Raw genomic sequence first — 115343 nt, forward strand, 5'->3', positions numbered from 1 at the left:
CCCGGCCGGTGACGGTATCCACTGCGAGGGTTCGTGCACGATCCGCAACGTGTGGTGGAACGACGTCGGTGAGGATGCGGCCACGTTCAAGTCCTCCAGTTCCTCGGCGACGTACCTGGTGGACGGTGGCGGTGCCAAGTCGGGTGCGGACAAGGTGTTCCAGCACAACGGCGCCGGCACGGTGACGATCAAGAACTTCCAGGTGCACAGTTCCGGCAAGTTGTACCGGGCCTGCGGTAACTGCTCCACGTCCTATCAGCGGCACGTGGTGATGGATGGTGTCACCGCGCGGACTACCAAGGTGCTGGCCGGGATCAACACGAACTGGGGCGACACCGCGCGCTTCAGCCGGATCACGGTGTACGGCAGCGCCGTGATCTGTGAGAAGTATCGAGGTGTGCCGAAGGGCAGCGAGCCGGTGAAGATCGGCGAGGGCGCCGACGGTGTGAACTGCCTCTACTCCTCGTCCGACATCACCTACCGCTAGCACGTGCCGGGCCTCGACGGAGGCCGCCTTCCTTCGAGGCCCGCGCATGTTAGCGCTACCAGCGGGAGAACTCCCATGAGACGCCTGGCAATCCTGCCCCTCCTCCTGATCATCTCTTTCTTCTTCCCCGTGCAGAGCGCCCTGGCCGACACGAACGTGGCCAGATCGGCGACGCCGACGGCCTCGTACACCTCGCCGTGGGAGAGCGTCGCGGCGATCAACGACGGCATCGACCCGCCGCGCTCGAACGACACCGTCAACCGGCGCTGGGGCACCTGGCCCAACACCGGAACCCAATGGGCCGAGCTGACCTGGTCCTCGGCCCAGACCATCAGATCCGCCGACGTGTACTTCTTCGACGACGGCGGCGGCGTGCGAGTGCCCGCCTCCTGGAAGCTGCAGCGCTGGACCGGCAGCGCCTACGCCGACATCCCCGGCACCTACCCCACCGCGCTCAACGCCTACAACACGGTCACGTTCACGCAGGTCAGCACCACGCGGCTACGCGTGGTGCTGCAGAGCGGCCAGGCGTCGGTCGGGCTGCTGGAGGTCAGGGCGTGGGCGCCCGACACGGGCGGCGGCCAGACCGGCTGGAACCCGCCCTCTCACCTGGTCACCCCGCTCAACGAGGTGTGGCAGCACCAGGAGAGCACGTACCCCAACCTGTACGGGTTCCGCAACTACGGCTGGGACCAGATCATGGCCAACGGCGGCTCGATCAACTACTGCGTGCGCTGGGACACCAGCGCCACGGTGACGGCCGCCCAGCGTGACCAGATCCACGCCACCCTGGCCCGCCAGTTCAAGAAGTGGATGGACGTCATGGTCGGCCACAACGGCTGGCCATACGCGAACGTGCCGGTCAAGGTGGTCGGCTGGGCCGTGCGCGACCGCGCGCAGCTGCAGTGGAGCGACACCTCCGTCGACATCTACGTCAACAACATCCGCGAGAACGCGCCGCAGTGCGCCGAGCCGTGCGGCCGCTTCTTCAACCAGGGCGGCAACTATCCCAACTGCCCGGGCGGCGCGTCGCACCACTACGACATGTCGCTCTGGCTCACCGCGGGCTTCGGCGGCGGCGCCGGTGGCGACTGGGGGCAGCGGATCGGCAGCGAGTACTACATGAGCAACCTCAACACCGACAACATTCACATCCTGCTGCATGAGATGGGCCACTCGTTCGGCCTGGACGACTTCTACGACTGGACCCCGACCGGCCAGTGCTGCTTCCTCATGAAGGCGGGCAGCGCGTCGTCGATCACGGAGTTCGACGCCTGGATGTTCCGCGACTGGTGGCGGCACCTGAAGAGCCGCTACGGCCTCTGAGCAAGACGAGGGCCGGCCGCCGTTCGAGCGGCCGGCCCTCGGCGTCAGCTCACCGTGAGCGTGTACTCGCGGGTGAGAGGAGTGCTCAGCTTGTCGTGGTCCCTGAGTTGGACGGTGAACTTGTACGAGCCGCTCTTGGCCGGGGTGCCGGTGACGGCCCCGGTGAACCGGTCGAGGCTCAGCCCTTCGGGCAGCGCGCCGCGCACGACCTGCCAGTCGTAGAACGGCACCCCGCCCTTGGCTTTCAGCCGCTGGTCGTACGCGGCCCCGGCGGTCGCCGCGGGCAACGAGGCGGTCTCGATCGAGGGCTTGAGGAACGGGGTGAGGTTGCGGTTCAGCTTCCAGCCGGCGGCCTCCGCGATCAGCAGCGTCAGCTTGGTCAGCTCCCACCGCCGGGTCGGGAAGTGGTGGCGCCAGCCGCCGTTCTGGCCGCTGAGCCGGTCCCAGTACGGCTCGTCGCCGGGCACGTGATAGCTGGTGTCGAGCGGCACCGGGTAGCCCTGGTAGTCGATGACGTCCTTGTAGTCGGCGCCCTTGGCGGCGACGTAGTCGGCCATGCCCTCCCAGTCGCTGTGGAAGGCCACCGCGTGGCCGTACTCGTGCATGACCAGGCCCTGCACGTCGATGTACTGGCCGAGGTCGGTCTTGTACCAGTCCTCGTCCTCCAGCGACGTGAACAGCTTCATGAGCTGCTCGTCGTACTCCAGGATCATGCTGGTCGAGCGGTGGTACGGGGTCGGCTTGTTGTTCTGGGTGTGGAACTTGCCGTTGATCGTGGGGTAGCCGGTCGAGTACGGCGTCTGGATGCCGCGGAACCACACGTACATGCCGCTGTACGGCTTGGCGTTGGTGGCCTCGACCTCGTTCTGCCAGTCGTTGCCCGGCAGCCGGTTGACCTCGTCGCCGGCCGGGACCGTGTCGAACGGCTTCAGGTCGAAGAAGGCGAACCAGTTCTTGACCGCCTGCTCGGCCGCCTTGCGTACGCCGGGGTCGGAGAAGTAGCCGGTGATCGTGTCGTAGCGGTAGTCGAAGTCGATGGGGATGGTGGGCTCGAGCGGGGTCTTCTCGTCCTGCTGCACCCGGATCGGCATGGTCTGGGTGCGTTTGGCGCCGGTCGCGTCGGTGGTCTTCATGACCCACTGGTGCAGCTCGTCGGATCCCGCGCCCTGCTTGGAATGGATGGCCAGCCGCACGACCTCCCGGTCGTACGGCCCGGTCAGGGTGAAGGACTTGGTCGCGCCGGTGGCGGTCAGCTCGCTCGGCATGTTGAACATGAGCCGGGAGGTGCCCTTGGCGTGCAGGTCCACCTTGAGCGGATAGGTGATCCCGGGCACCCGCGGTGCCCGGACGGTGAGCTCGACGTACGGGTTGGCGAGGTAGCCCTGCCAGTCCACGAGCTGCACGCCGTAGTCGTTGACCTTGCGGAAGAAGATGTCGTACACCTCCAGCGCCGGCGCCTCCTTGGGGGCGGCGAGGCTGGGGGAGGGGAGGGACAGCGCGCCCGCCAGAGCAGCGAACGCGCCGAACATCACGATCTTCCTCATGGAAGCCTTTCTACGAGTATGCCTTCACTTCCAGCAGCCCGACCGAGGCCTGGCCGCTCTGCAGCGCGACCCGGAGCCTGGTTGTGGTCACCGGGTTGAACGTGACGCGGTTGTAGGCGTTGAGCGCGGTGGGGTAGGTGCCGGGGATGTCGGCGTAGGCGCTGCCGGTCCAGTACTGGAGCTTCCAGGAGGCGGGCAGCCGCACGCCGCCGCCGTCGTCGAAGAAGTACACGTCGGCGGATCTGATGGTCTGGGCCGAGGACCAGGTCAGCTCGGCCCATTGCGCGCCGGTGTTGGGCCAGGTGCCCCAGCGCCGGTTGACGGTGTCGTTCGAGCGAGGCGGGTCGATGCCGTCGTTGATCGCCGCGACGTTCTCCCACGGCGAGGTGTACGAGGCCGACGGCGTCGCGCTGCCGGCCACGTTCGTGGTCGTGCCGCCGCCGTTCCCGACGTTGAGGGTGAACGTCCTGGTCAGCGGCGTGCTGAGCCGGTCGTAGTCGCGGAGCTGGACGGTGAACGTGGACGTCCCCGCGGTGGTCGGCGTTCCGGTGACGGCGCCCGTGAAACGGTCGAGGCTCAGCCCGGCCGGCAGCGAGCCGCCTGTGACCTGCCAGTCGTAGAACGGCACGCCGCCCTTGGCCTCCAGCGTGTGCTGGTAGGCCGCGCCCGGCGTGGCCTGGGGGAGCGAGGTGGTGACGATGGACGGCGGCAGGAACGGGGTGAGGTTGCGGTTCAGCTTCCAGCCGGCGTTCTCGGCCACCAGCAGGGCCAGCTTGGTCAGCATCCACCTGCGGGTGGGGAACAGGTGGGTCCAGCCGCCGCTCTGCCCGCTGATGCGGTCCCAGTACCGCTGCTCGCCCGGGATGTGGTAGCTGCTGTCGAGCGGCACGGCGTAGCCCTGGTAGGCGACCACGTCCGGGTCGTTGCCGCCCGAGGAGACGTAGGAGCGCATGCCGGCCCAGTCGCTGTGGAAGGCGACCGCGTGGCCGTACTCGTGCATGACCAGGCCGTGCACGTCGAGCACCGAGCCCTGGATCTCCGTCCGGTACCAGTCCTCGTCGGCCAGGGAGGTGAACAGCTGCTTGTTCGCCTCGTCGTACTCGAAGATCATCGCGGTGGAGCGGTGCAGCGGGCCGGGGAGCTGCTGGCCGCCCCGGGTGCTGTAGCGGCCGTTGTTGGCGGGGTAGCCGGTCGAGTACGGGGTCTGGATGCCGCGGAAGAACACGTACATGCCGTTGTAGGCGGCGTTGTTGGTGACGTTGATCGTGTTCTGCCAGTCGTTGCCCGGCAGGTGGTTCGGCTCTGCCCCGGCCGCCACGGTGTCGAACGGCTGTATGTCGAAGAAGCGGAACCAGTCCTTCACCGCCTCCTCCGACGCCGTCCGGAAGGTGGCGTCGTTGAAGTATCCGGTGATGTTGTCGAACCGGTAGTCGAAGGCGATCGGGAGAGTGGGCTGCAGCGCGGTCTTCTCGTCCTGCTGCACCTCGATCGGCACAGACTGCTGGTACGTCGTGCCGTCCGCGTCCCTGACGTTCAGCCGGAGCGTGTAACTTTCATCCTGGCCGGGGCCGCGCTTGGAGTGGATCGCCAGTTTGAACGTCTTCTGCTCGGCGGCGCTGGCGAAGGTCAGCGTCTTGGTCGCGCCGGTGGCGGTGAGCTGGCTGGGCAGGTCCATCATCAGCCTGGAGGTGCCCTCGGCCTTCAGCTCGACGGTGACGGGATAGCGCACGTCGGGCGGGGGTTTGACGGTCAGCTCGACGTAGGGATTGGCCAGGTAGCCCTGCCAGTCGACGAGCTTGACGCCGTAGTCGTTGACGGTCCTGCCGAACATGTCGACGACTTGGGCGGTGGGGGCGGCGGCGTGCGCGACCTGCGGCACGCCGGTGAGTAAGGAGGTGCATAAGAGCGCCGCTACGGACAGACGCGTGCGGCGGAACCCACGGTTCATCGTGACTCCTCCACCAAGGTTGGGAATACCTTTTCCCACGCGCACAGTAAGGTGTTACACAGCACTGGTCAATCATCGAAGTTGATGATCTACAACGTAAAGGCGTCAAGAGGTCGCGCGGCGGGTCGACTCCCGCAGCACCAGACTGGCCGGGACGATCGTCACCCCGCCTTCGGACGGCTGTCCGGCGATGGCGTCGAGGATGTGCCGGGCGGCCAGCCGGCCGATCTCGCCGAGGTTCATGTCCACGGTCGTCAGCGGCGGCCGGCAGCCCAGCGCCATCGGCTCCCAGTTGTCGAACCCCACCAGCGCCACGTCCTCGGGCACCCGCCGCCCCCGCTCGCGCAGCGTCTCGGCCACCCCGCGGGCGATCTGGTCGCTGCCGCAGAAGACGGCGTCCACGTCGGGCGCGGCGTGTAGCAGCACGTCGGCCCCCTGCCGCCCCCACTCCTCGCTCCACTGCCCGAACAGGATCTCCCCGGCCGGCTCGAGTCCGGCCTCGGACAGGGCAGTGGTCAGCCCGTGCGCCCGCCGCCGCGCGGCCTGGAACCGCTGCGGCCCCGTCACGTGCCCGATGCGGGTGCGTCCCGTCGCCAGCAGGTGCCGGGCGGCCAGCGCGCCGCCGCCCTCGTCGTCCGGGATGATCGACACGTCCGAGTCGTCGGTGGACTGCGTCATGGCGTACACGACGGGAACCGGCAGGTCGCGGCCGATGCCCGGGCGCGGCTCGGTGCGCCGGCCGGTGACGATGATGCCCTCGACCCGCCGGGCCAGCAGCCGCTCGACGTAGTGGCGTTCTCTGATCGGGTCGTCGCGCGTGTCGCACATGAACACCGAGATCTGCCCGGCGCCCAGCGCGTCCTCCGCGCCCAGCATCACGGGGATGCTGAACCGCCCGAAGCTGTCGCCCGTGACCAGGCCCACCGTGTAGGTGCGCCCGGCCAGCAGCCCCTGGGCGAGCGGATTGGGCCGGAAGCCGAGCCGCTCGGCGGCGGCGAACACGCGGTCGCGGGTCTCGGCGCGCATGCGGCCACGCCCGTTGAGCGCCTTGGACGCGGTGCCGATCGACACGTCGGCGGCGGCCGCGACGTCCCTGATCGTGACGCTTCTCGCGATCTTTTCCGAGGGGTTGGCCAACCGACTCCCCTTTCGCGGTCATCATGTGACACGCACAGTCTTGCTCTTGACCAGTGATGTATCACACCTTACTCTCCGATTGAGCAAACCTATTCCCAAGTTTTCTCAGCGAGGTCAGAAGCTCAATGCAGCAGATCCCCGGTCCCGCCGTACCCTCCAGCCGGGCCGTGTTGCGCCCGATCGGCGTCAGCGACGCCGTCATCACCGGCGGGCCGCTCGCGCGGTGGCAGGAGATCAACCATGAGGCGAGCATCCCGCTGGGCCTGGAGCAAATGGAGCGCTCGGGCGCACTGCCCAACCTCCGGCGGGCCGGAGCTCGGGCGGGGGAGGACGACAGGCCCTTTCAGGGGTACCGGTTCCAGGATTCCGATCTCTACAAGCAACTCGAGGCCGTCTCGTGGGAGCACGTGCGCTCCCCGGAGCCCGGCTACGCCGCGTTCGTCGAGCAGGCGTCGGCCGTGCTGGCCAGGGCGCAGCGGCCCGACGGGTACCTCAACTCGCACTACCAGGTGGTCAAGCCGGACAAGATCTACGCCGAGCTGGAGTACAGCCACGAGATGTACTGCGCCGGCCACCTGTTCCAGGCCGCGGTGGCGGCCGCCCGCGCGGGCGTCGGCGACAGCCTGCTCCCGGTCGCGCGCCGCCTGGCCGACCACCTCGTCGAGGTGTTCCTCACCGGCGGCAACGACGGCATCGACGGCCACGCGGAGGTCGAGACCGCGCTGGTCGAGCTGCACCGGCTGACGGGCGAGCGCGCCTACCTGGACCTGGCGGCCAAGCTGATCGACAACCGTGGCAAGGGCCTGATCGCCGACAGCGGCATGGGCATGCTCTATGCGCAGGACCACCTGCCGGTACGCGAGGCGGACACCGCGGTCGGCCACGCCGTGCGCCAGCTCTACCTGGACGCTGGCGTCGTCGACGTCTACCTGGAGACCGGCGACGAGTCGCTGCTGGAGAGCTCGGTGCGCCGCTGGGAGGACATGGTCGCCACCAAGACGTACATCACCGGCGGCCACGGCTCGCGCCACGACGGCGAGGCGTTCGGCGAACGTTACGAGCTGCCTTCCGACCGCGCCTACAGCGAGAGCTGCGCCGCGATCGCGAGCATCCACTGGAACTGGCGGCTGCTGCTGGCCACCGGCCACGGCCGGTACGCGGACCTGATCGAGCGCACGCTCTACAACGCCTTCGCCGCCTCCACCTCGGCCGGCGGCACCCGCTTCTTCTACGTCAACCCGCTGCAGCGCAGGGACGACCTCGTCGAGGACGCCTACCTCGGGCGGCGCAGGGAGTGGTTCGCCTGCGCCTGCTGCCCGCCGAACATCATGCGCCTGGTGGCCTCCCTCGGCGGCTACCTCGCCACCGAGACCGCCTCCGGCCTGCAGCTGCACCAGTACGCGGCGGGCCGCATCGAGGCGGCGGGCGCCCGCGTGCGCGTGGAGAGCGACTTTCCCTGGGACGGCGTCGTCCGCGTCACGGTGGAAGAGGCGCCGGCCGGCGACTGGGAGCTCGCCCTGCGCATCCCGTCCTGGAGCGAGTCCACGTACGTCGACGACGTCCCCGCCCGGGCCGGCGAGGACGGATATTTCCGCATCCGCCGCTCCGCCTGGCGCGCCGGCGACACCGTCGAGCTGCGGCTCGACATGACGCCCAGGCTCATGCGCCCCCACCACCGGATCGACGCGGTCCGGGGCAGCGCGGCGCTGCAGCGCGGCCCGCTCGTCTACTGCTTCGAACAGGCCGACCAGCCCGAGGGCGTCGAGGTGGACGACCTCGCCATCGCCCCCGACGCCGTGCCGCGCCCGATCGCTCGCGAGATCGAGGGCATCGGCCGGACGGTACTGCTCGAGATCGACGCCGCAAGCACCCTCCGCGAGCCGCGCGGCGGACTGCCGTACTCCTGCACCCCCCTGGCGACCAGCACCAGCGTGACCGCGACGGCCATCCCCTACTTCCAGTGGGACAACCGCGACGGTGGCGCGATGCGGGTCTGGATCCCCCTCGCGTAAGGAAGCACGCCGATGAAGAGACGTGACCTGTTGAAGCTGGGCGGGCTCGCCGCCCTCGGCACCGCCGCGGCGGCCTGCGGCAGCGGCGGCGGTTCCGGCTCGGCCGGGAATACGCAGTTGCAGTTCATGTTCTGGGGCTCGACGTTCGAGAAGGCGGCCGTCGAGCGCATGCTCAAGCAGTACGCGCAGAAGAACCCGGGCGTCACCGTCAAGCCGCTGTTCACCCCCGACGAGTACGACGTGAAGCTCAACACGCTCGTCGCCAGCAACAAGCTGCCGGACGTCGGTTACGTGCCGATGTCGATGTCCTTCCGCCTGGGCGAGCAGGGCAAGCTCGTCAACCTGTTCCCGTACCTGCAGAAGTATCCGCAGCTGGCCGGCTACCTGCCGGAGGCGTACTTGTGGAGCGGCCAGGACAAGCTGCACGGCATCGCGACCGCGAACGAGTCCATGATGTTGTGGTTCAGCAAGGCCGCCGTCGCCGCGGCCGGGGTGACCCCGCCGGCCGACGCGGCCTCCGCCTGGACGTGGGACCAGTTCGTCGAGAACGCCTACAAGCTCACCCTCGACCAGAACGGCAAGCGCCCGGACGAGTCCGGCTTCGACCCCAAGCAGATCAAGCAGTTCGGCATCTCCAGCAGCATCACCTACGGCGCCGCCTGGTACGGCTTCCTGCGCAGCAACGGCGGCGACATCGCCGACGAGTCCGGTAAGAAGTGCACGCTGGACTCGCCGGAGGCGATCGAGGTCTTCCAGAACCTGCAGGACCTGATCTACAAGCATCGGGTCGCGCCGGGCCCCGGCCAGCTCGCCGCGACCGGCGACGAGGTGCCCGGCTCCAACATCCTGCTCAAGACCAAGCGGGTGGCGATGGTGGTGGACGGCCACTGGAGCCTGCTCGACATGAACGAGAGCAAGGTCGACTACGGCATCGGCGTGCTGCCCAAGTACGAGGAGCCGTTCACCGCCACCCAGGTGGCCGGCGCGTCGGCGGTGTTCGCCGGGAGCAAGCACGAGCAGGAGGCGGTGGAGCTGTTCGCCTTCCACAACGACCCGCGCTACGTCGATCTGTTCAAGCAGGGTCTGTGGATGCCGCAGGAGAAGAAGTACTACGAGGACCAGGCCGCCATCGACTCCTGGACCAAGAACGCCGAGCACCCGGCGGAGTTCCGCACGGCCGTCGTGGACTACACGCGCGAGCACGGCGTGCCCGACTTCCGCAACCGCGTCAAGAACATGTCCGCCATCAGCAGCGACGTGCTCACCCCCGCCCTGCAGGAGCTCGAGACCGGCAAGCGCCCGGCCGCCGAGATCCTCAAGGAGGCCACCCCCAAGATCACCAGCATGTTGCAGGGCTGGCACCACTCCCAGGCCCTCTGATGCGCCGCCTGGAAACCCGCTGGGGCATCCTCATGGCGCTGCCCGCCATCCTCGGGTTCCTGATCTTCACGATCGGCCCGATGGCGGCCTCGGCCTTCTTCAGCCTGACCGACTGGACGATCGGCGCCAGCCCGTCGTTCGTCGGGTTGGACAACTACACCGCCATGGCCCGTGACGAGCTGTTCTGGACGTCGCTGACCACCACCACGTACTACACGCTCGGCTCGGTCCCGCTGGTGCTCATCGTCAGCTTCGTCGTGGCCTTGCTGCTCAACCAGAAGGCCCGCGGCCTGGCGGTGTGGCGGACCATCTTCTATCTGCCGACGCTGGTGCCGGCGATCGCCAACGTGGTGCTCTGGATCTGGATCTTCAACCCGGACTTCGGGCTGCTCAACTCGCTGCTGCGGCAGGGCGGGCTGCCCGGCTCCCAGTGGATCTACGCCGAGTCCACCGCTGTGCCGTCGCTGATCATCATGAGCACCTGGGGTTTCGGCAACACCATGGTGATCTTCCTGGCCGGGCTGCAGGGCGTGCCGCGGCACCTGTACGAGGCCGTGTCCATCGACGGCGGCGGGGCGTGGCGGCGCTTCTGGCACGTGACGCTGCCGATGATGACGCCGACCATCTTCTACAACCTGGTGGTCGGCGTGGTGGGCACCTTTCAGGTGTTCAACCAGGCGTACGTGATGACCGAGGGCGGCCCCAACCACGCCACCCTCTTCTACGTCTACTACCTGTTCCGCAAGGCGTTCACCGAGAGCGAGATGGGCTACGCCAGCGCCCTCGCCTGGACCCTCTTCATGATCATCATGGTGGTGACGTTCCTGATGTTCAGGAACGCCCGCCGCTGGGTCTACTACGAGATGGCAGGTGCCCGATGACCGCCGTGGTGGCCCCGGACCGAACCCGCGCCCGGGGCGTGGCCCCCACGCACGGGCTGCGCAAACCTCGCAGGTACGGCCGGATCCTGCTCTACGTGGCGCTGCTGGCAGGGTCGATCCCGACCCTGCTGCCGTTCGTGTGGCTGGTGCGCAGCGCGCTCATGCAGGACAGCCAGATGTTCGTCTCGCCGCCGGAGTGGATCCCCTCGCCGTTCCAGTGGTCCAACTTCAGCGAGGCGCTGACCACGCAGCCCTTCGGCCGCTACTTCGTCAACACCCTCGTCATCGCCGTCATCAGCGTCCTGGGCACGGTGCTGACCTGCGCGGTGGCCGCCTTCAGCTTCTCCCGGCTGCGCTGGCGCGGCCGCAACGTGGTGTTCGCGCTGCTGCTGAGCGGCGTCATGCTGCCGTACGCGGTCACGCTCATCCCGACGTTCGTGATGTGGCAGGAGCTGGGCGCGCTGGACACGATCGCGCCGCTCACCGTGCCGAGCTGGTTCGCCGGGGCCGGCGGGGGAGTGTTCAACATCTTCCTGCTCCGGCAGTTCTTCCTGACGATCCCCTTCGAGCTGGACGAGGCCGCCTACATCGACGGGGCGTCGCCGTGGCGGGTGTTCTGGACGATCGTCATGCCGCTGTCGAAGCCGGCGATCATCGTGGTCACCATCTTCACGTTCATCGGCACTTGGAACGACTTCCTCGGTCCGCTGCTCTACCTGCAGAGCGAGGAGAACTACACGCTGTCGCTGGGGCTGGCGTCGTTCCAGAGCATGTACCTGACGCAGTGGGGCTACCTCATGGCGGCGTCCGCGGCGGTGATCGCGCCGATCATCGCGTTGTTCTTCTTCCTGCAGCGCTACTTCATCGAGGGAGTCACGCTGACGGGGATCAAGAACTGACCGCGCGGGCGCGGTTCCCCTGGCATGCTGTCGTGAGCCTCTAGGGGAAGGTGCCCGGTTGACCGACGAACAGCATGATGAGCTCTTCGCCGCTCTCTTGACCCGCGCGCTCGGCGAGCCGGAGCTGCTCGCGAGCATGAAAGGCCCCGACGCGCCCTCCGCGGAGGAACTGCGGGCCGCGGCGACGGCTAGGCGCGCCCACATCATGAGCCAGGTGCGCGGTGCCCAGGAGCGCTACCAGACGGCCGCCGCGGAGCAGCGGGCTCGAGAGCGGAGGCGCCGGCGGCGCAAGGCCATGTCGCTGGTGTCCGGGTTCGCGGCGGCACTGGTGTTCTTGGCAGCGGCCGTCGCGTTCGGCTGGGACCAGGAGCTGCAGGGCGCGCTCGCCGAACGCCGCCCTGTCTCCGTCGGCGGGATCCTCGGCACGAGCGCGGCCTTCCTCGGAGGGCTCACCGTCGCGGGGGTGTTCGCCGGATTTCTCACCTGGTGGTTGTTCTACCTGCTCTCACCACGCGTGCGGGCGAAGGAGTCGGCCGCACTCGACGGCCGGGCGGCCGGGACCCTCTTCGTGGCGGTGGGAGCGACGATGCTGGCCGTGGCCATCATGCTCGCCGTGAGTGCCGGAGATGTCGCCTGGCAGCTCGCCTACCAGCGGCTACCCGGGCCGCAGGCAGGCTACGGCTGGCAATGGGCGGTCTTCGGCGGCGCGGTTGTGGTTCTCCTGGCGGCATTCCTGTGGATCTTGGCCTCGACTGGCATCCCCTTCGCCAAGGGCATGGACGAGGCCGACATCGACCGCCTTGCGAGCGACTGGCACACCGCTTTGTACGAAAGCCTGCTGGGCTTCCTGCGCGCCAGGATCAGCGAGCAGATGAGCGAGCAGGCTGCCCAGAGATACGCCACCACGCTCGCGCTCGGCCCCACCCCCGGTCTGCGTCGCGTCCGTGGCCTGGACTGGCACGTTTCCACCCCTGCGGAAGACCGGCTTTTCATGGTCAGCAGTGGCATGGACGGCGGCAGCATCGCGCTGGCCGGGCCGCGGGGAGTGGGCAAGACAGAGCTGCTCAAAGCCTTCAGCACAGGAGACGGCGTCGCCGAGGCCAGGCTGGCCGTCGAGCTGACCGCACCGGTGAGCTACGATCGCCGCGAGTTCATGCTTCACCTGTTCGCCAGGCTCTGCGAACGAGTGGTGGCCGCCGATCTGAAAGCCGCCGCCGAGGCCCGCCGGCATCTCCAGCACATCCGCTACCTGCGCACCACCTCCGGCGAGGTGAACATGGGCGGAGGCCTTGGCGGCTGGAACCTGTCGGTCAAACGAGGCACGAACCAGACCCGCCAGCCGCTGTCTTATCCGGAAATCGTGCAGCTGCTGACGGACTTCATGTCAGTGGTGGCGAAGGAACTCGACGGGGCACGGCCCAGCCGGCGGCTGCTGATCGCCATCGACGAGCTCGACCTCATCATGCCGGTGAGCAGCGCCCGCGACTTCCTCAACGAGCTCAAGGTCGTCTTCGACGTGCCGCACTGCCTGTTCGTGCTGTCGGTCTCCGACGAGGCGCTGAAGGAGGCCGACCTGTCGGCCACCGGCCGTAGGGACGCCTTCGACAGCGCCATCGACGAGGTCGTCAGGGTCGAGCCGCTCGACTACCGGACCGCGGTGAGACTCCTGAACACCAGGGTCATCGGCCTGCCTGAGCCGTTCGCCGCGTTGTTCTACTGTCTGTCCGGAGGCATGCCGCGCGAGCTGCTGCGCACCGCCAGGGCGGCGGTCGCGCTCGTCACCCCCGACGGGTCGCGCCCGCTGGCCGAGATCAGCGCCGCGCTGGTCGAGCGCGAGCTGGCCAGGATCGCCAACAGCGCGGGGAGCGGGGCGGCCGCGCCGGAGGAGCTCCTGCAGTTCTTCCGTGCGGACCTGGTCTCCGAACAAGGAGGGCTGCGCGAGCTCGGCGATCGGATTGCCGAGCACGCTGCCATGCTGCCCGACGGCGCCCGGCTCGGCATGACGCTCGCCAACCGCGCCTACTTCCTGGACACCGTGTCGGCGATCTTCTCGGCGACGCTGTCCAAGGAGCAGGTCATCTGGGCGTCGCAGCTCGGTCACCCCGGTTCGTTCCCCGCCCTGGCGCGGGCCCAGCACGAGATCGGTGCCGCCGACACGCTGGCCAGAGCCACCCTCCAGAAGATCCGGGAGACATGGCGGCTTCCTGCCCTGCCGCCCATCCCCTCGCCACGCTGACACTCGCCGCGCCGGCCCTTGCCGCTCGGCTCGCGCGGGCTTGCCACACAGTCCCTCCTAGGTCTCGTGGAGATATCGATTCCTGCGGTTAACGAGCTTGGAACGGGGACTTCTTGACGGTCGGCCTGTCGGCTCCTACATTGCTCAGAAATCGATTGCTCGCCCCTGAGCTCTCAACATCAGGAGGATGGTTATGTCGGCCTTCGAGAGGGTGACCCGCCGATCGCTGCTGCGTGGCGGAGCCGTCGTGTTGGGTTCGGCCATGGCGGCGCCGCTGCTGTCAGCGTGTGGGGGCGGGGGCAACGGCGGCAGCTCCAAGGAGCTGACGTTCTGGAACTTCTACGGTCCCAACCCGCAGGCGGACGCCCAGAGCAAGTGGTTCACCGACCTCGTGGCCGCCTGGAACGCCAACAACGAGGTCAAGGTCAAGCTCCACTACCTGCCGGTGTCCGAATACCTCGCGGGCACCGCGCTGCAGACGGCGTTCTCCGCCGGGCAGGGCCCGGACATCTTCCTGCTCAGCCCCGGCGACTTCCTCCGCTACTACAACGGCGGCGTGCTCTCCGACCTCACGCCGCATCTCAAGCCGGACCAGCTCGCCGACTTCGACGGCGGTGTGCTCGGCACGCGCAAGGTGGACGGCAAGGTCTACGGCCTGCCGATGGAGCAGGAGCCGCTGGCCATGTACTACAGCATCGACGCCTTCGAGCAGGCGAAGCTGTCGGAGGGCGACCTCCCCAAGACGTGGGACCAGCTGCTCGACGTCGCCGCCAAGCTGACCACCAAGGACCGCTTCGGGCTGCTGTTCGAGACCATCCCCGGCTACTACCAGAACTTCACCTGGTACCCGTTCATGTGGATGGCCGGCGGCTCGGCCGTGCCCGAGAACGGCGGGTCCGGCTTCAACGCGCCCGCGGTCCACAACGCGCTCAAGCTGTGGCAGGACGCGATCACCACCAAGGTCGCGCCGCGCAAGCCGCAGGGCGACGGCGCCGGCAACGCGCCCGCCAACCTGGGCAGTGGGTTCGTGGCCATGCAGCAGAGCGGCATCTGGTCGGTGTCGCAGATGGAACAGGGCAAGAAGGACTTCCAGTACGGCGTCTTCCCGCTGCCGGTGCCGGACGGCGGCACCTACACGACCGACATCGGCGGGTGGGCCTTCGTCGCCAACGCCAAGGGCGCCAACCCGGAGGCGGCGGCCAAGTTCATCGCCTGGGCCATGGCGGTGACCGACAAGGACGGGGTGGAACGGGGACGGCAGTGGAACACGGTTGTCAAGACCAACCTGCCCGCTCGCAAGTCCGTGCAGGAGGCGGCCAAGGCGGCGGGGGCGTTCGACAAGCCGGCGCTGAAGGTCTTCCTGGAGCAGGTCGTCCCCGGTGGCCGCGGCGAGCCCCGCTACACGCCCGAGGTGTACAAGGCCGTTTCCGACGCCATCCAGGCCGCCCAGCTGGGTGGCATCACCCCGGCCCAGGCGGCGGCCGACGCCGCCAACAAGATCGACACCTTCCTGAAGGGGTACAAGGGTGCCGCGATGCTCTGACCCCCGCGTCCGAGCAGCACCTCGATGATCTCCGCGACCTGCTGAGAAAGGCGACAAGCACATGGCCATTTCGGTCGACCCGGGCACGGCCGTCAGGAAGCCGCCTGACGCCCCGCTCCCGGTGTGGACCCGCCGTAGGCGGGAGGCCCTCGCCGGGTACGCCTTCGTGGCGCCCGACCTCATCGGCCTGCTGATCTTCGTCGGGCTGCCCATGGTGCTGGCCATCGGCGTCTCGCTGTTCAGCGTGGACGGGTTCGGCGGCTACACCTTCGTCGGACTGGACAACTTCCGGCGAATGGCCGAGGACACCCAGCTCTGGCAGAGCGTCAAGGTCACGCTCACGTACGTGGTGATGTTCGTGCCGATCGGCTTCGTAGTCAGCCTCGGGCTCGCCCTGCTGGTCCGCGACCACTTCCCCGGCGTCGGCCTGGTGCGGACCATGTTCTTCCTGCCGCACGTCATCAGCCTCGTCGTGGTCGGCGTGGTGTGGCAGTTCCTGCTGGTCGACAAGCAGGGCGCGGTGCCGGCCCTGCTGCGGCCCTTCGGGCTGGGCGAGGTGTCGTTCCTGGGCAACCCCGCCCTGGCGCTCGGGTCGCTGGTGATGATCAGCATCTGGTTCCTCATGGGCTACCAGATGCTGATCCTGCTGGGCGGGCTGAAGGACATCCCCAAGGAGTACGAGGAGGCGGCGCGCGTCGACGGGGCCACCGCCTGGCAGCGCTTCCGCCACGTCATCTGGCCGCTGCTCCGCCCGACCAGCTTCTTCGTGCTCGTCAACTCCACCGTCGGCGCGGTGACCGGGCTGCAGGCCTTCGACCTGGTCTACGTGCTGACCAAGGGCGGCCCGGCGGGCAGCACCTCGACCGTGGTCTTCTACATCTACCAGCAGGCCTTCACCTTCAACAACTACGGCTACGCGGCCGCGCTGACCACTGCCGTGGTCGCCTTCCTGGTCGTGGCCACGGGGCTGATGTTCGGCGCGACGAAGGGAGGCAGGTTCGATGTCGGTTAGGTTGCGCGCGCTGGCCGGGTACGTGCTGGCGGCCATCACCGTGGCGCCGCTGGTCTGGCTGCTGGTGTCGGTGCTCAAGCCGGCGGACGAGCTGTTCCAGGTGTCGGTGCCCAGCAGGCTCACCCTGGACAACCTGCTCTACGTGCTGACCGAGGTGCCCATCGGCCGCTACATGCTCAACAGCGCCGTCGTGTCCGTGGCGGTCACGGTGGTCGCGCTCGTGCTGCACTCGATGGCGGCGTACGCGCTGGCCCGGCTGCGGTTCCCGGGCCGGCAGGTCATCTTCTCGGTGATCGTCTCCACGCTGCTGGTGTCGCTGCCGGTGATCCTGGTGCCGCTGTTCCTGGTCGCCCGGCAGCTCGGACTGCTGGACACGTACGCGGGGCTGATCCTGCCGGCGATTTTCCACGCGTTCGGGATCTTCCTGCTCCGGCAGTACTACCTGTCGATCCCGCGCGAGCTGGAAGAGGCCGCCGACCTCGACGGATGCGGATATTTCCGGCGCTGGTGGCAGGTGGTCGTGCCGCTCAGCCGGCCCATCCTCGCCTCCCTCGCCGTGCTGTTCTTCCTGGCCAACTGGAACGCCTTCCTCTGGCCGCTGACCGCCACCCGCGACCCGGACCTGCGCATGGTGCAGGTCGGGATCGCCACCCTCCAAGGCCAGTACGGCTCGGCCTGGAACTACGTCCTGGCCGCGACGGTGGTCGCGGCCGTGCCCACTCTGATCGCGTTCGTGCTCGGCCAGCGCCGCCTGGTCGAGGCGATCAAAACCTCAGGCTTGAAGTAAGGAACGGAGACACAGAATGACCTATGGCGAGTACGGCAGCAGCCTGCGCGACCTGCCCCGCCTGCGCACGTCCAGGCGCAAGCGGATCTCCAGCTACGACCGTACGGGCGGCAACGAGGACCGGCTGACCGTCCAGGCGGGCACCACCGTGACCCTGGCCGACATCGAGGGACCCGGTTCGATCAACCACATCTGGTGCACCGTGGCGCTGCCGCTGAAGGACGTGCCGGACGCGGTGGACGTCGACTACCTGCGCAGGCTCGTGCTGAAGATCACCTGGGACGACCAGGAGCACCCCAGCGTGCTGGTGCCGCTCGGGGACTTCTTCGGCATGGGCCACGCCAAGACCGCGAACTTCGTCTCCGCGCCGCTGCAGATGAGCCCGCAGGACGGCAAGAGCTTCAATTCGTGGTTCCACATGCCCTTCGCCGGCCGGGCGAAGGTGGAGCTGATCAGCGAGCTGTCGGCCGAGCCGGTGTTCTTCTACTACTACATCGACTACGAGCTGTTCGACTCCGCCGCAGAGGACCTCGGCTACTTCCACGCGCAGTGGCGCCGGGAGCGGCCCACCGACGGCGTCGAGCAAGGGACGCAGAGCAACCGCGAATACCAGGTCGAGGGCATCAACGACACCGGCGACGGCAACTACGTCATCCTGGAGGCCGAGGGGCGTGGCCACTATGTGGGCTGCGTGCTCAACATCAGGAACCTGCGCGAGACCAGCGACTGGAACTGGTACGGCGAAGGCGACGACATGATCTTCATCGACGGGGAGCCCTTCCCGCCCTCGCTGCACGGCACGGGCACCGAGGACTACTTCAACACCGCGTGGTGCCCGACGCAGACCTACCACGCCCCTTACCACGGCATCACCATGCCCGGCGGGGACAACTGGAGCGGGGAGATCTCCCTCTACCGCTTCCATGTCGAGGATCCGATCACCTTCACCGAGTCCATCCGGGTGACGATCGAGCACGGCCATGCCAACAAGCGCTCGGACGACTTCTCGTCGGTCGCGTACTGGTACCAGACGCTGCCCCACCGGCCGTTCGGGATCGCGCCCGTCGAGGAGCGCCTGCCCTTTCCCGCAACGTACTAGTAATCGATTTCCGGCTAGACTGGCCAGAAGATCATCTGCTGGACCTGCCTGCCATGGGATGGGACGAGGTTGCTCAAAATCCAAGATGTCGCGCGACATGCCGGGGTCTCCGCGGCGACGGTCTCGCGCGTGCTCAACGGCCGCTCCACGGTCAACCCCGAGCTGGCGGCGCGGGTGCACGCGGCGGTCCGTGAGCTCGGGTACCGGCCCAACGGCGTGGCGCGCAATCTCCGGCGCAGGCAGACCACGTTGTGGGCGGTGCTGGTCTCCGACGTCGGCAACCCGTTCTTCACCTCGCTCGTGCGCGGGGTGGAGGACGGCGGCCGGCGGTTCGGCTACTCGGTCGTGCTGTGCAACACCGATGAGAACCGGGCCAGGGAGGCCGAGTACATCGCGGTCGCGCTGGCCGACAACATGGCCGGCGTGATCATCTCCCCGGCCGACGACAGCACCGACATCAGCGCCCTCGTCGCCGCGGGGACCGCCGTGGTGACCATCGACAGGGAACTGGCCGAGACCGAGGTCGACGCCGTGCTGGTCGACAACGAGAAGGGCGCCGAGATGGCCGCGGCCCACCTGCTGGCGTCCGGCTACCGGCGCATCGCCTGCATCACCGGGCCGCGCCGGATGTCGACGGCCATGCAGCGGTTGCGCGGGTACCAGCGCGCGCTGCGGGCCTTCGGGTTGCCGCAGGACCGGGCGCTGATCCGGCACGCCGACTTCCGCGAGGAGGGCGGGTACTCGGCCATGGCGTCCCTGCTGGATGAAGGGGTGGAGATGGACGCCGTCTTCGCGGCCAACAACCTGATGACGGTGGGGGCCGTGGAGTGCCTGACCGAGCGGGAGGTGCCGATCCCGGGGCGGGTCGGGGTGATCGGGTTCGACGACATTCCGTGGGCCCGGCTGTTCCGGCCGGGGTTGAGCACGGTGCGGCAGCCCACGTACGAGCTGGGGCGGGTGGCGGCGCAGCTGCTGGCCGATCGGATCGACAATCCGGCTCGTCCCACGGCCCGGATGGTGTTGCAGACGGAACTGCATCTCCACGAGAGCTCCCGCCCCCGCCACCCGTGACACCGCGGCCCAGGCACCGCGGACCTGCCACCCCCCGGCGCCGCGTCGGGCGGGACATCCAGGCGGGGTGCTACTGGTGGGCTCTCCTGCTCAACTGTCGCTAGTTGTGAGTGGCGGTGAGGGCTCGCGGGTCCAGCGCGTCGAGCGGCAAGGCATACCAGCCTCCTCCCGGCGACTTTTGCCTTGATCCTCATCAGAAGGGTAGGCTACCCGCCGACATATGACGTGTCGCCGGTTGCCTCCCGCCTCCGCCGGACAACGGGTGTGCGGTCGGCAGGGGGCGGGTGCTTGTGGCGAGCAGGGATCCCCGGTTACAGCTGCGTTGGGGGCAGATCGGGGGGGGCCAGTGTTGCGGGACCGCCGCGCCGAGTGCGCACAGCTCAATGGCCTGCTCGAAGCCGTCCGAGGCGGTGAGAGCCGGGCGCTGGTGATCCGCGGCGAGCCGGGAGTGGGCAAGACGGCGCTGCTGGACTACGTGGCCGGGCGGGAGCAGGAGTTTCGCATCTGCCGCATCACGGGTGTTCAGTCAGAGATGGAGCTGGCCTTCGCCGCGCTGCACCAGCTGTGCGGCCCGATGGCGGATCGGTTCGAGCAGCTTCCGGTTCCGCAGCGCGATGTGCTGCGCACGGTCTTCGGGCTGAGCTCCGGGCAGGTGCCGGATGGTTTTCTCGTCGGGCTGGCCACGCTCGGCTTGCTGGCCGAGGTCGCCCGGGATCGGCCGCTGCTGTGCCTGGTGGACGACGCCCAGTGGCTCGATCGGGCGTCCCTGCAGGCCTTGGCGTTCGCCGCCCGTCGCTTGCTGGCCGAATCGGTGGCGGTCGTGTTCGCGGTCCGGGTCCCGGACGAAGCGTCGGAGTCGGCCGGTCTGCCGGAGTTGGCCGGTCTGCCGGAGATGGTGGTCACCGGCCTGCCCGATGAGGATGCGCGGACTCTGCTGCGTTCCGCACTCCCCGGGCTGTGGGACGAACAGGTGCTCGATCGGATCGTCGCTGAGACGCGGGGCAACCCCCTGGCGCTGCTGGAGCTGCCGAAGGAGTCGACCCCGGCAGAGCTCGCGGGTGGTTTCGGCCTGCCCAGCGCGCGGGTCCTGACCGGCCGGATCCAGGAGCTCTACCAGCGGCGGGTGCTCCGGCTCCCGCCGGAGACGCGGCGGTTGCTGTTGATCGCGGCCGCGGAGCCCGGTGGCGAGTCGGCCTTGTTGTGGCGGGCGGCCGACCGGCTCGGCATCGGCATCGAGGCGGCCACGCCCGCCGTGTCCGCCGGATTGGTCCGGATCGACGAGCGGGTACGGTTCCACCATCCGCTGGTGCGCTCGGCCGTCTACTGGGCGCCCCCGCCCGAGGAGCGGCGCCGTGCGCATCGCGTGCTGGCAGATGTCACCGACCCGCAGGCCGACCCCGACCGCCGTGCCTGGCACGCGGCACAAGGAACGCAAGGCACGGACGAGCACGTCGCGGCAGAGCTCGAACGCTCGGCCGGGCGCGCACAGGCCCGCGGCGGGCGGGCGGCGGCCGCGGCGTTCCTGACACGGGCGGTCGAGCTGACCCCCGATCCGGCCCGCCGCCAGGAGCGCGCGCTGGCTGCCGCGCAGGCGAGCCACCACGCGGGTACGCCGGACGCCGCACTGAGGCTGCTGTCCATCGCGGCGGCGGGCCCACTCGACGAGCGCCGGCGTGGCCGGGTGGACCTGCTGCGCGCCCAGATCGCCTTCGCCCTGGAACGCGGCAGCGACGCCGCCCCTTTGCTGCTCAAGGCCGCCCGGCAACTGGAGCCGCATGACGTGCCGCTCGCCCGCGAAACGTATCTGGAGGCGATCAACGCGGCGATGTTCGCCGGCCGCCTGGCCAACGGCGTCGGACAGCTCGAAGCGGCCCAGGCCGCCCGATCGGCGCCACCCACGGCACGGCGCCCACGCGCGACCGACCTGCTCCTCGACGGCACGACGACGCTGATCATCGAAGGGTACGACGCCGGGATACCGGCATTGAAGCCTGCGCTGAGCGCGTTCCTGTCACCTGATCTCCCCGAGGAGGAAGGGCTGCGCTGGCTGTGGCTGGCCAACGTGATCAGCGCGGGCCTGTGGGACCACGAGACCTGGAGTCGGCTCGCCACCCGTTTCGTCCGGCTCGCCCGGGAGACCGGCCAGGCCGCCGCGCTCCCTTTCGCCCTCACCACACGTACCGCTGTGCACGTGTTCGCCGGTGAGCTGACCGAGGCCGCTTCGCTGGCCGAGGAGGTGAGTATGGTCTCGCAGGCGATCGGCATTCCCCTGCCGCCTTATGCCGCCCTTTTCCTCGCCGCCTGGCAAGGCCGCGAAGCGGACTGCACAAGGTTGCTGGACGCTGTCGCGGCGGAGGGCGTGAGCAGGGGCGAGGGAAATGCACTGACCTTCGTCGGCTGGGCGAGAGCCATGCTCTGCAACAGCCTTGGCCAGTACGAGCAAGCGGCGGCGGCGGCGAGCGAAGCCGGCAGGCGCCGCGGGCCCGAAGTGGGCGCCGCGGCGACGTGGGCTCTCGTGGAGCACGTTGAGGCCGCTGCCCGGAGCGGCGCACCAGAGCAGGCCGCCGACGCGCTCAAGCGACTCGCCGAGATCACACGTCCAAGCGACACGGACTGGGCGCTGGGCGTAGAAGCGCGCTCCCGGGCGCTCCTCAGCACGGGCGCGGCCGCTGAGGACCACTACCGAGAGGCGATCGAGCGGCTCGGCCGCACAGCGGTCCGCGGGGAACTGGCCCGCTCCCATCTTCTCTACGGCGAATGGCTGCGGCGAGAGCGCCGTCAGCGGGACGCGCGCGAGCAGCTGCGTACCGCCCATGAGTCGTTCACCACGATGGGCATGGAGGCCTTCGCCCAGCGGGCCGAGCGCGAGCTGCTGGCCACCGGCGAGCAGGTACGCAAACGCACCGTCGAGACCACCAGCGAACTCACCGCGCAGGAAGCCCAGATCGTCCGGCTCGTCCGGGAGGGCCTGACGAATCCCGAAATCGGCGCCAGGCTCTTCATCAGCCCTCACACCGTCGAATGGCACCTGCGCAAGGTCTTCAGGAAGCTCGGTATCACCTCCCGCAGGCAACTCCAACGCCCCATCTCCGCCTAGGAAGGCGCTGGAAGCGTGCGAGGAGTGCGTTCACGACCGCCTGCGCCGGACGTTCTTCCGGGTCGTCCCGCTTCTGCCCGCCGCCGTTCAAGATCTCAACGGCGGGTTTCCGGCGCATGTCGCGGAACCGCCTATTGAGGAGGAGCGAAGGCGGCGGCACAGACACCACCAATGAGCCATGCCGTGCCTGACACCCCTCCACATCCGTGAGATCCCTCCACATCGGCGCCCAGACCGGTCGGCCGGGTCACGGCTGAAGCCTTCGAGGAATCGGTTCACCGTTGCCTATCTGTGATCTAAGCCAGCATTGACGACCCAAGGGGCGGGATCTAGCTTAGGGGAAATCGATTTCTGAGCAATCGATTTCTGTACTTCACAACGTATGGAGGTCAACGACCGTGGCACGTATCGGAGTCCTGAGCATCTCGGACGGGCGCGACTTCGTCGCCCGCGATCTCGTGGACCACATCGACGCCGCCACCACCACCCTGGCGGAGGCGTTGCGCAAGGAGGGCCACGAGGTGATCGTGGCGCCGGAGATCGTGTGGACCAACGAGCTGGCCACGTCGCAGGCCCGCTGGCTGGCCGACCGGCGGCCCGAGTTGACGATCTTCAATTACGCCGTCTGGGCGTTCCCGCATTTCACCATGCTGGCCGCGGAGTCGACGCCCGGGCCGCTGCTGCTCATGGCCAACATCGACCCCGCCCAGCCGGGCATGGTCGGCATGCTGGCCGGCGGCGGCGGGCTCGACCAGATCGGGCGGGTGCACGCCCGCGCCTGGGGCGACATCGCCGACCCGGCCGTCCGCGACCGGGTCCTGACCGAGGTACGGGCGGCGCAGGCCGTGCGGGGGCTGCGCGGGTCGACGTTCGGCAGGATCGGCGGCCGGCCGATGGGCATGTACACCGCGGTCGCCAACACCGACCAGTGGATGCGCACGTTCGGCGTGGACGTCGAGGAGATCGACCAGTGGGAGATCGTCCGGCGGAGTGAAAACGCCTCCCAGGCCCGCGTCACCGAGGCCCGCCAGTGGCTGGAGCGCATGGGCAACGTCCACTACGACGGCAAGCAGCTCACGCCCGAGCTGTTCGAGCGGCAGATCCGCGCGTACTACGCGATGCGCGAGCTCATCGACGAGTGGAACCTGGACTTCTCCGGCATCAAGGGCCAGCCCGAGCTGACCACCCACTTCTGCACGATGGACCTCGCCGAGTCGTTCCTCAACGACCCGTACGACTGGGAGGGCCCCAAGGAGACGCACGTCTGCGCGACCGAGGCCGACATGGACGGCGCGCTGACCATGCAGATCCTCAAGCTGCTGAGCGGCGACCCGGTGCTGTTCGCCGACGTCCGGCACTACCACGCCGACAAGGACGTGTGGGACCTGTGCAACTCCGGCCAGCACGCCACCTGGTACGCCGCCCGGTCCGACGACCCGGCCGAGAACCTCGCCAGGACGCACTTCTATCCCGAGGTGTTCTTCTTCCCGGCGGGCGGCGCCAGCGTCCACCACCTGGCCGCGCCGGGGGCCGCCACGTTCGCCCGCCTGACCCGCAGGGACGGCGCCTATCGCATGCACGTCATGCGCGGCGACTTCGAACTGTACGACGACGCCACCAACGAGGCCATGGCCAGGCAGTCGACGTTCGAGTGGCCGCACGCGTTCACCCGGCTGCACGTCCCGGCCACCGAGTTCCTCGGCCGCTTCGGCTCCAACCACATCCACGCCGTGCCGGGCGACTACGTCGCCGAGCTCCGGGCGGTGTGCGAGCAGCTCGGCGTCGCGTTCGAGGGTTTCGGCGATGCGGCTTAGCGCGATCCTTGGAGCGGGCGTCACGAAGGGCAAGAGCGAGATCACCGTCCAGCTCACCCCGAAGACCCCCTGGTCGGCCGCCTCCTACACGGCATGGAGCCCGCGGTGACGACGATTCTGACGATGCGGGACATCGGCAAGTCCTTCCCCGGCGTGCGGGCGCTCGACGGCGTGTCGCTCACCGTCGGGGAGGGCGAGGTGGTGGCCCTGCTCGGGGAGAACGGCGCGGGCAAGTCGACGCTGATGAACATCCTGGCCGGGGTGTTCAAGGACTACGAGGGCGAGATCGAGATCGGCGGCGAACCCGCTCACATTCACTCGCCCAAGGACGCGGGGCGGCACGGGATCGCCATGATCCACCAGGAACTCAACCTGGTGCCCGAGCTGTCCATCGCCGACAACATCTTCCTCGGCAGGGAACGCGCGATCCTCGACCGCAAGGGCATGGAGGCGCGGACCGCCGAGCTGCTGCGCGGCCTCGGGCTCGACCTGTCGCCGCGCACCCTCGTCAAGCAGTGCAAGATCGCCGAACGCCAGCTCATCGAGGTGGCCAAGGCCCTGTCGCAGAACGTCCGGGTCCTGGTCATGGACGAGCCCACCTCGGCGCTGGCCGACGCCGAGGTGCACCGGCTGTACGAGGTCATCCGCGACCTCACCGGGCGCGGCGTGGCCGTCGTCTACATCTCCCACCGCCTCGAGGAGCTGGAGGAGATCGCCGACCGGGTGGTCGTGCTGCGCGACGGCCGCTACGTCGGCGAGCGCTCGTCCATCGCCCGCGACGAGCTGATCCAGATGATGGTCGGCCGCCCGCTGGGCGAGATGTTCCCGCGCGCGAACGGCGGCTCGGACGGCGTGGAGCTGCTGAGGGTGGAGGGCCTGTCGGTGCCCGGCGAGCCCGGCTCGGGCCGCACCGCGCTGCGCGACGTCTCCCTGTCCGTACGGGCGGGCGAGATCGTCGGCGTCGCCGGGCTGATGGGCGCGGGCCGCAGCGAGCTGCTGGAATCGATTTTCGGCGTCCACCGGGCGGCGGAGGGCCGCATGATCCTGGGTGGTCGGCCGTACCGCCCGCGCAGTCCCAAGCAGGCGATCGCGCGCGGTGTCGCGCTGGTGGCGGAGGACCGCAAGGGGCAGAGCCTTGTGCTCGGCAACACCATCGGCTTCAACGCCAGCCTCCCCTCACTGAAGCGGTTCCTGCGTTTCGGGGTCGTGGACCGGCGGCGCGAGGGCGCGGCCGTCGCCGGGCAGGTGCGCGAGCTGCGCGTCAAGGCGCCGGGCACAGGCTTCACGGTCGGGAACCTGTCGGGCGGCAACCAGCAGAAGGTCGTGCTTGCGAAATGGCTGCTGACCGCGCCGTCGCTCATCCTCATGGACGAGCCGACCCGCGGCATCGACGTGGGCGCCAAGACCGAGATCCACGCCCTGATGTCCGAGCTGGCCGCCTCCGGCAAGGGCGTGCTCGTGGCCTCGTCCGAGCTGCCCGAGCTGCTCGCCATGTGCGACCGGATCCTCGTGCTGTGCGAGGGCCGGATCACCGCCGAGTTCCCCAGGGGGCAGGCGACGCAGGAGGCGATCCTTGCGGCCGCCATGGCCAGACAGCAGGTGACGACCCTATGACTCTTCACGCGGACAACCGGATGCGGCGCACGCTGTCCGCCCTCGGCGCCGCGCAGGCGTACATCGGCCTGGTGCTGGTCCTCGCCGTCGGGATCGCCACCAAGGGCGAGATGTTCCTCAACGAGACGAACCTCACCAACGCCATCGGCGCCTTCGCCTCACGCGGCATCCTCGCCGTCGGCGTCACGCTGGTCATCCTGACTGGCGGCATCGACCTGTCCGTCGGGTCGCTGCTGGGCATCGCGTCGATGACGGCCGCGATGATGTTGTCCAAACACTCGCTGGAGCCGTGGCAGATCGTGCCGATCTGCATGGCGGTGGGGGCGTTCTTCGGGTTCCTGAACGGCGCCGGCACCGCCTGGCTGCGCATCCAGTCGTTCGTCATGACGCTGGCCATGCTGTCGGTCGTACGCGGCCTGGACCGGCAGGTCAGCGACAACGTCAGCGTCGGGACCCAGATCACCGGCTCCGACGGGCAGCTGACGCCGCAGGCGGAGGCGTTCCAGCTGTTCGGTACGCCCGGGCACAACCTGTTCGGCCGGATCTACTACCCGGTGCTGGCCTTCATCGTGGTCTGCGTCGTCTTCCACCTGATCCTGACGAAGACCCGGTTCGGCCGGCACGTGTACGCCGTCGGCGGCAACCCCACGGCCGCCCGGCTGTCCGGCGTCAACGTCACGGCGGTCACGATCGCGGTGTTCACGCTGTCCGGCATGCTCGCCGGGTTCGCCGGGCCCATCGACGCCGCCTACAGCGCCTCGGCCGACCCGCAGGCCGGGCAGTCCTTCGAGCTGGACGCCATCGCCGCCGCGGTCATCGGCGGCGCCTCGCTGGCCGGTGGAAAGGGCACGATCGCTGGCACGTTCGTCGGGGCACTCATCCTGACGCTGCTGGACAACGTGCTCGGGCTCAACGCGGTCAGCGACAACTGGCAGCTCGTGATCAAGGGACTGATCGTCGTCGTGGCGGTCGTCCTGCAGCGTCCCGATCTCTTCACGTTCTTCCGAGGAGGGTCTCGATCATGAAGAAGACCATTGCCATCGCGCTGTGCGCGCTGCTCGCCGCGGCGTGCGCGTCCAAGGCGCCCACCCCGACGGCTTCCGCGGACGGCGGGAAGAAGAAGTTCGTCGTCGGCTACTCGCAGTCGAACAACGCCGAGCCGTACCGGGCGCAGCTCAACCTGCAGTTGCAGCACTTCCTGAAGAAATATCCGGACATCGAGCTGCTGCCGATCGCCGATGCCAAGCAGTCGAGCGCCACGCAGGTCTCCCAGGTCCAGAACTTCATCACCCAGAAGGTCGACGCGCTCATCGTCTCGCCCACCGAGCCCGCGCCGCTGACGGCGGCCGTGCAGCAGGCGTGCGACGCCAAGATCCCGGTGATCATCCTGGACCGCACGGTCAATACCGACTGCTACACGGCCTTCATCGGCGGCGACAACGTGCTCATCGGCAGGAAGGCGGGCGAGGAGGCGGTGAAGCTGCTGCCGGACGGCGGCAACATCGTCGAGCTGCGCGGCATCCTGTCCAACCAGCCGCAGATCGACCGCGACAAGGGCTTCCGCGAGGCCATCGCGGCCAACCCCAAGATCAAAATCATCGCGGATCGCGAGGCCAAGTGGCTGAGGGAGCAGGCCACGCCGATCATGCAGCAGTGGCTGGCCCAGCATCCCAAGATCGACCTCGTGTACGGGCACAACGACCCGATGGCGCTGGGCGCGTACCTGGCGGCCAAGGCGGCTGGCAAGGCCGAGCAGATCAAGTTCATCGGCATCGACGGCCTGGCCATCCCGGACGGCGGCATCCGCGCCGTGCAGCTCGGCCAGCTGTCGGCCACGTTCATCTACCCGACGGGCGCGGAGGAGGCGGCCGACACCGTCAACAAGATCCTGCACGGCCAGCCGGTGGAGAAGCAGCAGGTGCTCGGCACCACGCAGGTCACCAAGGACAACGCGGCCGACCTGTACAAGCAGTTCGACCTGTCCGGGCAGAACTGATGTTCCTCGGCGTCGACATCGGGACCTCGAGCTCGAAGGGTGTCCTCGTCGCAGCGGACGGCACGGTCGTGGCCACGGCCGTACGCGAGCACCGGACTGCCACGCCCCGGCCCGGCTGGTTCGAGCACGACGCGGAGGAGGTGTGGTGGGCCGACTTCGCCGCGATCGCCGGCGAGCTGGCCCGCCCCGGCATCGAGGCGGTCGGGCTGAGCGGGATCGGGCCGTGCGTGCTGCCCTGCACGGAGGACGGCACGCCGCTGCGCCCGGCCATCCTGTACGGCGTGGACACCCGCGCCACCGCCGAGATCGCCGCCCAGACCACCCGCTACGGCGAGGCCGCGATCCTGGACCGGTGCGGGTCGCCGCTCACGTCCCAGGCGGCCGGGCCCAAGCTGGAGTGGCTCCGGGTCCACGAGCCTTCCGTGTGGGCGCGGACGCGGCGGATGTTCATGGCGCACTCGTGGCTGGCGTACCGGCTGACCGGGGCCTACGTGCTGGATCATCATGCGGCCAGCCAGTGCACGCCGCTGTACGACACCCGTGCCCACGAGTGGATCACGGACTGGGAGATCGTGCCGGAACTGGAGCGGCCCGCGCTCGCCTGGAGCGGCGACGTCGTGGGCACGGTCACCCCCGGCGCGGCCGCCCTGACTGGGCTGCCCGCCGGGATCCCCGTGGTCGCGGGCACCATCGACGCGTGGGCCGAGGCGCTGAGCATCGGGGTGACCTCGCCGGGCGACGTCATGCTCATGTACGGGACCACCATGTTCCTCGTCGAGGTGCTCGCCTCGCGGGCCGCCTCGCCGCAGCTGTGGGGGACCGTGGGGGTGGCGCCGGGGACGTACAACCTGGCGGCCGGGATGGCCACCTCGGGGGCGATCACCGCATGGCTCCGTGACCTGACCGGGGCCTCGTTCTCGGACCTCACGGCGGAGGCTTCCGCAGCGGGGCGCGGGGCCGAGGGGCTGCTGATGCTGCCGTACTTCGCTGGGGAGCGCACGCCGCTCTTCGACCCGGACGCCCGGGGGTCGATCGTCGGGCTGACGCTGCGGCACGGGCGCGGCCACCTGTACCGGGCCGCGCTGGAGGCCACGGCGTTCGGCGTCCGGCACATCCTGGAGGCCATGCGGGAGGCGGGCGGGTCCGCCAAGCGACTGGTGGCGGTGGGCGGTGGCACGCGGGGCGGGCTGTGGCCGCGGATCGTCTCCGACGTCCTCCAGCAGCCGCAGGTCGTGCCCGCCCACACGGTCGGCGCCGCCTTCGGCGACGCCATGCTGGCGGCGCAGGCGGTGGGGGTGTCGTGCGAGGGGTGGAACCCGGCGGCGTCCGTGGTGCAGCCGGACCCTGCGGCCGCCGCGGATTACGACCGTCTGTACGCCCTCTACCGAGACCTGTACCACTCGACGTCCCGCATCACCCATGCACTCACCTGACCAGCGCCGAAGCCAGCGACGCCCGGCCGGATGCGGCCCGCGGCGGCGCGCTTGCCCCGATGCGGCCTGCAGCGCTGTGGGTCCGAGACGCGGACCCTGGGGTGGTGGGACCGTGACCCTGACCCAGTGCCGTGGGACCGGGACCCGAACCGTGGACGGGGCGGGTCAGCGGGCGCTGCTCTGGCGGGGGCGGAGCTCGGCGGGGAGGACGACCTTGGCGGGTTTGGCGGCCGGGGTGGCGATGCGGTCCACCAGGAGGCGGGCGGCCATGCGCCCCAGCTCGTACGTCGGCTGCGCCACCGTCGTCAGCGTCGGCCGGACGAGATCGGCCCACGGGATCTCGTCGAACCCGACCAGCCCCATCTCCCCGGGCACGTCCACACTCCGATCGGCCAGGCATCGCAGCGCCCCCACCGCCATGAGGTTGTTGGCCACGAACACCGCGTCCGGACGATCGGAGGAGGACAGCAGTGAGGTCATGGCGTCGTAGCCGCCCTGCTCGCGGAAATCCGTGCGCACCACCAGCGGCTCGCCCGGCAGGGCCCCCGCGTAGCCTCGCAGGCGCAGGTCGGCGGTGCTCACGCCCTCGGGCCCCGTGATGCACGCGATCCGCCGATAGCCGGCCGTGAGGAGGTGCTCCGTGGCCGTGCGGGCGCCCGCTTCGTTGTCCACCACGACCGTGTCCACCTTGCCGCGCGGTAGCTCGCGGTCGATGGCGACGACAGGGACGGGCGACTCGAGCAGGGTCTTGGCGGCCTTGACGCTCCCCGATGAGGAGATGATCACGCCGGCCATCTGCTCGCTCAGCGCCGCCGCGACATACGTCTCCTCCTTGGCCGGGTCCTCGTCGCTGTTGCACAGCACGACCGAGTAGCCGGCCTGCTGGGCGACGTCCTCGATCCCGCGCACGGTGGCGGTGAAGAACGGGTTGCCGATATCCGAGATGATCACCGCCCAGAGGGTGGTGCGGCTGCGCCGCAGGTTTCTCGCCACCGCGTTGGGGCGGTAGCCGAGCTCTCGGACGGCGGTGAGCACGCGCGCGACCATGGCGGGGTCGACCGTGCGGGCGCCGTTGAGCACGCGTGAGACGGTGGCGGCGGATACGCCGGCCTCGCGGGCGACATCGTAGATAGTGGCCATCGAACCAAGTTTCTACCATCGCGGAGGCCTACACTGCCGCCGCTCTGCGGCCGCCAACGGCGAGCTCACCAGTACGCTTTCCCTCCAAGATCATCATCCTGTGCTTCCGGAATTCTTGAAATATGGGGTTCAGCTGAGCGAATACCCCGACTCAAATCTCGACAAATCAGGGCTTGACGCTGTCAGCCGGTGATTGTACCTTGCCTGAGAAATCGATTGCTAGCAGCTCTTCTCCCTTTACCCCCACCCTCGCAACCCCTGACTGCCGCGTGCTCAGGGGCCACCGAACTGCCTGGAGAAGTCATGTATTCGACCCTTCGACGACGTCTGGGCGCGGGCCTGGCGGCCCTGCTCCTCGCGGCCGCAATGGCGGTTACGGGAGCGGCCCCCGAGACGGCCGGAGCCGCCACGCCGCCGCCCAGCACGTTCTTCTCGACGGTGCATGGGCTTGCGCCTCGCGGACCGGTCTGGCTGACCGGCTCGGGACGCACTGAGCCGCTTTCCACGGCGGGCTCGTTGGGCATGTTGACGAATGTCCACACCACGCTGGCCCGTCGGGAGACGTTGAGCGCACATCTGTGAGGTGTAGGCCGGATCCACCTGCACGAAGGCGACACCGGCACGGCGCGCCTTGTAGGCGAGGAACTCGCCGAGTTGGTTCAGTCCCGGCATGAATCGGCGGTTCTGGTTGACCGCGACCAGCCGCCGCGCCTCGTCGGCGGCGCTCACCATGGATCGCGCCTCGTCCAGGCTGACCGACATGGGCTTCTCGCTCAGCACCGACACCCCGCGTCGCAGCGCGGTGACCGTCACGTCGTGGTGTGCCTGCGGAGTCGTGCAGTTGACGAGGAAGCCGGGCTCCTCGCCGTCCAGAACGGCGGTCAGCGAGGAGCTGACGGGCAGCGGCCGGTCCGCGTCGATGGTCGCGAAGCCCATGCGTTTCCTGCCACTGGCCTACCACTGGATGGGGGTGTGGGCGTTCTGCGGCGGCTCGGTGACGCCGTGCTCCGGGGCGGCCCAGAGGACGGCGTTGGCCAGCACGCGGCGCACATCGGGGTGATGGTAGACGGGATACTCCTGGTCGCCTGGGGCGAAGTAGAAGATCTTGCCCAGACCCCTGCGGTAGCAGCAGCCGCTGCGGAACACCTCGCCGCCGCTGAAGGCGCTGATGAAGACCAGCTCGTCGGGTTGCGGGATGTCGAACGGCTCGCCGTAGGTCTCCTGTTGCTCGAGAACCAGCGGGCGGGGGACGCCGCGGGCGATGGGGTGGCCGGGGGAGACCGTCCAGACCAGCTCGCGTTCGCCTGCGTCACGCCAGCTCAGGGTGCAGGTGGTGCCCATCAGCGAGCGGAAGATCTTGGAGTAGTGGCCGGAGTGCAGCACCAGCAGGCCCATTCCGCCGAGCACGCGCCGCCGCACCCGTTCCACGACCTTGTCGTCCACCTCGTCGTGTGCCATGTGCCCCCACCAGGTCAGCACGTCGGTCTGGGCCAGGGCCTCGTCCGTCAGGCCGTGCTCGGGGTCCTCCAGCACGGCGGTGCGTACGTGGACGCGCTCGCCCAGCACCTCCGTCAGCCCGGCCGCGATGGCGCCGTGGATGCCGTCGGGGTAGCGGCGGCGCACCTCCTCCTCGCGGCGTTCGTGGTAGTTCTCGCTCCAGACGGTGACGTTGACTGCCATCCGCTTCCTTCCCGTACGGTTCGTTGGTCATCGCCCTCGTACCCACGAGATCACCCGTTCAGCACGTCCAGAGCACGATCGACGTCGTCGGCGGTCGTGTAGACGTGGAAGCTCGCCCGCACCCGGCCCGCCCGCACGGCCGCGCGGATCCCGGACGCCTCCAGCCGCTCCCCGGGCGCGTCGACGGACACGATGGCGCTGTCGCCCGGCTCCAGGCCGAGGCCGGTGCGGAAGCGGTTGGCCAGGGCCACGTTGTGGTCGTGGACCCGTTTGACGCCCAGCTCGTTGAGCAGCTCGATGGCGGGGGCGGCGCCCACGTACGAGAACCAGGCCGGCGACAGGTCGAACGCCCGGGCGTCGGGGGCAAGGCGCAGCGGCGGGCCGTAGTACGCCTCGCCGGCGCCGGCGTACCAGCCGGCGGCCAGCGGGCGCATGCGCTCGCGCACCCGCGGCGACAGGTAGCCGAAGGCGGCGCCGCGCGGCGCCATGAGCCACTTGTACGCCGCGCAGGCCAGCACGTCGAGGCCTTCGTCGACGTCCATGGGCAGCCAGCCGCATGCCTGGGAGCCGTCGGCGATGACGAGCGCGTCATGGGCCCGGGCGGCGGCCACGATGTCGGCGAGCGGGGCGACAGATCCGGTGGCGGACTGGACCAGGCTGAAGGCCACGGCGGCGGTCGAGCCGCTGATCGCGTCGGCCAGCCGGTCCGCGGGAACGGTCTCGACCTCGGCGGCGACGGCCCACGGGAAGAGATTGCTGGTGAACTCGATGTCCGGGACCACGACACGGGCGCCCGGCGGCAGCGCCGTGGCCACGACGGACATGATCTGGGAGACGGTCGAGCTCACGGCCACGTCCGCGGCCGGCGCGCCGATCATGCGCGCGAACGCGGAGCGCGAACGTCCCACGTAGGCGTCCCACGGTTTCCAGTCGCTGGAGCCGTGCCGCCAGTCGGCCAGCACGGCCTGGAGCTCCTCGAAGGCGCGGCGCGGGGGCAGTCCGTAGGAGGCGGTGTTGAGCCAGCCCGGGTCGGCGTCCCAGAGCCGGGCAGCTGTGGCGATGTCCATGCGGCCAGGTTAGGACGCCCAATTATGGATCTACAACGTAAAGGCGCCCGGATCGTTTCAGGCCACCCGCTCCAGGTCGTCGTGCGTCACCTGGTACGCCAGCGGCGATCCGGCGACCAGTCGTTCGAGCTCGTCCACGACGGCGGTGCCCATGCGGGCGAGCTCGTTGCCGTGGGAGCCGGCGATGTGCGGGGTGAGGAAGGCGTTGGGCAGGTCGAACAGCGGCGAGTCCGGCGGCAGCGGCTCCGGCTCGGTGACGTCCAGGATCGCCGACAGGCGGCCCGACTTCAGCTCGGCGATCAGGGCGTCGGTGTCGACCAGCGATCCCCGGGCGGTGTTGATCACCATCGCGCCGTCCGGCAGCAGCGCGAGCCGCTCGCCATCCAGCATGTGCGTGGTCTCCGGGGTGGCGGGGGCATGGAGGCTGACGATGTCGCTGCGGCGCAGCAGCTCCTCCAGTGACACCTGCCGGACGCCGGGAACCAGGGTGTAGGGGTCGTAGACGCACAGGTCCAGGTCGTACGGGGAGAGCAGGTCGATCACCTTGCGGCCGATGCGCGAGGCGCCGACGATGCCCACTGTCCGGCCGTTGTTGCCGATGGTCGGCTGGATCTCGGCCAGGGTAAAGGTGCGCTGGCGCCGGTAACGGTCGTTCAGGGCGAGGATTCCCTTGCCGGCCATGAGGACGGCGGCGACCGTGTACTCGGCCACCGGGACGGCGTTGGCCTCGGCGGCGGAGGAGACGAGCAGGCCGCGCTCCCAGCAGGCGGACGTGACCAGCGATTTCACCGAGCCGGCGGCGTGCAGCACGCCCCGCAGGCGGGGCGCGCGGGCCAGCACCGTTTCGTCGAGCGTCGGGCAGCCCCAGCCGGTGATGAGGATCTCGGTCTCGGACAGGTCCAGGCGCGGATCGTCGAAGTGCTCGGCGACCAGTGTCACGTCGATGTCGGCCAGCGTGTCCAGCCGCCGCAGCAAGGGCGCGGGGAAGAGCAGCGCGAGATGTTCCTCGCGCATGGCGAACAGCGCCTTCGGGCGTGGGGACACGGAGGAGTCTCCATTCGTAGGGATCGGTTTCTAACCGTAGAAGCACAGCGGTTGATGGTCAATGGTGCGTTCGAGTTGACGTGACGCTTGACGTTCACGCACTAAAAGACGGCCTTAGAGCGATCAGAAGAGACTCGTGTGTAACGTATCCGTAACGCCGCCTTGTGGTGAATGCCGCTCGGACGTAGCGTTCGCAGCTACCGGTTTCTATCCAACTTCGCGGGCACCTTCTGCCGCCTCAGACAGGACTTCGGTGATGAGCAGCACGCTAAAGGCGAGGCAAGAGCCTCAGACAAGACCTCCGACCGGGCCACCCCGGCGCCGGCGCCGCAGCAAGGGCGCGGCGGCTCGCAAGAGCTGGGTGGTCGGGCTGCTCGCGTTGCCGGCGGTCATCTTCTTCCTGGTCTTCAACTACCTGCCGATGGCCGGCTTGGTGGTGGCGTTCAAGGAGTTCGACGTCAACCTGGGGATCTTCGGCAGTCCGTGGAACGGGGTGGAGAACTTCACCTACTTCCTGGAGTCCGGGGACGCGGCGAGGATCCTGTTCAACACCCTCTTCCTCAACGTGCTGTTCCTCGGGGCGACGCTGGCCGCTGGGATCATCCTGGCGATCATGCTGAACGAGATCCGCAGCACCTTCTTCAAGCGGGTCTCCCAGTCCGTCGTCTTCTTCCCCTACTTCGTCTCCCCGGTCGTGATCAGCATCATCCTGCAGGTGCTGCTCGCCGGGGCCTCCGGCGGGGGAGGAGCGGTCAACGACGCGATGACCGGATTCGGGCTGCCCACGGTGGACTGGTACACCGAGCCGGGGCCGTGGCCGTGGATTCTCACCGTGGTGAAGATCTGGCAGCTCGGCGGCTACCTGAGCGTCATCTTCCTCGCCGCGATCACCGGTATCCCCGAGGAGGTGTACGAGGCCGGGATGATCGACGGCGCCTCGCGGGCGCAGATGGCCTGGCGCATCACGCTGCCGCTGCTGAAGCCCACCGCGGCGGTGCTGCTGGTGCTGGGGGTCGGCCGGATCTTCTACGGCGACTTCGGCACCATCTACGCGATCATCGGCGACAACGGCACGTTGTTCGACAACACCGACGTCATCGACACCTACGTCTTCCGCGCTCTGCGCCAGCTCGGCGACTTCGGCACCACCGCGGCGATCGGCCTGTTCCAGTCGGTGGTCGGCTTCATCCTCGTGGTGATCGCGGTGCTGATCCAGCGCAAGTACTCGAAGGAGACGAGCATCCTATGAGCAGCAGAAAGCTGGAGCCGTTCACCATCGTCAGCGTCATCGGCGTCTCCCTCGCCGTGCTGGCCTGTGCCATCCCCTTCTGGATGATCATCTCGGGGTCGTTCACGAGCGAGACGACGCTGGCCACGACCGGCTACAGCTTCTTCCCGGACTTCGACTTCACCGCCTACAAGATGATCTTCACAGGGCCGGCGGTGCTGAACGCCTACCTCGCCAGCATCTTCATCACCTTCGTGGGTACGGCGCTGTCCCTGGCGGTGACCTCGGGGCTGAGCTGGGTGATCGCCCGCCGGGTGCCCGGCATCAGCCGGCCGCTGACGATCTTCTCGTACCTGCCGATGTTGTTCTCCGGCGGCCTGGTGCCGCTCTATCTGCTGGTGACGCAGTACCTGCACCTGCAGAACAGCTACTTCTCGGTCATCTTGCCGCTGCTGGTCATGCCGTTCCTGGTCTTCGTCCAGGTCAGCGCCTTCCGCCAGCTGCCCGAGTCGATCTTTGAGTCGGCCAAGATCGACGGGGCCGGCGAGCTGCGCATCTTCTTCACGATCGCGCTGCCGCTGTCCAAGCCGATCCTGGCCGTCGTCGGTCTCTTCTACGCCGTGCACTACTGGAACGACTGGTTCATGGCGCTGCTGTTCATCGACGACGTGCACAAGTTCCCGCTCCCGCTCGTCCTGCAGAACCTGATCTCCAACATCTCGTTCACCGCGATGCTGCCGCAGCTGGCCGAGGCGGCCACCCCCGTCTACCAGCTTCGGCTCGCCCTCACCACCGTCGCCATCGGCCCCATCCTGCTCGCCTACCCCTTCGCCCAGCGCTACTTCGTCAAGGGCATCACCCTCGGTGCCACCAAGGGCTGATTCCGTTCCCTCAACTTCCCCCCACCTTCTGGAGTTACCGTGTCCAACCCCATGATGTCGCGGCGCGGCCTGCTTGCCGCCGGCGGTGGTCTGTCCGCCGCCGCCTTCCTCGCCGCCTGCTCCAGTGGCTCCTCGCAGCCGCAGGCCACCGGCGGTGCGAGCAGCGCCGCGCTCGCGCTGAGCCTGCTGCTGCCCGGCGACGTGCCGGTCGGCTGGGACCCCGTCCTGGCGGAAGTCAACAAGAAGCTTCAGGCGGACCTGGGCTTCACCATCAAGCCGCAGTTCATCCCGTGGACCAGCTACGGTCAGCAGGCGTTGCTGAAGTTCACCGCCGGGGAGAAGTTCGACACGGCGCTGCAGGCGCGCTGGCTCAACATGACCCAGCTCGCGGCCAGTGGCTCGATCGTCGAGCTGAGCAGCCTGCTGTCCAGCGGCAAGTACCCCAACCTGACCGCCACGATCGACCCGAAGATCATCGAGCTGAACCGGTGGAGCGGCAAGCTCTACGGCCTGCCCCAGATCAACTCGGTCGCTCGATTCCACCACTTCAGCATCCGCCAGGACCTGGCCGAGAAGCTCGGCATGAGCGACATCACGGACTTCGCCGGGCTGGAGAAGTTCTGGTACGACGTCAAGCAGAAGAACAAGGACATCATCCCGATCGGGGTCAGCTCCCGCATGCCCAAGCTGATGGTGGCGTGGAACCCGGTCGGCTGGCTCAACCCCTACATGTGGGACAACCCGAACATGAGCATCGCCTCCTTCACGGGCGACTCGTTCAACTTCGTCCTGGCCGCCGACGGCAAGACGACCGGCTCGTCCAACCCGATCCCGTGGTGGGAGGCCCCGGGCATGGTGGACGCGCTTCGCCTGATCCGGAAGTACTACCAGGACGGGCTGATCAACAAGAACGCCCTCACCCTGGACTCCAAGGCGCTGGACTCGCAGTTCAAGGCCGGCCGCGTCGCCACCGGCTGGGCCATGACCGACGGACTGTCCTCCACGGCCCTGCCCGAGCTGACCAAGAACGTGCCGGGCGCGATGCTCGCGAACGTGATGCCGCTCAAGGGCGGCGAGAACGCCAAGCCGTACCAGACCTTCCAGAGCGACAACTTCGTCGTGCTCAACGCCAAGGGCCAGAGCAACGAGAAGGCCATGCAGCTGCAGGACTGGGTGTCGATCAAGGAGAACCACGACCTGATCACCTACGGCATCCCCGGCAAGGACTGGAACCCCGACGGCGACGACAAGTACGAGAAGGTGTCCACCTACACCTTCCCCGGCTTCGCTCTCGCCTGGCGGGCCAAGCTGGAGCGCCGGATCAAGGACATGACCGAGTCCGAGACCAAGTGGTTCGACTGGGCCCAGAACATCGACAACTTCACCGTCGAGCCGTACGCCAGCTTCGTCCCCGACCCCGAGCCGGTGAAGCGGGAGAACACCCAGGTCACCGCCGCCCTTACGCAGTTCGCCAACCCGCTGTTCATCGGCGCCGTGGACGTCGACCAGGGCCTCGACAAGCTGAAGAAGGCCCTCGACAAGGCGGGCCTGGCCAAGCTCCAGGCGGAGATGGCCAAGCAGGCCGACGCCTACCTCAAGGGCCAGTAAGAGCCGGCACGCCGGGAAAGGAACGCACCCCCCATGAAGCCCGAACTGTCCCGGCGTGCCCTGCTCCGCGCGAGCGGCGCCGGAGCCGCGGCCGCCGCGAGCTGGGGCCTGCTGTCCGGGCCCGCGGCGGCCGCCACCGTCCGCCCCGGCCGGCCACTCGACGAGGTGATCTTCGGCGACGCGGCGTCGGAGGCCGCCCACGCGGTCACCCCGACAGGGTCCGACGTGGTGGCCGGGGCGCTCGGCCAGAGCGCCCGCGTGCTCAACCCCCAGGCGCCCGCGAGCGCCTGGGGCGGCACCGTCGCCTGCACCGTCAAGTGTGTGCCGGACGGCACCACGTACGTGACCATCAAACTCTGGGGCGGCGACCGCGCCCCGACCGAGGCCGACCAGTCCCGGCTGCAGTTGTTCTGCGAGGGCGAGCAGGTCGGCCATTACCACCTGGGCGCGGTCGACCCGCTGGACATCCTCAGCTTGGACGCCCACTCGCCGGGCCGCTTCCATTACCACACCCTGCCGCTGCCCGAGGCGATGACCAAGGACAAGGAGCAGGTCACGCTGGAGATCCGGGCCATGGGCCGGGTCTGGGGCTACGGACAGAACGCCGCCGAGTTCTACCGCACGCTGAACCGGCCGACCCGCCCCTTCTACCGGATCTACACGCACAAGGAGCCGTACTTCCCGGGAGACGGCATCCAGGGCCCCGCGCCCGAGGCGCCCGTCCGGCCAGAAGCGGGACCCGAGGTCCTGGAGACGATCAAGGCCAGGGTGCTCAAGGAGCACCGCACCTGGCTCGGCGGCAGCGCCGCCTCGATGGACTCCTGGGCCTATCTGAGTCTGGCCGAAGGCTACTTCTACCCCGACAGCCCGGCCTACCAGAACGCCGACGCCATCGACCAGGTGTTAGCCGCCATCGACGCCCGCTACACCAAGTGGCTCACGGACCCGGCCGTGCTGACCGCCTCCGACCAGCAGTGGGAGGGCTTCGGCAAGGTGGGCCACGTGCTGGTCCTGCTGAAGGACGTGCTGGGCGACCGCCTGGAACGTCGGATCGGGGCCAGGACCGTGGGCGCCTCGAATCCCGGCTTCGAGCGCGGCGGCACGGCTCCGGCCGGCTGGACCACCGCCCGATGGACCGGCACCGCCACGTGGCTCTGGGACGACACCGTCAAGCACAGCGGCTCCCGCTCCGTCAAGGTCGCCGCCGACGCGGGCGCCGTGGCCGGGTGGAGCACCTCGCAGAACCGTACGCTGATCGGCCAGGGCAAGCACCGCTACAGCGTCTGGGTCAAGACCGAAAACGTCGCCGCCCCGGGCGCGTACCTCAACGTGCTCTTCTACGACCCCGCCGGGAAGATCGTCGGCGCCGACCAGAGGGTCTTCGCGCCCACTGGCACCCAGGACTGGACCCAGATCACCACCGAGCTGACCACTCCGGCCACTGCCACCGAGCTCCGCCTGGACGTGCGGGTCCACGGTGGGGGCACGGTCTGGTTCGACGACGTCGAGGTCACGCCGCTGGACGGGGCCACCGAGCCGGACCAGGGCGACCTGCCGATCCGGCGGGAGGCGTACACGACGATGATGACCGAGTCCGTCTCGTATTGGCGCCGGCACATGCCGCACTACAGCAACCAGGTGCAGATCTGCGCGCTCGGCATCTACCGCTGCAACCGCGGCCTGATGCTGATAAGTCCGGACAAGGCGCCGCTGACGGAGGAGAAGGCCCGCGACTACATCCACCAGGCCGTCGGCCTGAAGCCCTTCCTCGGCAGGGAGGACGCCTCCGGCACCCCCAGCAAGCCGCTGGGCGAGCACTTCTACCAGGCCACGCGCAAGGGCCTCACCAAGGAGCTCGGCTACGTCGGCAGCTACGGAGAGGTCACCTGCTGGCTGGTGCAGTTGTACGAGGCGGTCACCCGCTTCGACGGCGTCAAGGACGCCGAGCTCGAGGCGCAACTGGTCAAGATGATCAACGCGCGGGCGGTGTTCCGCTACCCCGAGGTCGACAACGACGGTTACCGCACCCTGCGCCTGGAGGCGGCCGTCGGTTGGCGCGACGACCACTATCCGGGCGTCGTCACCTACGCCCAGCGGGTGGACTGGGACGGACACCCGCTCATGGCCTCCGCGGTCTTCGACGATCCCGCCCTCGTGGGCCGCGGCCAGCGCATGGTCGCCGACAACCAGTTCTTCGGCAGTCTCGAGCTGCTGGAGACCCACTCCTGGTCCCGGGTCGGGGTGGTCGCCCTGCGTCTGCTCCTGCGCGACTGGCCGGCTTTCACCGCGCGTCCGGCCAGGCCGCAGGCGTTCCCGATGGACTGGGACGCGCCCTCCTTCGTCTTCTCCGACGAGGAGAACGGCGTCGTCGCCATCAAGAACGGCAAGGAGATCCTCTACGCCTCCCTCTACTGGCGGGCCCGGCAGGCCGTGAACAACCTGGCCCGGGTGCACCACATCACCCCCGACACCCACCGGGTCGCCACCCTGCGGCAGCAGTGCTCCGTCACCCCGACCGGCGAGACCTGGACCGAACAGGACTGGCTCTGCTTCAATTTCGCCATCAACGATCCGGCCGCCTCCCACATCCCGCCCGGCGGTTTCCCGCCGCCCGGCCCTGAGCTGCACCAGGCCTTCGCCGGCGAGGTGCTCAAAGTCGCGCCGCACCCCGCCGACGTGCCCGACCCGGCGCTCGGCGTGGACTTCCCCGGCGTCGAGACGCTCTTCGTGGGCAAGGCGCAGTTCTACCGCTGCTCCTACGGCCGCTACCTGATCGGGATGAACACCGGCAGCGAGCGCACCCGCCGCCTGTACACCACCGGTCCCGGCACGGCCCGCGACCTGGTCACCGGCAGGCAGGTCGGGCTCGGCGGCTCGATCGAGGTCGAGCCGCTCAGTACCGTGGTCCTGTACCTGGAGGACTGACGCCGATGAGATTGCACGTCCAGACGCGCGGGTCGGCCGGCCCGCCGCTGCTCCTGGTGCACGGATGGGGCGGCGACCACCGCGTGTGGGACGCGCTCGACTTCGGCGAGCGCCGGGTGATCGCCGTGGACCTGCGCGGCCACGGCAAGTCCCCGGCCCCGGCGGCCGGTTACACCCCTGCCGGCCTGGCCGGCGATCTGCTGCCGTGGATCGAGGAGCCTGTGGTGGCCGTCGGGCACTCCATGGGCGGCCAGGTCGTCACCGCGCTGGCGGTCGAGCACCCGTCGGCGGTCCGCGCGCTGGTCGTCGTCGCGCCGGCCTACGGGGCGGACGAGGCCGAGGAGCGGCTCATCCCAGGCCGCCTGGCCGCGCTGCGGGCGGACGGCGCCGACGCGGCGTTGCGGCAGCTCGGGCCGCTGCCCGCTCCGGTGGCCGAGCAGCTGCTGGCGACACCGGGGCAGGTGCTGGCCGAGTGCTACGCCGGGATGTACACCCTGCCGGGCGCCTTCGGGGTGCGCCGGGAGTCCGAGCCTTATCTGGCCAGGCGGGTCTGCCCGGTGCTCGCCGTACACAATGTGCCTGACGCCGCACGGTGGGAGGCCGGGCTGCCCGCCCATCCGCACTCCAGGACCGTCGTCTGGCCGGAGGCCGGGCATTTCCTGCACCTGGAGCAGCCCGCGAGATTCGCGGAGCTGGTGTCGTCCTGGTGAGCCGGCCGGCTCAGCCGCGCAGGCGCAGCATCACCTTGCCGCTGCCCGAAGCGGCCGCGGCCATGGCCTCGGCGGCCCGGTCCGGCTCGCGTCCTTGACGACCAGGTTGCCGTGCACGTATCCGACATCGACGCCGGCACCCTCCTCGTGGGATTGGGTAGGCGGTCAGGGTCTCAGCCGACCCAACCGGTGTAGCGGCGCCTGCCCGGCGAATCGGGCCGCGCCACCCGGCGCGCGCCGGGCTCCGACGTGGCCGCGACGGCTCGTACGAGCCAGGTGTTGACCGACAGGCCCTCCTGGCGGGCTGCCTCCTCGATCTGAACCTTGAGCTGCTCGGGCAGGCGGAAGTTGATCCGGGCGGTGCCGCCCTCCCAGGTCGTCGGGGCGCCGGCGGGCTGGGGCTGCGCGCCGGACGGCGCCTCGTCGCCTGCGCCGAGCGGATCGCCCGCGGGGCGCGCGTCAGGACGAAGTCGGGATCGCCGCGGCGCAGGCGCACCTCCACCGATCCCGGCGCCAGGTCGCGCGTGATCTCGTCCGCGGCTGCCGACAGGGCCCCGACTCGTGCCCTGTGCGGCAGCCGGCTGCCCTGTGCAGGGCCGCTCCGCCGAGGTGCTCGCCGTCCCGACCAGCCCTGGCGAGCACATCAGGCTCGTGCCGACGGCCTCCGGCACCGCCCACCAGGGCGCACTCACGGACTGGGAGCCCCAGGTCGTGGCGTCAGGCGGCATGCAGCGGGCATGTACCGGGTGGGGGGACAGCGAGGGGGCACGTTCATGAACGCGTGGACTTTCGAGGGACAACCGGAGGCATTGGGGGAGACGGTCACGCTGGTGGAGGGCGGTTCGTTCTGCCTGTGCCAGCGTGGCGGCGACATCGTGCCGGGCGCCGCGCAGGGTGTCTACCATGCCGACACGCGGCTGTTGTCGCGGTGGATGCTGAAGGTGGACGACCACCCCGTGGAGCCGCTGCAGATGATCTCGGCCGCGCCGTATCACGCCACGTTCGTGGGCAAGGCGCGGCCCCGGCCCGGCTCCGCGGAGAGCACGTTGCTGGTCGTACGGGACCGCTACGTCGGCGGCGGGCTGCGCGAGGACCTGGTGTTGCGCAACATGTCGGAGGAGTCGGCGGGGTGCGTGGTGACCGTCCAGGTGGGCGCGGACGTGGCCGATCTGTTCGAGGTGAAGGCCGAGCGGGTCCAGCCGGTCAACGATGTGGAGATGAACCCGGGCCAGTCGGGACTGGAGGTGTTCTCGGCCAGCCGGGCACGCGGCGCCCGGATCGTGGTCGAGTCACCCGGCACGCCGGTGGTGGCCACGCCGGGGCTGCTCACCTTCCACGTGGTGGTCCCCCCTCGGCAGGAGTGGCGTACGAAGCTCGTGGTCAATCCGATCACCGAGGGTGTCGAGACCTCAGCGTGGTTCCCCGCGGACCACTCCGTCGAGCATGCCGAGCCGGCCCGCCGCCTGGCCTCGTGGACCCGCGAGAGCCCGGTCCTGACCAGCACCAACACCGACCTCGTCCAGGTCATGCGCCGCTCGCGCGAGGACCTGGGCAGCCTGCGGCTGTTCGACCGGCGCCATCCGGAGGAGCCGCCCGCGATCGCCGCCGGGGCGCCGTGGTTCATGACCTTGTTCGGCCGCGACTCGCTGCTGACCTCCTGGATGGCGCTGCCGATCGACCAGTCGCTGGCGCTGGGCACGTTGCGGCGGCTGGCCCGGCTGCAGGGCACCAAGGTCGATCCCCTCTCCGAGGAGGAGCCGGGGAAGATCCTGCACGAGCTGCGCCACGGCGTGCAGGACGGCGCGTCGCCGTACGGCGGCCAGGCCTACTACGGCTCGGTCGACGCGACGCCCTTGTTCGTCATGCTGCTCGGCGAGCTGCGCCGCTGGGGCCTGCACACCGCGGCCGTCCAGGAACTGCTGCCCCATGCCGACGCCGCGCTGACCTGGATCGAGGAGTACGGCGGACCCGACGGGCTCCTGTGGTACCGCCGCAAGACCGACCGCGGGCTGATCAACCAGGGGTGGAAGGACTCCTTCGACGGCATCACCTTCAGCGACGGAACCATCGCCCGCCCGCCCATCGCCCTGGCCGAAGCGCAGGGGTACGTCTACGCCGCCTACCTGGCGCGCGCCCACTTCGCCCACGAGCAGGGCGACGAGGCGACGGAACGACGCTGCGTGGAGCGGGCCATGGCGATCAGGCGGGTCTTCAACGAGCGCTTCTGGCTTCCGGACGCCGGCTACTACGCGATGGGCCTGGACAGCCGGGGGAGGCCCATCGACGGCCTCGGCTCCAACATGGGCCACTGCCTGTGGAGCGGCATCGTGGACGAGGCCAGGGCGGCCTCCGTGGCGGAGCATCTGCTGTCGGACGAGATGTTCACCGGCTACGGGGTGCGCACCCTGGCCACGTCGATGGGGGCGTACAACCCGATGAGCTACCACAACGGCTCGGTGTGGCCCCACGACAACGCGCTCATCGCGGCCGGGCTGATGCGGTACGGCTTCATCGAGGAGGCCCAGCGGATCGCGATGGGGTTGCTGGCTGTCGGGCAGGCGTTCGGCGGCCGGTTGCCTGAGCTGTTCTGCGGCTTCGACCGGGCGGAGTTCTTCGAGCCCATCCCGTACCCGACGTCCTGCTCGCCGCAGGCCTGGGCCGCCGCCGCGCCCATCCACCTGCTGCGTACCCTGCTGCGGCTGGACCCCTGGGTGCCGTACGGGAAGATCTGGATCGTCCCGGCGCTGCCGGACGGGTTCGGCGAGCTCGAGATCAGGGACCTGCCCGTGGCAGGCGCCCGGATCACCGTCAGCGTCCGGAGGGACGGGACGGCCGTCGTGTCGGGCCTGCCGGAGGGCATCGAGCTGCTCACCGAACCCCGTCCGCCCGTCAGCGGCGCCTGCCGGTCCGGCGTGGCCGACCGCACCTACGGGCTGGCGACGCCATGACCGCCGCCGACCGGCACCTGGAGACGGGCCGGCCGAACCTGCGGCCGGGCGGCCGGCTGCACGTCGCCATGGTCGCCCCGCCCTGGCAGGACGTGCCGCCCCGAGCGTACGGCGGCATCGAGGAGATGCTGGCCAGCCTGATCAGCGGGCTGGACCGGCGCGGACACGAGGTCACCCTCATCGGCGCCGGTCACACGACGGCGCCGGCGACATTGCTGCCCACGTACGCGCGGCCGCCGTCCGAGCGGATCGGCGACCCGCTGCCCGAGCTGCTGCACGCCGCCCGCGCCCGCCGCCTCCTCGCCGGACTGGACGCCGACATCGTGCACGACCACTCGCTGGCCGGCCCCCTGACCGCGGCCTGCCGCGCCCTGCCGACCGTCGTCACCTGCCACGGCCCCTCGGACGGCGAACTGGGAGACTGCTACCGGGAGCTGGGCGCCGACATCTCCCTGGTGGCCATTTCCGACGCCCAGCGCCGGCACGCGCCCGACCTCGGCTGGGTCGCCACCGTGCACAACGCGCTCGACGTCGACACCTACCCCTTCCAGCCCGACAAGGAGGAGTGGGTGTTGTGGCTCGGGAGGTTCCACCCGTGCAAGGGCCCCCATCTCGCCATCGACGCCGCCCGCGCGGCGGGCCGCCGCATCATCCTTGCCGGCAAGCTCACCGAACCCGCCGAACATGCCTGCTTCGACACCTACGTCCGGCCCCGGCTCGGCCCCGACGCCACCTACGTCGGCGAGGCCGACGCCGGCCGCAAACGCGAACTGCTCGCCACCGCCCGCTGCCTGTTGTTCCCCATCCAATGGGAGGAGCCCTTCGGCATGGTGCTCATCGAGGCGATGGCCTGCGGCACGCCCGTCGTGGCGCTCGGCAGGGGCGCGGTGCCGGAGGTCGTGGCCGACGGCCGCACCGGGTACGTCCTGCAGACCGTCGCCGAACTGCCCGAGGCGATCCAGTCGATCGAGCGGATCGACCCGCACGCGTGCAGGAAGCACGTGGAGCAATGCTTCAGCGCCGAGACCATGGCGGCGGCGTACGAACAGGTCTACTGGGAGGTTCTGCGATCCGGTCCCGCCCGGGCCCGGCCGGAAAGCGACGGGCCCGGGGGACTCGTCAGCGTTTCATGATGGCGAACACGCCCCAGCCGAGCAGCGGCCGCTGGAACCGGGTGTAGAGCAGCGGCTCCCGCGACAACTCGGCCCGCATCTCGGGAGCGAGCTCGTCATCGGGGTTGGCCTCCAGCCAGGTCCGGATGTTCAGCCACTGAGCGGCGACGTACCGATCCCAGCTGTCCTCATCGGCCAGAACCATCTCGACGACGTCGTAGCCCAGGCTGTCGAACAGCTCGATCAGCCCGGGCAGCGTCTCAAGATCCTCGCGCGATCGGACATGGCAGGCCTCGATGGCTTCCCGGCTGGGCGGCTCGGCACGCCAGAAGGGCTCGCCGACGAGGATCATGCCGCCCGGACGCAGGCTGCGTTCGAGCAGCGCGACGGTCCCGGCGACGCCCTGGCCGATCCAGGTCGCCCCGACGCACGCCGCGACGTCGACGGGCTCGGCCGCCACGTGAGTGGAGGCGTCGCCGTGCACGAACGTCACCTGATCGGCGACGCCGAGCTCGGCGGCCCGCTTGCGCGCGGCCGCGAGGAAGACCGTGCTGATGTCCACGCCGGTGCCGGTGACGCCGTGATCGCGGGCCCAGGTGGCCAGCATCTCGCCCTTGCCGCAGCACAGATCGAGGACGGAGGCACCCGGCCGCAGGCCGATCGCGGCGCCCAGGGTGGCGAGCTTCTCCGGCGTGTACGGGTCGAGAATCCGGTGGCTGTGCTCCCGGATGGTGTGACTACGTGGCAGGTCCAACGGAATGAGTCCTAACGTGCGCTGGTCGAATGATCGAGTCGGTGAGATGACGCACGTCACGGACCGGCATATAAGTCGACTCCTCCGTCATGAATGGCGATTGATCAGGGACGTTAATCCGTGATCGACGACGCGGGCAACGGGATTTCCCGCGGATGAGACCCACGTCACTTTTCTCCCGCGGATGTCACATATCGACTCCTCTGCGGGCTCAAGGCAGCAGTCACACAGAGAGGGGGACCTGTGATGCCCGATGCCACCCAGGTGTTCGCCGACCATCGCGAGCTGCTGTTCTCCATCGTCTACAACATGCTGGGCAGCGTCGCCGACACCGAGGACGTGCTGCAGGAGACCTGGCTGTCCTGGTCGTCGGCGAACCAGGATCGCATCGACCACCCACGTGCCTACCTGGTGCGCATCGCCGTCAACCAGGCTCTCGCCCAGCAGTCGGCCCTGCGCCGGCGCCGCGAGACCTACGTCGGGTCCTGGCTGCCCGAACCCCTCGTCACCGCGGCTGACGCCGCCGACCACGCGGTGCGGGCGGACACGCTCTCGCTCGCGCTCCTGGTGGTGCTGGAAACGCTGACGCCGCTGGAGCGGGCGGTGTTCATCCTGCACGAGGTGTTCGCCTACCCGCACACCGAGATCGCCGCCATGATCGATCGCAGGCCCGCCGCCGTGCGCCAGCTCGCCCACCGGGCCCGCGAACACGTCCAGGCCCGCCGCCCCCGCACCCAGGTCGACCCGCACCTCCAGAAGCAGGTCACCGAGCGGTTCGTGGCCGCCGCCTTCGGCGGCGACCTCCAGCACCTGATGGAACTCCTGGCGCCCGACGTGACCCTGTGGTCCGACGGCGGCGGCAAGTCGAACGCCGCCGGCCCGCGTCCCATCCGCGGCCGCGACAACGTCGCCCGCGTGCTCATCGCCAGCGCCGCCCAGCCCCTCGACGGCCTCGACGTCCAATACCGTCAGGTCAACGGCGACCCCTGTGCGGTGCTGTTCGTGGAGAACGCCCCGTACGCGGTCATGGTCGTCGACCTGAACCCCGACGGCTCCCTGGTCCGCGACGTCTACACCGTCAGCAATCCCGACAAGCTCGCCCACGTCCCCGAGGGGACCGCCGAATGATCCTCAGATCCAGCCTTCCTCCCAGGCCCGGTGCGCGGCCGCGTGGCGGGAGCTGACGCCGAGCTTGGCCATGGCCGCCGACAGGTAGTTGCGTACCGTGCCCGGCGCCAGATGGACCTGGGCGGCGATCTCCCTGATCGAGGCGCCTGTCCGTGACACCCGCAGCACCTCCAGCTCCCGGTCGCTGAGCGGGCAGTCGTCCTCGATCAGCGCCGAGGCGGCGATGTCCGGATCGACGTACCGTCGTCCGGCCGCGACGTCGCGGATGATCTCCGCCAGCCTGGCGGCGGGTGTGGTCTTGGGCACGAACCCGCTCACGCCCGCCGACAACGCGCGGCGCAACACTCCCGGCCGGGCGTGCCGCGTGACCAGGATGATCTTGATAGAGGACTCCATCCGGATCTCCTCGGCGGCACGCAGGCCGTCGGCCGGCGGCATCTCCAGGTCCAGCACGGCGATGTCGGGCTTGTGCTCGCGAGCCAGGCGCACCGCGTCGGTGGAGGTGGCCGCCTCGGCGGCCACGGTAAGGTCCTCCTCCAGCTCCAGCAGCGCCGCCAGGGCGCCCCTGATGAGGTCCTCGTCGTCGGCGATCAGCAGCCGGATCATCGTGCCTCCGCGTCCGGGGTCGTCGCGGCAAGCGGGTCGTTCGGGTCTTGGGCCGGGGCGGCGCGCCGATCGTGCTCGGATCCCCGGCCGAACGGCTCCACCGGCAGTGCGGCCGCTACGACGAAGTGGTCGCCGTCATGCCGCCAGGTCAGCTCGCCCCCGGCGCCTCGCAGCCGCTCAGCGAGCGTATGGAGGCCGGTGCCCAGACCAGGGCCTGCGTGCGCACCGGCCCCGGCACCCGGATCGGCCCCGGCACCCGGATCGGCCCCGGCACTCGGATCGGGGCTGGTTTCCGGACTGGGGCCGCGCTGGGTGGGCGCGCCGTCGTTGCCGATCTGGAGGCAGGCCAGGCCGCCGGCGATCCGGTAGGCGACCTCGGCGTGCCGGGCGCGGCTGTGGCGCAGCACGTTGGTGGTGGCCTCGCGCATCACCAGGCCCAACAGATGCCTGCTCAGGGCGGGGAGAAGGTCAGAGGCGGTGGCCGGGTCGAGCTCCATCCGGGCGTCGATGCCGGCCGCGGCGAGGACTCTGGTCGCGTTCGCGATCTCCTCCTCCAGCGTGACACGGCGGTAGCCCTGGACGACGGCCCGGGTGTCCCGCAGCGCGTCCGTTGCCAGCCGGCGCACCTCCGTCATCTCCTCGGCCGCCCGAGCCGGGTCGGCCAGCGCCAGCCGGGCCGCCAGCTCGCTCTTGAGCGCGATCACCTGCAGGTGGTGGCCCTGGATATCGTGCAGGTCGGCGGCGAAGCGCAGCCGCTCGTCCTTGACCGCCAGCTCCGCCGACAACCGGCGGGCCTCGTTCAGCCGCTCCGCGACGTCCCACGCCCACAACATTCCGAGCGTGACCCAGCCGGTGAAGAGGACCAACCCGGCAGGGAACGCCGCAGCGAACACCACTCCCTGCTCCGAGACCGCGGCCGTAACTCCGCCGAGGACCGCCGCGACCGCCGCCGCCGCGACGATCAGCAGCCACCGGCGCCGAGCCGGCAAGAACATCGCGACGATCGAGACCATCATCGCCGGGCCGAACGACCAGAGCCCGTAGTCCCGCAGGGCGAGCAGGATCCCGCCCAGCACCACCGCGCCCACACCCCCGGCCACCAGCCACCGCACGGGCGGCCGACCGGATGGGGCTGCGCCGCGCGACTCGAGCGGGGCACGCGGGAGGCGGCGGCTGATCGACACCGCTATGGCCGACACCGTGACCGTCAGGGCGCCCACGGCGGCGAGCCGGGCCACGACCGGCACCGCCGGGTCCGTGATCCGGCTCCTGACGCTCCAGACCAGGAAGAACGCGGTGACGCCGAAGAGACTCCACCACGTGTAGCGCCGGAAGTTGGTCAGCCCCGTCCCGGGATCGACCGGCAGGTCACGCACGCGGCCATTGTCGCAGCAATCCACCGCGCCGGCCCGCCGCCGTCGCGCCCCGACCCGCTGATGACAAATGTCACGCGAGCGTGTGACACGTGCACGCCTGGACGTGCGGTTTCGGCGCTACCGAGGGGGTGTACGCATCGGCGAGCCTGGAGGTCATCCATACCTCACCCCCGTATAAGGAGGCCTTCCATGCAAGCCGCGAATCCCGCACCCACTCCCAGTCGCTGGATCGGCATGCTCAAGGACCGCTGGCCGAGCGCCGTCGCCATCGGGCTGACGTTCCTCTCGTTGAGCAGCGGCAGCGACCTGAGCGGTGAGGTGGAGAGCCTCGCGCAGGCTCTGCCCGCCCTGCCACTGCTGTATCTCGTCGTCGCCAAGCTGCGCAGGCCCGCGCTGTCGTGGCCGCTGCTCGGCGTGGGCATGGTGATCATCGTCGGAGCGCGGCTGCTGGATCTGGTCGCGCCGTCCACGGTCTTGCTCGCCCTGGCGCTGGTCGTGCTGGTCTGGGGCGTGATCGACGGGCACCTGCGCCGCCCCGGCGAGTTCAGGATCCAGGCGATCGGCATGATCGGGTTCGGCGCGCTGGCGCTGGCCGGACTGGTCGTCGACCCGGAGGCAGGCCGTTACGTGGTGGCGGCCGGATGGTTGCTGCACGGCGTCTGGGATTTCGTGCACCTGCGACGTGGCAAGGTGGTGGCCCGCTCCTACGCCGAGTGGTGCGGCGTGCTGGACGTGCTGATCGGGCTCGAGTTGATCTTCCTGGTGTGACGGCCCGAGCGAGGTGTCTCGCAGCCGTCAGAGCGGGCGGCCGGTCAAGGGCTGCTCGCGGTGCGGGCCGTGGCGACACCCCGTGTCCCCTCGCCGCCCCAGGCAGGCGCGGGACACGGGGTGATGCTCAGCGATCAGGAGGTCGTAGTGGGCGAGGAACTCGGCGAGGGCGAGGAGGTCGGCGGCTGGCCGGGCTGGTGGTCGCCGTGCCAGCGGCCGCCCTTGCCGCGCCAGCCCTGCCCATCGCGCCCTTGCCCGTCACGCAGGGTCGTGTCGTGGATCGCGACGGCCGTGGCCGTGCCGCCCTCCACCGTCGCCCTGACCATGACCTTCTGCCCGGTCTTCACCGCGTCGATGCCGTCGCCGCCGCGGTTGATCCGGGTGTCGCCGTTGACCACGTACTCCCTGGTGTAGCCGTCCTCGCTCTTGACCGTGACCGAGTCCTGGTCGATGGCTGTGACGTCGCCGTACTGGGTGGCGACGGTCACGTACTTGCCGGTGCCGTCGGGTACGACGAACTCGCCGTGAATGGAGTGGCCGCCGAAGCCCATCTTGCGGCCCCAACCCCGGTTCTGTCCCGGAGCCTGGTCCGTCGGCGTGCCGGAGCTCGCCGACGGTGTGGCGGTGCCGGTGGCCGTGGGCGTCGGGGACGGTGAGGGCGAGAGGGCCGCCGCGGCGGCGACGCCTGCGCCCGTGACCACGACGAGCGCGGTGGTGCCGACGAGCAGCAAGGAACGGGGGAAGCGGCGCCTGGGCGGCTCGTGCTCCAGTGTTTCCGCGGTGCTGAATCCATCCGGCCCAGGGGTCATGTTTCGTCCTCCCGATAGGTCTGCGATGGGACAACAGTGCATCAAAGCCCCTAAGATTGCCGTAAACGGTCTTAAGTTCCGACGTGCGCCGCGGTGCGCCGCGCTAATCGTCGAGCAGGTCGGACAGGTCCAGGCCGCTCTGGTCGGTGAGCAGGGCGGGCGCAGCGTCCTTCAAGGGCTGTTCGGTCCAGATGCATTTGCCGGTGGCCGTGTAGCGGGTGCCCCAGCGATGGGCGATGGCGGACACCAGTTGGAGTCCGCGTCCTCCTTCGTCGGTTTCGGCGGCGCGGCGGATGCGGGGTGTGGTGAGGCTGCCGTCGGAGACCTCGCAGGTGAGCACGTTGCTACGGAGCAGCCGTAGCTGGATGGGGCCCTTGGCGTGGCGGACGACGTTGCCGACCAGTTCGCTGGCCAGCAGTTCGGTGGTCGTCGAGAGGGCGTCCAGGTCCCAGGTGCTGAGCTGGGTCCGGACGTGTTTGCGGGCCTCGCCCGCGGCTTTGGGGTGCTCGGGCAGCGGCCAGGAGGCCATGTCGTCGCCCGGCAGCGCGTGGGTGCGGACGATCAGCAGGGCGGCGTCGTCGGCGGTCTCCGCCCTGGGCAGCAGGGTGCGGGTGAGCCTGTCGCACAGGGCTTCGAGGCATTTGGCGCAGCGAAGCCCCGTCGCATCCGGAGCGGCGGAGTGCTCCTGGTGCGGGCACGACGTTCCGGGCAGAGCCTCGCGGATCGCGCTGTTGAGGGCCCGGGCGAGATGGGCCATGCCCTGGTCGATGTCGAGGGCGGAGGATTCGACCAGGCCGTCGGTGTACAGCACCAGCAGACTGCCTTCGGGCAGTTCCATTTCCACGGTTTCGAAGGGCGGGGTGGCGGCGCCGAGGGGTGAGTTCGGATCGGCGTCGGGAAAATGCACGCTGCCGTCCGGGTGCACGATGGCGGGCGGGGGATGGCCGGCGCGGGTGAGGACGCACGCGCGGGTGGTGGGGTCGTAGACCAGGTACAGGCAGGTGGCGTAGAAGTCGTCGCCGAGGTCGCTGACCAGGCCGTTGAGGTGGGAGAGCAGCTCGTCGGGAGACAGTTCCAGGTCGGCGAGGGTACGGACGGCGGTGCGCAGGCGGCCCATGGTGACCGCCTCCGACACGCCGTGCCCCATGACGTCGCCGATGACGATGGCGACCCGGTCCGCCGACAGCGAGATGACGTCGTACCAGTCGCCGCCCACCTCCATCTCCTTACCGGCAGGCAGATAGCGGGCCGCGGCGGTGACCGCGGGCAGCTGCGGCAGCTCGCGCGGGAGCAGGCCGCGTTGCAGCTCCTTGGCGCGCGTGTGCTCCCTGTCGTACAGGCGGGCGCGCTCCATGGCCTGGGCGACCAGCCCACTGAGTGCGGTGAGCAGGTTGCGCTCCTCGCCGGTGAACTGGCGCGGCTCGGCGAAGGAGAGGACACAGCTGCCCACCGGGCGTCCCGAGGCGATCAGCGGCAGGAAGGCCCACGCCTTCTTGCCTCCCGCCGCGGCCAGGTCGGCCGTCTTCGGGTAGCGCTCGATGTACTCCTCGACCGAGGTGATGAACAGCGGGCTACGGTGACGCAGAACCTCCGCGATCGGGAGACCCGAGCCGGCCGGTATCCGGGAGACCCGGTCGATGAACTCCTTGGAGTATCCGGTGAACCCGACCGGCCGCAGGTGGTCGCCCTCCCGGAAGGCGAGCATCAGCCCGGAGGCGCCGAATGACGGCAGGATGTGATCGGCGGAGGCGTCCGCGACGTCCTGCACCGTGACGGCCTCGGCCAGCGCCCTGGTCAACTGGCTGATACGGCCGGCCCGCTCCACGGCGGCGCGCTCGGAGTCGTGCGTCTGCGGTCCTGCCACCGTCTCCAGGGCCTCGTGTGTCCTGGTGACGTCCCACAGGGTGCCGACCATGCGTGCCGGTTCACCGTTCTCGTCGACGACCAATCGCCCGCGGGAGCGTACCCAGCCGACCGTCCCGTCCGGGCGGCGCACCCGATACTCGCAGTTGTACATCCTTCCCAGGCGGATCGCCTCGTCTATGTCGGACAGCACCCACGGCAGATCGTCAGGGTGGACGACGCCCATCCAGGTCTCGATCCGCCCATCGAAGGTGTCAGGATCGAGGCCGAACACGGTGAGCGTCGCGTCGTTCCAGATGACGTCACCGGTCCGGATGTCCCAGTCCCACGTGCCGAGCGCCGGCAGATCCTGCTGCAGATGGGAGGCAGTGGGCTGTTCCTGGCACTCCGCGAGCATCGAACCAGGCGGAGGTCCGGAAGGCTTGCTCAGGTGTTCGCCGGCCCATCGGCCCAGCGTCTCGAGAAAGGCTCGTTGCCCGGCCGACGGCTCGTACGAGGAGAGCGTCAGGACCGACATCGTGCCGACCGGCCCGCCCCGGCCGAGCAGCGGGATCGCCGCCATCGCCGTGCCGGCCGGTGGCCTGCCCACCGTCGCGTCAGGTTCGCGCATACTAGGGACGACGTTCGCCAAAGGCGCCCACACGAAGGCAACGTCCCGGAATGCGCGCGCGGGGGCGAGCGGGCCGTTCCCCTCGACACGCTCCCATTCCTGGGCGAAGGCGGGGGGCAGGCCGCTGGTCACCACCAGGCGCAGCCCGCCACCGAGACCGGGACGGCCAAGATGCACCATGCCGCCCAGCCCGGCGAGATCGGCCACCGCCTGCTGGATCGCGAACCGGAGGAGTTCGATCCCCCACAGATCGTCGCCGACCACCGACAGCAGCCGTTTCCGCTCCTCAGAAATCCGGTCCGCCTCCGTGGACTGCGGACCTGGCGCATGCTGGTCGCCCATCCCCTTACCCTGCCCTTCACCACGTCGCCAGGGTCTTCATCAGGGTCAAGATGGGGGAATATGTAACAAGTATAACTACCCAGCGCACACGGACCATCGCTCAACTCGCAGGCGAGGAGTTCAGCCGCTCGCCCAACTCGAACACGAGAGCGGCGCGGTGATGTGGTCCGTGCGGCCACATCACCGCGCACCGAACTCCGCGCTGAGCCCGCCGGATCAACGCCACGACCGCGGGCTCGCTCACAGCGTCCAAGCCCGCCATTCGGGCGGCATGTCACGCCACGTGGGGCAACCATCGCCTGACGTTTCCTAAACTTGTACTGTTCGTTGTCTTGAACTATTCGTGTTTATGCAGATAGGTTTGGCCCATGACCGCACCCCAGACCCCGACCGCCGCCGAGGAGCTGCGCGGGGCAGGCCTGCGGGTGACGGCCGCCCGAGTCGCGCTGCTCGACACCGTTCGGCACGGTGACCACCTCGACGTCGAGGCGATCGCCTCCGGGGTGCGCGATCGCGTAGGCCATGTCTCCCTTCAAGCCGTGTATGAGGCTCTCCACGCGCTCACTGCGGCGGGACTCCTACGCCGCATCGAACCGTCCGGCAGCCCGGCCCGGTTCGAGGGACGCGTCGGCGACAACCACCACCACGTCGTGTGCCGGTCGTGCGGTGTCGTCGCCGACGTCGACTGCGCGGTCGGCGAGGCGCCCTGCCTGACCGCGTCCAACGACCAAGGCTTCGTGATCGACGAGGCCGAGGTCATCTACTGGGGCCTGTGCCCCAACTGTTCCAGCGCCCGCAACTCTTGAGCACCGATAACCCATAGTCCGGAAGGATTCCCAATGGCTGAGAACCCTGATGCAATCGTCACAGACGCGAAGACTGAGGGCGAAGGCGGCTGCCCGGTCGCGCACACGCGCGCCCCGCACCCGACTCAGGGCGGCGGAAACCGCCAGTGGTGGCCGGAGCGGCTCAACCTGAAGATCCTCGCCAAGAATCCCGCGGTGGCCAACCCCCTCGGTGAGGAGTTCGACTACGCCGAGGCGTTCAAGACCCTCGACCTCCCGGCCGTGAAGCAGGACATCGCCGAGGTGCTGACGACCTCGCAGGACTGGTGGCCGGCGGACTTCGGCCACTATGGCCCGTTCATCATCCGGATGGCCTGGCACAGCGCGGGCACCTACCGGATCAGCGACGGTCGCGGCGGCGGCGGCGCCGGCCAGCAGCGCTTCGCGCCCCTCAACAGCTGGCCGGACAACGGGAACCTCGACAAGGCCCGCCGCCTGTTGTGGCCGGTCAAGAAGAAGTACGGCCAGAAGCTCTCGTGGGCCGACCTCATGATCCTCGCCGGCAACGTCGCCCTGGAGTCGATGGGCTTCAAGACCTTCGGCTTCGGCGGCGGTCGTGCGGACGTCTGGGAGCCCGACGAGGACGTCTACTGGGGTCCCGAGACGACCTGGCTCGGCGACGAGCGCTACACCGGCGACCGGGAGCTCGAGAAGCCGCTCGGCGCGGTCCAGATGGGCCTCATCTACGTCAACCCGGAGGGCCCGAACGGCAACCCGGACCCGCTCGCCGCGGCCCGCGACATCCGTGAGACGTTCCACCGGATGGCGATGAACGACGAGGAGACGGCCGCCCTGATCGTGGGCGGTCACACCTTCGGCAAGACCCACGGTGCGGGCCCGTCGGAGCACGTCGGCCCCGACCCCGAGGCCGCGCCGCTCGAGGAGCAGGGCCTCGGCTGGAGGAACACCTTCGGCACCGGCAAGGGCGCCGACGCGATCACCAGCGGTCTCGAGGGCATCTGGACGAACACCCCGACGACGTGGGACAACAGCTTCCTCGAGATCCTGTACGGCTACGAGTGGGAGCTGTTCAAGAGCCCTGCCGGCGCGTACCAGTGGCGGCCGAAGGACGGCGCCGGGGCGGGCACCGTCCCCGACGCCCACGACCCGTCGAAGCGCCAGGCCCCGACGATGCTGACGACCGACCTGTCGCTCCGGTTCGACCCGGTCTACGAGCAGATCACGCGGCGCTGGCTCGAGCACCCCGACGAGCTCGCGGACGCCTTCGCCCGGGCCTGGTTCAAGCTGACCCACCGTGACATGGGCCCGATCGTGCGCTACCTCGGCCCGGAGGTCCCGGCCGAGACGCTGCTGTGGCAGGACCCCCTGCCCGCGGTGACGCACGAGCTCATCGACGCTGAGGACATCGCCTCCCTCAAGGGCCAGATCCTCGCCTCGGGCCTGTCGGTGTCCGAGCTCGTGTCCACCGCGTGGGCGTCGGCCTCGTCCTTCCGCGGCAGCGACAAGCGCGGCGGCGCCAACGGTGCGCGCATCCGCCTCCAGCCGCAGAGCGGGTGGGAGGTCAACGACCCCGACCGGCTGGCGACGGTGCTCGGCACCCTGGAGGGGATCCAGAAGGCCTTCAACGGCGCCCAGACCGGCGGCAAGCAGGTCTCGCTCGCCGACGTGATCGTGCTCGCCGGTGCCGCGGGCGTCGAGCAGGCCGCCAAGAACGCCGGCTTCGACGTCCAGGTGCCCTTTACGCCGGGCCGCGTGGACGCGTCGCAGGAGCAGACCGACGTGGAGTCGTTCGCCCCGCTCGAGCCGACCGCCGACGGGTTCCGCAACTACCTCGGGAAGGGCAACCGGCTGCCGGCCGAATACCTGCTGCTCGACCGGGCCAATCTGCTGACCCTGAGCGCCCCCGAGCTGACGGTCCTCATCGGCGGCCTGCGCGTCCTGGGCGCGAACTACCAGCAGTCGCCGCTCGGCGTCTTCACCACGACCCCCGGGTCCCTGACGAACGACTTCTTCGTCAATCTGCTCGACCTGGGCACGACGTGGAAGGCGACGTCCGAGGACCAGAACAGGTTCGAGGGTCGCGACGCCGACACGGGCGAGGTCAAGTGGACCGGCAGCCGCGCCGACCTCGTCTTCGGCTCGAACTCCGAGCTGCGCGCGCTCGCGGAGGTATACGCGAGCGATGACGCGAAGGAGAAGTTCGTGAACGACTTCGTCGCGGCGTGGGACAAGGTCATGAACCTCGACCGGTTCGACCTCGTCTGATCATGACGTCCAGGCCGGCCGCACCGGCCGGCCTGGACGTCCGGTCAGCGACAGCCGTGTCCCCGTGCGGCAGGCCCAGCAGCGCCGAGGCCGCCGCCTGGCCTCGGCCATGGTCCAGCCGGGCCGCGAGGCGAGTCGCGTGCCGATCGCCCGCAGCACGTGGGGCATGCCGGCGGTGCGCCGGACCAGCGCGCGCACCGCGAACCCGCCCGACTGGTCGTCGAGAATGGCGCGGACCAGGCCGCCACCCTGCCGGCCGGTGGCGCCCACGACAGCAATGATCTTCTTGTCGGTCATCGGGACCAAGCTCCTCTTATGTGCTTGCGACCGGTCCTTCCGGTCACACCCCGATGAAAGCGCCGCGGCATTGACGCCTCATGCACGTCCGCATCACGTGCCGCGCATGCGGGTTGCGGGCTGAGGAACCCCAAGCCGCCGCGAACTTTTCGCGAGGATTGCGTGTCTCATGGCATGTGATCAAGCAAGTAATGGCGATGACGTTGGTGGCCGGCTCGGTTCTGGGAGGAGCCGGCGTGGCCCATGCGGACACCCCTGAGATCCCCAAGGGATTCCTGCTGACCGAGGCCGCGGCGACCGCGGGACCGATCATGGAGGGGGAGGAGTGGTGGGAGATCAGCAACAGGCTGTCCCGGCAGCTTGAACTCAACCCCTGCAACAGAAGGGCAACACCCCGCGACGGCCGGGTCGCGATGCGCACCATCTCGTACTCGAGCAGCGCCCCCTCCGGCAGCAGCGAACAGCTCGTGCTCTACCCGGACACCACGTCCGCGCAGGCTGCCTTCCGCAAGCTCCGGGCGGACCTGGCCAAGTGCCCGAAGAAGCCCATATCAAAGCGCAAGACCGACCCCATGTTCGGCTACGTCGGCAAGCCGTTGCGCATCGCAGACGAGGCCCTGTCCGTCGCGGGCTACTACGTCTACCCCAAGGGAAAGCGTGAGCTCGGCGAGCTGGGAGTCGTCGCCCGCCGGGGCGCCGCCCTGTTCCTCTACTTCGACGCCGGCGGCCCGGCGTCATCGGGCAAGAAGATCGTCCGCCAGGCGAAGAAGATGGCGACAAAGGTGTGTGACCTGCCTGGGGTGTGCGAGTAGGAAGTGATCGCGGGGCAGGGCGCCGCAGTTCGCGGGCGGTCTCTGGGGAAGAAATAAACAAGTGTTGAGATTTGCCCCCAGTCCTCCTAGCCTGAAGGCGACATGTCAGCGGAAATGACAGGGGATGTCGACATGTTCAAGGTCATCGGCGCGGGCCTTCCGCGCACCGGCACCACCTCGATGAAGGCCGCGCTGGAACGGCTGGGCTTCGCCCCCTGCTACCACATGGCCGAGGTGATGACCCACCCCGACCACGTCGACCGGTGGCTGTCGGTGGTCGCCGGCGAGGTGAAGACGCGCGAGGACTGGGAGCGGGTGCTCGCGGGCTATCAGGCGGCACAGGACTGGCCCGCCAGCCACTACTGGCGGGAACTGGCCGATGCCTTCCCCGAGGCGAAGGTCGTGCTCACCGTACGCGATCCGCACAAGTGGTACCCGAGCGTGCGGATGCTCTTGTCCGGCGAGAACCGCCCGGACCCGTCCGCAGATCTGGCCGACCTGCCCGAGTTCGTCCGCCAGGTGTTCGCGTCCATGGAGCGGATGCGGCCGGCGATGGACCAGATCGGCCAGGCCTACTTCGGGTCCGACTGGCACTTCGGGGGAGACATGGTGGACGAGGAGGCGGCCGTGGCGGTGTTCGAGCGGCACGTGGCGGCGGTGAAGGAGGGCGTTCCTGAGCAGCGGCTGCTGGTGTTCGATGTGCGGGAGGGATGGGAGCCGCTGTGCGCCTTCCTCGGCGTGGACGTCCCGGCCGGGGAGCCGTTCCCGCATCTGAACGACGCCGAGTCGATGCGGCAGGCGTTCGAGCGGATGAGCGAGGGCGACATGTCGGCGTTCCCGTTCGGCGACACCAGCCGCTGACGGGCCGGGGCCGGGCACGCCCGGTAGCATCGGCCTGCACGGGAGAGGTGACCATCAGTGACCAGTGCCGCCGAGCAGGCCGAGGGCGGGGAGCGCAAGGGCGAGCGCACCCGCCGCCGCATCCTGGAAGCGGCGCGGCGGGTGTTCGGGAGAGTGGGCTACGACCGCGCCACCATCCGGGCCATCGCCGCCGAGGCGCAGGTGGACAAGTCCTCCGTGATCCAGTACTTCGGCACCAAGCAGCAGCTCTTCCGCGAGGCCGTCGCCTTCGACATGGAGGTGGACGCGCTCACCGTGCGGGGCGACCCGGCCGCCTCGGCGGAAAACTACCTGCGTGCCATGCTCCAGCGCTGGGCCGCCGACCCCGACAGCCCGATGGCCGTGCTCCTGCGCACGAGCTTGACCAGTGAGGAGGCCGCCGAGCTGCTACGTAGGCACGTCACCAGCGAGGCCATCGACCGGATCGCCCAGCGGCTGGAGGGGCCGGACCCGCGGCTGCGGGCGGCGCTGGCCGGGGCGATCATGTTCGGCATCACCACCCACCGCTACATCCTGCGCACTCCAGACCTGGCCGGCGCTCCCCTGGACGACATCCTCCGCCTGGCCACACCGCTCATCCGCGCCCTTCTCGCACCGCCGGAAAACCCGAACGCCTGACTGTCTGCGGTGGCGCCGGGTGTCCGGCCGGATCGCCCGTTGGCCACCGCAGGCGTACGGGTCCGAACAGGCCGCTGACGCGCTGGCCGGGGAAGACGAAGTGCGTCGGGCTGACCTCGTCCAGGTATGGGCCGAGAGTGCCGAGAATGAGGATCTCGATGGTGTTGTCCCCGTCTTCCAGGCCGACGTCGAAGGTGTAAGGCGAGCACACCCGGATGCCGCACGGCCGTCCGTTCACCGTCACCTCCGCCGTGCCGCGGACCCTGCCGAGATCGAGGAGTCCTGGCCCGGCCGCGGCAGCGAACGTGGTGCGGTAGCGGACGCCGCCGCTGTAGCCGGCCAGCCCGCGTTTCTCCCAGTCCCCGAGCCGCATCCGGCCAGGACCGCAGGTGAAGCGCACCGGACCGGCGAGCGCCGCGCCCGACTGCGCGCCGGGCGCCCTCGTCACCTCCAGCTCGGTGCCGCCGGCGATCCGGACCGCGGCGCCGGATGCCGCGTCCACCTCGATCCCGGTCACTCCGGGCGGCGGATCCAGCAGGAAGCGCTCGGTTCCCGGCCGGGCGCCCGGCACGGCGAAGGTGGCAGGCAGCGCGGCAGGGTGCCCGTCGAGCCAGCCGGCCGCCGGCAGTGGGTGCGGCCGGGGACGCAGGTACAGCGCGGCGGGGTCGCCGTGCTGGCGGCGCCGTACCCGCGGGCGCGACGGCCAGTGGGGACCCGAGACCACCAGCCCATCCACCAGCACCCAGCCGTCCGACACCACCTGGATCGTGTTGTCGCCCCGCCGGAGCAGGCCGGCGACGTCGTAGCGGCGCACCCGCGGGATGCCGGCGTCCGCGTAAGGGTCGAAGCCGCCCTGCCTGCCCGCCTCCTCGCCGTTGACCAGTACGCGGCAGGGCGCCGTCGAGGCCACCTGCAGCACCTCGTACGGCGGCGCCCCAAGGCGCACGGTCGTCTCCAGCCGCGGCCCGCCGATCCACTCCGGCCGGGCGGCGTCGGCGGGATCGGCGACAAGGCACGCGTAGGCCCGCAGGTCGAGTTCCTCGTCCGGGACGAGGAGCAGCTCGAGCACATGCTCGCCGGGCGCCAGGGGCGAGCGTGAGACGGCGGCGTATCCGGCGTCGTCGAGTGGCTGCTCCGCGCCGTCCAGCCAGACGGTCTTGGCAGCGCCCGCACCCACCGCGAGCCACCCGCCACCGGGGGGCACGGTGAGCAGGCTGCGGAAGCGGGCCTGCTCACCCGCCCGCACGCGGCCGAAGGCGAGGAACTCGGCCGGCACGTGGCCCTTCGGCCCCAGCGTGTCGCGGTGGACCGGGTCCTTGCGCAGCCCGCGCGACTCCGACCACACCGAGGGCGTCCACGGGCCGTCCCCGATCCGCTGCTCGCCCCGCGGGCCGAAGGTGGCGTGCACGTGCTCGCCGCCGGGTGTGCGCAGCGTCCAGCGTTCGACGGTGGCGCTCGTAATGCCGAAGTCCGACCAGGTGTCGTCGAGGGTGGGCACGAGGTAGACGTCCCACTCCTCGCCGAGATCGAGCTCCTGCCGGTAGGCGGGAGGCGGCGGCGCGGGCGCGGCCTCGGTGCCGTCGAAGATCAGCAGTGCGGCCGGTCCGTCGTCGAACGGCACGATGACCTCCACCGCGTCGCCGTCCGCCCGGTACGGCAGCGCTCTCGGCTCGCCGCCGCCGAAGAGGTCCGCCAGCAGCGGCGTCCCCGAGACGCCCCGCACCTTGATCCGCATCTCCCGTGCGTACCTGCCGGGGTCGAAGTCGATGGCGGCGTCCAGCCAGCCCAGGTCGACGCCGCGTTCCTCGGGCCGGCCGACGCCGATCCTGCTCGCCATGGGGAACGCGGCCGGCAGGAACACCACAGTGGTGTCGCCGATCTCGCGTACCAGCGGCGGGACCGGCGCCTCCACCCGCCGGTCGAGCCCGGCCAGCGCCTGCCCCAGGTGCTCGCTCGACGGTGCGAACACCGCGCCGCCGGCCGCGAAGCGGGCGCGCAGCCGCGGTGAGTCCGGCAGCGCGGCCACGGCGACCAGCAGCCCGCCGCCGGCGGCGAACTCGTCGAGCCGGGCGGCGACGTCCTCGTCGATGGCCGTGACGGCGGGCAGGACGACGGCCCGGTAGGCCTCGGTGGAGACGGCCAGCCGCCCGTCCGCCACGCTCGCGCGCCGCACCGAGTCGTCGTCGATCACGTCGGCGTCGAGACAGAGCCGGTCAAGGGCGCCGGGTACGGCCGCGAACCAGGCCATGTCGCCCACGATCTCCCGGTAGACGCGCTGTGCCCGCGCCGCCTCGCCGTCCGGCTCGGCGGGCCCGTCCGCGGGCGTGCCCGCCCGCGCGGTCGTCGCGGGCAGCAGGACGGCGACGTCGCAGGCGTGCCGCCCCAGGGACAAGGCGGCGCACAGGCGGGTGACCGCGTCGGCGAAGACCCGGTGGTGCCTCCAGTACGGCTGGCGCCAGTCGGTGGACGGCGGCGCCCACTCCCACCAGCCGCGCCTGGTGGTGTAGTAGACGGCATGCGGGTTGTAGAGGGTGGCGCCCGCCCGCAACCAGGGCAGCAGCCAGTCGAAGGTCTCCTCAAGAGTGCCGCCCCACCCGCTGGAGTGGAACGCCTCGATCCAGGTGCGCGGCCTGCCGTAGAGGTGGGCGAGGGAGGAGTGCAGGCGCGCGTCACCGTGGTGGTCGGAGCCGGGCGCGCTGAACCAGCGGTGGGTCCGCGCATAGTCGGCGTAGAGCCGGACCCCGTCGACGGGATGGCCGGCCCGGGCCGGATCCTGCTGGTCGCAGCCGTTGAGCAGGCCGTGGCGCCGGTGCCAGCCGGCCAGAGGCCGGAAGAACGCCTCCTCGGCCAGCTCGGCCCGGGTGAGCTGGTACGCCTCCCAGTCGGGGTCGCCGAACGAGAACGGCCTGCCGCGCCGGGCCGCGTACTCCTCGGCGAACGTGGCCGACCACGTGGGCAGGGTCGGCAGCTCGTCCTGGAACGACCCCGCGATCACCCGGCCGAACCAGTGCCCGAGGCGGCGCTCGAACTCCCCGTGCACCCGGTCGAGCAGCACGGCGCACGCGTCGGGGGACAGGTAGTCGAAGCCGCGGCTGGAGACCGACCCGTCGGCCTCCAGCCATTGCCCGGCGAACTCCGGACGCTCCTGGACGAGGCGGGCCTGCAGGCCGGCCCCGGAGAAGCCGAGCTGGTCGTAGAACCACAGGAAGGCGCCCAGCTCGAAGGCGTCGCCGCAGACCCCGTCCAGCAGTTCCCACCACGCCTCGGACAGGAACGGCGGGTCGTCGGCGTCCGAGCCGAACAGCGGCCCCGACGGCGCGAGGTTGAGGATGACGAGATTGCGCACGCCCCCTTCGACCAGGCGCTCCATCTGCCATCGCAGCCGGTCGCGGCGCAGCGGCTCGCCGCTCCACCACCAGATGGCCGCAGGCGAGTGGGTGGCGGGCGGCTCGCGCAGCACGTCGTGGATGTTCATCCCTTGAGGCCGCTCGAGAAGCCCTTGATGACGTAGCGCTGCAGCGCCAGGAACACCACCACGATGGGCAGCGCGCCCAGCACGAGCCCGGCGAAGACCAGGCCGTGGTCGGAGACGTACTGGCCGACGAAGGCGAAGACGCTGACCGGGACCGTCTCGAAACCGGAGCCGCCGAGGTACAGCAGCGGGGTGAAGAAGTCGTTCCAGATGAACACCGCGTTGAGGATCAGCACGGTGCCGGTGATCGGCCGCAACAGCGGGAAGACCACCCGGGTGAACGCCGTCAGGTGCGAGGCGCCGTCGATCTGGGCGGCGCTGGCGTACTCGTGGGGCAGCGCGCGGATGAAGCCGGTGTAGAGGAAGACGGTGAAGGGGAGCTGGATGCCGGTGTAGAAGAGGATCATCCCGGCGTGCGTGCCGATCAGCCCGAGGTCGGTGACCAGCTGGTAGAGCGGGATCATGCCGAGCTGGAAGGGCAGCACGATGCCGAGCAGGAACAGGATGTACAGGCCGTAGCCGAGCCGGGTCTGCACCCGGGCCAGGAAGTAGGCGGCGAACGAGCCGAGCGCGATCAGCGCGATGAGGCTGACCACGGTGATCACCGTGCTGTTCACCAGGGACGGGCCGAGCGCCGCCGCCGTCCAGGCCTTGCCGAAATTGTCCAGCGTGGGCGGGCTGGGCAGGGCCAGCGGCGACTGCGAGATCTGCGCGGCGTCCTTCAGTGACAACGAGATCAGGCTGTAGACGGGGAAGAGGAACGCCACCGCCGCCGCGATCATCACGATCTCCAGCAGGAACGTCCTTCTCATACGGTCACCTCCCGGCGCCGCAGGTGGTAGACCTGCACCAGTGAGACGGCCGCCACGAACAGGCCCAGCACCAGGGCGATCGCGGTGCTGTAGCCGAACTTGCCGAACACGAACGCCTGCTTGTACAGCACCGTGGACAGCGTCTCGGTGGCGTAGCCCGGGCCGCCGTTCGTGGCCGCGAAGACCTGGTCGAACAGCTTGAGCCCGCCGATCGTGGAGAGCATCAGGTTGATCGTCACGGCGGGGGCGAGCAGCGGCCAGGTGACGTAGCGGAAGCGCTGGAAGGTGCCGGCGCCGTCGATCATCGCCGCCTCGTGCAGCTCCTTGGGCACGCCCTCCAGCCCGGCCAGGAAGATGACCATGGAGTAGCCGGCGTACTGCCACACGACCATGCCCGCGATCGACCACAGCGCCACCGACGGGTCGCCGAGCCAGTCGACCTCCAGGCCGAGCAGCCCGTTGAGGCCGGCCGACGGGTCGGGGTTGTAGACGTACTTCCAGAGGAAGGCCACCATCACGGGGCTGACGACCACAGGGGCGAAGAAGATCACCCGCAGCAGCGCCCGGCTCTTCAGCTTCGCGTGCACGCCGAGGGCCAGCAGCAGCCCCACGCCGTTCTGGACGATCACGATGGCCACGGTGAGCAGCAGCGTGTTGCCGATCGAGCCCATGGCCTGCTCGTCGCCGAGTAGCGTGCCGAAGTTGGCGAGCCCGACGAAGGACATGTCCTCGCCGATCCCGCTCCAGTCGGTGAAGGCGTACACGACGCCGCCGGCCGAGGGGTAGAGCACCACCAGCGCGTAGACGACGAGAGCGGGCGCGGCGAAGAGCCACGACGGCGAGGTGAGGCGGGAGCGCCGCCCGGCCGCGGCCGGGCGGGTGCGGGCCGGCTTGGTCGCGGTCACAAGGGTCACTTCTGGTAGGCCTCGTCCATCTTCTTCAGCGCCTCGTCGACCGTGGACTTGCCCGCGAGCAGCTCCTGGACGACCGCGAAGTGGACCGGCTGCACCTCGGCGTTGGGCCAGCGCTGGTCCATGAACGGCACCGCTCTGTCCTTGGTGAACGGCAGGAACGACTCCACGGCCGGATCGATCGTGGACGAGGCGTCCTGAGTGAGCGGGATCGCGGAGATCGCCTTGGCCCAGGCGTTGATGTTCTCCTGCTTGCCGAGGAAGTCGATGAACGCCTTCGCCTCCTCGACGTTCTTGCCCTTGGCGGCGGCGCCGAGCCCGACGACGACGCCGGCCGGGATCCATACCGAGGCGGCGTCGTCGGCCCCCGGGACCGGGAACATCGACAGGTCATCGGGCGTGGAGGCGGCCTTGCGGAAGTCGGGCAGCACCGCCGAGACCTGGATGGCCATGCCCGCCTTGCCGGTGGCCACCATGGAGATCTGCTGTTCGAACGTGGTGCCGTTCGGCTTGTCGTTGAAGAAGCCGCGCTTCTGCAACTCCAGGTACATCTCCATGGCCTGGCGCCAGCCCGACTGGGCGAAGGTGGTCTGCCCGGCCAGCTGCTTGTCGTCGAACGTGGGGTCCTTGGCGTAGACCGTCGAGGGCACCAGCGCGTACGTGATGAGCTGGGTGACCCACGGCGTCTGCGCGCCGAGCGCGATCGGCGCGACGCCCGACTTCTTCAGCTTGTCGCAGACCGCCAGGAACTCGGTCCAGGTCGTCGGTGGGGCGTCCACGCCCGCCTGCTCGAAGACCTTCTTGTTGTAGATCGCGCCGATCACCGACGACCCGGCGGAGTAGATGTAGGTCTTGCCGTCGAGCTGGAAGGCCGGTTTGAACCCGGCGGGGATCGTCTGGGTCCACGGCTGGGCGGACAGGTCCGCCAGCAGCCCGGCCTCGGCGATCTGGGACATCGACATCGCGCTGCCGTTGCCCGGGTAGACCACGTGCAAATCGGGTGCGTTGCCCGCGCCGAGCTGGGTGCGCACGGAGGTCTGCACCTGGTCGGTGGGGGCGTAGGAGGCGGTGACCCGCACCGTGGGCTTGACCTTCTGGTAGGCGGCCAGCAGCTCGTCCATGGGGGCCTTCTGGTCGGCCACGCCGATGAACTTCAGCTCCGTCGCCGCGGGCCCGCCGCCGGTCGTGGCGGTGGTCTCCGGCTTGGTGGAGCACGCGGTGGCGGCCGCCGCGACCGCCAGGCCGCCCATCATGCGGAAGAACTGGCCGCGGCTCACGCGGGCGTCGCGCAGGTCGGTCATGTCATGACTCCTCGGTCGTGCGGAAGAAGCGGTCCCCCGAGGCGCCCGGCGGGTCTGCCCGCCAGGCAGGCGGACGGCGGCGGCCCTCCCACCTGCCCAGGCCGATGCGAACGTTTTAATGACGGTCATGCGAAAGCGTTCCGAGCACGCCAGGCGACTGATTGTTAAATTAACAACAAGTTCTGTTAAATCGATGGATGGGGGGAGAGTATGAGTCGCCCAAGCGGAGTGTCAAGGGTAGGATTCGCGACCGTCCAAGCGAGGGTGGGAGCTCAGGTGAATTCGCGGCAGCACACCTCAAGCAGGTCCGCGCGTTGGCGGGACATGGCGGAGCTGATCGTGCGACAGGGCTCGGCGACGGTGACGGAGCTCGCGGAGGGCTTCGCCGTGAGTGTGATGACCGTCCACCGCGACCTCGACGAGCTGGAGCGCCAGGGCATGGTGCGCAAGGTCCGTGGCGGTGCCACCGCTCAGGCCTCCAACATCTGGGAGAGCAACATCGCCTACCGCCTCCAGGCGCACACCGCGGCGAAGGACGCGATCGCGCAGGTGGTGGCGGGCATGATCGAGCCGGGCAGCTCCGTCATGCTGGACGACTCCACCACGGCGCTGGCCGTCGCGAGGCGGCTGAGCGAGATGGCGCCCCTGACCGTGGTGACCAACTTCCTGGAGGCGATCAGGCTGCTCGCCGGCACTCCCGACATCCGGCTCATCGCGCTCGGCGGCGAGTACCACGCCACCCACGACTCCTTCCTCGGCCTCGGCTGCGTGGATGCGGCCGAGGCGGTGAGCACCGACGTGGTCGTGGTCTCCACCTCGGCGATCTCCGACCAGTACGCCTTCCATCAGGAGCAGGAGATCGTCCTGGTCAAGCGGGCGATGCTGCGCTCGGGCACGCGCCGCATCCTGGCCGTCGACGGCTCCAAACTGGCGCGGGTGGCCCTGCACCGGGTCGCGCCCCTCGACGATTTCGACGTCATCGTGGTCGACTCCAACGCCCCCGCCGAGATGCTGCAGCGGCTTCGTGACCGTCACCGGCACGTCGAAGTGGCACAGATGTAACACATCGGCTTGATATTTGTAACTTGAGTCTTGTTAGGAACTTGTGCTGCTTGCTACAAAGTGAGGGCTTTCGCCCCCCACGTGAGGAAGCAGTATGCACGACGTCGCCCGCCGTTCCTTCCTCGGACTCGGCGGCTCCGCCTTAGCCCTCGCCTTCACCGCCCACCTGGCCGATCCCTGGACGGCGCAGGCAACCGTCAAAGGCGACTACCCGTTCCAGCTCGGCGTCGCGTCCGGAGACCCGCTGCCGGACCGGGTGATGCTGTGGACCCGCCTGGCCGTCAAGCCGCTCGAACCCCTCGGCGGCATGCCGTACAACAAGATCGCGGTCGACTGGGAGATCGCGGAGGACGAGGCGTTCACCCGGCGCGCCCGGCACGGCTCCGTCTGGGCCACCCCCGAATACGGCCACTCGGTTCACGTGGACGCCAAGGGCCTGCGTCCCGGCCGCGAGTACTTCTACCGCTTCCGCACCGGCGGCCAGATCAGCCCGGTCGGCAGGACCAGGACGGCGCCGGCGCCGGGCAGCAGCCCCGAGAGCATGAAGCTGGCCTTCGCCTCCTGCGCCCTGTGGCAGGACGGCTACTACACCGCCTACCGGCATCTCGCGGAAGAGGATCCCGATGTGGTCTTCCACCTGGGCGACTACATCTACGAGTACGGCATCGTGCCCTCCGGCGGACTGCGGCAGACGCCGGTGCCCGAGCAGTTCCGGGTGCAGTGCGACACCCTCGACCGCTTCCGCGTCCAGTACGGGCTCTACAAGAGCGACCCCGACCTGCAGGCCGCGCACCAGCGGGCGCCGTGGGTCGTCACCTGGGACGACCACGAGGTGCTCGACAACTGGGCGGGTCCGTACGGGCCCGGCGGCGAGGTGAGCGAGCAGGACTACCTGGTCATCCGCGCCAACGCCTTCCGGGCCTACTGGGAGAACCTGCCTATCCGGGTGCCTGCCGTGCACGGCCCCGACGCGCGGATCCACCGCAGGTTCACCTATGGCGACCTCGCCGAGTTCAACGTGCTCGACACCCGCCAGTACCGCGACGACCAGGTGTGCGGCGACGGGCAGCAGGTCGGGTGCGCCGAGCGCCTCGACCCCGCCAGGCAGATGCTCGGCGCCGAGCAGGAGCGATGGCTGCTCGACGGCCTCGGCGCCTCGCGTGCCAAGTGGAACGTGCTGGCCCAGCAGATCGCCATGATCCAGCTCGACTACGACGCCTCGCCCGCTCAGCGGCTCAGCATGGACCTCTGGGACGGATACAAGGCCGCCAAGGACCGCGTGCTGACCGGCATGGTCGAGCGCCGGGTCAGCAACCCCGTCGTGCTCACCGGAGACATCCACTACAACCTGGCGGGCGAGCTCAAGACGAACTTCGACGATCCGGCCTCGGCCACGGTCGGCGTGGAGTTCGTCGGCACCTCCGTCAGCAGTGGCGGCAACGGCAACGCCGCCGCCGGCCTGCCGCCCGGCGGCCGCGACGCCGTCAACCCGCATCTGCGTTTCTCCAGCTATCAGCGCGGCTACGTGTCCTGCCAGGTCACCAGGAGCCAATGGCAGGCCGACTTCAAGGTCGTCCCCTACGTCGACCGACCGGGCGCGCCGGTCTCCACCAGGGCCAGCCTCGTGACGCTCGACGGCGTTCCCGGGCTGCACGCGCTCTGACAGGAAGGAACGATCATGCGTCACCTCACCGCCGCGCTCGCCGTCGCTTGCGTCGCCGCCCTGCTGGCCGCGCCGGCCGCGGGCGCCGCCCCCCGGCGGCAGGACCCCTCTCCCGCCGCTAACCAGCCCGCGACGGTCCCTTCGGTACGCGTCAAGCCAGGCACCTCCAAGGGCACCGGCGAGCTGACCCCCATCGCGGGCGCCGACCGGCTGATCGCCCCGCTCGGCGTGGACGCCGCCTGCCCGGCCAAGATCGAGATCGGCCTGCGCAGCGACGCGAAGAAGCCCATCTACGCCGACCTGTTCGTAGAGATCGACCAGCCGCTCTCAGCCTCCCGCTCCATGCTGTCGAGCTACCTGCCACCCGGTTACGAGCTCGGTGCGAAGCTGCTGGTCGCCGTCCCGCCCACCACTCCCGAGGGCGAATACGGCCTGCGGCTGCGCGCCGGCGAGCGGATGCTGGCCGTGCCCGTCGAGGTCGTCACCCTGGACCGGCTCGACAACGGCGGCAACCTGGCACTGCGGCGCCCCGTCACGGCCTCCTCCCAGCACACCAACGCCAACTACCCGCCCTGCAGCATCGCCGACGGCGACACGAGCTCCAACGGCTGGGCCGGTGGCAACGGCTGGAACGACGCCACGGGCCGGACCTGGCCCGACACCGTGTCCGTCGCGCTCGGCGGCGCCAAGCAGGTCTCCCGCGTGGATCTGTACACCCTGAACACCGAACGCTACCCGGCCGCGACCTTCGGGCTGCGCGACTGGGACGTCCAGACCGGGCTGAACGGCCAGTGGCAGACGGTCGCGCAGGTGCGCGGGAACGTCGCGGGCAGCGTGCGCTCCGACTTCGCGCCCGTCACGGCGGACGCCGTCCGCATCGTCGCGCTGGCCTCGAACGGCGCCAACGACTACACCCGCATCATCGAGGTCGAAGTTCGCTGACCGAAGGGAGACCCTCATGAGCACAATCACCCGAGGCACGCCGCCCCGCACCAAGGTGGGCCTGGTCGCAGGTGGGCTCGGCGCCTACTGGCCGCAGTTCCCCGACCTGCTGCCGCAGCTTGAGCGCTCGTCCGCCCGGGTCGCCGAGCGGATGAAAGCACTGGACTGCGAGGTGGTGGACGTCGGCTTCATCTCCGACGCCCAGGAGGGCGCCGCGGCGGCCGAACGGCTGCGCGCGGCGGGCTGCGACCTCATCGTCGGGTTCCTCACCACGTACATGACCGCCACCATGCTCGTGCCGATCGCCCAGCGCAGCGGCGCGCCGGTGCTGCTGATCAACCTGCAGCCGACCGAGTCCATGGACCACGCCACCTTCGACACTGGCCAGTGGCTGGCCTACTGCGGCGCCTGCCCGCTGCCGGAGATGGCCAACGCCTTCATGCGCTGCGGTGTCCCGTTCCGCTCGGTGTCCGGCTACCTCGAGGACGAGCGGGCCTGGGAGAAGATCGGTCGGTGGGTTCGCGCGGCGGGGGTCAGGGCCGCGCTGCGACGGGGCCGGCACGGCCTCATGGGCCACCTGTATCCCGGCATGCTGGACGTGGCCACCGACCTCACCCTGGTGAGCGCCAACTTCGGCGGGCACGTCGAGGTGCTCGAGTTCGACGACCTGCGGGTACGCGTGGAGAAGGTCACCGACGCCGAGACCGAGGAGCGGACGAAGCTGGCCCGCGAGGTCTTCGATCTGGCCGACACCGTCAACGAGGACGACCTGTCGTGGGCGGCCCGCGTCTCGGTCGGGCTCGACCGGCTCGTGGCCGACTTCGAGCTGGACAGCCTGGCCTACTACCACCGCGGGCTGGACGGGGAGATCCACGAGCGGCTCGGCGCCGGCATGATCCTCGGCTCGTCCCTGCTCACCGCCCGCGGGGTCCCGGCGGCAGGCGAGTACGAGCTCCGCACCTCTCTCGCCATGCTGATCATGGACCGGCTCGGCGGCGGCGGCTCCTTCACCGAACTGCAGGCGCTCGACTTCGCTCGCGGCCACGTGGAGATGGGCCACGACGGGCCCGCCCATCTGGCGATCAGTTCGCGCCGGCCGCTCCTGCGCGGCCTCGGCGTCTATCACGGCAAGCGGGGCTGGGGCGTCTCGGTCGAGTTCGACGTGGCACGCGGGCCCGTTACCGCGTTCGGCCTGCGGCAGCGTCACGACGGGGCCTTCGGCTTCGTCGTCTCGCAGGGGGAGGTGGTGGCCGGCCCGCTGCTGCAGATCGGCAACACCACCTCGCGGGTGGACTTCGGGTGCGACCCTGGCGAGTGGACCGACGCCTGGAGCGCCACCGGCATCTCCCACCATTGGGCACTCGGCACCGGACACCGCGTCGCCGACCTGCGGGCGGTGGCCGACCTGCTCGGGGCCGAGCTCGTGCACGTCCAGCCCTGACCCGCCGCCGGGAAAGTGGTGCTGGACGTCACCACTCGGCGCAGAGCCGGTCGGCCGCCCGGAACGCCAGTGCCATGATCGTCAGCACGGGATTGACGGCGCCGTTGGTGACGTGCACGGAGGCGTCCATGACGTAGAGGTTGTCATGGCCGTGGACCCGGCCCCATCGGTCCACGACCGACGAGCGCTCGTCGTCGCCCATCCGGCACGTTCCCGACTGGTGCTGTCCCGCGTACAGGGCCGGGGGAGCGGGCTCCCCCCACGTCCGCCGCGCGCCCGAGGCGAGCAGCCATTCGCGGGCCCGGCCGGCGATGTAGGCGGCGGTACGCACGGTTTCCTGATGGGTCGTGCCGGACAGGCGGGCGACCGGGATGCCCCACCGGTCGCGCACGTGGCGGTCGAGCCGCGTCCTCGCGTGCGGGCTGGGGATCTCCTGGACCGGACCGCCCACCCGCATGACGCGGCGGTAGTTCTCGCGCATGTACCGCTTGTTCTCCCTGCCCCAGCGGGGCAGGTCAGGAGGCAGATTGCGGGCCCAGAAGGCGATCGGCAGCACGGTGAACTCGTCGGCGAGCATCGCCCCGCCGACGAGCCCGTCATTGTGGTGTGCGAACTTGAGCGTCGCCAGCGAGACGCCGGGCCCGAGCCCGTCGTACACCGGCTCGGGCATCTCGCCGAGAGCCCATGCGTAGGGGTGGCCCTGGAGGTGCCGCCCCACCTGATCGTGGTTGTTGCCCAGCCCGTACGGCTCCCGCCGGGTCGATGAGTTCTGCAGCAGCCGCGCGGTCTCGATCGCGCCGGCCGCGCAGACCACCACCTCGGCCTCGACGACGTGGCGCGCCCCTGACCGGTCCACCCAGCGCACGCCGGTGACCCGGCCGGCGGAGTCGCATTCGACCCGTTCGGCGACCGCCTCCGGCAGCAGCCGGGCGCGGCCGGTGGCGAGCGCGCGGCGCAGCACCGTGTTGTGCGAGCCGTTCTTCGCCTCCGCCCGGCAGGCGAAGCCGACACAATGCTGACAGCGGGTGCACGCGGCCCGTCCGGCGTACGGCACCGAGTTGATCAGCAGGGGCACCGGCAGCACGTCCCAGCCGAGTGCGGCCGCGCCGCCGCGCAGGGCTCCGGCCTGCGCGCCCTCAGGAAGCGGGGGCATGGGGTACGGCTTGGCGCGGGTCCAGTGACGGCTGCTCGCCTGGTGGTCGCCGCAGACCCCGATCTCCCACTCGGCACGCTCGTAAAAGGGCGCGAGGTCGTCGTAGCCGATGGGCCAGTCGGCGAGGCTGCTCCCCGCGGGGACGCCGTACGTGCTCGCCATGGTGAAGTCGGAGGGCAGGAACCGCCACGCCTGGGCCCCGTAGAGCCGCGTGCCGCCGCCGACCAGCGTGGCGTTGCCGTGGAAGCCGGGCTCGTGCGCCCGCACCTGATGCTCGCGGCCCGTCGCGTCGACGAAGACCCGAGGACCGTCCTCGTAGTCCGGCCCGGATCGGTGGGGGTAGCGGGCGATGCGGTGATTGCGCAGGTGGTCGCGTCCGATCTGCTCGTACGTGAGGTCGCGGCCGCGTTCCAGCACGACCACCTGCTTGCCCGCCTCGGCGAGGACCGCGGCGGCGACCCCGCCACCGGCGCCCGATCCGATCACGACCGCGTCCACCCGCATCAGCCGCGTACCTCGAACCCGATCATGCGCCAGGAGGCGGCGTCGTGGTTGCCGCCGTTGTCCGGATCGCCGTAGAAGCCCTCCATGACGTGTCCCACCACCGTGCTCACGAACACCGTCGCGTCGAACGGCCACGGTGTTCGGGTGGTGCCTGCCTCCACGTCCCGCAGCAGCGCCTCGCGCCGCTCGCACGGGAGCTCGGGGAAGCGCGCGCCGTGCCTCTCCAGCGCCTCGGCCTCGACGGCGTCGAGCCCCGCCGCATAGGACGCGCGCAGGTCGGATCGCCCCGCCAGGTAGTCCAGGACACCGGCCTCGGTGCCGCTCGGGTACTCGTCGGCGGGGACGATCGTGTCGACGACCGCGCTCAGCGTGGCGGCCTGCTCAGGAGTCAGTCCCGGAAACGGGGCGCCCGGCGCTCGCACGTGCTCTCCACCTCGATCACCTGTTGCCCTGGTGTTGCGCCACGTCTTTCTGTCCTTTCCCAGGTGGATCGTATGACTTCTGCACATGACGGCGCAGCCACAGGGGATAAGCCGGACCGGTCCCGCGACGCCCGCATGCTCTGCAAAGACAAGGAAATGATCATTATCGGTGCGCTACAGGGTGGATTGGCCGGGGTAGGCCCACATGGGCAGGGCCCGTCACCGACGAGCGGGCGCTCGTGCTTGCTCGACGGGGGGAGTGGCCGGTGAAGGTCGTCGTCGATCTGACGCGCTGCCAGGGCTACGGGCAGTGCGCCTTCCTCGCGCCGGACGTCTTCTCCATGCGAGAAGAGGCGCTGCTGTACGACCTGGACCCTGGCGACGAGCGGCGCGAGCACGTGCTGCGGGCGGCCGCCGCCTGCCCGGTCCAGGCCATCCATCTCGACTGGACGGCGACGCGGCACATGGTTGAGCAGGCCGGTCCGCCCGCCCGGGGGAAGACCGACGGCCGCATCGTCATCGTCGGGGCTTCGCTGGCCGGGGCGCGGGCCGCCGGTGTGCTCAGGCGGGAGGGCTTCGCCGGATCGCTGACGGTGATCGGCAACGAGCCCTACGAGCCGTACGACCGGCCTCCCCTGTCCAAACAGGTCCTCACCGGGCAGGTGCCGCCCGACCACACCATGCTGCCCCGCCTGCGCGAGGTCGAGGCCGAGTGGCTGTGGGGGACCCCGGCGACCGGGCTGGACATGGCCGGCAAGCGGGTACGCCTGGCCGACGGCCGCGAGATCGGCTTCGACCGGGTCCTGCTGGCCACCGGCACCCGCGCCCGGCCCTGGCCGAACGAGGCCGAGGCCGCACTGGACGGCGTCCACACGCTACGCACTCTGGGGGACGGCGCCCGGTTGCGGCAGGCGCTGGCGGCACGCCCGCGCCGCGTGCTCATCCTCGGCGCCGGGTTCACCGGCTGTGAGATCGCCTCCGTATGCCGCGAACTGGACCTGCCGGTGACAGTCGTCGAACGCGGCCCCGCCCCGCTCGTCAGCGCGCTGGGCGGCGTGATCGGCGACGTGGCGGCGCAGATGCACCGCGAGCACGGCGTGGACCTGCGGTGCCACACGACGGTCACGGCCCTGGAGGGCGACGGGGACGGGCGGCTGCGCGGAGCACGCCTGTCGGACGGCAGCACCGTGGAGGCCGACGTGGCCGTCGTCGCACTCGGCTCCGTCCGCAACGTCGAGTGGCTGCAGGACTCGGGGCTCGCCGCCGGTGTCTGGGGTGTGGCCTGCGACGCGGGCTGCCGCGCCGTGGACATCAACGGCCTGGTCACCGATGACGTCTTCGTCGCCGGCGACATCGCGCGTTTCCCGCACCCGCTCTACCAGTACCAGTTCATGACGCTGGAGCACTGGGGCAACGCGGTCGCCCAGGCCGAGATCGCCGCCCACAACATGATCAGCGACCAGGCGCACCGCTGGCCACACCTCTCGGTGCCGGTGTTCTGGTCCAGCCAATTCGGGGTCAACATCAAATCGGTCGGCGTGCCCACTTTCGCCGACGAGGTGGTCATCACCCAGGGCTCGATGGCCGAGCGCCGCTTCGTCGCCGTCTACGGGTACCAGGGCCGCGTCACGGCGGCGGTCACCTTCGATCAAGGGCTCTGGCTGGACTTCTACCAGCGGCTGATCGAGCAGGCCGCGCCGTTCCCGCCTGAGTTCCGCCACGTCGACCGGCGCGAGGCCGCGGGGCCCGTACCCGCACGGGTCCCCGAACGGCTGGTCGCCACGGCGGGGGCGACCGTCGTGGTGACCGGTCACGATCCGGCGGAACGCCGCGCGTCGCTGGTGCACGCGCCGCAGAGCTGACCGCCCAGCAGGAGAGCCCAGACAGGAGTGCAGGCCATGACATCGCACAGCGTCTTCGAGCGGATCCTGGACCCGTCGGGCCGTGCCGATCCCTACCCGCTCTTCGGCGAGTTCCGCAACAGCCCGGTGGCGCGGCAGGAGGACGGCACGTATGTCGTCAGCACGTACCGCGAGATCGTCGCGCTGCTGCACGACCCACGCGTCAGCTCCGACCGCCGCAACCTCGCCTCCGCGGCCGAGGCGCCGGACGGCGCATTCTCGTTCATCGGGCTCGACCCGCCCGAGCACGACCGGCTGCGCCGCCTGACCATGCGCCACTTCGGCCCGCCGCACTCACCGGGCACCGTCGACGGGCTGCGTCCGGCGATGCTCGCCATCACCACCGAACTGATCGACGCCATCGCCGGCAAGCGCCGGGCCGACCTCGTCGACGAGGTCGCCTACCCGCTGCCGGTCGCGGTGATCTGCCGCCTGCTCGGCGTACCGGAGGAGGACGAGCCGCAGTTCCACGCGTGGGCCGACCAGATCATCGAGACGTTCGGCCCGGGGGAGAAGGATCGGGCTGAGAGGGAGCGGGAACGCCAGGCCGTGGCGCAGAAGCTGGAAAGCTACCTCGCCGGCCTTGCCGAGGACCGCCGGCGGCAGCCGGGGGAGGACCTGCTGTCCGGGTTCGTCACCTACCAGGGCCCCGAGGGCGGCATGACGCCGCAGGAGGTCGTCGGCACCGCGGTGCTGCTGCTGATCGCCGGACACGAGACCACCATCAACCTCATCGCCAACGGCATGCTCACCCTGCTACGCCATCCGGACCAGCTGGAACGCGTCCGCGCCGAGCCCGGCCTCATCGTCCCCGCCGTCGAGGAACTGCTGCGCTACGAGCCACCCGTACAACTCGTGTCCTCGCGGGTGGCCCTCGACGACATCACCATTGCCGGCACCACCATCCCGGCCGGATCGCCCATCGTCCTCGCCCTGGCCGCGGGCAGCCGCGACCCGGCCCACACGGTGGATCCGGACCGCTTCGACCCCTGCCGCGCCCGCAACGAGCACCTGGGCTTCGGCGGCGGCGTCCACTATTGCTTCGGCGCGCCGCTGGCCAGGCTCGAGACCCAGATCGCGCTGGCCGAACTCGTCCGCCGGCTGCGCAATCCCCGGCTGGTCGCCGACCCGCCGCCCTACCGGCCGAGCCCCGTCCTGCGCGGGCCATGCCACCTGTTGATCGACTACGATGGCGTCGAACCCGCGTGAGCCCGGGCACTCCCGCCTGCGGCTTGGGCCAGGGGTGGCTCTCGTCGTCCAGCGGCCCAAGACGTGGCCCGCAGTACGGGGCTGAAACGCCGGTTCGAATCCGGTCGAGAGCCGATGCCATCCTGCGGTGCTCGGATCGGCAAGGCACTGATCGTGCTGACCGCCGTCGGGCTCACCGGCATCACCAGCGGGCTGATCGCGATCCACTCGGTGTGATGCGCGGACGTCCGTCTCCTCGGCCGGACGGGCGTTCGTCCGGCCGACGTCAGGAGCTCGTGAGGATGACGAGTTGCCGGGTCGCTCGGGTCATCGCGACATAGCGGTCGACCGCTCCTTCGATGCCCTGGCCGAACGCCTCTGGGTCGATGAGGACGACCAGGTCGAATTCGAGCCCCTTCGACAGCTCCGGGGTCAGCGACTGGACCCGGGACGTCGTCCGGAATGTGGGATCCCCGATGACGCAGGCGGTCCCGTCGGCATGTGCGGCGAGCCAGGTGTCGAGGATCGAGCTCAGATCCGAAGCAGATCCGTGTACGACGGGGACGCCGCTGCTGCGGATGGAGGACGGCACGTTGGCGTCCGGGAGCACGGCCCGGATGACCGGCTCGGCTTCCGCCATGATTTCTTCCGGCGTCCGGTAGTTGATGCTCAGGGAGGCCAAGTTGATCCGGTCGAGCCCGATCCGCTCGAGCCGTTCCTGCCACGACTCCGTGAACCCGTGCCTGGCCTGGGCACGATCCCCGACGATGGTGAAGCTCCGGGACGGGCACCGGAGCAGCAACATCTGCCACTCCGCATCGGTCAGTTCCTGAGCCTCGTCCACGACGATGTGCGCGAACGGGCCGGCGAGCCGGTCCGGATCGACGCCGGGCAGTGCGGTCTCGTCGACCAAGGCGTCCTGGATGTCCTGTCCGCGCAGCATCGTCACCAGACCTTCACCGTCGTCATCGGTCTCGAGCAGGTTGTCGACGACCTGCGCCATGCGCTCGCGTTGGGCGGCGACGGCGGCGTCATGCCGACGCTTGCGTCGCGACGCCTCCGGGTCGCCGAGCCGCTGCCGTGCTGTGTCCAGGAGCGGCAGGTCGGACACGGTCCAGGCCTGGGCGTCCGTACGCTGCAGCCGCTGAACCTCATCGGGGCTGAGCCAGGGAGCGCACATCCGCAGGTAGGCGGGCACCGACCACAGGTCTCCGACGAGGTCAGCCGCTTCGAGCAGCGGCCACGCGCGGTTGAAGGTCGTGAGCAGCTCCCTGTTCCGCATCAGCGACTTGCGGAGCAGGTCGGCCGGGGCTTCGCCGTCATGCTTGTCCACCAGGATCGTGAGCAGCTCCTGCCAGATCTGGTCGCGCGCCTCGTTGTGCGGAGTACCGGGTTCTGCTGCTTCGAACGCCTCGGCCCAATCCTCGGCGCTCAGCCAGATGTCGGACCAGTGGGTCGTGACCGTCATCCCCTTGGTGGGCGGGTTCTCGTAGAACCTGACGGCCGGCTCGATCGCCTTCACCAGGTTCGCGGACGACTTCAGGCGGGCCACGTCCGGGTCGGCCTCGATCGCTGCTGCGGCGCCCTCCGCGACGAGGTCCCGCAGAGTGCAGGTCTGCACGCCCTCCTCTCCGAGGCTGGGGAGGACGTCGGCGACGTAGGCCAGGTAGGGCTGGTGCGGACCGACGAACAGCACGCCGCCCCGGCGGTGACCGAGGCGAGGGTCGGAGTAGAGGAGGTAGGCGGAGCGGTGCAGAGCGACGACGGTCTTCCCCGTACCTGGCCCGCCGTCGACGACGAGAGCGCCGCGGGATCCCGCTCGGATGATGGCGTCCTGGTCGGCCTGGATGGTGCCGAGCACGTCTCGCATCCGTGGCGACCGGCTGCTGCCCAGGCTGGCGATGAAGGCGGACTGGTCGTCGAGCGCGGCGTGCCCGACAAGCCCGTCCGAGGTGAACACCTCGTCCCAGTAGTCGCTGATCCGGCCGCGGGTCCAGCGATACCTGCGGCGGCTCGCCAGACCCATCGGGTTGGCGTGGGTGGCTCCGAAGAACGGCTCAGCCGCGGGGGAGCGCCAGTCGAGCAGCAGCCGACGACCCGCGCTGTCCGTAAGGCCAAGCCGTCCGACGTACACGGGCTCGGGGTCGTCCGCGCTGACCATGTGTCCGAGGCACAGGTCCAGACCGAAGCGACGCAGTGCGCGCAGGCGAGCGGTCAGCCGGTGGATCTCCATGTCCCGGTCCATCGCCTGCCGGCCTATGCCGCCGGGCGCCTTGCGCTCGGCATCGAGGCGGTCGGACAGCTCGGCGATCGTTTGCTCGAGGCTCTCCGCGATGGCCGCGAAGTGCTGCTCATCGCCGGCGATCAGCGCCGGGTCGGCCTTGGGGGAGAGGTGGTCGGGAAGGTCAAACGCCCTGGTAGTCAGGGGGTTCACGTCATTAACTCCGATCTGAGGTCGCTTGCGACCATTACGTGCAGCAAGGCGTTCGCGTGGTTCACGCGGACACGGGCGGCCTTTCCCGGCTGATCGCGTCGAGCAGCAGCTTCGCGGCCACCGTCGCCCCGTCGGTGCGGATCGTGCCGGCCACGGCGGTCGCTCGCGCGCGGGTCTCGGGGGTCAGGGCCGTTCTGAGCGCGGCTGACAGGGACTCGACGGTCGGAGCCGGACCGTCGTGTGCCGCGCCGATGCCCAGGTCGGCCACTCGGCCGGCCCAGTACGGCTGGTCCACCGCCTGGGGTACCACCACCTGAGGCGCACCGGCCCGGGCGGCCGTCGTCGTGGTGCCCGCGCCGCCGTGGTGCACGACGGCGGCCACCCGGCCGAACAGTGCCTGCTGGTTGACCTTGCCGACGACGAAGCAGTCGTCCCGGTCGTCGATCAGGGCCAGGTCGGCCCAGCCGCGGGCCACGACCGCGCGGCGGCCCTGCGCGCGGACCGCCTCGATGGCCACCTGGGCGACGTCCGTCGATGCGTGCATGGGCATGCTGCCGAAGCCTACGTACACCGGTGGTGTGCCGGCGTCGAGGAACGCCACCAACTCGGCCGGGAGTGGGTGAACGTCGGGCAGGATCCACGCGCCGGTCTGGACGACGTCGAGGTCCGGCGTCTCCTGCCACGGGTCCAGGATCGGGTCCGTCGCCAGCCACGGCTGGTCGCCGATGACGTAGTCGCGGACGTCGTCCACCGGTGGCAGGCCGATCGACGCCCGGTTCGTGTTGAGCGCCGCACCGAACAGCGCGTTGATGCTCTGGGCGTCCAGATCCCACAGCACCCGGTTGTCGGTCACCTCCGGCGGGAACGGCCGGCCCGGATACGCCAGCGGCGGGTGGTGCGGCGACGGCAGGGTGAGCTGCTGGAAGGTCACGGACACGGAGCGGATGCCCAGTTTCTCGGCCACCGACCGCGCGCCTGCCGCGGCAGGCATCACGCCGGTCGCCACCAGCGCGTCACATCCCCCGGCCGCCGCGGTGACCGCGTCGAACTGGCTGGCGATCAGCTCGGCCGCGCGCTGGGGCAGGGACGACGGCGCCGGCGCCGCGGTCGTCAGCGCGCGCGCCGACCGGCCGACCGGCACCAGCGGCACGCCGACAGCGGCCAGCCGCTGCGCGAAGTCCTCATCCGGCGGCGCGCACACCCGCACCTCCGCGCCGAGTTCCCGCAACCGCGCCGCGAGTCCCACCAGCGGTTCGACGTCCCCGCGCGACCCATACGTCGACAACAACACACGCACTGCGCAACCCCCATTTCCGCAGGTTCTGGCCTCGGCCAGCGATTCTGCAGCACGACCCGGGTCTTGCCGCAAGCCCCCCGGTGCGCTATACGTTGAGAGTGGAAAGGAGCGGGTGCTCCCCTTTCCCCCTCATCGTCCACTGTGGACGGACAACCTCCTCGCGAAGTGGCGGCGCGCCGCGTACGCCGACGTCACCTGAACCGACCTGGTTGCTCGCATGGGCGACACGCGAGATCCCGAGGGACGCTCCTGCGAGAGTAACGCCCGGATCAGAGCCCGGCGACGAGATCGCGGAGCGTTACGCGATCAGGGTGGCGGAGCGTGCAAGCGCACCCGGCCGCCGCCGCCGGCCTTTCTGTCGCTGACGGCGATCACTAAGTGTGATTCCAGCACTCATCACCAACCGCCCAATCACCCGCCACCCTCGGATCGACCAGGTCGGCGAGTAGACGACGGCCGCCACAGAGCGTGACGAACGGATTTTGCTACAAGTTCCGAAATTGTTCCGTGACGGGTCCGCCGCACCACCGAAACACGCCATACATAGCGTCACTATCGGCTGCATAGGCGCCATTGGATCCATCTGATCAAAAAAGCTACTTTCGCCGAAAATCACCTCACCGTGATCAGCGCCTTCATGTGACAGGAGCCCCCCAGTGTCCAACCTCTCCCGACGCGGTGCCCTACGGCTGACCGCCGGCCTGGCTCTCAGCTGCACCCTTACCCTGGCGGGCTGTGGGCGCAGTGATGACACTGCCGCGACAGGCACCGCCAAGCCCATCGACGAATCCCCGGCCACCGGCACCGTCAATGTCTGGGCCGCCCAGGGCGATGCCGACGTGCTCGACAAGGTCATCGCGCCCTTCAAGGCCGCGAACCCGGACGTCACGGTGAAGTTGACGCTGATCCCGAACGCCGAGTACTACACCAAGCTCCAGTCGGCGATCGCGGCGGGCAATGGACCCGATGTCGCCCAGTTCTTCCCCGAGTCGCAGGCGCAGTTCCTCAATCCGTCGATCCTTCAGGCCGTTCCTGACGGCCTCCTCGACCCTGGCGGTTTCTTCAAAAGCCTCTGGGACGCGGGCATGGTCAAGGGCGTCGCCTACACGGTGCCCTGGTACGCCTACACCTACGCGCTCGTCTACCGCTCCGACCTGGCGGAGAAGGCGGGTGTCAAGGCGCCGACCACGTGGGACGGCATGGTGCCGTTCTTCAAGGCGCTCCAGGGCGCCGGCGCCGGGCGCGGCCTCGGGGCCGACATCGGCTGGGACATCTTCAACGGCCAGGACGTCGCGATGTACGCCTGGCAGGCGGGCGGCTCACTGCTCTCCGCCGACGGCAAGTGGACGCTGGACACGCCGGCGATGGTCGACGCACTGAAGTACAACGCGTCGTTCTTCACCTCGGGCGTCGCCGACACCAGCGGGCCCACGTTTCTCGACGCGCAGCCGTACTTCGTCGCCGGCAAAACCGCCTCCATGATCACTGGCCCGTGGGTCGTCGGTCAGCTCGACACCGCCGCGAAGAAGACCGGCTGGACGGCGTCTCACGTCGCGACCGCACCGCTGCCGGCCGGGACGTCGGGCAGCGTCTCCTTCTCCGCGGGCGGCACTTGGGGTGTGCTCGCCGGCAGCGGCAACGCGACCGCGTCATGGAAGCTCATCCGGTACATCTCGCAGCCGAGCACCCAGGTCGCGCAGTACAAGGCGTACAGCTCGCTGCCGGCCGTCGTGTCGGCCTGGGACGACCCGGCCATCAAGGGCCAGCCGCTCCTCGACGCCTTCTTGACCCAGCTGAAGAACACCCGGGCGTTCCCGCAGGTGAGCACCTGGCAGCAGGTCGCGACCCGGCTGGGCAAGGAGATGGAAGCGGTGGCCAAGGGCAAGCAGACCGCCGAAAAGGCCGCCGCGAGCGTCCAGGCGTACGCCGAGAGCCTCGGCACGGGTACGGGGTGATCTCCGGATGACCACCACCGCCGTCCCGAGGGCGGCGCGCACGGCGCGTCGAGCCCGGGGCTCCCGTCGAACGGCTGTCGCCTGGCTGTTCCTCGCACCGTTCGCCCTCGTGTTCCTGCTCTACACGGCGATCCCCACCGTCGCCGCGCTCGGGTTCAGCCTCACCGACCTGCGGGGCACGGATCTGCGTAATCCGTTCGCCGTCGACTTCACCGGACTGGAGAACTATCTCCGTCTGTTCCAGGACGACATCTTCCTGCGGGACATCCTCAACACCGCCCTCTTCGTGGCGGTCGGTGTGCCGCTGACCATGGGGATCGGCTTCGCTCTGGCCCTCGTGCTGAACGCAGGCATCCGGCGCCTGCGCGGCATGTTCCGCGTCGTCTTCTTCGCACCGGTCGTCACGAACGTCGTGGCGGTCGCCCTGATCTGGCAGTACGCCTTCAACGCCAGCGGCACCGTCAACAAGGTGCTCGGCGCCGTCGGCTTCGCCGGACCGAACTGGCTGGACGACCCGAACCTGGCCATGCCGGTGGTCATCCTGCTCGGCGTCTGGCGCAACTTCGGCACCGCGATGGTGCTGTTCCTCGCCGGTCTGCAGGCGATTCCTGAAGACGTGTACGAAGCCGCCTCCATCGACGGGGCCGGCCGGTGGCGGCAGCTGAGGCACATCACCCTGCCGCTGCTGCTGCCCACCACGCTCATGGTGTCGGTGCTGCTGACCGTCTTCTACCTCCAGGTGTTCGACGAGCCGTACCTGCTGACGAACGGCGGCCCGCTGGGCTCCACGGAATCGGTGGCGCTGTACACCTACCACCAGTTCGGGTCAGGCGAGTTCGGGATGTCCTCGGCCGCGTCCTTCGTGATGCTCGTGCTCGTGATGCTGGTGAGCATCGTCCAGTTCCGGCTGCTGAGGCCCCGCTCATGACCACTGTCGCCACGGTGCGGGACACCGACATGATCAACCACCAGGTCGCCGTGCGCCGCCGGTCCGTCACCCCGCCCCTGCTGTACGGCGCGCTGGTGCTGTGCGCGCTGCTCACCATGCTTCCGTTCGTCTGGGTGATCAGCGGCTCGCTGCGCAGCCTCGACGAGATCCGCTCCGACCCCGGTGCCTGGCTTCCGCACCACGTCACCCTCGACAATTTCACCCGGCTGTTCGCCACCGAGGGCTTCGGCGGGTTCATGGCCAACAGCATCGTGGTCGCGATCATGGTGGTGGCCGGCAACATCGTGGCGGCGTCAGCCGCCGGCTACGCGCTCGCCAAGCTCGACTTCGCGGGCAAGCGGCTCGCGTTCGGCGCCGTCATGGCGGCGCTGATGGTGCCGTTCACCGCGGTGTTCGTCACGCAGTTCGTGGTCACTGTCGACCTGGGTCTGGCGGACACCCTCGCCGGTATCGCACTGCCCGGCGTGGCGATGCCGCTGTCGGTCTTCATCATGCGGCAGTACGCGATGTCGATCCCCGGCGACCTGCTCGAAGCGGCCCGCATCGACGGCGCCGGCGAGTTCCGGATCTTCTTCCGGATCTTCCTGCCGTTGGCCGGCCCCGCTGTCGCGACGATCACGATCATGTCGTTTCTCAGCTCATGGAACAACTTCATCTGGCCGCTCATCGTCGCTCAGAGCATGTCCAGTTACACGCTCCCAGTGGGTCTCGCCGCCACCAGCCAGGCCGCGTCGCACGTCACCGACTACGGACTGCTGCTCGCGGGAGCGATCGTTGTGATGCTGCCCGTGCTGGTGCTCTTCCTGTTCCTGCAGCGCTACTTCGTTCAGGGCATCGCCGGAACGGGAATGAGGTGACCGGTGTTGGATGACCGAATGGACTCACTCGACACCCCCGGCGAGCCGGTCACCGTTCACGCTCCCGCAGGCACGATCATCGGCCGTCGCACCGGCCGCGTGCTGCGCTTCCTCGGCATCCCCTACGCCGAAGCACCCACCGGTGCCCGGCGGTTCGCCCCGCAGCGCGTGCCGCTGTTCGCCACGACGACCGTGCCGGAGCCGTCGATACCGGGCGACGACGTGCTGAACCTCGGCATCGTCGCCCCGGCCGCGGACGACGACCGCCTTCCCTTCCCCGTCCTGGTGTGGATCCACGGCGGCGCCTTCCTGGCCGGGAGCCCGGCCAGCCCGTGGTACGACGGCCGCGCCTTCGCCCGCGACGGTGTCGTCTGCGTCACCGTCGGCTACCGGCTGGGCGTCGACGGATTCGCCCCGCTGGACGATGTCCTCCCGAACCTCGGGCTGCGCGACCTGCTGCTCGCCCTGGACTGGGTACAGGAGAACATCGCCGCTTTCGGCGGCGATCCTGACCGGGTCACCGTCGCCGGCCAGTCGGCCGGGGGCGCCGCGGTGCTCGCGCTGCTCTCCTCACCCGCGGGCAGTGGTCGCTTCCACCGCGCGGTCAGCCTGTCCGGCGGCATCTTCGACGTGGGCACGGACGCCGCACGCGACGTCCTCGAACGGCTCGGGCACCGGCTCGGCGTGCCGCCGACGCGCATCGGATTCGGCAGCCGCACCGTGGAGCAGCTCCAGCAGGGTGTCATCGACCTGCGGAACGAGCGGGGCAAAGGCGACAGGCTCGCGCTCGTACCGTGCGTCGGCGACGACATCCTGCCGGTGCCCATCCCCGATGGACTCACCGTCCATGGCCACGGCGTCCCGGTGCTGCTCGGCGCGACGGGCGATGAGTTCGACAGCGGCGTCGGACCGGAGGCCACAGCCGCCGCCCGCGCGGCGGGCACCCGCGTGACGGACACTCTGTTCCGCTCCGCCTGCGCGCGCACGGCTGCCGCCCGCCGCCAGGCCATCGCCGGCACCTGGCTGTATTCCTTCGAATGGCCCTCCCCGGTGCTCGGCGGCGCCGCGCACTGCGTCGACATCCCGTTCTTCTTCGACGTGCTCGACGCGCCTGGAGTCCCCCAGGCGCTCGGACCGAACCCACCCGCCGAACTGGCCACGCTGATGCATGCCGATCTGGTCGGGTTCGTACGGGGCCAGGAGCCGGCCTGGGCGCGGGCGACCGGCGGGCTCGGCGATCCGGCGCGCGAATACGGCCGGCCAGGAGCGGCGCTCGCGGCCGACACCACGGGCGTGTTCGACCCCGTGGTGCGGGCGGTGTCCCAGGCGGCGGAGGGGTGTTGATGACCGGGATGAACCAGAGCGCCGTCCGACGCGTCAACACCTCGGTCACCCTCCGGGCACTCGCCGTGTCGGCCGGGCCGATGACGCTGGCCGCGCTCGCCGAGCAGACCGGCCTGTCCCGCCGCACCATCGAGCTCATCATGGACTCGCTCGTGGAGGCGGGCTGGGTGACCGAGCTGGACCGCGTGCCGACCAGCGGCTACGCGGGGCGCCCCGCCCGCCGCTATGAACTACGGGCCGAACACGCGCTGCTGGCGGCCGTTTGCATCACGACCTCGGACGTGTCCGCGGTCATCGCCGATGTGCGCGGCCGCATCCTCGGCCGGGCGCACCGGTTGCTGCGCGCCTACCAGGATCCGCAGGTCACCCTCGACGACGCGGCGGCGCTGGTGCTGGAGGCGCTCGACGACGCGGGCGGGCCGACGGACCGGCTGCGCGCCGGTGCGGTCGCCAGCGGTGGCGCGATCGACGACGACGGGGTCGTACGGCGCCTGGTGCACACGACGCGTTGGGAAGGCGTGCACCTGCCCGGAGAACTCAGGCGGCGGATCCGGGTGCCCTGGTTCGCGGACAACGACACCAACCTCGGTGCGCTCGCGGAGCGCTGGCGGGGCGTGGCCGGAGACCACGACAACGTCGTATGGGCGATCCTCGGGAACCGAACGGGCCTCGGCATCCTCATCCGCGGAGCCGTGCACCGCGGTCTGGACGGCTCCGCGGGTGAGATCGTCGAAGCTCGGTCGATACCGACCGGCTCGATCGAGAACCGCCCGGTGGCCTGGCTGACCTCACCGGAACCGGCCGAACGGCGCGTCGCGCTCGGCCGCTTCGCCGCGGCTCGGGCCGGTGACACGACCGCGCTCGCGGAGGTCGACGAATTCGTGGAGAACATCGCGTCGATTCTCACCACCTTGTCGTGGACCATCGCACCGTCGCTCATCGTGCTCGGCGGCGGCCTGGAAGACGCGGCCGACGTGCTGCTGCCCCGGGTGCGCGCGGCGTTGCTCGATGCTCGCACCCCCGCGGTCGAGTTGCGTGCCACCGGCCTGGGCCGCGACGCCGCGCTCATCGGCGCCGTCAAGCTGGCCCTCGACCGCATGGACACCGAACTGTTCGGCCCACTCACCCCGAGCGCATGAGCGGGCACCGACCCCCCAACACCTGTGGCACAAGACATGGAGTCTCACTGTGACCGACACCTCCCGCACCGATGTCCTCATCGTGGGCAGCGGCATCATGGGATCTGTCGTGGCCCGACTGCTGCGCGAGGCCGATCCGACGCTGGACATCACGATGGTCGACGGCGGCAACGCGATCGGCGAGGCCCCCGGCCTGCACTTGCACGACCTCGACGACCCGGCCCTCTGGTCGCGCTACAACGAACAGGTGGCCGCCGGCATCCAAGGCATGTACACGGGTGCCGAGGTGGTGCGCGAGGTCGCGGACAGTCTCACCGACCTGACGCCCGGCATGTTCCACGCGCTCGCCTTAGGCGAGGACGCCGAGGCGATGCCGGCGACCGCGCTCGCGTGGAACGCGGGCGGCATGGGCGTGCACTGGACCGCCGCGACGCCGTGGCCCGCCGGAGAGGAGGTGTTCGACTTCGGCGACCCGGACCGCTGGGCGGCGGACCTGGACACCGCCCGCCGGTTGCTCGCGGTCACGCCGTCCGCGATCGGCCCGACCGAGGTCGGCCGGATGGTGCTCGACGTCCTGCGCCGGCGCTTCGACGGCGTCGGACCTGGCGACCGGCGACCGCAGCCGATGCCCATGGCCGTCACCGCGACGGCATCGGGTCCCATGCCGCGCACGGCCCCAGGGACGATCTTCCCCGCGATCGCGACAGGCGGCGACCCGGGATTCACCCTGACGACCGGCACGCTCGCCACGACGCTCCTCGTCTCCGGCGGCCGGGTCGCCGGGGCCCGGCTGCGCCGCATCGCCGACGGAGCCGAGTGGGAGCTCCTGGCGGACGCCGTGGTGGTGTGCGCCGACGCGCTGCGCACCCCGCAGCTGCTGTTCGCCTCGGGCATCCGGCCCGCGGCACTGGGCCGTTACCTCAACGAGCACGCGTTCATCACCGCTCGGGTGCTTCTCGACCTCGACCGGTTCGGCGTCGGCCGCGACGCCCTGCCCCTGCCGCGCCCCGGCGAGTTCAGCACGGACTCGCTCTGGCTGCCCCATAACGGAGCGGCACAGCCGTTCCACGGCCAGATCATGAACCGCACGTACGTGGACGAAGACGGCCACCCCCTCGCGCACTCCGTGGGCCTTTCGCTGTACACCCCCGTCGAGTCACGCCCCGAGAACCGGCTCGTGTTCTCGGAAGCCCAGACCGACCTCGCCGGAATGCCGCGGATCACCGTCGAGTTCGGCTACTCCGACGCCGACCGCACGCTGATCGGCCGCGCGCTCGACGAAGTCGGGTCGATCGCCGAGGAGTTCGGCTCCTTCGATCCCGCGACCGAGCGTGCGCTGCTGCCGCCCGGCTCGTCGCTGCACCAGACCGGCACCGTCCGGGCCGGCCTGGCCGACGACGGCACCAGCGTGTGCGACCCGGACGGCCGGGTGTGGGGCTTCGACAACCTGTACCTCGCCGGCAACGGTGTGATCCCCACCGCGATGGCCGCCAATGTCACCCTGACCGGCGCGGTGACCGCCGTACGGGCCGCCCGCGCCGTCGCCGGACGACACGCGGCGCCCGCCGCACACCGAGAGGAAGCACGATCATGATCGACATCGCCAAGGAATACCGCGTGGCGCTGCCCGCGTGGATCGACGACGAACTGGCCACCGTGCCCGCTCTCATCCCCGACCGCGACGAGCGGATGCGCCTCGTGCACCGCCTCGCCGACCGCAACTGGCGCGAGGGCAATGGCGGCCCGTTCGCCGCACTCGTCGCCGAGCGGGACTCCGGCCGGATCGTCTCGGTCGGCGTGAACGTCGTGCTCGCCTCCGGCGTCTCCAGCGCGCACGCCGAGGTCGTCGCGCTCGGACTCGCCCAGACGGCGACCGGCGGCTGGGACCTCGGCGGCGACGGGTTGCCTGTACACGAGTTGGTCGTGAACTGGCGTCCGTGCATTCAGTGTTACGGCGCGGCCATGTGGTCCGGGATACGCGGCCTCGTGGTCGCCGGCGAGGGACCGGAGCTGGAGCAGATCACCACGTTCGACGAGGGCCCGCTGGGCGCGGACTGGGCCGAGCAGTTCGAAGCACGCGGCATCCAGGTCACCCGGGACGTGCTCCGGGACGAGGCGCTCGCCGTGTTCCGCGACTACCGCAAGGCCGTCGACGCCGGCGGCGTCACCGTCTACAACGCCCGCGGAGGTGCCGCATGACGCAGGACGACACCACCGAGCCGCGCTTCGCCACCGACATCATCACCTTCTACCACCCGAAATTCTGGGGACTCGACTCCGCCGACGCCTTCCGCGACTGGGCCGTCAAGAACCCTGACCGTTTCTGGGAGCGGGTGCTGGACGCGCTGGCCGAGGCCGGTGTCAGCGGCATCGAGCTGACCTTCGCGCCCGGCGACATCGACTCGGCCCTGCGGGCCTTCGGCGACGCGCCGTCGTTCCGCCGCGAACTCCGGGCTCGAGGCCTGTCCGTCGTGAGCGCCTTCATGGCTGCGAGCGCATCACCCGACTGGCGGCACAGCGAGAACCTGCCCGCGATCGTCGCCGACGCCGAGCGACACGCCGCCTTCCTCGCCGACGTGGGCGCGGAACTCCTCGTCGCCGGACTGCCCATGCGGACGACGTTCGGGACGCGCCCGCCCTTCTTCGTCGACGCCGCGTACATGACCCGGATGGCCGACATCGCCCACCTGGTCGGCGAGGCCGTCGCTCAGCACGGCGTGAAGCTCGCCTTCCACACGGAGTCCAACAGCACCCTCTGGTACGAGAGGGACATCGACCTGTTCATGGCGTTGACCGATCCCCGCTACGTCTGGCTGTGCCCCGACTCCTGCCACATCGCGCTCGGGGGAGGCGACCCCGTCGCCGTCGCGCGCCGCCACGGCCCGCGCATCGCACTGGCGCACTGGAAGGACGCGGTCAAGCCCATCGACGTCGAACTCACCATCGACGAAACGGTCTTCGCTCAGCAGCAGCCCTACATGACCGAACTGGGCACGGGCATCGTGGACTGGCGAGCGTGGGCCGACGCGATGTCCCGCACACCCGGCGCCGGCATCGTGCTCATCGAGCTGGACGAGGCGCGTGATCCCGTCGCCGCGCTCCGGGCGGGGACGGCCGTGGTGCGGGAGGCCCGGGCGTGATCGGCCGTCCCCAGGCTTCATGCCAACCACGTTCCAGCGCCTCGCAGTGACCACCGAGGCCGACCGAAAGGAAGCCGATGTCCTCACGAGCGCCTGAGTACTTCACCGTCCCGGCGGTCGACATCTCCCCCTACGTACAGGGAGGACCGGAGGCGGAACGCCGCAGGGTCGCACAGGAAATCGACGATGCCTGCTCCAGCGTGGGCTTCATCCAGATCATGGGCCACGCGATCCCGGACTCGGCGATCGCCGGCCTGGCCTCGGCAATAGACGCCTTCTTCACCCTGCCGCTTGCGACAAAGCGGACCTACTGCGTCACGGGGGCCAACCGCGGCTACAGCCCGCCCAAGAGCGAGTCCCTGAGCCTGAGCCTCGGCGTCGAGTCGGCCAGCCGTATGAACGACTTCTTCGAGGCCTTCAACGTCGGCGTGGAGGCACGCTCGTTCACCTCGCTGGACCTGTCCGAGGAGGACTACGGGATCAACGTGTGGCCCGAGATCGGCGGTTTCACCGAGGCCGTCCAGGCCTACTTCGACCACGCCGGCCGGGTCGCACGCATTCTTACCTGGGCCTTCGCCGACGCCCTCCGCCTGGAGCCCGAGTTCTTCGCCCGGCTCACCGACCACTCCATCGACGTGCTGCGCATGAACAACTACGCCCTGCCCGAAGGAACGATCACCCTCGACGGCGACCTCATCGGGATGGGGGAGCACACCGACTTCGGGATCGTCACCGTCCTGTGGGCCGACCAGGTCGCCGGCCTCCAGATCCTCGGCCGGGACGAACACTGGCACGATGTCGCGCCGGCCGACGGCGCCCTGCTGGTCAACCTCGGCGACCTCACGGCGCGGCTCACCAACGACCGATGGATGTCGACCCTGCACCGCGTCAAGCCCCCCATCGTGGACGGCACGATCAAGCGCCGTCGCTCCGCCGCCTTCTTCCACGACGGCAACCCCGACGCTGTCATCGAGACCCTGGCCAGTCACCATGACGCCTCCGGGCTGGCCTACGAACCGATCACGGTCCGGGACCACATCAAGGCCAAGCTGGCCGGATCACGGCAGGGCAAGAAGAACCGTGCCGCAGTACGCGAAGCCGCACGCGTCCTGGCCGCCGCGAAGAAGAAACCATAAATCGGATGGGTTGTCTGAAGGGCGGCGTGGTCGCCAACAAGGTCATCCCCACTGGCGACTACGTGCGCTGATGGTCGGATGATTCCGCCGCCCACCTGTCACAGGCCGGACCACTGCCCTGTCTTATTGGCAGGACGGTCTCACGGAGCGACAGGAGGAGATCTTGCCACCAGCCAGCATCCGGATCCGGATCCGGATGAGCGCGCGTCCCATCGACGAGCCGAACCGCGCCTCCAGCCAGCTGGAGCTGCTGTTCGACCTCACCTTTGTGGTCGCGGTCGCGGCCGTCACCGCCCAGCTCGCCCACGAGATCATCGAGGGGCATGCTCTGGCTGGGATTGTCCCGTTCTTGCAGGTCTTCTTCGCGATCTGGTGGGCGTGGATGAACTTCACCTGGTTCGCGTCGTCATATGACACTGACGACGTCGCCTACCGGCTGCTGACCATGGTGCAGATGGCCGGCGTACTGGTCCTGGCCGCCGGCGTGCCGGCCGCGACCGAGCACGCCAACTTCAGCTTCGTCACGCTGGGCTACGTCATCATGCGGATCGGACTCGTCGTCCAATGGCTGCGGGCCGGTCTGGAGGACCCGGCGCGCCGTCGCACCGCGCTGCGCTACGCCGTCGGCATCTCCGTCGTCACGGCGGGCTGGATGTACCACTCGATGGCCGCGCCCGTGACCGCCGAGCTGCCACTCTTCCTCCTCCTGGCGGTCCTGGAGCTCGCGGTGCCCCCGTGGGCGGAGCGGGCAGAGCCCACCACCTGGCACCCGCACCACATCGCCGAACGTTACGGCCTGTTCACGATCATCCTGCTCGGCGAGAGCGTGCTGGCCGCGTCCAGAGGCGTCGCGGCAGCGCTCGAAACGACCGAGATCAGTAGCCCTTTCGTCATGATCGCCGTGTCCGGCCTCGTGGTGCTGTTCGCCCTGTGGTGGCTGTACTTCCTGGTGAAGGCCGGCGAAGGGCTCAGCGACCGCCGCGATCGTTCATATCTGTGGGGATACGGCCACTATGGCATCTTCGCAGCCCTGGCCGCCCTCGGCGCCGGCCTTGAAGTCGCGGTCGAGCAGAGCGGGCACGTCATCACGGCCGGACCGCTCATGGTCGGCTACGCCGTCGCGATCCCCGTCGGCGTGTTCCTCATGCTGCTGTGGATAGTGCACGCGCGGGTCGTGGCGGAGTCCGTGATTCATCCCGTCCTGTTGTCGGCCTGCGCCGTCGTCGTCCTGGCGCTGCCGCTCGCGGCGCCCTTGATCGGCGTGCACGGCGTGGTCGCGGCGATCGCGGCGAGCTGCGTCCTGTCGGTCGCCGTCACGATCGCCTTGAACAACGTCCGCGTGTCGGCGCCGGATTTCGGGACCGAGCGCGGCTGGCGGCGGATCAGGGCCGCTCAGGAGGCACCTGAGTGATCTTGTCCGTTCGCCTACGCAGAAGGCTGCCGTCCGCCCGACCCCGCCTGGGCTGTCGTGCATGTGTACATCCGTCAGTCCCGCGCTCTCCGATCCGAAGCCACCCCTCTACTTGAACGGGGTTCCCCGGCTCCGGAGGTGCTGACGTCGGTCGGGCTCCGGGAGTGGGCAATGCACCCCTGCATGACGATTACTCCATGTTCGCGAGTTCGCTCTCAAAGCGCTTGCGCAGCGCGTCCTTCTCAGGCTTCGGCAGCCAACACGCCTCCACCCCGGCCAGCGCCATCGCACGCAACCGCTCATCTTGTACAGCGAGCTGATCGGAGAGGATCCGATACTCGTTCGCCAGCGACGTCGGGAACATCCCCGGGTCGTCGGAAGCGGGAATGACGTTGAGCCCGGCCTCGAGCATCGCCGCGATCGACGCCCGCCGCCACGGCCGCCACGAGCGCCGCGAGGTGGTCGAGATGACAGTGAACGGGATCTGCTCGTCCCTGACCCTGGCGACGGCCTCGTCGTCCTCGAGTACGAAGTAGCCGTGGTCGATCCGGTCGCAGCCGAGTATGTCGAGGCAGGTGATCGTGTTGGCGGCAACGGGCGCGTGCTCGGAGGAGTGAGCAGTGCGGCGGAGCCCGGCCTCACCGGCGAGCCGGAAGGCGGCCTCGAACCGCTCGGGCGGCCCGGCGGTCTCCAGGTTGTCCAGCCCGATCCCCGCCACGTAGTCGTGCGGGTTGTCCACAATCGTGCGTATCCACGAGAGCGCCTCCTCGCCCGACTTGCTCCGGTCGATGGCCGCGATGAGTCTGCCTGTCATGCCGAAGTCGCGTTCTGCCATCCTGATGCCCTCGGCGTACGCCTCGATCACCGTGGCGTAGCCGAGCTTCTCCTGATGTTCGGTCAGCGCGTCGAAGGAGAGCTCGAGATGCCTGGTCGCGCTGGTTCGGTGGGCGTCCTCGAAGGCCTCATAGGTGATTCGGGTGAGATCGTCAGGGTCGCGCAGGACCTGGACAACCCACGAGGACACCTGGAACAGCGAGTAGGAGGTCTCGGGCTCTTCCGCGCTCCTGCCCTGCGGAACCGGGATCCGGGTGTTCAGGTAGAGTGCCGGGTCCGGCGGAAGCGAGTTCACATCCGCGTAGATCCGCTCGGGCGTGTCGGGCAGGTCGAGCCCCTCCCGCCTGGCCAGCTCGGCGAAGGTCGAGGCGCGCACGGTGCCGATGAGGTGGCAGTGCAGATCGACCTTGGGCATCAGGTCGAGGTTCACTTGCCGGCCACCTCGCGGGTGAAGCGGTCGACCCAGGTGGCGCGGGTGTCGACGAGCTGGGCGGGGTCGAGGATCTTGAACCCGGCGGCCACAGGGTCCTTCGCCGCCTCGCCCGTTACCTTGGCGATGTCGGCCGGGATCTCGGCCTTCGGGTTCGTGGGCAGGTCTCCCACAGCCTTCGCCATGGCGCTCTGCGCCTCGGCCGAGAGCATGTAGTCGATGAACTTCGCCGCTCCCTGCTGGTTGCGCGCGCCCTTGGGGATCATCGCCCGGTTGGTGGCCATGTAGCGACCCTTGGCGGGAGCCGTCCAGGCGATCTGCTCGCCCGAGGTGACAAGCTTGGTGGCGAAGCCGCTCAGCGCGTCGGCGGCGACGATCTCGCCTTGGGTCAGCAGGTTCGTGACCTCGGTCGAGGAGGTGTAGAACTGCAGGACGTTCGGCGCCCAGCCGGCCAGGGTTTTCAACGAGGTGTCGATGTCGTACGGGCCGTTGCCGTACGACTCGCCCACGCCCGAGATCATGAGTTGTCCGGCGGTCACCGAAATATCGGGGAGCGCGACCTTTCCCTTGTTCGCCGCGTTCGCGAACAGCTCCCAGTCGGCGGCCTGCTTCTGGCTGAGCTTGCCGGTGTTGTAGATGATCCCGTTGAGCTGGTGCGTGTAGGCCGGCCCCTCGTAGGCGCCCTCGGTAGCGAACGGTGCGAGCTCCTTGATGTTGGGCACGTCGACCTTTTGGAAGAGGCCGTCCTTCTGCCCGAGTGCGGCGAAGTAGTCGGAGATCAGCACCACGTCCGCCTCCGGCTCACCTTTGGCGAGCTTCAGCTTCGACAGCCGGTCGGAGTTGGACCCGGTGTCCAGCTCGACCTTGATTCCCGTCTGCTTGGTGAACGGAGTGACGACGGCCTGCTCGAACTCCTTCACGCCGAAGGGGAAGGTGCTGACGACGATGGTGTCCTGATCGGCCTGCTTCTCACCGGAGCCGGAGCCGGAACATCCGGCGGCGGCGAGCACTGTCAGAGCAGCGGCCAGTACGGCACGGCGCGTGGGCATGGGATTCCTTCTTTCAGCGGGGTAGGGAGACCAGATGGTCGTCTGGCGCGATCACCGTGACGCTCGATCCGGGTGTCAGGGTCGCGCCGCTGCGTACGTCGGCGAGCAGCCTGACGGTCGCGCCCGACGGGTCGACCACGTCGAGCGAGACCAGCAGGTCGACGCCGCGGAAGGCCACGTCGACCACCGTCGCGTCAAGGCCGTGACCTTTCTCGGCGATGCGCAGATGCTCGGGCCGGATGGTCAGAGGGGTGCCGTCGGCCGCGGTGAGGAAGTTCTCGTAGCCGAGGAACTCGGCGACGAAACGGTCGGCCGGACGGGGGAAGATCTGCTGAGGAGGGCCCTGCTGCACGATCCTGCCTTCGTTCATGATGACCATCTCGTCGGACATCTCCAGCGCCTCGTCCTGGTCATGGGTGACGAGGATGACGGTCAGCTTGGTCTCCGCCTGGATGCGCCTGATCTCGGCCCGCATCTGGACGCGCAGGCGGGCGTCGAGGTTGGACAGCGGCTCGTCGAGGAGCAGGAGCCTGGGCCTGATCGCGATCGCCCTGGCCAGTGCCACCCGCTGCTGCTGCCCGCCGGAGAGCTTTTTCGGCTTGCGGCCGGCCAGGTGCGCGAGCCCGACGAGCTCGAGCGTCTCCATGACCCGCGACCGTCTTTCCGCGGATGACATCTTGCGCAGCTTGAGCCCGTAACCGACGTTGTCGGCCACCGTCATGTGCGGGAACAGCGCGTACGACTGGAAGACCATCCCCAGATTCCGCTTCTCCGGCGGCGTACGCGTGCTGTCGATCCCGTCGATGCGGATCGTCCCCGACGTCGGTGCCGAGTAGCCCGCGATCATCCTGAGCGTGGTGGTCTTGCCGCAGCCGCTCGGGCCCAGCAGCGTCGTGAGCTTCCCTGACGGCATGGCGAGGTCGATCTCATCGACGGCGGTGAAGGAGCCGAACCTCTGGGTGACTCCGATCAACTCGGCGGCGGCGGTCATTGATTGATCCCTCCGAAGATCTTGGCGAATCCGACCGTGCGCTCGGCGATCACCGCGATGACCACGGTGGCGGCCAGGATGAGGGTCGAGGCGGCGGCGACCATCGGGTCATAGGACTGCTGCACGTAGTCGAGCATCGTCACCGGCAGCGTCCGGAAGTCGCGTCCCTGCAGTAGCAGCGACAGTGGCACGTTGTTGAAGGATGTGACCACGCTGAGCAGCCCGGCGGAGAAGATTCCCGGCCGCAGGACGGGCAACGTCACGTTGAAGAACGCGCGCAGCGGCGAGGCGCCGAGACCCCGGGCGGCCTCCTCCAGCACGGGGTCGGCCAGCGCGAGCGAGGCGCCGGTCACACGCACCGCATAGGGCAGCATCAGCGCCGTGTGCCCGACCAGCAGGGTGCTGAAGTTGTCCAGGTCCATGCCGATCATCAGCTGCTGGAACAGCGCGAGGCCGACGACCAGCTCAGGGACGATGAGCGGCGACAGGAACAACCCCTCGACCAGGCCCTTGCCAGGGAGCTTTCCACGGTGGATGGCGAGCGTGGCGGGCACGCCGACCAGCAGCGCGAGCGCGGTGGCGAGTACGGCGAGCTCCAGGCTGGAGATCGCGGCCTCGATGAACGGCTCGTAGCCGAGCGCCTCTTCGAACCAGCGCAGCGAGAGCCCGTCGGGCGGGAACCTCAGGGTGCTTCCCGCCGTGAAGGCGGTGGCGACCACGAAGATGATCGGCACGATCATGATGATGTAGCCGATGACCGCGAGCGCCGCTGTGATCGGCCGCTTCATGAGGTGGCCCCCTTCCGCCCGATCAGCGAGGACAGCCCGGAGACCAGGAAGACCAGGACCGTCATGATGAGCGCCGTCGCCGAGGCGGCGGCCCAGTCGACCGTGGTGCTCGCGTAGGTGAAGAGCTGCGTGGAGAGCATCCGCTGGCTGGACCCGCCGAGCAGATAGGGCGTGGTGTAGGCGGTGACGGACCCCGCGAAGACCAGGGTGGCGGCCACCACGATGCCCGGCATGGTCAGCGGGATGACGACGTTCCACATCGTGCGGATCCTGCTCGCGCCGAGCCCGCGCGAGGCGTCGTCCAGGCCAGGATCGACCTGGGCGACGGCCGAGTAGCAGGCGATGATCGCCAGCGGCAGGAAGAGCTGGGTGAGGCCGAGGATGATCGCCAGTTTGGTGTAGAGCAATTGCGGCGCCACGTCGACGATGCCGAGCTGGACGAGCAGTTGGCCGAGGGCTCCCTTGGAGCCGAGAATCACCAGCCAGCCGAATGTCCGCACCACGTTGCTCAGCATCAATGGGAAGATCGCCACTGCCAGGAAGACTCCGCTCCAGCGTGACGGCGAGCGGGCGAGCCAGTAGGCGATGGGAAAGCCGAGGACGACGCAGATGATCGTGACAGCCAGAGCCAGCCCGACCGTGCGCCCGATCACCTCCAGGTCGTAGGGATCCGTGAGCATGTCGCCCAGGCGCGCAAAGATCTCGCTGGTCGGCACGTCCGGCGGCGCGAAGAGCATCGCGGCGGAGGGGATGAGGAAACCCGCGACGAGCAGGACGAGACCAGGCACCAGTAGAAAGGCCGATTTGGGGGAGATGTCGGCGTCCTTTCTCAGTGGCGTACGCTTGCCTGGAACCGGTTGTGGAACCGGTTCCAGAAGCTGACCATAAATTATGAGCGGCCTCGCGCACAAACCCGCGTGTGAATTCCGTGTAACGACTCAAGGAGGATCAGTGCCGACACTCGCGGACGTCGCCGCGCTCGCCGGGGTTTCCAAGGCGACGGCCTCCCGCGCCCTGGGCCGGCCGGATCAGGCCGCCCCGGAGACGGTGGCCCGCGTCCGCGCAGCCGCTGAGCAGCTCGGATTCGTCCCCAACCGGGCAGCCACCCAGCTGGCCCGCGGGAAGACCGGGGTGGTCGCTGTCGTGGTGCCCACGCTGGACAACACCTTCTTCACCCCGATCATCGGCGGTGCTCAGGCGCGTGCGGCCGGCTCGGGCATGCAGCTGACCATCGCGGTGCACTCTCTGGAGCACGCGGCCCAGCTCGCCGCGGTCGAGCAGCTCGCGCACCAGGTCGACGGCTTCCTGCTTACCGCGCCCCGAGGTTCAGACGAGATCGTCCGCGCCGCCGCGTCGTTCAAGCCGACCGTCCTCATCGACCGTGAGATCGAGGGCATGACCTCGGCGGTCGCCGACACGGCCACCGCCTTCGGCGCCCTCGTCACGCGCTTCGTCGAGAAGGGCCACGAGCGCATCGTCTACATCGGCGGCCCGGCGGGCTCCTGGCAGGATCGTCAGCGCCAGGCAGCCATCCGCGCTGCGGCCGCGTCAAATGGCGCAACGCTGACCATGCTCGGTCCGCACCCCTCGACGTTCGCCGCCGGAGTGGAGACGGCAGAGGCCGTGGTGGCCGCCCGCGCCACCGCCGTAGTCCCCTACGCGACCTCGATCGGCCTTGGCCTCATGTTCGCCCTGCTCAGCCGCGGGATCCGCGATGTCGTGGTCAGCTCGGAGCGCATGATCGTCGACAGTCTCGGTCTCGGCGACGTCCCCTCGATCGACGTGGACGGCGAAAAGCTCGGCGAGGTGGCCATGGACCAGCTCATGACCCTCCTCGGCGAGCGCAGGGAGCCACCGCCACCCACCAGACGCCGCCTCACCGTCCCGATCAGCTAGGCGGATCGTCCGCAAAGGGATCCCGACAGAGCGGCCACGATGGCGCTGGCCTCGGGCACCGAGTTGCCTGAGGCTGCGTGTTCGCCCGGTATCTCTCGCAAGCCGAGCCGGTATTTTCCGCGAACCAAGACGTCGGGGCGGAGGGGATCAGGAGCCGCGGGGGTCGGGGAAACCGATCCAGCGCAGCAGGATCATCCGGGCGCCGGCGGGTGCGTTGTCGCGGTCGGTGCCGAAGCGGTGCACCAGTTTGAGGTACTCCTCGTGGAATTCCTTGAGCTGTGCCTTGGTCATGAAGGCGCTGGCGCGGGAGCCCTGCTGCCAGTCGCCGGCCTCGTCCCGGTTGTGGGCGAACGCTGACAGCAGCCGGAGGTCCTCGGCGAGTTTGGAGTCGCCCAGTTGCTCGGCGAGGTCTTGTTCGGCGTCGGTCAGTTCTTCGCGGTCAGGCATCCGCCGGTCGGCTTTGACGACGTCCCACCAGCGTTCCCGGCCTTTGGCGCGGTCGCGCAGCTCGGTCACGAAACCGGTGTCGGACAGCATCCGCAGGTGGTAGCTGGTAGTCCCGGTGTTCTGGCCCATGGCTTTGGCCAGCGTAGTGGAGGTGGCCGGGCCGTGGTTGGCGAGGTGGCGGAGGATCTCTCGCCGCAGTGGGCTGGCGAGCGCCTTCATCGCCGCCGGGGTGTGCATGACCGGTTCGGTTCCCATTGGACCAGCTTAGCCGTACCGAGACAATTATGCAGAAGAGTTCATGCAGAGAAAAACTTGCAGAAAAAATTCTGCAAGGCTAGGGTCGGCGTCCATGAACTGGAAACGAATCGCCGGGCTGTCCTTCGTCACCGCACCACTGTTGGTACTGGCCGGCTGGGCGTTGATGCGCCTGGGCGGAACGGGTGGCCAGGAACCCGGCTGGACCCTGGCCCACATCGCCTGGGTCGTCAACAGCGTCATGCAAGCGATCGTCTGCGTAGAGCTGTATCGACGTGCCAAGGACACCACTTCGGGAGGGCGGCTGCTGGCCACCGGCTCGCTGATCGTCGGTGTCATCGGCGCGGGCTGCCTGCTCATCCAGATGGTGATCGATCTGGTGGTGGGCTTCTCCACCGACAACCGCACCGACATGCGGGTCCTGAGCGGCCAGATCCACGACCTGCCCGGGGTGCAGTTGGCCGTCTACGACGTCGGGCCGGTGCTGCTGTCCCTGGCGCTGATCGTGCAGGCGATACACCTCGCGGTGCTGGGCAGGGGCACCACACTCTTCGCCACCCTGGTGACCGTGGCGGTACTGGTCAACGGCGCCGAGCTGCTGGTGGAGATCCCGTTGCGGCTGGCGCAGGCCGGATCGGCGCTGATTCTGTGGCTGGCCTTCCTGCCGGTAGGACGTGAACTGTTGCGTCGCAGCTCATCCGACCTGACCCGGGCGATGACGATGACCTGGCCAACCCTCGCCGGGTGGTCACTCATCCTGGCGCCGGTGGGGCAGCTCGGCGGCTGGACCTTCATGAGGTTCGGCGGCAACGAAGGAGTCGAGCCATGGTCGACGATCGCGCATTCGGTGTGGCTCATCGGTTTCGTGCTGCTGGCCCTCGCCTGCGTCGAACTGTTTCGCCGGGTCCGAAGCCGCGGTGCCGGGCAGATCCTCGCCAGGGCGAGTCTCGCGGTGGCGCTGATCAGCGTCACCGCCTCGATCGCCGAGATGGTCATCGACCTGTATGTCGGATTCGCCACCGGCAATCGCGCGCAGGAGGAGGTCCTTTTCGAGCAGATCCGAAGCATCCCGGCAGCCGAACCGATCCTGTATGGATTCGGCACCCAGCTGGTCTACCTTGGGTTCCTGGTCCTGATCATTCAGTTGGCCATCCTGAGGCGAATCAGCACGACGACCCTGACGCTGGTCATGGCCACCCTGCTCCTGTTCATCGGCTACGAAGTGCTGGACGGACCCGGCCGCCAGGCCCTCATGCCGTTCGCGGTCCTGTGCATGTGGCTGGCCTTGGCGCCCTTGGGATGGCGCCTGCTGAAGTCAGCGACCCCGGCCGCCCACGCGATCACGCCGTAGCGGTTCGGCGGCCTGCGGCGCTCTCCGCCGCCCTCGAGATAGGCCCGGAGACTGCGAGGCCCGCAGAATCGACGCCCAACCGGCCGAGCTTGAGGAATGCCTCATGGATGTCGGCACGGATCTCCCACCGGATGCGCGGGCAGTACTCGTCGTGGTCGTAGCCACGGTCGGCCGGCTCGGCGTCCGGGCGCTGGCGGGGACGGCCGCGCTTGCCACGCACCTTCGGGATGGCCCGCAGCAGCGGCGGCAACTGGGTCACGTCGTTGCGGTTGGCGCCGGTCACGATCACGGCCAGGGGGATGCTGGTGGCGTCGGTGATCAGGTGGTGCTTACTGCCGGCCCGGCCTCGATCGACCGGGGACGGGCCGGTCGACCCAGGCAAGTCCGCTTCTCCGGAGGCCGGCTACGACGCCGGCCGCGATGACGATGACGGCGGCCAGGGCGGGTACCCAGTCGCCCAGCCGCACGTACGGGGTCGTCTCGTGGGACAGCGGCACGTCGATGATGAAGGTGCCGCGGTAGTCGGGCGAGACCCAGGCCAGCGGCCGTCCGCGTGCGTCGAAGGCCGCGGAGGTGCCGTCGAGCTCCACGAGCACCGCCGAGCGCCCGGACTCGACCGCGCGGACAGCCTCGAAGCTCGCCTGCTGCGCGTGTGCCCAACTGCTGTGGAAGGTGGTGAGGGAGCCCTGCACGATGGTGACGTCCGCGCCCATGCGGGCAAGGTGGCGCCGCATGTCGGGAAAGGTGGACTCGTAAGAGATGAGCGGGCCGACCGTATACCCGGATACCGCCAGCGTCGTCGGCGTATCGCCGGTGGACCGGTCTTTCTCGGCCGCCTCGGTGATGTCGGCGACCCATCCCAGCAGCGGGCGGAGGGGGATGTACTCGCCGAAGGGCACCAAGCGCTGCTTGACGTACGTGCCGGTGAGCCCGCCGGGGGAGTACTGGTAGGTCGACTTGGTGATCTGCCCGGAGGGATCCGCGGCGTCCACGTTGACCAGGAGGTCGCTCCCGGTCTCGGCGGCGGCCCGACGTAGCTGGAGGTCCACGTCGGGGTGCTGTGGGGGATGGAAGGCGACGCTGCTCTGCCCCCACACGACGACGTCGTGGTCATGGCCGGCGAGCTCGCGGGTCAACCGCAAGTGGGCGGCCAGCCGCTGCTTCGGGCCGGGGACGTCCCCTGATTGCACGCCCGCGACCCGCATCGTGCCCGTCACCTGCGGTTCAGGCCGTAGCAGCCCGAATCCGACGGTGGCCACGACGAGGGCGGCGGCCACGCCCACGCCGGTCAGCCGCGTACGGAGCCGGACGCGGGGCAGCACGGCGGCGGTCAGGGCGACGTTGACGGCGACCAGGAGGAAGCTCAGCAGCCATACCCCGCCGACGGCGGCGACCGCCAGTGCCGGCCGTACCTGCCACTGGCTCAGGCCGAGCAACCCCCACGCCCCGCCCAAGTGCTTCCATGATCGCAGCGCCTCGGCGACCAGCCACATCGAGGGCAGCACCAGCACCGCCGCCAGCAGCCCGGCCGGCGTGACCCGGCGCAGCAACCCGTACGCGACGAGGCCGAACGGTATCCAGACCAGGCCGGCGACCGCCACCACGAGCACCGAGAATGCGCCCAAGGACGGCAGCATCCAATGGTGCAGCGTCGCGAGGAAGCCCACTGCCGCCAACCAGCTTCGCAAGGCCGCCTCGCAAGCCGATCCCGCGGCGCTGAGCAGGACCAGGACGGGTACCAGTCCGATCCACGCCCACCACCACGCGTTAGCTGCAGGGAAGGCCAGCGCCAGGCCAGCGCCGGTCATCAGGGCGAGCAGCCGGCTGCCCCACCGCACCGCCGCGACGTTCACCAAGGCGACCCACCGGTCCCCACAGAGCGCCGGCGATCATCGTCGGCTGAGCGCGGCCGGAACAGCTGAACCAGCTCCATCGGCACCCGGAAGACGGGATGAGGGACGGCACCTCCGGTGGGATGGTCCTCGTCCGGCAGGGTACGGTGAACGAGCCCGCGGTTCTCCGGTTTCTTGCGGCGCCGAGCACGTTTCACGTCGTATGCGTGGCTACCGGTACGTGGCATGAGCACCACTCCTTCCGGCTCCCCACCGATTACCCCGCAGTTCTTCGGTGATACGTACGAGCGGACCCGCCAGGTCCTGACGGTCTATGACCAATGCCGGACGACCGCGCTACACGCCTGGGGACGTGGCCCCAGAACGTGTTCCGTCCGGGGATGACGGGCGACCATCGGCACGCCACCCACGGTGCGGCACCCCTGTGCGCCTCGCGCCCCCAAGCTGATCATCGCAACGCAAGCACCAATCATACGGCGTTTGCGCACGTCAGGTCTGTGTAGGTGATCAGCAAGCCGTGCCACGATCTCGCCGCCGCAGTGATCGACGCCTTGCCTGACAGCCCCGAACTCCTCACCGGTCTGCGCCGAGTGCTCGAGGCCAAGGACGCGTTCGTGCGCGCCGCAGTAGGCCCTCCTCGCACCGGCAGGCCAAGGAATCGAGAACGCGATCAAGCACGGTGCCGCAGGGCAGTGAGTCCGTAGCGGTGGCGGCGCATTCCGCCCCACGGATCCGGGACGAGGTCAAGGCGGTCGCAGACCGCCCTGGCGGGTAGAGCCTGACAGGATGATCCTGCCCTGGGCGCCGCCATCCCGGACAGCGCCACCACGAGATCAGCGCTGACGCTGAGGTTTCCATAGCGAATATGACGAGCAGTTCACACCCTTCGGCGGTGCAGGACCCGGCATGGGGTAATGCCAGAGGGGGCCCTCGGACTCTGACCTGGGCCGCCTCATCGCCATCTGCACCATGGGGGCAGAAATGGGAGACACAATCCAGCTTGTCGAGGAGACGCCCTACCGCTTCCGCATTGAGCGGCATGGACCGATGCGAGTGCCCGGCGTCGTCCTGGCCTCGCGCGCGCTGCTTCCTGAGGACCAGGCGCTGCAGCAGGTCGTCAACGTGGCCGCCCTGCCGGGCATCGTCCGAGCCTCCTACGCCATGCCTGACCTGCACTGGGGCTACGGATTCCCGATCGGCGGCGTGGCCGCCACCGACATCGCGGCCGGGGGCGTCATCTCTCCGGGCGGGGTCGGCTTCGACATCTCCTGTGGAGTACGGCTGCTCGCGGCCGACATCGATCGCGACCGGCTGGCACCTCGAATAAACCGGCTCCTGGATCGCCTCGATCACGTCATCCCGCGAGGTGCCGCGCGCGGCGCCGTCTGGCACCTGGCCGGGCGGGCGCAGCTGGAAAGGGTACTGTCCGACGGAGCCCGGTACGCCGTCGAGCAGGGCCACGGTGTGGCGCGGGATCTGGAGCGCTGCGAGGACTTCGGCGGGGTCGCCGACTCAGATGTCTCCCAGGTTGGTTCCCGGGCCATGGAGCGAGGGCTGAACCAGGTGGGCAGCCTCGGCTCCGGCAATCACTTCCTGGAGATCCAGGCGGTGCAGGAGATCTACGACGAGGCGGTGGCGGCCGCGTTCGGCCTGAACCGTGGCCAGGTGTGCGTGATGATCCACTGTGGCTCGCGCGGGCTCGGCCACCAGATCTGCACCGACCATGTACGCGCGATGGAGAAGGCAATGCCGCACTACGGCATAACGGTGCCCGACCGGCAACTCGCCTGCGCCCCGGTCGATTCTCGCGAAGGCCGCGCATACCTCGGCGCCATGGCCGCCGCAGCCAACTACGGGCGGGCCAACCGGCAACTGCTCGGCGAGGCCACGCGGCGAGCCTTCGCCGACATCGCCGACAGCGGCCTGGATCTGGTGTACGACGTCTCGCACAACCTGGCCAAGATCGAAACACACGACGGCGTGCAAGTGTGCGTCCACCGTAAAGGGGCCACCCGGGCGCTGCCGCCGTATCATCCCGATCTACCGGCCGACCTGGCCCCGGCGGGTCAGCCTGTGCTGATCCCGGGCACCATGGGCACCGCCTCTTATGTGCTCACCGGCGTTCCGGGCGGCGAGGCATTCCACTCCACCTGCCATGGCGCGGGCCGTACCCAAAGCCGCCACCAGGCGGCGCGTTCCACCGGCGGCCGGGAACTACGCGACCGCCTCGAGGCGCAGGGCATCGTCGTACGCGGTGCGACCTGGCGAGGGCTGGCCGAGGAGGCGCCCACAGCCTACAAGGACGTCGACGCCGTGGTCACAGCCAGTGAGGGAGCAGGACTATGCCGCAAGGTCGCCCGTCTGGTCCCCCTCGGCGTCGTCAAAGGCTGAAGGAGCAGAAGGGAGACGCCGATGAGGGCCGATGCCGGACACCGCGCTCTTCCCCACACCGCCGACACCCGTATCCAGGCCTGGGCACCGACCACCGGGGAATGCATCGCCCAGGCAGTGCTCGGCATGGTGGAGAGCTTCCTCGACCTGCGCGGCGCCGCCGCCAGCGGTGAGTACGACTTGCGTGTCGAGCCCGGCGAGCCTCAAGACCAATTGGTGGCCGTCCTGGACGAGGTCATCTACCTGATGGACACCACTGGACAGATCCCGATCAAAGTGGCGGCCCAACAGGAACAGAACCGTCTGAGCCTCCACCTGACGATGGCCGACCTGACGACCGTACCCCAGACCGGAGCGGCACCTAAAGCCGTCACCCTGCACCAGCTGACCTTCGAACACGATGCAGGCCAGTGGACCTGCGCGGTGACCCTGGACGTGTGAGGCCATCGGGCACGATCGACCTCGGACCCGATCGTCACCGCCGGGGGTGGTCATCAGATCGGCAGCGGTGTCGGCTCCTGACCTTCGGGCCCTCCTTGCTCAGGGAGCGACGCAATCGGGCACGCAACGGCGGCTGGTAGCCCTCCCCGTAGTACTGCTCCTTGAACTCCTCCTTGCGCAGCAGATCCGCCTCCGAGATGACGCCGACGACATGACCTTCGCCGTCGACGACAGGAACAGCGCTGACGCCATGAGCGATCAACACCTCGGCCACGTCCCTGAATGAGGCGCCACCGTTCACCGACACCACCTCACGGGTCATCACATCCCGAACCTTGACGCGCATCGCATCCCCCTGGACGGCATCCGCACTCGGGAGTTGCCCCGACCGAGCACGGTGGGCTCCACAGCTCCCGCCTCTTCGGGTGTTACTGCCCGTCAATCCCATCTCGGATCGGTCTTATGGGCAGATGCCGGGGGTCGCCGGTCATTCGGGCCCTGAGACAGCGCGGGCCCGGTGAGATCCGGCTCGCCCGGCACTTGCTCGGGCCGGACCTGTCAAAGATCGTTCTCATCCCACAGCGGGTCGTCGCGCACGTCCACGACGCCGTTGACGCGGACCGCGGGTGCCGTTGTCGCGGTCGGCGCCGGTCAAGATGACACCCTTCTGGAGATTCGCAGTTTCTTGACGTTAACGGTTCGCGGCGTGGGTGGGATCAGACACGGCTGCGCGCCGTCCACAGCTCGGGGAACACGTTCTTCACAGCCCGCTTCTCCAGCCAGGCCACGCCCGCCGAGCCTCCGGTTCCGGTCTTGGCACCCATCGCGCGCCGGGTCGCCACGAGATGGTCATTGCGCCAGCGCCACACCAGCTCGCCGACGTCCGTCAGCGCCTCGCCGAGCCGTGCCAGGTCGGCGTCCCGATCGCCGGAGTAGATCTCCGCCCACACCGCCTCGACCTCGGCGGAGGGCTCGTACCGTTGCGACAGATCCCTTTCCAGTACGGCCTGCGGTACGGCGTGCCCGCGCCGGGCGAGCAGGTGCAGCACCTCGTCGTACAGGCTCGGCTGGTGCAGCGCCTTCTCCAGCTCCGCGTGGACGCGCGGCGCGCCCCGGTGCGGCACCAGCATGGACGACGACTTCTCGCCGAGCAGGAACTCCATCCGCCGGTACATCGCCGACTGGAAGCCGGAGCCCTCGCCGAGTGCGGCTCGGTAGGCGTTGAACTCAGTGGGCGTGAGCTGCGACAGCGGCCGCCAGGAGGCGTTCAGCGCCTCGAGCTCGCGCACGCTGCGTTTGAGCGCGTCCATCGCGACGGGCAGCCGGTCCTCGCGCAGTGCGCGACCGGCGGTCTCCCACTCATGGACGATCACGGTGAACCACAGCTCCATGACCTGGGTGGTGACCAGGAACGCCATCTCTCCCGGGTCGTCGGAGAGTGGGTGCTGGAGGTGGGTGAGGACGTCCGCATGAACGTAGTCCTCGTACGGGGTCGTGCCCGCGAAGTCGAGGTTCGGAGAGTCCGAACCGACACCGGCTTCTCGGGACTCGGGGTGATGCGACATCGCTGTCTCCTCGAGGCGCGCTACCGGGTAGCGGTCCGCTCCCTTCCTCTCGGCACTGGAGCCCCGGTCCCCTCGGGCCCGTCCGTCTCGGTACGGCGTCGAGCCCATCAGACATGGTGCGGGATTGTGTCCCGATATGGCAAATGCTGTTCGGGTGGTCGGGTTCGGAGCCGATCGTCGTCGGCAGGCATCACGTCCGCTCCGGCGAGGGAGTACGCCCGGGCCACTGACGGCCCGATCACTCCGGGCGCGCCCGGCGAGCCCGACCCTCCGCCTCTGGGCGCCCGAGCAGCTTCTCGATGCTGCGGCGCTCCCGTTTGGTGGGACGACCCGCGCCACGAGCGCGAACGGCCACCGTCACGGCCTCCTCGCGCGGAGGAGGCGGAGGGCTCTTGTCGACGTAGCACTCGGCCGCCACGGCGGCGCCGACGCGCTTGGTGATGATCCGGGAGACGACCACGATGCGTTCGCGCCCCTCGTGCCGGAGCCGAATCTCGTCACCGACCCGGACGGCGTGCGCGGGCTTGACCCGCACCCCGTTGACCCGGACGTGCCCGCCCCGGCAGGCGTCGGACGCGATCGAACGAGTTCTGGTCAGCCGCACCGACCAGATCCAGCTGTCCACCCGGGCGCTCACCTGCTCACCTGCCACCCAGACACTGTACTGAGTGACGCGACACCCGTGGCTCGCACGTGCGGTCCGCAAGACGGATGAGGAAATACGACACAACGTGTCGGGTTTTGATTCGAGCATGGTTTCACCGGTCGGCGTCGATGGCGGACGTGGACCGGGCCCTACGGATAGATAAGGACCTCAATGCGCGAAACGCCAGAAGAGCTCAAAGAGCTCCAGGCCCTCCTCGACGCCTCCCTCTCCCGCTCCACCTCGCACCTCCGCTCGATCATCAACAGCGAGCGCACGCTGACCGCGGAGCAGCTCACCCAGGTCCTCACCGGCATGTGCACCCTCGCCCTGTCCACCGTGACGGCGAAGGGCGAGCCGCGGATCAGCGGTGTGGACGGGCATTTCCTGCACGGCAAGTGGTACTTCGGCACGGCGCGCGGCGCGGCCAAGGCCCGCCATCTTGCCGCTCGCCCCGCCGTCAGCGCCGCGCACATGTGCGGTGAGGACCTGGGCGTGTTCACGCACGGCACGGTGGAGATCCTCAACCCCCAGGACGCCGAGCCGGCTGCAGACTGGCCGGACCTGCGCGCCTACTTCAAGGACTTCTACGGCGACGACTTCTTCGACTGGGACAACGACGTGGTCTACTACCGGCTGCATGCGCACTGGATGACCGTCTACGCCCCCGATATCGCGAAGCTCACTGCGGCGTCCCAGTCCTGATCCGCAGCACAGGCCCTAGCGGGACCGTGTCCCCTATGTCCGAGCCGGCCGGTCGGGTGCACAGGTCATCGGAGAGCACTTGCATGTAGCGCGGCGTCGGGTCACCGCCCCACGAGGGAGCGTTCGGCGTCGCGGATAGTGCGGTCGGCGTCTCGCCTGGTGATGAAGCCGTCGCGGAGGTTCCGCTCGGTGACCTGGCGTACCTTGGCCACGTAGTCGCGGTGGCTTGGATACAGCTCGTCGAGGGTGGTCTCGTCGAAGGGGATCCAGGTTCCGCCCTGACGGCAGGCGCTGGCGGTGGCGTCGGTCAGGCCGAGGTTCCAGCCGGTGTTGCGCTCGGTCGGGGCGTCGACCGCCGCGAGCCTGATGCCGCCGCGGGCGATCTGGTAGGCGTCCCTGGTCACGGCTGCCGGGCTGGTGGTGACGTCGGTGATCTCCAACATGGGGGCCGCGGGCGGCCGCCGGTCCTCCCGCGCCCAGCGTACGGAGTGGTCGAACATCGCGCTCAGCACGTACTCGTACGGGACGTTGCTGCGCGCCGGGGACACGCACGGTGCGGTGGGCCCTGCCAGCAGCCCGGACACGCCTGCGTCCCGGAGCCGGATCGGGTTGTTGACAAGGTAGGCGTGCCGGTCGGAGTGCGAGGCGCCGGCGATCTCCCAGTACGTGAAGCGGTCGCTGTCGGGCTGGCGGCGGGCGGCCTGGTTGGCGAGCACGTCGTACTCGCTGGCCGTTTTGAAGACCTTCGTGGTCAGGTCGGCGCGGATCCGTGTGCCGCCGTCCACGACGGTGATCACATCGTAGGTGGGCGCGAGCGGGTGCACCGAGTTGGCGTAGACCGCCAGCCGTGAGGCCGACTGGGACTGGCCCGTCGCGATCAGCGTCCTGGCCTTCAGGTTGCCGAGGGGGCGCGCGCCCCGTGGCTCGGTCAGAGCCTTGGCGGCCTGGGTGAAGACGTCGTAGGCGAGGCCGTCGTCCGTGACGGCGCCGCCTGCGGTCAGGTCGAGGCCGCCGTAGCGGGCAGGGTTCCACGCCTTCAGCCCCGTGGGGGAGTGGACGCCGTTGCGTTGGGCGCTCACGCCGACCCACGCGTATCCCTCGTCCAGGATGTGGCGGAAGGAGCGGGACCACATGACCTCGTAGTCGAAGTTGTTGGTCACGTTGTACCACTCGACGATGGCCGTGCCGTTGAACTTCTTCGGCGAGATCGGCCGGCGGACCACGATGCGGGTCCTGTAGGGGTGGCCGCTGTCGATCACCGTGCCGGTGGCCTGGTCGGGTGTGGTGTAGCGGCTGGCCGTGCCGTCGACGAAGTACTCCTCCTCGATGTATCCCGCTTTGCCGAGGTCCTGGTCGGTGGCGAAGAAGGGGTGGTCGCGGGGCTGGCCGGTTGACGGGATCGGGCCGGTCACGGTGGGGGCGGCGGCCGGCTCGTCGAGGTGGGCGTTCGCGGGGAGGGGAGGTGTGGTGATCAGCGCGAGGGACAACGCGCAGGTCAGGAGGAGGCGGAGCATAGGGACTCCATCCCGGTAGTACGAACTAGATAGTTCATCATGGAGGCGCTTGGCGAGGTGTGGAACTCAGCGGCAGAAGGGGGCCATGCCCAGCACGGACTTCACCCCGCCGAGCAGGTGCTGGATGAAGTACTGGTCGCCTTCCATGGGCTCGTCGGTCCACGCCTTGACGTCGTGGCCGAGGGTGGTCAGCCAGGCCTTGCCGCCGTCGTAGTACTGGCACCAGCTCACCGGGTGGTGTTCACCATGCCCGGGGTGGCCCAGACCGCCGCGCACGCCTCGGGTCAGGGTGCTCTCGTCCACCTCGGCCAGCACGCGGACGCGGGTGGGGTAGGGGATGAGGTTGTACCACTCGTCGGTGAAGGCCCAGCGCTGCGGCAGGCCCTGGGTGGAGGCGTCGCGGCCGTTGACGGTGACGACGGTGCCGGGCTGGTTGGCGCTGTGGTCGTAGAAGTTGGCGTTGCCGAGCAGGCCCTCGTACCAGGGCCAGTTGTACTCGGTGCCGAAGGCGTTGTGCACGCCGGCGAAGCCGCCGCCGGCGCGGATGTACTGCCGCAGCGCGGTCTGCGCGGCGTCGTCGAGCGTGTCGCGGGTGGTGCTGAGGAACATCACGGCGTTGTACCGAAGTAAGCGGCTCGCCGCCGACAGCTGGGTGACGTCCTCGGTGTAGTCGACGGCGAACCCGTTGTCCTGGCCCAGCTTGACCACGGCCTTCACCGCGACGTTGTCGTCGTTGAGCGGCGGGTTCATGCCGGGCCCGAGCGGGGTGCCCAGGTGGGCGTGGCGTGGTCCCGCGGTGCGGCTGTAGACGAGCAGCCGGTAGCCCTTGGCCGGATCGAAGTTGCCCCAGTCGTGGTAGCAACGGGGGTCTGTACCCCGGCAGACGCCGTAGTCCGGGTCGCCGAGGTTCCGTGCGCCCTCCGGTGAGGCGGCGGAGCTGGGGGACGTGGCGGTGAGCAGGAGTGTCGCCGCACCGGTCAGGGCGGCGATCGACAGTTTGCTGCGCATGGGCACCTCAGGCGCTGTGGTGGTCCGCTAGGTGGACCGTATGGTCCACTGAGAGGTTTTGAGCGTAACCAGTGCGGCGAACCCCGACAAGCCCTTGTCTTCGCGGTGGCTTCCGGCTCATAGTGGGTCCGTCTTGTGGATCCCATGGCCCATCGCACAGGCAGCGGCAGAAAGCACGACGACGTCAAGGCCGCCGCCGTGGCAGCATCAGGGCTCCCTCGCCTTACAACCAGGTCGGCAGGATGGACGGCGGGATCGGGCCCTTGTTCCGCCGCCCCTGACCGGCCTCCTCCCAGGCATGGGCCAGGATGCCTACGCTCCTGCTGAGCACGAAGAGCCCGCGCGCCAGCGGAGGCGGAAAGCCCAGCTCCGCGTAGACCACGGCGGTCGCGCCGTCGATGTTCATCGGCACCGGCGCGATCAGCTCCTCCACCTCTAGCGCGGCACGCAGGTGCGTGCCCGCCACCACGCCCTCCGCGGTCGCGTCGGTCACCAGGCGGAGCAGAGGGTCGCGGCGCGGGTCGCGGGTGTGGAAGCGGTGCCCGAAGCCGGGCAGGTATCTGTCACGGGCCCGCCGCCGGGCCACCACGGCGGCCGCGTCGCCGTCCCGGACGACCTCCTCGAGCAGTTCCACGCACTGCTCTCCCGCGCCGCCGTGCACGTCGCCGAGCAGGTTGACGCCGGTGGCGACGGCGTTGTTGAGCCCCACCCCGCAGGTGATCGCCATCCGCGCGGCGGCGATGGACGGCGCATGCGGACCATGGTCGACCGACGAGACCAGCGCCGCCTCGAGCAGCGCCGCCCGGCGCGGGTCAGGCCGCTCGCCGCGGAGCATGAGCCAGATCATCTCGGCGAAGCCGATCCGCCCGATGAGGTCCTGGACCGGCTCGCCCCGCAGCTCGATGAGGTCGGGCTCGATGCGCGACACCGCCGTCGCCCACCAGTCGGCCACCTCGCCTCCGAAGCTCATGACGTCACTCCGAACTCCTCGTTGTGCTGGCCGAGCAGGGGCGGCGGCCCGTGCGGGCGTAGCGGCACGCCGTCGATGACGACACCGTTGCCCGTGACGGTGACGTGACGCTCGCCGGCGCCGGCGAACGGCACGTCCGTCAGGAAGCCACGCCGCCGCACCTGGTCCAGGGCCAGGGCCTGCGGGACGGTGAGGATGCGGGCGGCGGGTACGCCTTCACGGGCCAGGATCCCCTCCCACTCCCGTGCTGTCTTGCCGCGCAGTGCCTGGTTGAGCTCGTGGTTGAGCGTCTGCCTGTGCTGCTTGCGGGACTCCCTGTCGGCGAACCGGGGATCGGCGGGCAGATCCGGTCGCCCGATGAGCCGGCACAGCGTCTCGAACTGGGCCTGCTGGTTGGCGGCGATGTTGAGCGGTCCGTCGGCGGTCTCGAACGTGCCCGAGGGAGCAGCGGTGGCGTTCTGGTCGCCCATCGGCTCCGGCTCGACGCCGCTGACCAAGTAATTGGAGACCGTCCAGCCCATGGCGGAGATGGACGCCTCCAGCATGGACAGGTCCAGGAAGCAGCCGTGTCCGCTGCGGTGCCGGCCGGCCAGCGCGGCGGAGACCGCCAGGGCGGCCATCAGCCCGCCGATCGTGTCGCAGATGGGGAATCCGACGCGCAGCGGGACCGTCTCGGGGGTGCCGGTGACGCTCATCATGCCGGACAGTCCTTGGATGATCTGGTCGTAGGCGGGGGCCCCGCTCATCGGCCCGCTCTGACCGAACCCGGAGATCGCGCAGTAGATCAGGCCGGGGTTGAGTGCCCGCAGCCGGTCCCAGTCGTAGCCGAGCCTGGCCAGCACTCCGGCCCGGAAGTTCTCCAGCAGGACGTCGGCGCCGGCGACCATCGACTCGAAGGCGGCCCGGCCCTCCGGGCTCTTCAGATCGAGCTCGACCGACTTCTTCCCGGCGTTCTGCGCCAGAAAGGAGGCACCCATCTGCTCCTGGTTGAGCTCGGGGTCGGGGCCGAGGCGGCGGGCCAGATCCCCGTTACCGGGTATCTCGACCTTGACCACCTGCGCGCCGAACAGCATCAGCTGGTAACTGCAGTACGGCCCGGCCAGCACGTTGGTCAGGTCGACGACCTTGACGCCCTCCAGTGGCAACTGCCGCATTCACTCTCCTCAAGAGGTCAGGGGATGGTCGAACCCGCGCTCCGACATGCGCTTGGCCGCTTCCCGCAGGTCCGCGACGAACGCCTGGACGCGGTCCTCGCCGAAGCGCACCGTCGGCCCGCTCAGCGTCAGCGCCGCCACGGTCGCCCCCGAGCCGCTCGTCACGGGCACCGCCACCGCGGACAGGCCGGGCTCACGCTCGCCGTGACTGACCGCGTACCCGTCACGCGCCGCCTGTTCGATCCACTCCCGCAGCGTCGCCACGTGGACCTCACCATGCGGAGAGGAACGCGCGACACGGGCGAGCAGCCGCGGGGAAGCGTCCTTGAGCAGGACCTTCGACGAGGCGCCCGCCCACAGCGGCAGCTCGTCGCCGACCCGCACCACGTGACGCAGCGACTGCGGGCTCTCCTGCTGGGCGATGCACACGCGGTGGATGTCGCGCAGCACGTAGAGGTTGACGGTCTCCCGCTGGCGCGCGCCCAGCTCACGCATGAGCTGCACGGTCTCCGGCGGCAACTCCCACGCCGAGCGGGCCAGGTGCGCCCAGCGCCACAGGGTGGGGCCGGCCGCGTAGCCCTTCGGCGTGTTCCACAGCAGTCCCATGTGCTCCAGGGTCTGCAGCAGGCGCAGCGCCGTCGTCTTGGCCAGCCCAGTCTCATCGACGACCTCGCGAATGGTCAGCGTCCGCCGATCCTCGGTGAGCAACGACAGGATGTCGAATGCCCGTTGGACGCTGCGCACGCCGCCGCTCTCGCCTGACGCTGCGGGAATGTTCGAAGGCACGGGTCCTCACTAGGAAGTCGAAGGTGCACTCGGTGCTCACCTTCTCACGTGGTCCGCACGCTAACACCGAGTCCATTTAGCGGTCCATATGCTCCACTGTGTGGATTCTCCTCTTGCCAGAATGCCATACGGCGTTCCACACTGCGGTTCACACGAACCACACAGCGGAGCCGTGATGAAGACAATCCCCGAGACCGGCTGCCTGGTCGCCGGCGAATGGCTGACCGATGGTCCGCATGCCGACCGCCTCGGCCCCTACCTCCGGCAGACCGTCAGCCGCGCTCGAACCGCTCAGGATCATGACATCGCGGCAGCTCTCGCCTACGCCAAGCAGGCGGCCAAGCATGTCGCGCGGCTGGCCCCCGCCACGCGGGCCGGCATCTTGGAAGGCGCCGCCGCCGCGATCACCGCCCACGCGGAGGAGTTAGCCCGGCTGCTGGCGCTCGAACTGGGCAAGCCGCTCAAGGACGGGCGTGGCGAGATCGTCCGGGTGGCCGACACCCTGTCCGTCGCCGCCGCCGAGGCCAGGACGATCGGCGGCGAGGTTCTGCCGGTTGCGGGCTGGGGTCGCGGGGTCGGCAACACTGCGTTCACCCAGCGTGCCCCCGCGGGGCCCGTACTGGCGATCACGCCGTTCAACGCGCCCGCGAACCTGCTGGCGCACAAGCTCGCCGCGTCCTTCGCCGCGGGCAACACCACCATCGTCAAGCCGCCGCCGCAGGCCCCGGCCGTCTCCACGGCGCTGGTGGAGCTGCTGCTGGAGGCGGGGATGCCGGTTGAGGCCGTGCAGGTCCTGCACGGCGGCGGCGACGTGGGCGCGCGGTTGTGCGCGGCGCCGGAGATCGCCGTGGTGAGCTTCACCGGCGGCGTCACGGCCGGGCGCGCCGTCGCGCGCGCCGCCGGGCCGAAGCGGGTCCTCCTGGAGCTCGGCGGCAACGCCGCGACCATCGTCTGCGAGGACGCCGACATCGGGGAGGCGGCGCGGATCTGCGCCCGCACCGGCTACAGCAACTCCGGGCAGAGCTGCATCTCGGTCCAGCGTGTCTACGTTCAGCGCAGCCGGTTCGACGAGTTCGCCGACGCGCTGACCGCCGAGGTCAAGGCGCTGGCCGTGGGCGACCCTCTCGACCCGGCGACCGACGTCGGTTCGATGGTGGACGACAACGCCGCCGAACGCGTCGTGCAGTGGACGGCCGAAGCGGCCAGGGCGGGGGCGACGGTCACCGCGGGCGGCACCCGTGCCGGAGCGGTGATGGCGCCCACCGTCGTGGTCGCGCCGCCCCGTGATGCCAAGGTCGTCCGGGAGGAGGTGTTCGGCGCGCTGGTCGCCGTGCTGCCCTATGACGGCTTCGACGATGTGCTCGAGGAGTGCAACCGCAGCACGTACGGGCTGCAGGCCGGGCTGTTCACCCACGACGTGCGCCGCATCGTCACCGCCTGGCGCGAGCTGGAGGTCGGCGGCCTGGTGGTCAACGGCTCCTCCAACTTCCGCCTCGACCACGTCCCGTTCGGCGGCGTGAAGGATTCGGGCATCGGCCGCGAATCGCCTCGCTGGATGATCGAGGACTTCACCGTCACCAAGACCCTCATGCTCAGAGGCCTCACCATCTGGGGAGATCAGTGACCGAACGTAGTGAGGGCACCAATATGTACAGTCACCTTGGTGTTGAGGCCGGCGAAGGAGGCCGCAACACCGCCGCCCACGCCCTGGTCGCCCAGCTCGAGGACCTCGGCGTCGAGTACGTCTTCGGCACCTGCGGCCACACCAACATCGCCGTGCTCGACGCGCTGGCCGACAGCTCGATCCGCTTCGTCATCGCCCGCCACGAGCAGGCCGCCGCGCACGCCGCCGACGGCTACGCCCGCGCCCGCGGCAAGCCGGGCGTGCTGCTGGTGCACGTCGGACCCGGCCTGACCAACGCCACCACCGGCGTCATGACCGCAGCGCTCGACTCGGTGCCCCTGGTGGTGATCTCCGGGGACGTGCCCTCCTACTACCACGGCCGCCACCCGCACCAGGAGATCAACCTGCACGCCGACGCCGACCAGGCGTCGATCTTCCGCCCGTTCGTCAAGCGGGCCTGGAATGTGCACCGGGCCGAGGACCTGGGCAGGGCCGTCGAGCGGGCCTTCTGGACGGCGAGGTCGGGACGCCCCGGAGCCGTGCTCGTCAACGTGCCGATGGACGTCTTCTCCCGGCCCGCGGCGCCGTACCCGCCGATCAG

Annotated in this window: 93 protein-coding genes, 1 tRNA gene and 1 pseudogene (2 of these 95 only partly in view); 56 read left to right on the forward strand and 39 right to left on the reverse strand. The window is 69.7% G+C overall.

All coding sequences use genetic code 11. The features are described 5' to 3' along the window. Together ACTWPT_RS29890 and ACTWPT_RS29895 are read left to right on the forward strand one after the other, a co-directional pair. On the forward strand, positions 1–487 hold the 3' end of the coding sequence (locus tag ACTWPT_RS29890; protein ID WP_443180806.1) for a pectate lyase. Its footprint begins 701 nt before the window's first position; the window shows 487 of its 1188 coding nt (coding positions 702–1188); its start codon lies off the left edge, out of view; its stop codon occupies positions 485–487. Positions 488–562: 75 nt separating this feature from the next. After that, positions 563–1813, forward strand: a complete 1251-nt coding sequence (locus ACTWPT_RS29895) for a hypothetical protein (RefSeq protein ID WP_443180807.1) — start codon at positions 563–565, stop codon at positions 1811–1813. A 44-nt stretch (positions 1814–1857) separates the two neighbouring features. Here ACTWPT_RS29895 and ACTWPT_RS29900 read toward each other — a convergent pair whose 3' ends face one another. The 3 genes from ACTWPT_RS29900 to ACTWPT_RS29910 all read right to left on the reverse strand — a co-directional run bounded on the left by ACTWPT_RS29900 (position 1858) and on the right by ACTWPT_RS29910 (position 6442). Continuing rightward, positions 1858–3357, reverse strand: coding sequence for an Ig domain-containing protein (locus tag ACTWPT_RS29900; RefSeq protein ID WP_443180808.1), 1500 nt, complete (start codon positions 3355–3357; stop codon positions 1858–1860). Between the two features lie 10 nt (positions 3358–3367). Next, positions 3368–5305: an Ig domain-containing protein gene (locus ACTWPT_RS29905; RefSeq protein ID WP_443180809.1), complete on the reverse strand. Its 1938-nt coding sequence runs from the start codon at positions 5303–5305 to the stop codon at positions 3368–3370. Between the two features lie 105 nt (positions 5306–5410). Beyond that, positions 5411–6442 carry a LacI family DNA-binding transcriptional regulator gene (locus tag ACTWPT_RS29910; RefSeq protein ID WP_443180810.1) on the reverse strand — a complete coding sequence of 344 codons (1032 nt, stop codon included), beginning with the start codon at positions 6440–6442 and terminating at the stop codon, positions 5411–5413. A gap of 125 nt (positions 6443–6567) precedes the next feature. Between ACTWPT_RS29910 and ACTWPT_RS29915 the strand changes: the two genes are divergently transcribed. The 16 genes from ACTWPT_RS29915 to ACTWPT_RS29990 all read left to right on the forward strand — a co-directional run bounded on the left by ACTWPT_RS29915 (position 6568) and on the right by ACTWPT_RS29990 (position 29316). Next, positions 6568–8454: a glycoside hydrolase family 127 protein gene (locus ACTWPT_RS29915; protein ID WP_443180811.1), complete on the forward strand. Its 1887-nt coding sequence runs from the start codon at positions 6568–6570 to the stop codon at positions 8452–8454. Between the two features lie 12 nt (positions 8455–8466). Beyond that, complete coding sequence (locus tag ACTWPT_RS29920; RefSeq protein ID WP_443180812.1) at positions 8467–9834, forward strand: ABC transporter substrate-binding protein; 1368 nt, start codon at positions 8467–8469, stop codon at positions 9832–9834. Continuing rightward, positions 9834–10715 carry a carbohydrate ABC transporter permease gene (locus ACTWPT_RS29925; RefSeq protein ID WP_443180813.1) on the forward strand — a complete coding sequence of 294 codons (882 nt, stop codon included), beginning with the start codon at positions 9834–9836 and terminating at the stop codon, positions 10713–10715. The genes ACTWPT_RS29920 and ACTWPT_RS29925 overlap by 1 nt, the downstream gene beginning before the upstream one ends. Next, a complete protein-coding gene (locus ACTWPT_RS29930) occupies positions 10712–11614 on the forward strand; it encodes a carbohydrate ABC transporter permease (RefSeq protein WP_443180814.1) in 903 nt (300 codons plus the stop codon). Before ACTWPT_RS29925 ends, ACTWPT_RS29930 begins: the two co-directional genes overlap by 4 nt. Positions 11615–11672: 58 nt before the next feature. Further along, positions 11673–13850 carry a P-loop NTPase fold protein gene (locus ACTWPT_RS29935; RefSeq protein ID WP_443180815.1) on the forward strand — a complete coding sequence of 726 codons (2178 nt, stop codon included), beginning with the start codon at positions 11673–11675 and terminating at the stop codon, positions 13848–13850. Between the two features lie 193 nt (positions 13851–14043). After that, a complete protein-coding gene (locus ACTWPT_RS29940) occupies positions 14044–15393 on the forward strand; it encodes an extracellular solute-binding protein (protein WP_443180816.1) in 1350 nt (449 codons plus the stop codon). Between the two features lie 61 nt (positions 15394–15454). Then, positions 15455–16405 carry a carbohydrate ABC transporter permease gene (locus ACTWPT_RS29945; RefSeq protein WP_443180817.1) on the forward strand — a complete coding sequence of 317 codons (951 nt, stop codon included), beginning with the start codon at positions 15455–15457 and terminating at the stop codon, positions 16403–16405. Next, a complete protein-coding gene (locus ACTWPT_RS29950; RefSeq protein WP_443180818.1) occupies positions 16395–17192 on the forward strand; it encodes a carbohydrate ABC transporter permease in 798 nt (265 codons plus the stop codon). The genes ACTWPT_RS29945 and ACTWPT_RS29950 overlap by 11 nt, the downstream gene beginning before the upstream one ends. Before the next feature lie 16 nt (positions 17193–17208). Continuing rightward, a complete protein-coding gene (locus ACTWPT_RS29955; protein ID WP_443180819.1) occupies positions 17209–18291 on the forward strand; it encodes a glycoside hydrolase family 172 protein in 1083 nt (360 codons plus the stop codon). A 69-nt stretch (positions 18292–18360) separates the two neighbouring features. Next, positions 18361–19362 (forward strand): LacI family DNA-binding transcriptional regulator, encoded by a 1002-nt coding sequence (locus ACTWPT_RS29960; protein WP_443180820.1) that lies wholly within the window; start codon positions 18361–18363, stop codon positions 19360–19362. A 346-nt stretch (positions 19363–19708) separates the two neighbouring features. Further along, positions 19709–22459, forward strand: coding sequence for an ATP-binding protein (locus tag ACTWPT_RS29965; protein WP_443180821.1), 2751 nt, complete (start codon positions 19709–19711; stop codon positions 22457–22459). Between the two features lie 398 nt (positions 22460–22857). Next, positions 22858–24273: an L-fucose/L-arabinose isomerase family protein gene (locus ACTWPT_RS29970; RefSeq protein ID WP_443180822.1), complete on the forward strand. Its 1416-nt coding sequence runs from the start codon at positions 22858–22860 to the stop codon at positions 24271–24273. 105 nt (positions 24274–24378) lie between these two features. After that, positions 24379–25887, forward strand: coding sequence for a sugar ABC transporter ATP-binding protein (locus ACTWPT_RS29975; protein ID WP_443180823.1), 1509 nt, complete (start codon positions 24379–24381; stop codon positions 25885–25887). Continuing rightward, positions 25884–26912, forward strand: coding sequence for an ABC transporter permease (locus ACTWPT_RS29980; RefSeq protein WP_443180824.1), 1029 nt, complete (start codon positions 25884–25886; stop codon positions 26910–26912). The genes ACTWPT_RS29975 and ACTWPT_RS29980 overlap by 4 nt, the downstream gene beginning before the upstream one ends. After that, entirely contained in the window at positions 26909–27883 is a 975-nt protein-coding gene (locus ACTWPT_RS29985) for a substrate-binding domain-containing protein (RefSeq protein WP_443180825.1), read from the forward strand. The genes ACTWPT_RS29980 and ACTWPT_RS29985 overlap by 4 nt, the downstream gene beginning before the upstream one ends. Further along, positions 27883–29316 carry an FGGY-family carbohydrate kinase gene (locus tag ACTWPT_RS29990; RefSeq protein WP_443180826.1) on the forward strand — a complete coding sequence of 478 codons (1434 nt, stop codon included), beginning with the start codon at positions 27883–27885 and terminating at the stop codon, positions 29314–29316. Before ACTWPT_RS29985 ends, ACTWPT_RS29990 begins: the two co-directional genes overlap by 1 nt. A gap of 165 nt (positions 29317–29481) precedes the next feature. Here the strand turns inward: ACTWPT_RS29990 and ACTWPT_RS29995 are convergent, their stop codons facing one another. The 5 genes from ACTWPT_RS29995 to ACTWPT_RS30015 form a co-directional block, all read right to left on the reverse strand. Further along, positions 29482–30456, reverse strand: a complete 975-nt coding sequence (locus ACTWPT_RS29995) for a LacI family DNA-binding transcriptional regulator (protein WP_443180827.1) — start codon at positions 30454–30456, stop codon at positions 29482–29484. A gap of 273 nt (positions 30457–30729) precedes the next feature. After that, entirely contained in the window at positions 30730–31392 is a 663-nt protein-coding gene (locus ACTWPT_RS30000) for a Gfo/Idh/MocA family oxidoreductase (protein WP_443180828.1), read from the reverse strand. An 18-nt stretch (positions 31393–31410) separates the two neighbouring features. Further along, complete coding sequence (locus tag ACTWPT_RS30005) at positions 31411–32136, reverse strand: ThuA domain-containing protein (RefSeq protein WP_443180829.1); 726 nt, start codon at positions 32134–32136, stop codon at positions 31411–31413. A gap of 50 nt (positions 32137–32186) precedes the next feature. Next, positions 32187–33203 carry an aminotransferase class V-fold PLP-dependent enzyme gene (locus tag ACTWPT_RS30010; RefSeq protein WP_443180830.1) on the reverse strand — a complete coding sequence of 339 codons (1017 nt, stop codon included), beginning with the start codon at positions 33201–33203 and terminating at the stop codon, positions 32187–32189. Between the two features lie 57 nt (positions 33204–33260). Next, a complete protein-coding gene (locus ACTWPT_RS30015) occupies positions 33261–34247 on the reverse strand; it encodes a hydroxyacid dehydrogenase (RefSeq protein ID WP_443180831.1) in 987 nt (328 codons plus the stop codon). Positions 34248–34503: 256 nt separating this feature from the next. Between ACTWPT_RS30015 and ACTWPT_RS30020 the strand changes: the two genes are divergently transcribed. Genes ACTWPT_RS30020 through ACTWPT_RS30040 form a run of 5 tightly spaced genes read left to right on the forward strand, consistent with a single transcriptional unit; the run spans position 34504 to position 41599 of the window. Beyond that, positions 34504–35496: an ABC transporter permease gene (locus ACTWPT_RS30020; RefSeq protein ID WP_443180832.1), complete on the forward strand. Its 993-nt coding sequence runs from the start codon at positions 34504–34506 to the stop codon at positions 35494–35496. Further along, on the forward strand, positions 35493–36356 hold the full coding sequence (locus ACTWPT_RS30025) for a carbohydrate ABC transporter permease (RefSeq protein ID WP_443180833.1): 864 nt from the start codon (positions 35493–35495) through the stop codon (positions 36354–36356). Before ACTWPT_RS30020 ends, ACTWPT_RS30025 begins: the two co-directional genes overlap by 4 nt. 39 nt (positions 36357–36395) lie before the next feature. Next, positions 36396–37964, forward strand: coding sequence for a DUF3502 domain-containing protein (locus ACTWPT_RS30030; RefSeq protein WP_443180834.1), 1569 nt, complete (start codon positions 36396–36398; stop codon positions 37962–37964). 33 nt (positions 37965–37997) lie between these two features. Beyond that, positions 37998–40889: a hypothetical protein gene (locus ACTWPT_RS30035; RefSeq protein ID WP_443180835.1), complete on the forward strand. Its 2892-nt coding sequence runs from the start codon at positions 37998–38000 to the stop codon at positions 40887–40889. A gap of 5 nt (positions 40890–40894) precedes the next feature. After that, entirely contained in the window at positions 40895–41599 is a 705-nt protein-coding gene (locus ACTWPT_RS30040) for an alpha/beta fold hydrolase (RefSeq protein WP_443180836.1), read from the forward strand. Positions 41600–41772: 173 nt separating this feature from the next. Here the strand turns inward: ACTWPT_RS30040 and ACTWPT_RS30045 are convergent, their stop codons facing one another. Then, on the reverse strand, positions 41773–42327 hold the full coding sequence (locus ACTWPT_RS30045) for a hypothetical protein (RefSeq protein ID WP_443180837.1): 555 nt from the start codon (positions 42325–42327) through the stop codon (positions 41773–41775). Positions 42328–42372: 45 nt separating this feature from the next. Here ACTWPT_RS30045 and ACTWPT_RS30050 point away from each other — a divergent pair, with 45 nt between their 5' ends. Further along, positions 42373–44547, forward strand: a complete 2175-nt coding sequence (locus tag ACTWPT_RS30050) for an amylo-alpha-1,6-glucosidase (protein WP_443180838.1) — start codon at positions 42373–42375, stop codon at positions 44545–44547. Beyond that, positions 44544–45680, forward strand: a complete 1137-nt coding sequence (locus ACTWPT_RS30055; RefSeq protein ID WP_443180839.1) for a glycosyltransferase family 4 protein — start codon at positions 44544–44546, stop codon at positions 45678–45680. Before ACTWPT_RS30050 ends, ACTWPT_RS30055 begins: the two co-directional genes overlap by 4 nt. Here ACTWPT_RS30055 and ACTWPT_RS30060 read toward each other — a convergent pair. Further along, positions 45667–46413, reverse strand: coding sequence for an SAM-dependent methyltransferase (locus ACTWPT_RS30060; protein WP_443180840.1), 747 nt, complete (start codon positions 46411–46413; stop codon positions 45667–45669). The genes ACTWPT_RS30055 and ACTWPT_RS30060 overlap by 14 nt on opposite strands. A gap of 246 nt (positions 46414–46659) precedes the next feature. On the opposite strand from ACTWPT_RS30060, the gene ACTWPT_RS30065 reads away from it, so the two are divergent. Then, positions 46660–47541: an RNA polymerase sigma-70 factor gene (locus ACTWPT_RS30065; RefSeq protein WP_443180841.1), complete on the forward strand. Its 882-nt coding sequence runs from the start codon at positions 46660–46662 to the stop codon at positions 47539–47541. A 3-nt stretch (positions 47542–47544) separates the two neighbouring features. Here ACTWPT_RS30065 and ACTWPT_RS30070 read toward each other — a convergent pair whose 3' ends face one another. Next, a complete protein-coding gene (locus tag ACTWPT_RS30070) occupies positions 47545–48147 on the reverse strand; it encodes a response regulator transcription factor (RefSeq protein WP_443180842.1) in 603 nt (200 codons plus the stop codon). Next, complete coding sequence (locus tag ACTWPT_RS30075) at positions 48144–49523, reverse strand: sensor histidine kinase (protein WP_443180843.1); 1380 nt, start codon at positions 49521–49523, stop codon at positions 48144–48146. The genes ACTWPT_RS30070 and ACTWPT_RS30075 overlap by 4 nt, the downstream gene beginning before the upstream one ends. A gap of 189 nt (positions 49524–49712) precedes the next feature. On the opposite strand from ACTWPT_RS30075, the gene ACTWPT_RS30080 reads away from it, so the two are divergent. Beyond that, positions 49713–50291 (forward strand): hypothetical protein, encoded by a 579-nt coding sequence (locus ACTWPT_RS30080; protein ID WP_443180844.1) that lies wholly within the window; start codon positions 49713–49715, stop codon positions 50289–50291. Positions 50292–50425: 134 nt separating this feature from the next. Here ACTWPT_RS30080 and ACTWPT_RS30085 read toward each other — a convergent pair whose 3' ends face one another. Continuing rightward, the gene (locus ACTWPT_RS30085) at positions 50426–51100 is read right to left on the reverse strand and encodes a hypothetical protein (RefSeq protein ID WP_443180845.1); all 675 of its coding nucleotides are present in this window, start codon (positions 51098–51100) and stop codon (positions 50426–50428) included. 103 nt (positions 51101–51203) lie between these two features. Continuing rightward, positions 51204–53915 carry a SpoIIE family protein phosphatase gene (locus ACTWPT_RS30090; protein ID WP_443180846.1) on the reverse strand — a complete coding sequence of 904 codons (2712 nt, stop codon included), beginning with the start codon at positions 53913–53915 and terminating at the stop codon, positions 51204–51206. A gap of 368 nt (positions 53916–54283) precedes the next feature. On the opposite strand from ACTWPT_RS30090, the gene ACTWPT_RS30095 reads away from it, so the two are divergent. Continuing rightward, positions 54284–54721: a Fur family transcriptional regulator gene (locus ACTWPT_RS30095; RefSeq protein ID WP_443180847.1), complete on the forward strand. Its 438-nt coding sequence runs from the start codon at positions 54284–54286 to the stop codon at positions 54719–54721. 33 nt (positions 54722–54754) lie between these two features. After that, positions 54755–56986: a catalase/peroxidase HPI gene (gene katG / locus ACTWPT_RS30100; RefSeq protein WP_443180848.1), complete on the forward strand. Its 2232-nt coding sequence runs from the start codon at positions 54755–54757 to the stop codon at positions 56984–56986. Here the strand turns inward: katG and ACTWPT_RS30105 are convergent, their stop codons facing one another. Next, positions 56987–57283 (reverse strand): NmrA family NAD(P)-binding protein, encoded by a 297-nt coding sequence (locus ACTWPT_RS30105; RefSeq protein ID WP_443180849.1) that lies wholly within the window; start codon positions 57281–57283, stop codon positions 56987–56989. It abuts the gene before it with no gap. 236 nt (positions 57284–57519) lie between these two features. Between ACTWPT_RS30105 and ACTWPT_RS30110 the strand changes: the two genes are divergently transcribed. From ACTWPT_RS30110 to ACTWPT_RS30120, 3 genes are all read left to right on the forward strand, one after another. Beyond that, positions 57520–58095 carry a hypothetical protein gene (locus tag ACTWPT_RS30110; RefSeq protein WP_443180850.1) on the forward strand — a complete coding sequence of 192 codons (576 nt, stop codon included), beginning with the start codon at positions 57520–57522 and terminating at the stop codon, positions 58093–58095. 132 nt (positions 58096–58227) lie between these two features. After that, entirely contained in the window at positions 58228–58956 is a 729-nt protein-coding gene (locus tag ACTWPT_RS30115; RefSeq protein ID WP_443180851.1) for a sulfotransferase family protein, read from the forward strand. A 57-nt stretch (positions 58957–59013) separates the two neighbouring features. Next, positions 59014–59613: a TetR/AcrR family transcriptional regulator gene (locus ACTWPT_RS30120; RefSeq protein ID WP_443180852.1), complete on the forward strand. Its 600-nt coding sequence runs from the start codon at positions 59014–59016 to the stop codon at positions 59611–59613. Here the strand turns inward: ACTWPT_RS30120 and ACTWPT_RS30125 are convergent. Genes ACTWPT_RS30125 through ACTWPT_RS30140 form a run of 4 tightly spaced genes read right to left on the reverse strand, consistent with a single transcriptional unit; the run spans position 59570 to position 66109 of the window. Further along, on the reverse strand, positions 59570–63088 hold the full coding sequence (locus tag ACTWPT_RS30125) for a hypothetical protein (RefSeq protein WP_443180853.1): 3519 nt from the start codon (positions 63086–63088) through the stop codon (positions 59570–59572). The two genes, ACTWPT_RS30120 and ACTWPT_RS30125, sit on opposite strands and share 44 nt — an antisense overlap. Then, positions 63085–63897, reverse strand: coding sequence for a carbohydrate ABC transporter permease (locus ACTWPT_RS30130; protein WP_443180854.1), 813 nt, complete (start codon positions 63895–63897; stop codon positions 63085–63087). Before ACTWPT_RS30130 ends, ACTWPT_RS30125 begins: the two co-directional genes overlap by 4 nt. Beyond that, a complete protein-coding gene (locus ACTWPT_RS30135; RefSeq protein ID WP_443180855.1) occupies positions 63894–64802 on the reverse strand; it encodes a carbohydrate ABC transporter permease in 909 nt (302 codons plus the stop codon). The genes ACTWPT_RS30130 and ACTWPT_RS30135 overlap by 4 nt, the downstream gene beginning before the upstream one ends. 5 nt (positions 64803–64807) lie before the next feature. After that, entirely contained in the window at positions 64808–66109 is a 1302-nt protein-coding gene (locus ACTWPT_RS30140) for an extracellular solute-binding protein (protein ID WP_443180856.1), read from the reverse strand. A 324-nt stretch (positions 66110–66433) separates the two neighbouring features. Here ACTWPT_RS30140 and ACTWPT_RS30145 point away from each other — a divergent pair, with 324 nt between their 5' ends. The 4 genes from ACTWPT_RS30145 (at position 66434) to ACTWPT_RS30160 (ending at position 71217) form a co-directional block, all read left to right on the forward strand. Beyond that, the gene (locus ACTWPT_RS30145; RefSeq protein WP_443180857.1) at positions 66434–67171 is read left to right on the forward strand and encodes a DeoR/GlpR family DNA-binding transcription regulator; all 738 of its coding nucleotides are present in this window, start codon (positions 66434–66436) and stop codon (positions 67169–67171) included. 94 nt (positions 67172–67265) lie between these two features. Beyond that, on the forward strand, positions 67266–68834 hold the full coding sequence (locus ACTWPT_RS30150) for an alkaline phosphatase D family protein (protein WP_443180858.1): 1569 nt from the start codon (positions 67266–67268) through the stop codon (positions 68832–68834). Between the two features lie 15 nt (positions 68835–68849). Then, entirely contained in the window at positions 68850–69776 is a 927-nt protein-coding gene (locus tag ACTWPT_RS30155) for a discoidin domain-containing protein (protein ID WP_443180859.1), read from the forward strand. 16 nt (positions 69777–69792) lie between these two features. After that, positions 69793–71217, forward strand: coding sequence for an arabinose isomerase (locus ACTWPT_RS30160; protein ID WP_443180860.1), 1425 nt, complete (start codon positions 69793–69795; stop codon positions 71215–71217). A 28-nt stretch (positions 71218–71245) separates the two neighbouring features. Here the strand turns inward: ACTWPT_RS30160 and ACTWPT_RS30165 are convergent, their stop codons facing one another. Beyond that, positions 71246–72874 (reverse strand): GMC oxidoreductase, encoded by a 1629-nt coding sequence (locus ACTWPT_RS30165; RefSeq protein ID WP_443180861.1) that lies wholly within the window; start codon positions 72872–72874, stop codon positions 71246–71248. Beyond that, entirely contained in the window at positions 72874–73296 is a 423-nt protein-coding gene (locus tag ACTWPT_RS30170) for a gluconate 2-dehydrogenase subunit 3 family protein (RefSeq protein WP_443180862.1), read from the reverse strand. Before ACTWPT_RS30170 ends, ACTWPT_RS30165 begins: the two co-directional genes overlap by 1 nt. Before the next feature lie 266 nt (positions 73297–73562). Here ACTWPT_RS30170 and ACTWPT_RS30175 point away from each other — a divergent pair, with 266 nt between their 5' ends. From ACTWPT_RS30175 to ACTWPT_RS30185, 3 genes are all read left to right on the forward strand, one after another. Next, the gene (locus ACTWPT_RS30175) at positions 73563–75158 is read left to right on the forward strand and encodes an FAD-dependent oxidoreductase (protein ID WP_443180863.1); all 1596 of its coding nucleotides are present in this window, start codon (positions 73563–73565) and stop codon (positions 75156–75158) included. A 36-nt stretch (positions 75159–75194) separates the two neighbouring features. Next, a complete protein-coding gene (locus ACTWPT_RS30180; RefSeq protein WP_443180864.1) occupies positions 75195–76406 on the forward strand; it encodes a cytochrome P450 in 1212 nt (403 codons plus the stop codon). A gap of 37 nt (positions 76407–76443) precedes the next feature. After that, a tRNA-Thr gene (locus ACTWPT_RS30185) sits at positions 76444–76519 on the forward strand. A gap of 152 nt (positions 76520–76671) precedes the next feature. Here the strand turns inward: ACTWPT_RS30185 and helR are convergent. Next, a complete protein-coding gene (gene helR / locus ACTWPT_RS30190; protein WP_443180865.1) occupies positions 76672–78819 on the reverse strand; it encodes an RNA polymerase recycling motor ATPase HelR in 2148 nt (715 codons plus the stop codon). A gap of 61 nt (positions 78820–78880) precedes the next feature. Beyond that, positions 78881–80116, reverse strand: a complete 1236-nt coding sequence (locus ACTWPT_RS30195; RefSeq protein ID WP_443180866.1) for a glycosyltransferase — start codon at positions 80114–80116, stop codon at positions 78881–78883. A gap of 656 nt (positions 80117–80772) precedes the next feature. Here ACTWPT_RS30195 and ACTWPT_RS30200 point away from each other — a divergent pair. From ACTWPT_RS30200 to ACTWPT_RS30245, 10 genes are all read left to right on the forward strand, one after another. Then, positions 80773–82071: an extracellular solute-binding protein gene (locus ACTWPT_RS30200; protein WP_443180867.1), complete on the forward strand. Its 1299-nt coding sequence runs from the start codon at positions 80773–80775 to the stop codon at positions 82069–82071. A 7-nt stretch (positions 82072–82078) separates the two neighbouring features. Further along, positions 82079–82999, forward strand: a complete 921-nt coding sequence (locus tag ACTWPT_RS30205) for a carbohydrate ABC transporter permease (protein WP_443180868.1) — start codon at positions 82079–82081, stop codon at positions 82997–82999. After that, complete coding sequence (locus ACTWPT_RS30210; RefSeq protein ID WP_443180869.1) at positions 82996–83877, forward strand: carbohydrate ABC transporter permease; 882 nt, start codon at positions 82996–82998, stop codon at positions 83875–83877. The genes ACTWPT_RS30205 and ACTWPT_RS30210 overlap by 4 nt, the downstream gene beginning before the upstream one ends. Positions 83878–83880: 3 nt before the next feature. Then, positions 83881–85221 carry a carboxylesterase family protein gene (locus ACTWPT_RS30215; protein WP_443180870.1) on the forward strand — a complete coding sequence of 447 codons (1341 nt, stop codon included), beginning with the start codon at positions 83881–83883 and terminating at the stop codon, positions 85219–85221. Continuing rightward, positions 85221–86360: an ROK family protein gene (locus ACTWPT_RS30220; protein WP_443180871.1), complete on the forward strand. Its 1140-nt coding sequence runs from the start codon at positions 85221–85223 to the stop codon at positions 86358–86360. Before ACTWPT_RS30215 ends, ACTWPT_RS30220 begins: the two co-directional genes overlap by 1 nt. Positions 86361–86409: 49 nt before the next feature. Then, positions 86410–87954 carry a GMC oxidoreductase gene (locus tag ACTWPT_RS30225; protein ID WP_443180872.1) on the forward strand — a complete coding sequence of 515 codons (1545 nt, stop codon included), beginning with the start codon at positions 86410–86412 and terminating at the stop codon, positions 87952–87954. Beyond that, a complete protein-coding gene (locus ACTWPT_RS30230; protein WP_443180873.1) occupies positions 87951–88559 on the forward strand; it encodes a hypothetical protein in 609 nt (202 codons plus the stop codon). Before ACTWPT_RS30225 ends, ACTWPT_RS30230 begins: the two co-directional genes overlap by 4 nt. Then, positions 88556–89500: a sugar phosphate isomerase/epimerase family protein gene (locus ACTWPT_RS30235; RefSeq protein ID WP_443180874.1), complete on the forward strand. Its 945-nt coding sequence runs from the start codon at positions 88556–88558 to the stop codon at positions 89498–89500. Before ACTWPT_RS30230 ends, ACTWPT_RS30235 begins: the two co-directional genes overlap by 4 nt. Before the next feature lie 77 nt (positions 89501–89577). Further along, positions 89578–90636: an isopenicillin N synthase family dioxygenase gene (locus ACTWPT_RS30240; RefSeq protein WP_443180875.1), complete on the forward strand. Its 1059-nt coding sequence runs from the start codon at positions 89578–89580 to the stop codon at positions 90634–90636. A 196-nt stretch (positions 90637–90832) separates the two neighbouring features. Beyond that, a complete protein-coding gene (locus tag ACTWPT_RS30245; RefSeq protein ID WP_443180876.1) occupies positions 90833–92047 on the forward strand; it encodes a low temperature requirement protein A in 1215 nt (404 codons plus the stop codon). 190 nt (positions 92048–92237) lie between these two features. Here the strand turns inward: ACTWPT_RS30245 and ACTWPT_RS30250 are convergent, their stop codons facing one another. The 5 genes from ACTWPT_RS30250 to ACTWPT_RS30270 are packed head-to-tail and all read right to left on the reverse strand — an operon-like array spanning position 92238 to position 96927. Beyond that, positions 92238–93311, reverse strand: coding sequence for an adenosine deaminase family protein (locus ACTWPT_RS30250; protein ID WP_443180877.1), 1074 nt, complete (start codon positions 93309–93311; stop codon positions 92238–92240). Beyond that, a complete protein-coding gene (locus ACTWPT_RS30255) occupies positions 93308–94360 on the reverse strand; it encodes an ABC transporter substrate-binding protein (RefSeq protein ID WP_443180878.1) in 1053 nt (350 codons plus the stop codon). The genes ACTWPT_RS30250 and ACTWPT_RS30255 overlap by 4 nt, the downstream gene beginning before the upstream one ends. A 13-nt stretch (positions 94361–94373) precedes the next feature. Then, positions 94374–95351, reverse strand: a complete 978-nt coding sequence (locus ACTWPT_RS30260) for an ABC transporter ATP-binding protein (RefSeq protein WP_443180879.1) — start codon at positions 95349–95351, stop codon at positions 94374–94376. Then, positions 95348–96139 carry an ABC transporter permease gene (locus tag ACTWPT_RS30265; protein WP_443180880.1) on the reverse strand — a complete coding sequence of 264 codons (792 nt, stop codon included), beginning with the start codon at positions 96137–96139 and terminating at the stop codon, positions 95348–95350. Before ACTWPT_RS30265 ends, ACTWPT_RS30260 begins: the two co-directional genes overlap by 4 nt. After that, positions 96136–96927 carry an ABC transporter permease gene (locus ACTWPT_RS30270; RefSeq protein WP_443180881.1) on the reverse strand — a complete coding sequence of 264 codons (792 nt, stop codon included), beginning with the start codon at positions 96925–96927 and terminating at the stop codon, positions 96136–96138. Before ACTWPT_RS30270 ends, ACTWPT_RS30265 begins: the two co-directional genes overlap by 4 nt. A 163-nt stretch (positions 96928–97090) precedes the next feature. Between ACTWPT_RS30270 and ACTWPT_RS30275 the strand changes: the two genes are divergently transcribed. Continuing rightward, the gene (locus tag ACTWPT_RS30275) at positions 97091–98035 is read left to right on the forward strand and encodes a LacI family DNA-binding transcriptional regulator (protein ID WP_443180882.1); all 945 of its coding nucleotides are present in this window, start codon (positions 97091–97093) and stop codon (positions 98033–98035) included. 147 nt (positions 98036–98182) lie between these two features. Here ACTWPT_RS30275 and ACTWPT_RS30280 read toward each other — a convergent pair whose 3' ends face one another. Then, positions 98183–98737 (reverse strand): ArsR/SmtB family transcription factor, encoded by a 555-nt coding sequence (locus ACTWPT_RS30280; protein ID WP_443180883.1) that lies wholly within the window; start codon positions 98735–98737, stop codon positions 98183–98185. A 94-nt stretch (positions 98738–98831) separates the two neighbouring features. Here ACTWPT_RS30280 and ACTWPT_RS30285 point away from each other — a divergent pair, with 94 nt between their 5' ends. After that, positions 98832–100088, forward strand: coding sequence for a hypothetical protein (locus ACTWPT_RS30285; RefSeq protein WP_443180884.1), 1257 nt, complete (start codon positions 98832–98834; stop codon positions 100086–100088). A gap of 142 nt (positions 100089–100230) precedes the next feature. On the opposite strand, the pseudogene ACTWPT_RS30290 reads toward ACTWPT_RS30285, so the two are convergent. Both ACTWPT_RS30290 and lnt read right to left on the reverse strand, forming a co-directional pair. Next, positions 100231–100458: pseudogene (locus ACTWPT_RS30290) on the reverse strand (transposase); the annotation flags it as partial. Continuing rightward, entirely contained in the window at positions 100418–101896 is a 1479-nt protein-coding gene (lnt, locus tag ACTWPT_RS30295; RefSeq protein ID WP_443180929.1) for an apolipoprotein N-acyltransferase, read from the reverse strand. The pseudogene ACTWPT_RS30290 and the gene lnt, both read right to left, overlap by 41 nt. Before the next feature lie 1026 nt (positions 101897–102922). Here lnt and ACTWPT_RS30300 point away from each other — a divergent pair. Next, positions 102923–104332, forward strand: coding sequence for an RtcB family protein (locus ACTWPT_RS30300; RefSeq protein ID WP_443180885.1), 1410 nt, complete (start codon positions 102923–102925; stop codon positions 104330–104332). 21 nt (positions 104333–104353) lie between these two features. Continuing rightward, positions 104354–104773 (forward strand): archease, encoded by a 420-nt coding sequence (locus ACTWPT_RS30305; RefSeq protein ID WP_443180886.1) that lies wholly within the window; start codon positions 104354–104356, stop codon positions 104771–104773. Between the two features lie 34 nt (positions 104774–104807). On the opposite strand, the gene ACTWPT_RS30310 is transcribed toward ACTWPT_RS30305, so the two are convergent. The 3 genes from ACTWPT_RS30310 to ACTWPT_RS30320 all read right to left on the reverse strand — a co-directional run bounded on the left by ACTWPT_RS30310 (position 104808) and on the right by ACTWPT_RS30320 (position 106990). Continuing rightward, on the reverse strand, positions 104808–105119 hold the full coding sequence (locus ACTWPT_RS30310; RefSeq protein WP_443180887.1) for a CBS domain-containing protein: 312 nt from the start codon (positions 105117–105119) through the stop codon (positions 104808–104810). Between the two features lie 370 nt (positions 105120–105489). Then, positions 105490–106338, reverse strand: a complete 849-nt coding sequence (locus tag ACTWPT_RS30315) for a tryptophan 2,3-dioxygenase family protein (RefSeq protein ID WP_443180888.1) — start codon at positions 106336–106338, stop codon at positions 105490–105492. Positions 106339–106576: 238 nt separating this feature from the next. Further along, a complete protein-coding gene (locus tag ACTWPT_RS30320; RefSeq protein ID WP_443180889.1) occupies positions 106577–106990 on the reverse strand; it encodes an RNA-binding S4 domain-containing protein in 414 nt (137 codons plus the stop codon). 165 nt (positions 106991–107155) lie between these two features. Here ACTWPT_RS30320 and ACTWPT_RS30325 point away from each other — a divergent pair, with 165 nt between their 5' ends. Beyond that, entirely contained in the window at positions 107156–107686 is a 531-nt protein-coding gene (locus ACTWPT_RS30325; protein ID WP_443180890.1) for a pyridoxamine 5'-phosphate oxidase family protein, read from the forward strand. Between the two features lie 101 nt (positions 107687–107787). On the opposite strand, the gene ACTWPT_RS30330 is transcribed toward ACTWPT_RS30325, so the two are convergent. The 5 genes from ACTWPT_RS30330 to ACTWPT_RS30350 form a co-directional block, all read right to left on the reverse strand. Beyond that, positions 107788–109200, reverse strand: coding sequence for an alpha/beta hydrolase domain-containing protein (locus ACTWPT_RS30330; protein ID WP_443180891.1), 1413 nt, complete (start codon positions 109198–109200; stop codon positions 107788–107790). Between the two features lie 66 nt (positions 109201–109266). Beyond that, positions 109267–110208, reverse strand: a complete 942-nt coding sequence (locus ACTWPT_RS30335) for a ThuA domain-containing protein (RefSeq protein ID WP_443180892.1) — start codon at positions 110206–110208, stop codon at positions 109267–109269. 223 nt (positions 110209–110431) lie between these two features. Next, the gene (locus ACTWPT_RS30340) at positions 110432–111178 is read right to left on the reverse strand and encodes a citryl-CoA lyase (RefSeq protein WP_443180893.1); all 747 of its coding nucleotides are present in this window, start codon (positions 111176–111178) and stop codon (positions 110432–110434) included. Further along, on the reverse strand, positions 111175–112332 hold the full coding sequence (locus ACTWPT_RS30345) for a CaiB/BaiF CoA transferase family protein (protein ID WP_443180894.1): 1158 nt from the start codon (positions 112330–112332) through the stop codon (positions 111175–111177). Before ACTWPT_RS30345 ends, ACTWPT_RS30340 begins: the two co-directional genes overlap by 4 nt. A gap of 9 nt (positions 112333–112341) precedes the next feature. Next, entirely contained in the window at positions 112342–113118 is a 777-nt protein-coding gene (locus ACTWPT_RS30350; RefSeq protein WP_443180895.1) for an IclR family transcriptional regulator, read from the reverse strand. Between the two features lie 175 nt (positions 113119–113293). Here ACTWPT_RS30350 and ACTWPT_RS30355 point away from each other — a divergent pair, with 175 nt between their 5' ends. Together ACTWPT_RS30355 and ACTWPT_RS30360 are read left to right on the forward strand one after the other, a co-directional pair. Then, entirely contained in the window at positions 113294–114742 is a 1449-nt protein-coding gene (locus tag ACTWPT_RS30355; protein WP_443180896.1) for an aldehyde dehydrogenase family protein, read from the forward strand. Continuing rightward, positions 114739–115343 carry the beginning of a thiamine pyrophosphate-binding protein gene (locus tag ACTWPT_RS30360; protein WP_443180897.1) on the forward strand. Its footprint extends 1258 nt past the window's final position, so only the first 605 of its 1863 coding nucleotides appear in the window; its start codon is at positions 114739–114741; the stop codon falls past the right edge of the window. Before ACTWPT_RS30355 ends, ACTWPT_RS30360 begins: the two co-directional genes overlap by 4 nt.

Source organism: Nonomuraea sp. 3N208, assembly GCF_052245935.1.
Lineage (GTDB): Bacteria > Actinomycetota > Actinomycetes > Streptosporangiales > Streptosporangiaceae > Nonomuraea.

What these genes read in the sequence shown, in the direction of transcription:
- ACTWPT_RS30020 (WP_443180832.1), top strand. Translation starts at nt 34,504, where the DNA reads ATGAGCAGCACGCTAAAGGCGAGGCAAGAGCCTCAGACAAGACCTCCG.
- ACTWPT_RS30280 (WP_443180883.1), bottom strand. Translation starts at nt 98,737, where the DNA reads ATGGGAACCGAACCGGTCATGCACACCCCGGCGGCGATGAAGGCGCTC.
- ACTWPT_RS30265 (WP_443180880.1), bottom strand. Translation starts at nt 96,139, where the DNA reads ATGAAGCGGCCGATCACAGCGGCGCTCGCGGTCATCGGCTACATCATC.
- ACTWPT_RS29950 (WP_443180818.1), top strand. Translation starts at nt 16,395, where the DNA reads ATGTCGGTTAGGTTGCGCGCGCTGGCCGGGTACGTGCTGGCGGCCATC.
- ACTWPT_RS29980 (WP_443180824.1), top strand. Translation starts at nt 25,884, where the DNA reads ATGACTCTTCACGCGGACAACCGGATGCGGCGCACGCTGTCCGCCCTC.
- ACTWPT_RS29905 (WP_443180809.1), bottom strand. Translation starts at nt 5,305, where the DNA reads ATGAACCGTGGGTTCCGCCGCACGCGTCTGTCCGTAGCGGCGCTCTTA.
- ACTWPT_RS30070 (WP_443180842.1), bottom strand. Translation starts at nt 48,147, where the DNA reads ATGATCCGGCTGCTGATCGCCGACGACGAGGACCTCATCAGGGGCGCC.
- ACTWPT_RS30165 (WP_443180861.1), bottom strand. Translation starts at nt 72,874, where the DNA reads ATGCGGGTGGACGCGGTCGTGATCGGATCGGGCGCCGGTGGCGGGGTC.
- ACTWPT_RS30155 (WP_443180859.1), top strand. Translation starts at nt 68,850, where the DNA reads ATGCGTCACCTCACCGCCGCGCTCGCCGTCGCTTGCGTCGCCGCCCTG.
- ACTWPT_RS30160 (WP_443180860.1), top strand. Translation starts at nt 69,793, where the DNA reads ATGAGCACAATCACCCGAGGCACGCCGCCCCGCACCAAGGTGGGCCTG.
- ACTWPT_RS30035 (WP_443180835.1), top strand. Translation starts at nt 37,998, where the DNA reads ATGAAGCCCGAACTGTCCCGGCGTGCCCTGCTCCGCGCGAGCGGCGCC.
- ACTWPT_RS29930 (WP_443180814.1), top strand. Translation starts at nt 10,712, where the DNA reads ATGACCGCCGTGGTGGCCCCGGACCGAACCCGCGCCCGGGGCGTGGCC.
- ACTWPT_RS29915 (WP_443180811.1), top strand. Translation starts at nt 6,568, where the DNA reads ATGCAGCAGATCCCCGGTCCCGCCGTACCCTCCAGCCGGGCCGTGTTG.
- ACTWPT_RS29945 (WP_443180817.1), top strand. Translation starts at nt 15,455, where the DNA reads ATGGCCATTTCGGTCGACCCGGGCACGGCCGTCAGGAAGCCGCCTGAC.
- ACTWPT_RS30005 (WP_443180829.1), bottom strand. Translation starts at nt 32,136, where the DNA reads ATGGCAGTCAACGTCACCGTCTGGAGCGAGAACTACCACGAACGCCGC.
- ACTWPT_RS30140 (WP_443180856.1), bottom strand. Translation starts at nt 66,109, where the DNA reads ATGACCGACCTGCGCGACGCCCGCGTGAGCCGCGGCCAGTTCTTCCGC.
- ACTWPT_RS30325 (WP_443180890.1), top strand. Translation starts at nt 107,156, where the DNA reads ATGCGCGAAACGCCAGAAGAGCTCAAAGAGCTCCAGGCCCTCCTCGAC.
- ACTWPT_RS29955 (WP_443180819.1), top strand. Translation starts at nt 17,209, where the DNA reads ATGACCTATGGCGAGTACGGCAGCAGCCTGCGCGACCTGCCCCGCCTG.
- ACTWPT_RS30010 (WP_443180830.1), bottom strand. Translation starts at nt 33,203, where the DNA reads ATGGACATCGCCACAGCTGCCCGGCTCTGGGACGCCGACCCGGGCTGG.
- ACTWPT_RS30305 (WP_443180886.1), top strand. Translation starts at nt 104,354, where the DNA reads ATGAGGGCCGATGCCGGACACCGCGCTCTTCCCCACACCGCCGACACC.
- ACTWPT_RS29990 (WP_443180826.1), top strand. Translation starts at nt 27,883, where the DNA reads ATGTTCCTCGGCGTCGACATCGGGACCTCGAGCTCGAAGGGTGTCCTC.
- ACTWPT_RS30235 (WP_443180874.1), top strand. Translation starts at nt 88,556, where the DNA reads ATGACGCAGGACGACACCACCGAGCCGCGCTTCGCCACCGACATCATC.
- ACTWPT_RS29940 (WP_443180816.1), top strand. Translation starts at nt 14,044, where the DNA reads ATGTCGGCCTTCGAGAGGGTGACCCGCCGATCGCTGCTGCGTGGCGGA.
- ACTWPT_RS30240 (WP_443180875.1), top strand. Translation starts at nt 89,578, where the DNA reads ATGTCCTCACGAGCGCCTGAGTACTTCACCGTCCCGGCGGTCGACATC.
- ACTWPT_RS30300 (WP_443180885.1), top strand. Translation starts at nt 102,923, where the DNA reads ATGGGAGACACAATCCAGCTTGTCGAGGAGACGCCCTACCGCTTCCGC.
- ACTWPT_RS30330 (WP_443180891.1), bottom strand. Translation starts at nt 109,200, where the DNA reads ATGCTCCGCCTCCTCCTGACCTGCGCGTTGTCCCTCGCGCTGATCACC.
- ACTWPT_RS30340 (WP_443180893.1), bottom strand. Translation starts at nt 111,178, where the DNA reads ATGAGCTTCGGAGGCGAGGTGGCCGACTGGTGGGCGACGGCGGTGTCG.
- ACTWPT_RS30055 (WP_443180839.1), top strand. Translation starts at nt 44,544, where the DNA reads ATGACCGCCGCCGACCGGCACCTGGAGACGGGCCGGCCGAACCTGCGG.
- ACTWPT_RS29895 (WP_443180807.1), top strand. Translation starts at nt 563, where the DNA reads ATGAGACGCCTGGCAATCCTGCCCCTCCTCCTGATCATCTCTTTCTTC.
- ACTWPT_RS30045 (WP_443180837.1), bottom strand. Translation starts at nt 42,327, where the DNA reads ATGCCGCCTGACGCCACGACCTGGGGCTCCCAGTCCGTGAGTGCGCCC.
- ACTWPT_RS30210 (WP_443180869.1), top strand. Translation starts at nt 82,996, where the DNA reads ATGACCACTGTCGCCACGGTGCGGGACACCGACATGATCAACCACCAG.
- ACTWPT_RS29900 (WP_443180808.1), bottom strand. Translation starts at nt 3,357, where the DNA reads ATGAGGAAGATCGTGATGTTCGGCGCGTTCGCTGCTCTGGCGGGCGCG.
- ACTWPT_RS30090 (WP_443180846.1), bottom strand. Translation starts at nt 53,915, where the DNA reads ATGGGCGACCAGCATGCGCCAGGTCCGCAGTCCACGGAGGCGGACCGG.
- ACTWPT_RS30145 (WP_443180857.1), top strand. Translation starts at nt 66,434, where the DNA reads ATGGCGGAGCTGATCGTGCGACAGGGCTCGGCGACGGTGACGGAGCTC.
- ACTWPT_RS30125 (WP_443180853.1), bottom strand. Translation starts at nt 63,088, where the DNA reads ATGAACATCCACGACGTGCTGCGCGAGCCGCCCGCCACCCACTCGCCT.
- ACTWPT_RS30000 (WP_443180828.1), bottom strand. Translation starts at nt 31,392, where the DNA reads ATGGGCTTCGCGACCATCGACGCGGACCGGCCGCTGCCCGTCAGCTCC.
- ACTWPT_RS30105 (WP_443180849.1), bottom strand. Translation starts at nt 57,283, where the DNA reads ATGACCGACAAGAAGATCATTGCTGTCGTGGGCGCCACCGGCCGGCAG.
- ACTWPT_RS29925 (WP_443180813.1), top strand. Translation starts at nt 9,834, where the DNA reads ATGCGCCGCCTGGAAACCCGCTGGGGCATCCTCATGGCGCTGCCCGCC.
- ACTWPT_RS30050 (WP_443180838.1), top strand. Translation starts at nt 42,373, where the DNA reads ATGAACGCGTGGACTTTCGAGGGACAACCGGAGGCATTGGGGGAGACG.
- ACTWPT_RS30150 (WP_443180858.1), top strand. Translation starts at nt 67,266, where the DNA reads ATGCACGACGTCGCCCGCCGTTCCTTCCTCGGACTCGGCGGCTCCGCC.
- ACTWPT_RS30085 (WP_443180845.1), bottom strand. Translation starts at nt 51,100, where the DNA reads ATGACCCCTGGGCCGGATGGATTCAGCACCGCGGAAACACTGGAGCAC.
- ACTWPT_RS30095 (WP_443180847.1), top strand. Translation starts at nt 54,284, where the DNA reads ATGACCGCACCCCAGACCCCGACCGCCGCCGAGGAGCTGCGCGGGGCA.
- lnt (WP_443180929.1), bottom strand. Translation starts at nt 101,896, where the DNA reads ATGACCGGCGCTGGCCTGGCGCTGGCCTTCCCTGCAGCTAACGCGTGG.
- ACTWPT_RS30080 (WP_443180844.1), top strand. Translation starts at nt 49,713, where the DNA reads ATGCAAGCCGCGAATCCCGCACCCACTCCCAGTCGCTGGATCGGCATG.
- ACTWPT_RS30205 (WP_443180868.1), top strand. Translation starts at nt 82,079, where the DNA reads ATGACCACCACCGCCGTCCCGAGGGCGGCGCGCACGGCGCGTCGAGCC.
- ACTWPT_RS30260 (WP_443180879.1), bottom strand. Translation starts at nt 95,351, where the DNA reads ATGACCGCCGCCGCCGAGTTGATCGGAGTCACCCAGAGGTTCGGCTCC.
- ACTWPT_RS30255 (WP_443180878.1), bottom strand. Translation starts at nt 94,360, where the DNA reads ATGCCCACGCGCCGTGCCGTACTGGCCGCTGCTCTGACAGTGCTCGCC.
- ACTWPT_RS30310 (WP_443180887.1), bottom strand. Translation starts at nt 105,119, where the DNA reads ATGCGCGTCAAGGTTCGGGATGTGATGACCCGTGAGGTGGTGTCGGTG.
- ACTWPT_RS30065 (WP_443180841.1), top strand. Translation starts at nt 46,660, where the DNA reads ATGCCCGATGCCACCCAGGTGTTCGCCGACCATCGCGAGCTGCTGTTC.
- ACTWPT_RS30345 (WP_443180894.1), bottom strand. Translation starts at nt 112,332, where the DNA reads ATGCGGCAGTTGCCACTGGAGGGCGTCAAGGTCGTCGACCTGACCAAC.
- ACTWPT_RS30315 (WP_443180888.1), bottom strand. Translation starts at nt 106,338, where the DNA reads ATGTCGCATCACCCCGAGTCCCGAGAAGCCGGTGTCGGTTCGGACTCT.
- ACTWPT_RS29985 (WP_443180825.1), top strand. Translation starts at nt 26,909, where the DNA reads ATGAAGAAGACCATTGCCATCGCGCTGTGCGCGCTGCTCGCCGCGGCG.
- ACTWPT_RS30335 (WP_443180892.1), bottom strand. Translation starts at nt 110,208, where the DNA reads ATGCGCAGCAAACTGTCGATCGCCGCCCTGACCGGTGCGGCGACACTC.
- katG (WP_443180848.1), top strand. Translation starts at nt 54,755, where the DNA reads ATGGCTGAGAACCCTGATGCAATCGTCACAGACGCGAAGACTGAGGGC.
- ACTWPT_RS30285 (WP_443180884.1), top strand. Translation starts at nt 98,832, where the DNA reads ATGAACTGGAAACGAATCGCCGGGCTGTCCTTCGTCACCGCACCACTG.
- ACTWPT_RS30025 (WP_443180833.1), top strand. Translation starts at nt 35,493, where the DNA reads ATGAGCAGCAGAAAGCTGGAGCCGTTCACCATCGTCAGCGTCATCGGC.
- ACTWPT_RS30115 (WP_443180851.1), top strand. Translation starts at nt 58,228, where the DNA reads ATGTTCAAGGTCATCGGCGCGGGCCTTCCGCGCACCGGCACCACCTCG.
- ACTWPT_RS30040 (WP_443180836.1), top strand. Translation starts at nt 40,895, where the DNA reads ATGAGATTGCACGTCCAGACGCGCGGGTCGGCCGGCCCGCCGCTGCTC.
- ACTWPT_RS30230 (WP_443180873.1), top strand. Translation starts at nt 87,951, where the DNA reads ATGATCGACATCGCCAAGGAATACCGCGTGGCGCTGCCCGCGTGGATC.
- ACTWPT_RS29920 (WP_443180812.1), top strand. Translation starts at nt 8,467, where the DNA reads ATGAAGAGACGTGACCTGTTGAAGCTGGGCGGGCTCGCCGCCCTCGGC.
- ACTWPT_RS30130 (WP_443180854.1), bottom strand. Translation starts at nt 63,897, where the DNA reads ATGAGAAGGACGTTCCTGCTGGAGATCGTGATGATCGCGGCGGCGGTG.
- ACTWPT_RS30245 (WP_443180876.1), top strand. Translation starts at nt 90,833, where the DNA reads ATGAGCGCGCGTCCCATCGACGAGCCGAACCGCGCCTCCAGCCAGCTG.
- ACTWPT_RS30355 (WP_443180896.1), top strand. Translation starts at nt 113,294, where the DNA reads ATGAAGACAATCCCCGAGACCGGCTGCCTGGTCGCCGGCGAATGGCTG.
- ACTWPT_RS30180 (WP_443180864.1), top strand. Translation starts at nt 75,195, where the DNA reads ATGACATCGCACAGCGTCTTCGAGCGGATCCTGGACCCGTCGGGCCGT.
- ACTWPT_RS30220 (WP_443180871.1), top strand. Translation starts at nt 85,221, where the DNA reads ATGACCGGGATGAACCAGAGCGCCGTCCGACGCGTCAACACCTCGGTC.
- ACTWPT_RS29995 (WP_443180827.1), bottom strand. Translation starts at nt 30,456, where the DNA reads ATGGCCACTATCTACGATGTCGCCCGCGAGGCCGGCGTATCCGCCGCC.